Annotated in this window: 77 protein-coding genes, 1 tRNA gene and 1 pseudogene (1 of these 79 cut by a window edge); 20 read left to right on the forward strand and 59 right to left on the reverse strand. The window is 33.1% G+C overall.

All coding sequences use genetic code 11. The annotated features are described in order from the left end of the window. On the reverse strand, positions 1-966 hold the 5' portion of the coding sequence (locus ACM55G_RS13615) for a phytanoyl-CoA dioxygenase family protein (protein WP_416844483.1). It extends 30 nt beyond the left edge of the window; the window shows 966 of its 996 coding nt (coding positions 1-966); its start codon is at positions 964-966; its stop codon lies beyond the left edge, outside the window. A gap of 154 nt (positions 967-1,120) precedes the next feature. On the opposite strand from ACM55G_RS13615, the gene ACM55G_RS13620 reads away from it, so the two are divergent. Continuing rightward, the gene (locus ACM55G_RS13620; protein ID WP_416844484.1) at positions 1,121-1,957 is read left to right on the forward strand and encodes an AraC family transcriptional regulator; all 837 of its coding nucleotides are present in this window, start codon (positions 1,121-1,123) and stop codon (positions 1,955-1,957) included. A gap of 49 nt (positions 1,958-2,006) precedes the next feature. Here ACM55G_RS13620 and ACM55G_RS13625 read toward each other — a convergent pair whose 3' ends face one another. From ACM55G_RS13625 to ACM55G_RS13730, 22 genes are all read right to left on the reverse strand, one after another. Next, the gene (locus ACM55G_RS13625) at positions 2,007-3,662 is read right to left on the reverse strand and encodes a M1 family metallopeptidase (RefSeq protein WP_416844485.1); all 1,656 of its coding nucleotides are present in this window, start codon (positions 3,660-3,662) and stop codon (positions 2,007-2,009) included. Between the two features lie 40 nt (positions 3,663-3,702). Further along, a complete protein-coding gene (locus tag ACM55G_RS13630) occupies positions 3,703-4,917 on the reverse strand; it encodes an ATP-grasp domain-containing protein (protein WP_416844486.1) in 1,215 nt (404 codons plus the stop codon). Between the two features lie 3 nt (positions 4,918-4,920). Beyond that, on the reverse strand, positions 4,921-6,354 hold the full coding sequence (locus tag ACM55G_RS13635) for a leucyl aminopeptidase family protein (RefSeq protein WP_416844487.1): 1,434 nt from the start codon (positions 6,352-6,354) through the stop codon (positions 4,921-4,923). A gap of 52 nt (positions 6,355-6,406) precedes the next feature. Further along, on the reverse strand, positions 6,407-7,540 hold the full coding sequence (locus ACM55G_RS13640; RefSeq protein WP_416844488.1) for an alpha/beta hydrolase: 1,134 nt from the start codon (positions 7,538-7,540) through the stop codon (positions 6,407-6,409). Positions 7,541-7,679: 139 nt separating this feature from the next. After that, the gene (gene hisIE / locus ACM55G_RS13645) at positions 7,680-8,279 is read right to left on the reverse strand and encodes a bifunctional phosphoribosyl-AMP cyclohydrolase/phosphoribosyl-ATP diphosphatase HisIE (protein ID WP_416844489.1); all 600 of its coding nucleotides are present in this window, start codon (positions 8,277-8,279) and stop codon (positions 7,680-7,682) included. Between the two features lie 89 nt (positions 8,280-8,368). Continuing rightward, entirely contained in the window at positions 8,369-9,124 is a 756-nt protein-coding gene (hisF, locus tag ACM55G_RS13650) for an imidazole glycerol phosphate synthase subunit HisF (protein WP_416844490.1), read from the reverse strand. 23 nt (positions 9,125-9,147) lie between these two features. Then, positions 9,148-9,453: an NIPSNAP family protein gene (locus ACM55G_RS13655; protein WP_379858768.1), complete on the reverse strand. Its 306-nt coding sequence runs from the start codon at positions 9,451-9,453 to the stop codon at positions 9,148-9,150. A gap of 20 nt (positions 9,454-9,473) precedes the next feature. Next, the gene (hisA, locus tag ACM55G_RS13660) at positions 9,474-10,238 is read right to left on the reverse strand and encodes a 1-(5-phosphoribosyl)-5-[(5-phosphoribosylamino)methylideneamino]imidazole-4-carboxamide isomerase (protein ID WP_416844491.1); all 765 of its coding nucleotides are present in this window, start codon (positions 10,236-10,238) and stop codon (positions 9,474-9,476) included. A 47-nt stretch (positions 10,239-10,285) separates the two neighbouring features. Then, the gene (hisH, locus tag ACM55G_RS13665) at positions 10,286-10,867 is read right to left on the reverse strand and encodes an imidazole glycerol phosphate synthase subunit HisH (protein ID WP_416844492.1); all 582 of its coding nucleotides are present in this window, start codon (positions 10,865-10,867) and stop codon (positions 10,286-10,288) included. 78 nt (positions 10,868-10,945) lie between these two features. Beyond that, on the reverse strand, positions 10,946-12,082 hold the full coding sequence (hisB, locus tag ACM55G_RS13670; RefSeq protein ID WP_416844493.1) for a bifunctional histidinol-phosphatase/imidazoleglycerol-phosphate dehydratase HisB: 1,137 nt from the start codon (positions 12,080-12,082) through the stop codon (positions 10,946-10,948). A 16-nt stretch (positions 12,083-12,098) separates the two neighbouring features. Further along, positions 12,099-13,154, reverse strand: a complete 1,056-nt coding sequence (gene hisC, locus ACM55G_RS13675; RefSeq protein WP_416844494.1) for a histidinol-phosphate transaminase — start codon at positions 13,152-13,154, stop codon at positions 12,099-12,101. Beyond that, complete coding sequence (gene hisD, locus ACM55G_RS13680) at positions 13,144-14,436, reverse strand: histidinol dehydrogenase (RefSeq protein WP_416844495.1); 1,293 nt, start codon at positions 14,434-14,436, stop codon at positions 13,144-13,146. The genes hisC and hisD overlap by 11 nt, the downstream gene beginning before the upstream one ends. 84 nt (positions 14,437-14,520) lie before the next feature. Beyond that, entirely contained in the window at positions 14,521-15,378 is an 858-nt protein-coding gene (hisG, locus tag ACM55G_RS13685; protein ID WP_416844496.1) for an ATP phosphoribosyltransferase, read from the reverse strand. Between the two features lie 288 nt (positions 15,379-15,666). Next, on the reverse strand, positions 15,667-16,197 hold the full coding sequence (locus ACM55G_RS13690; protein ID WP_416844497.1) for a DUF2231 domain-containing protein: 531 nt from the start codon (positions 16,195-16,197) through the stop codon (positions 15,667-15,669). A 66-nt stretch (positions 16,198-16,263) separates the two neighbouring features. Further along, positions 16,264-17,400, reverse strand: coding sequence for a VIT1/CCC1 transporter family protein (locus ACM55G_RS13695; protein ID WP_416844498.1), 1,137 nt, complete (start codon positions 17,398-17,400; stop codon positions 16,264-16,266). Positions 17,401-17,462: 62 nt separating this feature from the next. Beyond that, positions 17,463-17,876 carry a sensor histidine kinase gene (locus ACM55G_RS13700; protein ID WP_416844499.1) on the reverse strand — a complete coding sequence of 138 codons (414 nt, stop codon included), beginning with the start codon at positions 17,874-17,876 and terminating at the stop codon, positions 17,463-17,465. A gap of 61 nt (positions 17,877-17,937) precedes the next feature. After that, positions 17,938-18,297 (reverse strand): response regulator transcription factor, encoded by a 360-nt coding sequence (locus tag ACM55G_RS13705; protein ID WP_416844500.1) that lies wholly within the window; start codon positions 18,295-18,297, stop codon positions 17,938-17,940. After that, positions 18,298-19,707 carry a DUF3570 domain-containing protein gene (locus ACM55G_RS13710; RefSeq protein WP_416844501.1) on the reverse strand — a complete coding sequence of 470 codons (1,410 nt, stop codon included), beginning with the start codon at positions 19,705-19,707 and terminating at the stop codon, positions 18,298-18,300. It lies immediately after the preceding gene. A 9-nt stretch (positions 19,708-19,716) separates the two neighbouring features. Next, entirely contained in the window at positions 19,717-19,926 is a 210-nt protein-coding gene (locus tag ACM55G_RS13715; protein WP_416844502.1) for a DUF4266 domain-containing protein, read from the reverse strand. After that, the gene (locus ACM55G_RS13720; protein WP_416844503.1) at positions 19,919-20,908 is read right to left on the reverse strand and encodes an FAD:protein FMN transferase; all 990 of its coding nucleotides are present in this window, start codon (positions 20,906-20,908) and stop codon (positions 19,919-19,921) included. Before ACM55G_RS13720 ends, ACM55G_RS13715 begins: the two co-directional genes overlap by 8 nt. Before the next feature lie 5 nt (positions 20,909-20,913). Then, positions 20,914-21,348: a thioredoxin family protein gene (locus ACM55G_RS13725; RefSeq protein WP_416844504.1), complete on the reverse strand. Its 435-nt coding sequence runs from the start codon at positions 21,346-21,348 to the stop codon at positions 20,914-20,916. 20 nt (positions 21,349-21,368) lie between these two features. After that, positions 21,369-21,800: a QcrA and Rieske domain-containing protein gene (locus tag ACM55G_RS13730; protein ID WP_416844505.1), complete on the reverse strand. Its 432-nt coding sequence runs from the start codon at positions 21,798-21,800 to the stop codon at positions 21,369-21,371. A gap of 166 nt (positions 21,801-21,966) precedes the next feature. Between ACM55G_RS13730 and ACM55G_RS13735 the strand changes: the two genes are divergently transcribed. Continuing rightward, positions 21,967-24,066 (forward strand): LTA synthase family protein, encoded by a 2,100-nt coding sequence (locus ACM55G_RS13735; RefSeq protein ID WP_416844506.1) that lies wholly within the window; start codon positions 21,967-21,969, stop codon positions 24,064-24,066. A 62-nt stretch (positions 24,067-24,128) separates the two neighbouring features. Here ACM55G_RS13735 and ACM55G_RS13740 read toward each other — a convergent pair whose 3' ends face one another. The 15 genes from ACM55G_RS13740 to ACM55G_RS13810 all read right to left on the reverse strand — a co-directional run bounded on the left by ACM55G_RS13740 (position 24,129) and on the right by ACM55G_RS13810 (position 39,406). Then, on the reverse strand, positions 24,129-25,130 hold the full coding sequence (locus tag ACM55G_RS13740) for a zinc dependent phospholipase C family protein (RefSeq protein WP_416844507.1): 1,002 nt from the start codon (positions 25,128-25,130) through the stop codon (positions 24,129-24,131). Positions 25,131-25,314: 184 nt separating this feature from the next. Further along, complete coding sequence (locus tag ACM55G_RS13745; RefSeq protein WP_416844508.1) at positions 25,315-26,292, reverse strand: YeiH family protein; 978 nt, start codon at positions 26,290-26,292, stop codon at positions 25,315-25,317. Between the two features lie 75 nt (positions 26,293-26,367). After that, positions 26,368-27,264, reverse strand: a complete 897-nt coding sequence (locus ACM55G_RS13750; protein ID WP_416844509.1) for a LysR family transcriptional regulator — start codon at positions 27,262-27,264, stop codon at positions 26,368-26,370. A 32-nt stretch (positions 27,265-27,296) separates the two neighbouring features. Continuing rightward, on the reverse strand, positions 27,297-29,324 hold the full coding sequence (locus ACM55G_RS13755; protein WP_416844510.1) for a hypothetical protein: 2,028 nt from the start codon (positions 29,322-29,324) through the stop codon (positions 27,297-27,299). A 110-nt stretch (positions 29,325-29,434) separates the two neighbouring features. Then, complete coding sequence (gene fabG, locus ACM55G_RS13760; protein WP_416844511.1) at positions 29,435-30,181, reverse strand: 3-oxoacyl-[acyl-carrier-protein] reductase; 747 nt, start codon at positions 30,179-30,181, stop codon at positions 29,435-29,437. Positions 30,182-30,319: 138 nt separating this feature from the next. Continuing rightward, positions 30,320-30,742: a hypothetical protein gene (locus tag ACM55G_RS13765; protein WP_416844512.1), complete on the reverse strand. Its 423-nt coding sequence runs from the start codon at positions 30,740-30,742 to the stop codon at positions 30,320-30,322. A 212-nt stretch (positions 30,743-30,954) separates the two neighbouring features. Next, the gene (sucD, locus tag ACM55G_RS13770) at positions 30,955-31,827 is read right to left on the reverse strand and encodes a succinate--CoA ligase subunit alpha (protein WP_091207776.1); all 873 of its coding nucleotides are present in this window, start codon (positions 31,825-31,827) and stop codon (positions 30,955-30,957) included. 87 nt (positions 31,828-31,914) lie between these two features. Next, positions 31,915-32,277 carry a nuclear transport factor 2-like protein gene (locus ACM55G_RS13775; protein WP_416844513.1) on the reverse strand — a complete coding sequence of 121 codons (363 nt, stop codon included), beginning with the start codon at positions 32,275-32,277 and terminating at the stop codon, positions 31,915-31,917. 1 nt (position 32,278) lies between these two features. Beyond that, positions 32,279-33,208 carry a UDP-3-O-(3-hydroxymyristoyl)glucosamine N-acyltransferase gene (locus tag ACM55G_RS13780; protein WP_416844514.1) on the reverse strand — a complete coding sequence of 310 codons (930 nt, stop codon included), beginning with the start codon at positions 33,206-33,208 and terminating at the stop codon, positions 32,279-32,281. Positions 33,209-33,277: 69 nt separating this feature from the next. Continuing rightward, the gene (gene efp, locus ACM55G_RS13785) at positions 33,278-33,844 is read right to left on the reverse strand and encodes an elongation factor P (protein WP_416844515.1); all 567 of its coding nucleotides are present in this window, start codon (positions 33,842-33,844) and stop codon (positions 33,278-33,280) included. A 50-nt stretch (positions 33,845-33,894) separates the two neighbouring features. Next, complete coding sequence (gene lpxA / locus ACM55G_RS13790) at positions 33,895-34,680, reverse strand: acyl-ACP--UDP-N-acetylglucosamine O-acyltransferase (protein ID WP_143388917.1); 786 nt, start codon at positions 34,678-34,680, stop codon at positions 33,895-33,897. 86 nt (positions 34,681-34,766) lie between these two features. Continuing rightward, a complete protein-coding gene (locus ACM55G_RS13795; RefSeq protein WP_416844559.1) occupies positions 34,767-36,155 on the reverse strand; it encodes a bifunctional UDP-3-O-[3-hydroxymyristoyl] N-acetylglucosamine deacetylase/3-hydroxyacyl-ACP dehydratase in 1,389 nt (462 codons plus the stop codon). Continuing rightward, positions 36,148-37,191 (reverse strand): UDP-3-O-(3-hydroxymyristoyl)glucosamine N-acyltransferase, encoded by a 1,044-nt coding sequence (gene lpxD / locus ACM55G_RS13800; RefSeq protein WP_416844516.1) that lies wholly within the window; start codon positions 37,189-37,191, stop codon positions 36,148-36,150. Before lpxD ends, ACM55G_RS13795 begins: the two co-directional genes overlap by 8 nt. 40 nt (positions 37,192-37,231) lie before the next feature. After that, positions 37,232-38,461: an HD domain-containing protein gene (locus ACM55G_RS13805; RefSeq protein ID WP_416844517.1), complete on the reverse strand. Its 1,230-nt coding sequence runs from the start codon at positions 38,459-38,461 to the stop codon at positions 37,232-37,234. A 150-nt stretch (positions 38,462-38,611) separates the two neighbouring features. Continuing rightward, positions 38,612-39,406, reverse strand: coding sequence for a 3-keto-disaccharide hydrolase (locus ACM55G_RS13810; protein ID WP_416844518.1), 795 nt, complete (start codon positions 39,404-39,406; stop codon positions 38,612-38,614). 389 nt (positions 39,407-39,795) lie between these two features. On the opposite strand from ACM55G_RS13810, the gene ACM55G_RS13815 reads away from it, so the two are divergent. The 6 genes from ACM55G_RS13815 (at position 39,796) to ACM55G_RS13840 (ending at position 44,661) form a co-directional block, all read left to right on the forward strand. After that, positions 39,796-39,963, forward strand: a complete 168-nt coding sequence (locus ACM55G_RS13815; protein WP_416844519.1) for a hypothetical protein — start codon at positions 39,796-39,798, stop codon at positions 39,961-39,963. A gap of 481 nt (positions 39,964-40,444) precedes the next feature. Further along, entirely contained in the window at positions 40,445-41,998 is a 1,554-nt protein-coding gene (gene porX, locus ACM55G_RS13820) for a T9SS response regulator signal transducer PorX (protein ID WP_416844520.1), read from the forward strand. Positions 41,999-42,063: 65 nt separating this feature from the next. Then, on the forward strand, positions 42,064-42,471 hold the full coding sequence (gene tsaE / locus ACM55G_RS13825; RefSeq protein ID WP_416844521.1) for a tRNA (adenosine(37)-N6)-threonylcarbamoyltransferase complex ATPase subunit type 1 TsaE: 408 nt from the start codon (positions 42,064-42,066) through the stop codon (positions 42,469-42,471). A 12-nt stretch (positions 42,472-42,483) separates the two neighbouring features. Then, on the forward strand, positions 42,484-42,957 hold the full coding sequence (locus tag ACM55G_RS13830) for a GNAT family N-acetyltransferase (RefSeq protein ID WP_416844522.1): 474 nt from the start codon (positions 42,484-42,486) through the stop codon (positions 42,955-42,957). Positions 42,958-43,050: 93 nt separating this feature from the next. Beyond that, on the forward strand, positions 43,051-44,250 hold the full coding sequence (locus ACM55G_RS13835; RefSeq protein ID WP_416844523.1) for an alanine dehydrogenase: 1,200 nt from the start codon (positions 43,051-43,053) through the stop codon (positions 44,248-44,250). Positions 44,251-44,286: 36 nt separating this feature from the next. Further along, positions 44,287-44,661, forward strand: coding sequence for a DUF4258 domain-containing protein (locus tag ACM55G_RS13840; protein ID WP_416844524.1), 375 nt, complete (start codon positions 44,287-44,289; stop codon positions 44,659-44,661). 205 nt (positions 44,662-44,866) lie between these two features. Here ACM55G_RS13840 and ung read toward each other — a convergent pair whose 3' ends face one another. Then, positions 44,867-45,547, reverse strand: coding sequence for a uracil-DNA glycosylase (gene ung / locus ACM55G_RS13845; RefSeq protein ID WP_416844525.1), 681 nt, complete (start codon positions 45,545-45,547; stop codon positions 44,867-44,869). Between the two features lie 112 nt (positions 45,548-45,659). Between ung and ACM55G_RS13850 the strand changes: the two genes are divergently transcribed. Next, complete coding sequence (locus tag ACM55G_RS13850; RefSeq protein ID WP_416844526.1) at positions 45,660-47,825, forward strand: endonuclease MutS2; 2,166 nt, start codon at positions 45,660-45,662, stop codon at positions 47,823-47,825. A gap of 268 nt (positions 47,826-48,093) precedes the next feature. On the opposite strand, the gene ACM55G_RS13855 is transcribed toward ACM55G_RS13850, so the two are convergent. After that, the gene (locus ACM55G_RS13855) at positions 48,094-48,939 is read right to left on the reverse strand and encodes an EamA family transporter (RefSeq protein ID WP_416844527.1); all 846 of its coding nucleotides are present in this window, start codon (positions 48,937-48,939) and stop codon (positions 48,094-48,096) included. A 128-nt stretch (positions 48,940-49,067) separates the two neighbouring features. Further along, a complete protein-coding gene (locus ACM55G_RS13860; protein WP_416844560.1) occupies positions 49,068-49,208 on the reverse strand; it encodes an SsrA-binding protein in 141 nt (46 codons plus the stop codon). Positions 49,209-49,949: 741 nt separating this feature from the next. Here ACM55G_RS13860 and ACM55G_RS13865 point away from each other — a divergent pair. Beyond that, complete coding sequence (locus tag ACM55G_RS13865; protein WP_416844528.1) at positions 49,950-51,296, forward strand: FAD-dependent oxidoreductase; 1,347 nt, start codon at positions 49,950-49,952, stop codon at positions 51,294-51,296. Positions 51,297-51,520: 224 nt separating this feature from the next. Here ACM55G_RS13865 and ACM55G_RS13870 read toward each other — a convergent pair. After that, a tRNA-Val gene (locus tag ACM55G_RS13870) sits at positions 51,521-51,595 on the reverse strand. Positions 51,596-51,806: 211 nt separating this feature from the next. Here ACM55G_RS13870 and ACM55G_RS13875 point away from each other — a divergent pair. Beyond that, positions 51,807-53,594, forward strand: coding sequence for an ABC transporter ATP-binding protein (locus ACM55G_RS13875; RefSeq protein WP_416844529.1), 1,788 nt, complete (start codon positions 51,807-51,809; stop codon positions 53,592-53,594). 107 nt (positions 53,595-53,701) lie between these two features. Here ACM55G_RS13875 and ACM55G_RS13880 read toward each other — a convergent pair whose 3' ends face one another. Together ACM55G_RS13880 and ACM55G_RS14930 are read right to left on the reverse strand one after the other, a co-directional pair. Further along, positions 53,702-54,871, reverse strand: coding sequence for a proline dehydrogenase family protein (locus ACM55G_RS13880; RefSeq protein WP_416844530.1), 1,170 nt, complete (start codon positions 54,869-54,871; stop codon positions 53,702-53,704). An 80-nt stretch (positions 54,872-54,951) separates the two neighbouring features. Next, a pseudogene (locus ACM55G_RS14930) lies at positions 54,952-55,630 on the reverse strand (IS982 family transposase); the annotation flags it as partial. 362 nt (positions 55,631-55,992) lie between these two features. On the opposite strand from ACM55G_RS14930, the gene ACM55G_RS13890 reads away from it, so the two are divergent. The 5 genes from ACM55G_RS13890 (at position 55,993) to ACM55G_RS13910 (ending at position 63,459) form a co-directional block, all read left to right on the forward strand. Beyond that, positions 55,993-57,054 (forward strand): efflux RND transporter periplasmic adaptor subunit, encoded by a 1,062-nt coding sequence (locus tag ACM55G_RS13890; RefSeq protein ID WP_416844531.1) that lies wholly within the window; start codon positions 55,993-55,995, stop codon positions 57,052-57,054. Between the two features lie 100 nt (positions 57,055-57,154). Further along, positions 57,155-60,250: an efflux RND transporter permease subunit gene (locus ACM55G_RS13895; RefSeq protein WP_416844532.1), complete on the forward strand. Its 3,096-nt coding sequence runs from the start codon at positions 57,155-57,157 to the stop codon at positions 60,248-60,250. Beyond that, entirely contained in the window at positions 60,231-61,565 is a 1,335-nt protein-coding gene (locus ACM55G_RS13900; RefSeq protein WP_416844533.1) for a TolC family protein, read from the forward strand. The genes ACM55G_RS13895 and ACM55G_RS13900 overlap by 20 nt, the downstream gene beginning before the upstream one ends. Before the next feature lie 29 nt (positions 61,566-61,594). Further along, positions 61,595-62,458 (forward strand): bestrophin family protein, encoded by an 864-nt coding sequence (locus ACM55G_RS13905; protein ID WP_416844534.1) that lies wholly within the window; start codon positions 61,595-61,597, stop codon positions 62,456-62,458. 74 nt (positions 62,459-62,532) lie between these two features. Then, positions 62,533-63,459, forward strand: coding sequence for an AraC family transcriptional regulator (locus ACM55G_RS13910; protein WP_416844535.1), 927 nt, complete (start codon positions 62,533-62,535; stop codon positions 63,457-63,459). A 2-nt stretch (positions 63,460-63,461) separates the two neighbouring features. On the opposite strand, the gene ACM55G_RS13915 is transcribed toward ACM55G_RS13910, so the two are convergent. Both ACM55G_RS13915 and ACM55G_RS13920 read right to left on the reverse strand, forming a co-directional pair. Continuing rightward, positions 63,462-63,836 carry a DUF779 domain-containing protein gene (locus ACM55G_RS13915; RefSeq protein WP_416844536.1) on the reverse strand — a complete coding sequence of 125 codons (375 nt, stop codon included), beginning with the start codon at positions 63,834-63,836 and terminating at the stop codon, positions 63,462-63,464. Between the two features lie 86 nt (positions 63,837-63,922). Beyond that, positions 63,923-65,428 (reverse strand): aldehyde dehydrogenase family protein, encoded by a 1,506-nt coding sequence (locus ACM55G_RS13920; RefSeq protein ID WP_416844537.1) that lies wholly within the window; start codon positions 65,426-65,428, stop codon positions 63,923-63,925. Between the two features lie 293 nt (positions 65,429-65,721). Here ACM55G_RS13920 and pheT point away from each other — a divergent pair, with 293 nt between their 5' ends. Then, entirely contained in the window at positions 65,722-68,142 is a 2,421-nt protein-coding gene (gene pheT / locus ACM55G_RS13925) for a phenylalanine--tRNA ligase subunit beta (protein ID WP_416844538.1), read from the forward strand. A 120-nt stretch (positions 68,143-68,262) separates the two neighbouring features. Here pheT and ACM55G_RS13930 read toward each other — a convergent pair whose 3' ends face one another. The 12 genes from ACM55G_RS13930 to ACM55G_RS13985 form a co-directional block, all read right to left on the reverse strand. Then, positions 68,263-68,817 (reverse strand): fasciclin domain-containing protein, encoded by a 555-nt coding sequence (locus ACM55G_RS13930; protein WP_416844539.1) that lies wholly within the window; start codon positions 68,815-68,817, stop codon positions 68,263-68,265. Positions 68,818-69,102: 285 nt separating this feature from the next. Next, positions 69,103-70,887 carry a 30S ribosomal protein S1 gene (gene rpsA / locus ACM55G_RS13935; RefSeq protein WP_416844540.1) on the reverse strand — a complete coding sequence of 595 codons (1,785 nt, stop codon included), beginning with the start codon at positions 70,885-70,887 and terminating at the stop codon, positions 69,103-69,105. Between the two features lie 357 nt (positions 70,888-71,244). Beyond that, on the reverse strand, positions 71,245-72,501 hold the full coding sequence (locus tag ACM55G_RS13940; RefSeq protein WP_416844541.1) for a nucleoside permease: 1,257 nt from the start codon (positions 72,499-72,501) through the stop codon (positions 71,245-71,247). A 75-nt stretch (positions 72,502-72,576) separates the two neighbouring features. Beyond that, positions 72,577-73,272 carry a (d)CMP kinase gene (gene cmk, locus ACM55G_RS13945; protein WP_416844542.1) on the reverse strand — a complete coding sequence of 232 codons (696 nt, stop codon included), beginning with the start codon at positions 73,270-73,272 and terminating at the stop codon, positions 72,577-72,579. A gap of 7 nt (positions 73,273-73,279) precedes the next feature. Further along, complete coding sequence (gene porQ / locus ACM55G_RS13950) at positions 73,280-74,299, reverse strand: type IX secretion system protein PorQ (RefSeq protein ID WP_416844543.1); 1,020 nt, start codon at positions 74,297-74,299, stop codon at positions 73,280-73,282. 167 nt (positions 74,300-74,466) lie between these two features. Next, positions 74,467-76,920 (reverse strand): endopeptidase La, encoded by a 2,454-nt coding sequence (gene lon, locus ACM55G_RS13955; RefSeq protein WP_416844544.1) that lies wholly within the window; start codon positions 76,918-76,920, stop codon positions 74,467-74,469. 262 nt (positions 76,921-77,182) lie between these two features. Continuing rightward, positions 77,183-78,508 carry an MFS transporter gene (locus ACM55G_RS13960; protein WP_416844545.1) on the reverse strand — a complete coding sequence of 442 codons (1,326 nt, stop codon included), beginning with the start codon at positions 78,506-78,508 and terminating at the stop codon, positions 77,183-77,185. Between the two features lie 212 nt (positions 78,509-78,720). Beyond that, positions 78,721-79,536: a M48 family metallopeptidase gene (locus tag ACM55G_RS13965; protein WP_416844546.1), complete on the reverse strand. Its 816-nt coding sequence runs from the start codon at positions 79,534-79,536 to the stop codon at positions 78,721-78,723. A gap of 85 nt (positions 79,537-79,621) precedes the next feature. Next, the gene (locus ACM55G_RS13970; protein ID WP_416844547.1) at positions 79,622-82,021 is read right to left on the reverse strand and encodes a glycoside hydrolase family 31 protein; all 2,400 of its coding nucleotides are present in this window, start codon (positions 82,019-82,021) and stop codon (positions 79,622-79,624) included. Positions 82,022-82,209: 188 nt separating this feature from the next. Then, positions 82,210-84,117 (reverse strand): 1,4-alpha-glucan branching protein GlgB, encoded by a 1,908-nt coding sequence (gene glgB, locus ACM55G_RS13975; RefSeq protein WP_416844548.1) that lies wholly within the window; start codon positions 84,115-84,117, stop codon positions 82,210-82,212. A 70-nt stretch (positions 84,118-84,187) separates the two neighbouring features. Beyond that, positions 84,188-85,468: a glucose-1-phosphate adenylyltransferase gene (locus ACM55G_RS13980; protein ID WP_416844549.1), complete on the reverse strand. Its 1,281-nt coding sequence runs from the start codon at positions 85,466-85,468 to the stop codon at positions 84,188-84,190. Next, positions 85,465-86,886: a glycogen synthase gene (locus ACM55G_RS13985; protein WP_416844550.1), complete on the reverse strand. Its 1,422-nt coding sequence runs from the start codon at positions 86,884-86,886 to the stop codon at positions 85,465-85,467. The genes ACM55G_RS13980 and ACM55G_RS13985 overlap by 4 nt, the downstream gene beginning before the upstream one ends. Before the next feature lie 188 nt (positions 86,887-87,074). Here ACM55G_RS13985 and ACM55G_RS13990 point away from each other — a divergent pair, with 188 nt between their 5' ends. From ACM55G_RS13990 to ACM55G_RS14000, 3 genes are read left to right on the forward strand one after another with little or no spacing between them, the layout of a single operon-like run. Beyond that, entirely contained in the window at positions 87,075-87,941 is an 867-nt protein-coding gene (locus ACM55G_RS13990; protein ID WP_416844551.1) for an alpha/beta hydrolase, read from the forward strand. Positions 87,942-87,982: 41 nt separating this feature from the next. After that, entirely contained in the window at positions 87,983-88,372 is a 390-nt protein-coding gene (msrB, locus tag ACM55G_RS13995) for a peptide-methionine (R)-S-oxide reductase MsrB (protein ID WP_416844552.1), read from the forward strand. A gap of 4 nt (positions 88,373-88,376) precedes the next feature. After that, on the forward strand, positions 88,377-89,021 hold the full coding sequence (locus tag ACM55G_RS14000; protein ID WP_416844553.1) for an endonuclease III domain-containing protein: 645 nt from the start codon (positions 88,377-88,379) through the stop codon (positions 89,019-89,021). 43 nt (positions 89,022-89,064) lie between these two features. Here ACM55G_RS14000 and ACM55G_RS14005 read toward each other — a convergent pair whose 3' ends face one another. Then, entirely contained in the window at positions 89,065-90,690 is a 1,626-nt protein-coding gene (locus tag ACM55G_RS14005; RefSeq protein ID WP_416844554.1) for an amidase, read from the reverse strand. Positions 90,691-91,541 lie beyond the last annotated feature (851 nt).

Genomic DNA, 91,541 nt, shown 5'->3' on the forward strand with positions numbered 1-91,541 from the left:
GCCCAATTCATTCAATTTGGCTGTTTCATATTTAGTTTGTTCCCAATTACGAGGATCTCCAGGAAATGCATATCCTTCCGGTGCAATTCTATTTTTCCAAGAATTGATTCGCCATTGACGTAATTCTTCATTATCCTCTTCAGCTGGCATCATAGAAATGTATTGTGCCATTCTCACTTTATCTTTTGTTAAATTTGGACGTATGCCATGAGGTTGCGTACTATTAAAAATCAATAAATCACCCGCTTCCATTTTTACTTTTACAAATTTATCATCCAGTCCGGTAACATCGGGTTTAAAACGATTTCTATCTTCGGGTTGCGTTAATTTCCAAGTATCATAATTTCGATATAAATCAGGAATACATTGAAAACCTCCCATATTTTCATCAGTTTGATCCCCTAAAGCAAGAACTCCTTGTACGTTTTGTGGTTTTGTTTCCGGATCATAATCCCAATGTATGAATCCTTTGAAATCATAACCAGGTCTTATTGGCAAATTGAGATTGGCTCTATCTATTGTTACCCATAGTTTTTCTGTTCCCCAAATGTCAACAAATGCATCATACACTTTTTGCATTTGTCGGTTATCCCATTGGTATTGATGATTGTATACTTCAACCATGCCACTATTAGTAAGTTCTTTCATTTGCATTTCGGCTCTTGGCGGAGCGTACCAAGTTTCAGGATAATTTTGATTTTTTTCTTCAAATTCCCATAAAAAATCTGCCATCTTTTTAGCATTTTCTTTTGGCACAGCGTTTTTTATTACAATGTATCCATTCTCGATCCAAAATTTCCAATCTTCTTCTGTAAGCAAACGCAAAGGTTTTCCATTAGAGCGATCATTTAATTTAGACGTACTGGATTTTGCTGTTGATGGATTTCCCGGAATATCTTTGTGAGCATTATTTGGCGCCATTGTAGGAGTCATAGTTGGTGTCATTGATTTATTATTCTTTTCCATTGTTCTGATATTTAGTAATTAATAATTCAAAATTAGAAAAAGGGAAGGCTAAATACTTTCACAAAATTCACTGCTATTTGTACAATATTGATTTATTTAGTATCTTTAATTGTAGATATGTATATTTTTGAACAATTAAAGAGTTAATCATGGTATGAAAATAGTTTTTGAAGATATAAAAAGATTAGCTGGAAGTTCATTTAGAATCTTAGTTAATCCAAAACTGAATGATTTTTACTACTGGCATTTTCATCCCGAATTTGAATTGACTTTTATTGTTGCTTCAAAGGGAAAAAGACGTATAGGAAATCATGTGAGTGATTTTGAAGGAAGTGATTTGGTTTTTATAGGTTCCAATATTCCTCATTTAAATTTTGATTACGGAATTAAAACAGAATATGAAAAAGTAGTTTTACAGATAAAAGAAGATTTTTTCAAAAACGATTTTAGTACAACTCCTGAGTTAACTTCCATTTATCAATTATTTGAAAACTCAAAAAAGGCAGTTAGTTTTCATGGAGATATAAAGGATGAAATTGGAAAAAGACTTCAAAAGATTCACCTTTTATCTCATTTTGAACAATTTATAGAAGTGCTGTCTTTATTTCAAATTTTAGCAACATCGAATGAAATGACTCTTTTACATGATAAGCCATTTGAAAACCTATATAATAATAAAGAACAATTACGATTAAAAGTGATCTATAAATTTATAGAAAATAACTATCAAAGGGCCGTTTCTATTGAAGAAATTGCAAAGCTGACTCATTTATCAAAAGCTGCTTTTTGTCGCTATTTTAAGAAAATGACTCGCTTGACTTTTACTGAATTTCTGAATCAATATCGAATTGAACAAGCTAAAAGACTTTTGAAAAGTGATAAAAATGTAACTGAAACTTGTTACGAATGTGGTTTTGAAAGCCTGTCGTATTTTAATCGAATTTTCAAAAAAGTAGTGGGTGAAAATCCAATTCAGTTTAAGAAAAGATAAAAGGATGTGTTTCTAATTATATTTGAAAAGCACATCCTTTTATTTATTTTTATTCCGTTATATTAAAACCTGCTACATAAAAATTTTTGTCAATTTCTAGTTTTGGATTTTCATTTTTGGCTGAAAGGCTCTTCCATTCCGTTTCTGGTTTCAGCAATTCTTCTTTTCCATTTAGTGATACTTTTATTGGCATATTAAAATCTGGAACACAATTTGTCCAACGGTACCCTAGATGATTGTCTTTGAAAAAGTATTCTAATGTTGGAATTCTGGTATCTCTCAAATATTGGTTAAAGAATGTATTTAACTCTATTCCAACTTTTTGACTTAAGTAATCTTCTATTTGTTTGGTAGTAACGGTTTGATGATAAAAAGTACTGTTCAAACCTCTTAAAATAGTTCTCCATTTAGCATCATCATTAACAATTTGGCGTAAAGTGTGTAGCATATTAGCCCCCTTGTAGTACATATCACTGGAACCTTCATTGTTGACATCATATTTTCCAATTATTGGTTTGTCATTTTGAATGTTCTTTTTTAAGCCTCTGATGTAAGTATAAGCAGGTTCCTTACCGTAGTAATATTCAAGAAAAAGACTCTCGGAATAGTCTGTGAAACTTTCATGTATCCACATGTCAGCAATATCTTTGTAAGTGATATTATTAGCAAACCACTCGTGCCCTGATTCATGAATAATAATGTAATCAAATTTTAAACCCCAACCCGTCCCACTCAAATCTCTTCCTAAATATCCATTTTTAAAACCGTTGCCGTACGTTACACTGCTTTGATGTTCCATTCCTAAATAAGGAGCTTCTACTAATTTATAGCTGTCTTTATAAAATGGATAGGGTCCAAACCAATGCTCGAAAGCTTTTAACATTCGAGGCACATCTTGAAATTGTTTTTTTGCTTTAGAAAGGTTATCTCTCAAAACATAATAAGTACAATCTAGATCTCCTTTTTCTCCTTTGTATTTTTCTGAAAAGGTAACATAATCACCTATATTAATATTTACGCCATAATTATTGATGGGATTTGACACAAACCAATTGTAGGTTCTCGATCCATCATTCATCTCTTTTACACTTTGTAAACGACCATTAGAAACATCCATTAAACCTTTTGGAACATTTACACTGATTAACATGCTTTCTACTTCATCATACATATGGTCTTTGTTGGGCCACCAAACGCTGGCACCTAATCCTTGACAAGAAGAAGCTACAAAAGGATTCCCATTGCTGTCTTTTTTCCAAGTTATACCACCATCCCAAGGTGGATTTACGGCAACTTTAGGTTTTCCACCATAAAATACAGTAAGTTCTTTTGTTGAACCAATTTTTTGAGGATTTATCAATTCAATGAAAAAAGCATTTCCGTCTCTTTTGTATTTTAAAATAATACCATCTTGAATGACTTTATATATCATCATTGGATTCTGCAAATCAATTTGCATGATATTGTATTCTTTTAATACTAAATATTTTATGGTATTAGAACCTGTAATGGTACTGTCACCAGGATTTACTTTAACATCCAAGTGATAATATTTGACATCCCACCAAGCTCTTTCTTTTGTAATACTTCCTCGTAATGAATCTTGGCGGGTAAAAACGTGTCCTTTCTGTCCAAGAAGCCCTTGAGCATTAGTAGTATTAAAAATAAAAAATGAAAAATAAATGAGACTTAAATATCTTTTCATGAATTTAAAATAATATAAATTGTTTCTACAAATGGATGAATTAATGCAATTTTGAAACCGAATTTTGTTCTACTATTGCTGTGAAATCAGAGGCTAAGCGATTTCCATAATCTTCTAATAGTTCTAAAACCCTTTCCTGCTTATCTGATTTCACAATAAGTCCAGCATGATATTCCAAGGGAACTCTGAAACAAACTTCAGGATCTGAAAACGATGATAAATCTGGATGTTGGAATTTAGATAAAGTCAAAACAATTCCGGCATATCCCTTTTTTACTTTTGGCAATGTGTTTTTACTTTCTTTTACCAAGGCATCTTCAATTGCTGCCCACTCCTTCCATAAATTAATGTTGGAAGCTTCGGCAACCATTTCTGCCAGATGCGCTCCTCCTACTCTAGATGACGTTTCCAGAAAATAGATTTCCCCATCTTCCTTACATTTTATAAATTCAGTATGAGCTGCGCCATTTTTCAATCCGAAGCCTTTCAATACTTGTTCATTTATTTTTTTGATGGCTTTATCATCTTCAGAATCATAATGAATATTGGCAGAACGAAAAACACCTCCGCTATGTGAAATTTCCATTGGTGTGGCCAAATATTTTGAAGTCAAACTAAAGACTACTTTACTATCCGAAATTAAACTATCGCAATGATACACATCGCCAGGCTTAAATTGTTCTAATAAATATTTAAATCTATTATTCCCCAGTTCATTAATAAAAATCCATAAACTCTCCTTGTCATGTACTTTTATAATCCCGTTAGCCGAGGCTTCCGAACGCGGTTTCAAAACCCATGGAGCCGGAATCGTATCAGCAAAAGTATTGATGTCATGATCATTAAATAAGGAACAAAAAGTAGGAATCGAAATACCGCAACTCTTCGCTCTCATGCGCATGGCAAGTTTATCTCTAAAATAGCGACCTGTAGTTTGTCCCATTCCGTCAATACGAAGATTTTCCCTGAGATAAGTTGCTTTTTCTACATCATAATCATCCAAAGCTACAATGGCATCAATTTTAGTAGACTTCATGAAATTTCCAACACCCAATAATAAATGCTCTAAATTCCAATCGACATCTTTACCTTCCATATAGAAAATTTCATCAATATATTGATGAGGCCATGGTTTGTCTCTCAGTTTTTCACTGGTCACTAAATAGACTTTGTTGCCTAACTTTTTTAAATTAATTAAAAAATCAGCACCCTTAAAATAATTTGAAATACAAAGGAAGGTTTTAGAGTTTTCCATACGTTATAAATTTTCTATGAATTTAGTTAATAAATGAACTCCATACCCTGTTGCATGTTTACTTTTAGCAAATTCATCATCGCCAAATGATACTCCCGCAACGTCAAGATGTGCCCAAGCTTTATGCTCTTGGGTAAAATATTCTAAAAATTTAGCTGCACTTATTGCTCCGGCAACTGGTTTTCCACTATAATTTTTTACATCGGCAATATCGCTTTCAATATCAGATTTATAAACATCCCAAAGTGGTAAAGGCCACAAACGCTCTCCAATTGCATCTCCGTTTTCTTGTAATTTCTTTGAAATTTCCTCATTATTGGTAAACAAAGCACCACATTCATAACCAAAAGTACCAACGCTACTTCCTGTAAGTGTTGCGATATCAACAATATAATCCGGTTTGAAATTTTTAATTAAATAAGATAATCCATCGGCTAAAACGAGTCGCCCCTCAGCATCAGTATCAATTATTTCTATTGAATGTCCACTGTAACTGTGAATCACGTCACTAGGTAAAAAAGATTTACCGTCAACTGAGTTTTCTGCACAAGGAACAATAGCAGTTACTTTGACAGGCAATTGTAAATCGGCTATAAGTTGCATAGCTCCTAGTACTGCACCACCGCCAGCCATATCACATTTCATGTGGACCATTCCTGCCGTTTTTATATTTAATCCACCGGTATCAAAGGTTATTCCTTTTCCCACCAATCCCACGTGTTTTATGTGTTCCAATTCGGCTACAGGAGTATACTTCATAATGATAAATTGAGGCTCATTTTCACTTCCTTTCCCTACCGCTAAAAAGGCACCAAGACCTGCAATTTTTGAAGCTTCATATCCGAGGACTTCTACCTCAAATCCATATTTCTCCCCAGTATCTTTAGCCCAATTCGACAAGTATTTTGGAGTAATTGTATTCGGGGGTAAATCGACCAAATTATAAGTTGCTAATTGTGCTTTAGCAATTTTAATTCCTTTTTTGGCTGTAGCCAAATAATCTTTTTCAGAAACCAAATTCAATGTAAATTCAGGATTTAAAAAAGGATGTTCCTTTTTGTCTGTTTTAAAATGACCTAAATCGTAAGTTCCTAAAAGCAACCCAGAAATCATGGCTTCAACCTGATCCTGAGTAAATTGTTCGGGTATAACTAAAGCCATATTCAAACTAAAATTATCCTTTTGTTTTGATGAAACTCGTCTAAAAACAGTCTTTAAAGATTTATAATCGATCATTTTTCCCAAACCAATAAAAACATAGGTATTATCATTTTTTTCGGCTAAATAATGGGTGTCTTTTTTTCCAAAAAAAACTTTAGAAGTAATTTCCAATCCATTAAATGAAATGGGAACAATACTTTTTGAATACGTTTCAAAAGCTGGTACTAAAATTGTTCCTGAAAAATTATCTAAGTTGACTACTGTATTTGTTTTCATTTGTTCTTTTAATTTTTTTGCTTTTTGATTTAGGATACTTTAAATCAAGTACCTAAGTTTTTTTTGTATTAAAAAATAACCATTCTATAGCTTTTGGAAATTCATCACTCCAGTAGGTTTCACTATGTTTTCCTTGTCTATTGATACTTAAATTAATCTTTGATTTATCTTTTACAAATTCGCTTGAAATCAAATCCTTTTGAAACTTTTTTACGTGTTCGATCATGGTTTTACTTTCATCTCCACCAGCATACAAATAGATTTTTGTATCTGCTGAATTAGCTTTTTCAACATTGATTTTTAATTCAGGAACGACCCAAAGTGATGGCGAGAATATCATTAATTTACCATAAACTTCCGGGTTTCTCAATCCACTGAAAATACTAATTAATCCCCCCATAGAACTTCCTCCTATTCCCGTAAATTCCTGTTCTTTTTTGGTTCGAAAATTACTGTCCACATACGGTTTTAAAGTATCTGTTACAAAACGGATGTATTTTTTGCCTTGTCCTTTTCCTAATACTGTTTTACCTACATTGTACTCTTTTACACGATCTTCTTCGGCATGTTCTATAGCAATAATTATAATTTTCCCAATTTTATATTCTGACATAACGGCCAGTTTTTTATCAATTTCCCAATTACCAAATTCAGCTGATTCATTAAATAAATTTTGGGCATCCTGCAAATACATTACTGGATAACTCTCACTTGAATTATCATAATCATGAGGCAACAAAGCCCAAATTTTTCTGGTTTTGTTCAGCTGAGGGATTATAAATTCATCTGAAATCAACTGGACTTGTGGCAAAAAAGATTGCTTGAACGGCAACCAGTTTTTTCTCCATCTGGCTACATGTTCTTTTTTAATGCCAGTATGATTGCGTGTTGAACGGTTTTCAGTACGGTTTCCATGGCTATCAATTTCTACTTCACTCCAATCCCCTTTCGTAAATTTATACAAAAGCACTACAGGATAATCAAAATCATGTGAAAATTTGTACTGATATAAACCAGTACCAGTTTTCTCCATTATAAATTCTTTGTCCTGTGTTTGCCAATTATTAAAATTTCCAGAAATATAAACGGATCTTGCATCATCTTCATCAGTTGTAAGGATTATATGTAGCCCAGTATTTATTGGATTATTTAATTCTTCGGTAAATTGGGCATTGTCTGAATTCATCGCTTGCATTGTACTGCTTATTTTTTAAAAATAAATAGTAAATATAGTGGATTGCTATTTGAAATAAAAGAAAAAAGAAAACCCAATAGCAAATGAATTTCCTATTGGGTTTGTATTAGTAAAAATTATTTACTCTATTTTACTTTTGACGGCTCTTTAAAACTTCAACAACATCATTCAGTTTAAATCCTTTGGCTTGTAATAAGATAAGGTAATGAAAAAGCAAATCAGCACTTTCACTCAAAAACAAATCATCATTGTCATCCTTGGCTTCAATAACTACTTCAATCGCTTCCTCACCTACTTTTTGGGCAATTTTGTTAATTCCTAATTTAAACAATGAAGCAACATAACTTTTTTCAGAATCAGCATTTTCTCTTCTAAGTTGTATTGTATCTTCTAAATTCGAAATAAAGCTATAATCGGCTTTGTTTTCATCAGCCCAACACGTATCTGTTCCTTTATGACAGGTTGGTCCTTCTGGCTTTACTTGTATCAATAAAGTATCGTTATCACAGTCGTTTTTGATGTCAATCAGGTTGAGAAAATTGCCACTTTCCTCACCTTTTGTCCAAAGCCTTTGTTTAGTACGACTATAAAAAGTTATTTTTTTAGTGTCAACCGTTTTTTGATACGCTTCGGCATTCATGAAACCCAACATTAAAACCGTTTTAGTTTCACTATCTTGAATTATAGCAGGAATTAACCCGTCTGTGTTTTTTGAGAAATCTATATTCATTTTTTTAAGTATTAAGTCGTAAGAATTAAGTCATAAGTAGTAAGGTGTAATTATTAAGTAATTCAAACTTAATAATTACGACTCATTACTTAAATACGGACTTCGATATTGTTGTTTTTAAGGGCTGTTTTTAATGTTTTTATTTCGATTTCTTTAAAATGAAATACACTAGCTGCTAATGCAGCGTCTGCTTTTCCTTCTATAAAAGTATCTACAAAATGCTGTATATTTCCCGCACCACCAGAAGCAATAATAGGAATATTAACTAATTCCGAAAGTCTAGCCAAAGCTTCGTTTGCAAAACCGTTTTTAGTTCCGTCATTGTCCATGGAGGTAAACAGAATTTCGCCTGCGCCTCTTTGCGCTACTTCTTTGGCCCAATCAAATAAATTCAATTCTGTAGGCACTTTTCCGCCCACTAAATGAACAATCCATTGTCCATCAATTTGTTTAGCATCAATCGCAACAACAACACATTGACTTCCAAATTTTTGTGCCAAATCATTAATCAACTGCGGATTTTTGACAGCTGAGGAATTAATAGAAACTTTATCAGCACCATTTTGCAATAAAATTTCAACATCACTAACTGATGAAATTCCACCACCAACAGTAAATGGAATATTAATAGTTGAAGCCACTTTACGGACCAAATCAACTAAGGTTTTTCTTCTTTCTTCCGTTGCCGAAATATCTAGAAATACCAATTCATCCGCACCTTCATCTGAATATATTTTGGCTAATTCCACTGGATCTCCTGCGTCACGCAAGTCCACAAAATTAATACCTTTTACGGTTCTTCCGTTTTTTATATCGAGACAGGGAATAATTCTTTTTGTTAACATTATTTTTGTTGTTAAAATCTTTTTTATTCAAATACTGGGCGCAAAAACGTTCGTTCATAACTTAATATACATCTTGAATCTTCTGCAATTTTGAATGCTTCTATACACTCTTGATCTTCTAAAATTAGTCTTCTGTAATTTTCATATTCTGATAAGCTTTGAAACGAAAACATTGCAAATGCTATGTTATTTGCACCTTCAGACGGCAGAAAATAACCATGATGCTGTCCTCCAAAACGGTTAACTAATTTAATCCATCTTTTACCATACTCTTCAAAAACATCCAATTGAAAAGGATCAATAATATATTTTAAGTAACAAGTTATCATATTTTATACTTTAAGTTTAACTAGTTGTTAATTATATAGTGTTCCAGTTGTTTCAATGAAATTCGTCCTTCATAAATTGCCTTACCAATTATTGTTCCTTCACAGCCTAACTCGGCTAGTATTGGTAATTCTTCGAAAGTAGAAATTCCTCCCGAAGCAACCAATTTTATGCCGTTGGCTTGTCCCAACTTCTCGACTCCGCTCGAAGTGACATTGCATTCATCAAGTATTTTTTTATATAAATCAAAAGAAGGACCTTCAAGCATACCGTCTTTGGCAATATCGGTACAAATTACATACTGAATTCCTTTGCCTTGGTAATCTTGTATAAAAGGAATTAGATCTTCATCTGAATCTTCTAACCAACCCGAAACAGCCACTTTTTCATTGTTGGCATCTGCTCCCAAAATAATTTTATCAGAACCATACTTCGCAATCCATTTTTCGAATAGTGCTCTATTTTTTACGGCAATACTTCCTCCGGTAATTTGATTTGCGCCACTTTCAAAAGCAATTTTTAAATCGGAATCCGATTTTAATCCACCACCAAAATCAATTTTTAATTTAGTTTTCGAGGCAATTTGTTCCAATATTTTATAATTGACAATTTGGCTTGATTTTGCACCGTCCAAATCAACCAAATGCAAGTACTCAATTCCATGTGCTTCAAATGATTTGGCCACTTCAAGCGGGTTTTCATTATATATAATTTTAGTATTGTAATCGCCTTTTGACAAGCGAACACATTTTCCATCAATGATATCTATTGCGGGTATTATTCTCATTTTAATTAGTCTTAAAGTTTGAAAGTCGAATGTCTTAAAGACTCAACTTAAAGGTTTAAAAAATTCGCCAAAATTTGTTCTCCAATATCGCCACTTTTCTCCGGGTGAAATTGTGTTCCATAGAAATTATCCTTCTGCAAAGCCGCGGCGTATTCTACTTCATAATCCGTTGTAGCAATGGCTTCAGAACAATTGGGGGCATAAAAACTATGTACTAAATACATGTATTCATTTTCATTAATCCCATCAAATAAAGAGGATTTCAAATTGTAAATTTGGTTCCAGCCCATTTGTGGCACTTTCACTTTTGGTGTGAACTTAATCACATCAACATCAAAAATCCCCAAACCTTTAGTATTCCCTTCCTCCGATTTGTTGCACATCAATTGCATTCCCAAACAAATTCCCAAAACGGGCTGTTTTAAGGTAGGAATCAAAGTCTCTAAACCACTTTCTAAAAGCATTTTCATTGCTGAACTTGCTTCTCCAACACCTGGGAAAATAACTTTGTCTGCTGCTTTAATTTCTTCTGGATTATTACTCAAAACGGCTTTGAATCCCAATCTTTCGATGGCAAACATAATACTCTGAATATTTCCTGCGCCGTAATTTATGATTACTATTTTCATTCTTTTTAACCATTAAAGAAATTAAGTTTCATTAAGGATTTAATACTTAATAATTTATAATTTATAATTCATAATTTTTTAGAGCATTCCCTTCGTGCTTGGCAAAATCATTTTCTCCGTATCGCGTTTTACGGCTACTTTTATTGCTTTTGCAAAAGCTTTAAAAATGGCTTCAATCTTGTGATGTTCATTCGTTCCCTCTGCTTTGATGTTAATATTTGCTTTTGCACCATCCGAAAACGATTTGAAGAAATGATAAAACATCTCCGTAGGCATTTTTCCTACCATCTCCCGTTTGAATTCGGTTTCCCAAACAAGCCAGTTTCGACCTCCAAAATCAATAGCCACTTGCGCCAAACAATCATCCATTGGTAAACAAAAACCATAACGTTCAATACCTAATTTATTTCCTAACGCTTTCGCAAAAACTTCACCAAGCGCAATTGCTGTATCTTCAATTGTGTGGTGTTCATCAACTTCTAAATCTCCTTTTACAAGGATTTCTAAATCCATTTGTCCATGACGCGCAATTTGATCCAGCATGTGGTCAAAAAAAGCGATTCCCGTATCGATTTTGCTTTTTCCAGTTCCGTCCAGGTTTACGTTAATGTAAATATCCGTCTCGTTGGTTTTTCTTTCTATTGAAGCGGAACGTTCCTCTAGTTTCAAAAACTCGTAAATTGTTTTCCAATCTGTAGTTTGTAAAGCAATAAGGGAATCTAATTCCTCTCTTTTTGAAGCAATCTCATCACCTCCCAAAGCTTCATCCGTGTTGATAAAAATCGCTTTTGAACCTAGGTTTTTGGCTAATTCAACATCTGTTATTCTATCTCCTATTACGAATGAATTTGTTAAATCATACTCCGGATTATCAATGTATTTTGTCAATAAACCTAATGCAGGTTTGCGGGTTGGCGCATTTTCGTGCGGAAATGTTTTGTCAATTAATACTTCTTTGAAAACAACGCCTTCATTTTCAAACGCTTTCACAATTAAATTATGCACGGGCCAAAAGTTAATTTCCGGATGAGAATCAGTTCCCAAACCATCTTGATTGGTCACCATTACAAGTTCAAAATCTAGTTCCAAAGCAATTTTCCCAAGGTATTGAAAAGCTTTAGGATAAAATTCTAATTTTTCGAAACTGTCTAATTGATAATCATTTGGTTCCAAAACCATTGTTCCATCACGATCTATAAAAAGTATTTTTTTCATTATATAATTATTTAAACTAAGCGTTCAGGCTTTGTAATGCTGCTATTAATTTTTTATTTTCTATTTCGGTTCCAACTGTTAAACGCAAACAATTATCGCACAACGGTTGAGTTGTTCTGTTTCTAATTACGATTCCTTTTGCAATCAATTCGTCATATCTTTTATTGGCATCATCCACTTTTATCAAAATAAAATTGGCCTCAGTTGGATAGATTTTCTTAGCAAAATTCACATTAAGTAATACTTTAAGTAAGTCTTCTCTTTGTGCTATTATAGATTCAATTTCATATTTTATTTTATCTGAATTATCTAATCTGTCCAAAGCTCTTTTTTGAGAGAGTTCATTCACATTATAAGGTGGTTTTATTTTATTTAAAACCGAAATTACTTTCGCAGATGCATAACAAATTCCTAATCTAATTCCTGCTAAGCCATACGCTTTTGATAGTGTTTGAGTAATGACCAAATTTGGATATTCGTCTAATTCATTTATCCAACTTTCTTTTTTTGAAAAGTCAATATACGCTTCATCAATTACCACCAAACCATTAAAGTTTTTCAGTAAATAGGCCACGCTTTCATCCGAAAATGAATTCCCGGTTGGGTTATTTGGTGAACACAAAAAAATGATTTTAGTGGTTGAATCAACAGCTTCCATAATTTTCTCAATTTGTGGTTGAAAATCTTGCGAAAGTAATACTTCTTTATTTTCTACGGCATTAATATTAGCCAATACGCCATACATTCCGTATGTTGGTGGCAAAGTGATTACGTTATCAGTTTTTGGTTCACAAAAAGCTCTGAATAATAAATCCAAGACTTCATCACTTCCATTTCCCAATAAAATTTGATTGGTTTTGACATTTTTTTGTTTTGCCAAAATTCCTTTTACACTCATTTGTTGTGGATCAGGATATCTATTTACACCATTTTCAAATGGATTTTCATTAGCATCCAAAAAAATCATATCCGCAGTATCAAAATCTTCAAATTCATCGCGTGCCGAAGAATAGGGTTTTAATTGCTTTACGTTTTCTCGAACTAAATTATTTATATTGAAATTATTTTCCATCTTCAATCGCTTTTAATCGTAATGTAACTGCATTTTTGTGTGCTTGTAATCCTTCAGCTTCAGCCATTATTTCGATGGCTTTACCGATGTTTTGTATTCCTTTTTGGGATATTTTTTGAAAAGTCATTGCTTTAGTGAAACTATCCAGATTCACTCCGCTATAATTCTTAGCATATCCATTTGTAGGCAAGGTGTGATTCGTTCCTGAAGCATAATCTCCTGCGCTTTCAGGGGTGTAATTACCTATAAATACAGAACCGGCGTTCTGAACACCATTACTGTAAAAATCATCATATTCAGAGCAAATGATAAAATGTTCAGGACCATATTCATTAATCAATTCTAATGCAATAGTATCGTTTTCAATAAAAATCAATTTAGAATTGGCAATGGCTTTTTCAGCGATGGATTTTCTTGGAAGCAACTCCATTTGAATTTGGATTTCGTTTTCAACAGCATCAATTAATTTTTTTGATGTTGAAACCAAAATAACCTGACTATCTGCTCCGTGTTCTGCTTGGGATAATAAATCAGAGGCTACAAAAGCAGGAACAGCGGTTTCATCAGCGACAATCAACAATTCTGATGGTCCGGCCGGCATATCGATTGCCACTCCAAATTGTGTAGCTAATTGTTTAGCAACAGTCACATATTGATTTCCGGGACCAAAAATTTTATACACTTTTGGAATCGTTTCTGTTCCAAAAGTCATCCCTGCGATAGCTTGGATTCCTCCTACTTTCAAAATTTTGGTTACACCACATAAATTCGCAGCATATAAAATAGCTGGATTTATATTTCCGTTTTTATCGGGAGGCGAACACAAAACAATTTCGTTGCAACCGGCAATTTTTGCAGGAACAGCAAGCATTAAAACTGTAGAAAATAATGGAGCAGTTCCTCCTGGAATGTATAGCCCAATTTTTTGGATTGGTCTTTTTTCCTGCCAGCAATTAACTCCTTCAATAGTTTCTACTTCAACTCTATTTGTTTTTTGAGCAGAATGGAATTTCTTTATATTTGTCTTTGCTAATTGAATGGCCTCTTTTAATTCGGAAGGAACCGACGCGATAGCCTCGTCAATTTCAGCTTTAGAAACCTCTAGGTTTTCAATTGATGCACCGTCAAAAAGCGACGTATATTTTGCAACAGCAACATCACCTTTTTTTTGCACTTCCTTGAAAATTTCTTTTACTGTTGCTTCAATATCATTAACAGTTTTTGTAGGTCTCTCTAAAATGGAAGACCACGTTTCTGGTTTTGGATTGTATATTTTATTCATTGTATTGTTTTTAACAGCAAAGTTCACAAAGGTTTTTGCAAAGTTCGCAATGAATTCTTAAATAGAATACTTAATTTAAAACTTTTAAAGGACCATTTTCTCAATTGGACAAACTAAAATTCCTTCGGCTCCAGCTTCTTTCAATTGATCAATAACATCCCAAAAACGATCTTCTTCAATAACAGTGTGGACGCTTGACCAACCTTCTTGTGCCAGAGGCATTACGGTTGGACTTTTCAATACGGGCAAAATCTCATTGATAAGCTCGATTTTATCATTTGGTACATTCATCAAAATGTATTTTGATTTACGCGCTCTTAATACCGATTGGATTCTGAATTGTAATTTGTTTAAAATAGCTTTATTTTCAGTTGTTATTTTTGGAGAAACTGCCAAAACCGCTTCACTTTTAAAAATAACTTCTACTTCTTTCAGATTATTTTTAAATAAAGTACTTCCACTAGAAACAATATCGACTATAGCATCGGCAAGACCAATATTTGGAGCAATTTCCACTGAACCTGAAATTTGGTGTAAATCAACAGTTACATTTTTAGAATTAAAAAAGTCTAAAACCGTATTTGGATATGAAGTGGCAATTCGCAATCCATCTAAATCTTTTAGCGAATTGTATTCGAAATTTTTAGGCACCGCTACCGAAACCTTACATTTAGAAAAACCTAGTTTTTCCGCAACTTCAATATTTTTTCCTTTTTCAACCAAAAGATTATCCCCAACAATAGCGGCATCCACAACTCCATCAATTAAATATTGAGGAATATCGGAGTTTCTTAAATACAATACTTCTAATGGAAAATTGGAAGCTGATGCTTTGAGTTGGTCATTTCCATTATTTATAGAAATCCCACAATCTTTTAGAATTTGAATACTGTCTTCATTTAAACGTCCTGATTTTTGAATTGCAATTTTTAGTGTACTCATTTTTGTTTAATTTTTGTTATTTGTTTAGAATATTATGATTGAGTACAAATTTCAGGCAATAAAAAACCCGCTTGATGTACTCAAACGGGTTTTTAGATTATGATGATTTACACACATAACATTAACACATCGCTTGAGAGCAATAATGAAAATGATGGTGATGTAATTTATTTGTTAGCATGTTTTTGTAATTGTATTGATCTTAAATTCTTTTGCAAATATAAGTAATAAATGATTTACAATCCAATTTTTAATTTAACTTAAAGATATCTTATTGTTAAATTAATACTATCTATCGTATTCTTTTGGTTCCGATTTTTTTGAATCGGGAGTTTCTTTTTCTGAATCAACACTATTTTTAACAACTGAATCGATGCTTTCTTCTCTAATTTCAGTGTGACGAATTTCACCTCCGGAAGTTCCCACTAAAGTTGTTAAATAGACACCCACAATTGCTACAATAGCGGCTACAAAAGAAATGAATTTAGCTTTTGCATGATTTTTTATATTTAAAACTATACCTAAAATGGAAATACCTCCGAGTAAATACAACACAATTGCTAGCTTTTCGGCTATTTCTTCATGTTCATGAATTATTCTTTTTCCGATATTAGGCATATCTTCAACCGTTTCCTCTGCTCCTTCACCTGTTCCCATACTAAATGCCGCAAAAAGAGCCGCGACAAGGAACAAAACATAAGCGGTATTTTTAACAGAATTATTTTTTAAAATTATTCCCGTAATTAATATCCCTAGACCTAAAATCGTTCCGATAATTGGAAAATGGTTAACTACCATGTGTAAATGTGCATCATTCATAATATAATTTGTTTAAGGTTTTAAAAGTTATGTTCAATCATCGATTCTTATTCAAAATTGAATCATTTATCCCGCCAATGAAACGCCAATTAAAGAGCCAATTACATAAGTTACCGCAGCGGCTACCAATCCGAAAGATACTTGTCTAAGTCCCGAAAACATAATACTTTTCCCAGTTAATAAGGTTATTGCGGCACCTATCCCATAAAGACCAATAACACTACTTCCAATACTCAATAAAATCGCTTTTTTTCCATCTAAAAATATAAAAGGATATAGAGGTATAATTGCTCCAATGGAAAAAAGTACAAAAGAAGCAATAGATGCTTCCCATGCTGAGCCACCTAATTTTTCTTTATCAATACCTAATTCCTCTGTAATAATAGCATCTATTGCTGTTTGCGGATTTTCAAATGCCTTTTCAGCTAATTTTTTAGCTTCTTCAATATTCATTCCTTTAGCTTGATACAACAAAACAAGTTCTTTTTTTTCTTCTTCGGGTGACGCTTCCAGTTCTTCAGTTTCTAAATCAATTTGACGTTGGTTTAATTCCCTTGAACTTTGTACCGAAAGCCATTCACCCAAAGCCATTGAAATCGCTCCCGCCAAAAGGCCTGCAATTCCGGTTAACAATATCGTATTATTAGAAACGGCAGCGCCAGCAACTCCCATAACCAAACTCATATTAGAAACCAATCCGTCATTAGAACCTAAAACTGCCGCTCGCAAAGCATTACCACCAACCGATTTATGTCTGCTTTCAAATTTAGATAAAAAGTCGCCCGAAACATTTAGTGCTGCATTATTGTTTACGGCTTCAATAATATTAAGGTGATTGTGTTCAAAACCGGTGGGCTTTTCTCCGTTTTCAGTTTTGCTTTTTATTGCATTAATAGCAAATTGTCTCTCGATATTGGAAAGGCTACTAATTATAGAAGTGTAACCAAAAAATTTACCTAATTTTAATTGAAATTTAGCTCTTCCTGAAGGCAAAGGCATTTTGTAATTAGGTTCAACAGGCCGTACTTTATCCAGCATTTGTTGCGCATGTCCTTTTTCTATATCCGACAATCCTCGTAAAACTCTTGTAAGATTGTCATCTGATTGAATTGCAGCAATACTCTCATACAAAAAAGCAGTATCTACTTCGGTTTGTAATTGATTTTTTAGTTTATTTAAATCCATAATTATTTTTTTTTTCATTTAAAAGACAAACTTTTTTCAATATGAACCTATTCTCATTTTTTTATAAATATTTAGCTGTTTTAGCTTACACTTAGTTTTACTTGAGTGCCAATATTTTCTTTACTTGAAATTTCAATCTCTACTTTTAGTATATCACAAATTCTTTTAGTAATTGATAAACCTAAACCTATTCCTTTAATTTCTGGAATATTTGTTGAATTTGTTGTTCTATAAAAGGAATGAAATACTTTGTCTATTTCATTTTCAGAAATTCCGATACCATGGTCAGCAATTTCAAAAAAAGTTGTCGATTTTACATTATTATATGATATGTAGATGGAACTATTATCATTAGAATATTTTAAAGCATTTAAAATCAAATTATTTAAAACAATAGAAAGTAAATACAAATCTGATTCAACGTAATACTCCTTTTCAAAGTCCTGCTTAATAGTGATGTTTTTCTGTTTTATTTTTGAAGCAAAACGACTCAATATTTCATTTATAATCTGAATAAGATTAATTTTTTCAATCCTTATAGATAATTTTTGATTTTCAAATCGTGCTAATAGTAATAATTCGCTCCGTTAATTCGTCAAAACCGAATGGTTTTCTTATATAATCATTGGCTCCGGCTTTCAACCCTTCTATTGTTTCCTGAAGAGTATCTTTGGCCGTCAAAAAAATAATTGGTGTACTGTTATCTTTTAATCGAACCGCTTTACAAGGTTTTAACCCAGTCATTTTTGGAAGCATCCAATCCAATAATATCAGATCAAATTTTTCTTTTTGAATTAATTCAAATCCTTGCAATCCATCTGTTGCGAAGGTAATTTTATAGCCTTCTTCTTCTAGTCCCTGTTTAAGGAATTGTATAATACCAATTTCATCTTCGACAATTAAAATATGCATCATTTATTGCATTATAAATTTAACAGCTAAGGATACAATGTTTGCATTTAAACCATCATTTCTAACATAATGATTGTATCTGAAATCGATATTTTTTAATCCAAATTTCCAAATTTTGGAACCTAGCAAAATATCTAAATAGCTTAAGCCAAAGCCATACTGACTGGCATTAAATGCTGATAAATCGTAGTCTGAAGTGTAGTGTTTTTCAGTTGAAATATGCTTTTCAAAAGGAGCAAAATAGTCGGACGCTGTTTGCACATAATATCTGTACATAGGGTAAACTGTAAATTTCTCCCCTAATTTAATTGGTAATTCAATAGAAGCAGTATGAGCCTGAACACCCCAATTATCTTCGTAATATCTATAATACGTCTTGGCAACTATATATTCATTTACATAAAAATTGATTCTTGCACCTATTGGAACTTTAAAACGAGTATTTGGCAATCGTTCAATATCATCCGCAAGTCTATAAACGCCTTTATTTTCCGGTGTTTCATATACAGGGATATACTGCGCTTGTCCAATATAATAATTTGATTTATCTGAAAAATAAACTCTTTGATAAGGTGTAGCCAATAATCCTTCTTGTTTTAGAACATCCATGAATACTGACATTTGAATCCTTTTTGAAAGTATTTGTGAGAAAGATAAAGACGCCGAATATGAATTTCTATTTTTGGTATTATAAGTTGTAAAAGCAGAAGGCAAATAACCATTTGAGGCATTCCCATTCTGATCCATAATAGTCACTCCAAAAAAATAACCTTGATTCTGGAAATTATTTTCATATAATGAATACTCATGTAATTCTGTAGGATAAATAGGTCTCCATTGATCTAAATACGCATTTACTTTTAAGCCTATTTCCGTATTTTTTTCATTGAATAATTTGGTTATTCCTCCACCAAAACCAACGGAAGTATAGTCATATTCATTGGAAAATGAAATATCTGCGCTCCAAATTGTATTTCTATTATCAGAACTATGGCTATAATTTGTGACGATTGAGGCCAATTCATCATTTCCAGAAGCACCCGAGGATGCCTGCCAGGGCGTTCCATATGGACCTTTCGAATTCCCGGAACCCGATGCACCTGTAGCATTAAATGGGTTTATATTACTTGATGATGCTGAAGTATATGCAGAAATCCCAACATCAAATGTCAAAACATCATCTTCATTTAATGGCACAGCTACAACGATATTAGAAGCAATATCAGTTAACTTTTCAGCACCAATTCCCCCAGCAACAGGAGAGTGCACTCCGTCTTGTTTGTAATAGCTGAATAAAAAATCAACTTCTGTATTTTCTAAAACTCTTTTCTTAAAAGTTGTTGTCGTATCTTGAGTTTGAGCCATGGCAGCTACATTAACTAATAAAATAATTAAATATATTCTTTTTTTCATGATACTTACTTAATTACAACCACAGCCACCGCCAGTTTTTCCTCCATTTGCTCCAGCAGCAGCTTCCCGATACACTTGAAAAGTAGTCTCATATCGTTCTGCGGTTTTGGCACTTAATTTCATATCCGTATCATTGATAAATTGTTTATCGTATTCTTTTACCGCTACACAAGATTGCATGACAACTATTAGAATTATAAAAAGCACTGCTTTATTCATCTTTATATTTTTTTAAATCAATATTTTTTGAGGAAAATATTTTTCCGTTATCATCAACATAAATACAACCAATTCCTGGTAACTGATTTACTAAATCTAAGCCAACATCAACACCTAAAACAAATATACCAGTTGCTAGAGCATCTGCTAATTCAGTTGTTTTTGCAAAAACAGATACACTTATAACACCAGATGAAGGATAACCTGTTCTTGTGTCAATTATATGGGAATATCTTTTTCCGTTGAAAGTTACAAATTTCTCATAGCTTCCTGATGTTTCTACAGCGCTATCCTCTAATGGAAATGTTGCAAATATTTTATTTTTGTTTAAAGGGTTCTTAATACCTACTTTCCATTTCTCCCCATTGGTCTGTTTTCCCCACGTATTAATGTCTCCTGAGATGTTTACGATTCCGGCAACGACACCTTTAGAAATTAGTAAAGTTTTAATTTTATCTGCTATAAATCCTTGTCCAATTCCGCCTAAACCCAGTTTCATACCGTCAAATTTTAGAAATAGGGTATTGTTCTTATGGTCTAAAATTATATTTTTATATCCGACTTTTGAAACAGAATTTTTTATCTCTTCTGGAGTTGGCATTTTAGTCATACTTCCGTCAAATTTCCAAATCTTATCCATAGAAGCATAACTAATATCAAAAGCACCTGAAGTTAATTCTGATATTTTTATCGAGCGTTCTACTAAATCAAAAACTTCTTGAGGTACTTTAACTGGTTTTATCCCTGCAAATTTGTTAACCTGTGAAATTGGAGTTGTTGGAATCCAATCAGAAATTAGATTTTCAATTCGAGATACTTCTGCAACTGACATATCGATATAATAATCAGCCTCCGGAATATTTTTTGTCACAACAGTCATTTCAAAAGGGCTGCCTAACATAGATAAAGTCCTTTTTTGCGTTACTTGAGCTGATCCGAAAGTACCGGCCAAGAGAAAAGAAATAAAAACAATTAATCTCATTACTTTTATTTTATAAATGAATTAAGCAGGTTAACATATTCTGTGGGAGAAACTTTTTTATAACCTGTTTTTGCTAATACCTTTCCATTTTTGTCCAAAACGACAACTAATGGAAACATTCCATCTTTATTATATTTCTCTGCCAAACTTTGGTTCTGTTTTTTTATTTCCGGAGACAATTGATTTTGCTTTTTCTTCGGGAAATCTGCGCGTTCTAGAATTAGATTATTTTTTGCATATTCCATAAACTCGGCCGATTTCCAAATGTCTCTATCGAGTTTAATACAAGGTCCGCACCAATCTAAACCTGAAAAAACGAGTAAAATATTTTTATTCTGGTTAGTTGCCTCCGTTTTTGTAATCTCAAAATTAGTTCTCCATTCTTGTGAATAACCAATTGTTACTAAAAAAAGTAACATTAATAAGAATATTTTTTTCATGATTAATTTTCGTTTTTTATTTATGAATATACTCTAAGAGAGTTTCCAGTCAGTGAAGTATTATATTGTTTCAAATTTGTGTTTGCCGGACCTCGAGTAACTACACCGCTACTACTAAACTGCGCTCCATGATTTGGACAAAGAAAATCATTTGCTGAAGCAACGTAATTTACATTAGTGCCTTCATGTGTGCATGCAGCTGATACGGCAATGAAAGTTCCTGAATTAGTCCTTGCAACAACAATACCTTGTGTTATTAAATATCCTCCATTTGTTGCTAATGAACCTATACTCGTATCAAGCAAAAAATCTACTCCGCTTGGTGCAGGAGCCGGCGATGGTAAAGTGGAATTGTCACTAGAACAACTTGAAGCTAATCCTGCTATGCAAGCAGGCACTAATGCAGCAGTTGCCCCAAATCCTACTTTCAAAAAAAATTCTTTTCTATTCATATTAATTGTTTTTTGATTAACACATTAACTTCGTTACAAATTAACTCTAAATATAAAATAAAATTGTTAAAATAATCCTTCTTAAGCCAAAATTAAGAATAGAATACATCTAGTACTGAATGTTTTTATTGTTTCAAATTAGTATTTTTGTAAAAAATAAATCTTTATGACGCTTTCAAAGAAGTTTTCTCCATTTTACAATCTTATGCTTTTCTATATTATTGTTAGCATTGTTTTAAGAATAGTTCTATTATTTCATCCTATCACCCAAAGCTCATTTAGTTTTATCGATATTATCAAAATATTTGGATTTGGATTAATCTCTGATTTTTTCATTTTTGTATTGGTCAGCGGTTTTTTATGGTTATATCTTATTTTTATATCCAATTCAAAATATTTAAAACCGTATGGTTATATCTTTTTCGGGCTATTACTTGCCTTCTTATTGTATGTTTCATTTGGCAATACAATTCTTAATGAATATGGTGGAGCACTCCCCGCAATTGGGATAGCTTTTATCGCTATAAAAACTATTTTATTTGGTTTGTTACTTTTTCTGCCAAAATACCGAAACCAAATTAGATTCTGGTTGTTCTCCTTTGTCATTTTCTTGTATGTTGTTTTGATTTTGCAAAATGGAATCAGTGAATACTTTTTTTGGAATGAATTTGGGGTAAAATACAACTTCATAGCCGTTAATTATTTGGTTTACACTAATGAAGTAATCGGGAATATAATGCAATCGTATCCTGTAATTCCAATATTCACAGCATTATTTGTTGTAGCTGGTTTAATAACGTATTTAATCGTAAGGCATTCAAAAAATTACATTAAGAGTATTCCAACTTTTGTACAAAAAATACAGTTATCGGGAATTTATCTTACTTTGTTTGGACTCTCTTTATTGGCAATACCCTATTTATCTGCTCAGGAAAATTCACCGAATATTTTTGCAAATGAATTAGAAGCGAATGGAATCTATAAGTTCTTTCTAGCCTTTAAAAATAGTGAATTAGACTATTTTAAATTCTATAAAACACTTCCTGAAAAAGAAGCGTATGCTTTATTACAAAAACAAATTTCAGGAATTTCAGGAGAGACTTCTTTGCGAAAAATTCAAAGCGCTGCTGCCGAAAACCATAAGAATGTAGTGTTGATAACTATCGAAAGTTATAGTGCTGATTTTATGAAAATGTACGGGAACGATCAAAATCTTACACCTTTTTTGGATAGTTTAGCAACTAAAAGTTTATTGTTTACAAATCTTTATGCTGTTGGGAATAGAACTGTTCGCGGCCTTGAAGCTGTTACTTTGTGTTTCCCTCCCACTGCTGGCGAAAGTGTGGTAAAAAGGGAAGATAATAAAAACAAATTTTCAACCGGAAATATCTTCAAGCAAAAAGGGTATACAGTGAAATACCTTTATGGAGGTGATGCTTTCTTTGATAATATGGAGGATTTTTATACTGGGAACGGTTATGGAATTGTGGATAAAAAAACATTTACTCCTCAAGAAATTACTTTTTCGAATGTATGGGGCGTTTGTGATGAGGATATGTACAATAAAGCTATCAAAGTAATGAATGGGGAAGCAAAGCAAAACAAGCCATTCTTTAATCATATCATGACGGTAAGTAATCACAGGCCTTTCACTTATCCCAATAATAAAATTGATATTCCAGGAGATGCCAAATCTCGTGATGGTGGCGTAAAATATACTGATTTTGCCATGAAAAAATTCTTCGAAATGGCCAGCAAACAACCTTGGTTTACTAATACTGTTTTTGTCATTCTTGCAGATCATTGTGCTTCAAGTGCTGGAAAAACAGAACTTCCTGTGGATAAATACAGAATTCCTGCGATGATTTACAGTCCCGGTTATGTTCAACCAAAACATTATACGAATTTGATGTCTCAAATAGATATTATGCCTACGTTATTTGGATTGTTGAATTTCAGTTATCAAAGTAAATTCTATGGAGAGGATGTCTTGAAAGCAGACTATAAACCTAGGGCGTTAATTGCAACGTATCAGGATTTAGGATTTATAAAAGATAATGTTCTAACTGTTATTTCGCCAAAACAGCAAGTGAAGCAATTTCAATTGACATTAAAAAAAGATCAAAAAACAGCACCTGATTTCCAAATTTATTACGACCAAAATCCGCTGATAAAAGAAAGAACTGATTTAGTAAATCAAACCATTTCCTATTACCAGACGGCTTCGGATATGTTGAAGAAAAAGAAATATCAGAAAATTAATTAGCATAAAAAAACGGGTGAGATAGCAATCTTACCCGTTTTATATTTCATTTTAGATTTAAAAAATTATTCTTTATCGTTTACTAAACCAAAAAGTATTCCTTTTTTAAATAATTTAGAATCTTGCTTTAACCCTTTTTTATTGCGCTTGGTAAGTGCTTCAGTATCTAAATTACTTAAATCTGGTTTCCCTGCATTTACCCAAGCGGTATACCAAAAACTAGCTGTAGCAGTAATTGCTTTTTTCATTTGATTTTCAACCATTCCATTCAACTCTTGATGGAATTTTGTAGCATAATCATCCGAATATAAAACGCCATTGTATTTGTTTTTTAGAATAGTTCCAGCCTCATCTACGACATACATTTTATTTTCTGGAGTTGTAGTTCTTAATTTTTTATCAGCCGCTAATAAAGGAGCTACTAAACTATGAGTGTCAAAAATAATATCCCAAGCTGCTTGATCAACATTTTCAATATATTTTCCTTCATCCGCATTTAGCTTATAGTTCTTAACAAATAATTCGGGCAAACGACTTTCCCATAACGAATGAATTCCTTTCTGATTGGTATTTTGACCATCATGGTTGTCAGAAGTATGCAGAGGCATGTGTGCATCTCCTAAATAATGTCCAAGTTCTCCAGCAATAAATAGAATTTCGTTTTTTCGTTTTTCTTTAAAAGCTTTAGTTAATTTACCCATCATTTCTTGAATATACCAAGGCAATGTCCCATTTTTTGACAAGAATTTCTCATCGTATTTTTTCTTTGCAGCTTCCATTGTTTTAGGAATACTGTCAACGCTTCCAAAATTCTCCATGTCAAAATAATGACGAGGACCTTCGGCTTTATCATTCAAAATAGATTTTCTTAAATCTGGAACAGTGGATTCCTGAGTGATAAAATCAATATGATTGTAAAAAAACGTTTGCAAAGGTTTTGGAAGTGCCATTACCGCAGCTCTATTGATTCTTTCATGGCCAACAACGCCCCATGATAACAGCAAAAAAGCAATTCCAATTGTAGATAACCCAATAAGTGTAGGTCTAATTTTCAAATTTTTCATCATATTTATTTATTAGAACTGCAAATGTATTTTTTTTAAATAAAATCCAATGAAATATGGTTTAAGATTATGTTAATTTAAAAACATTAATTAAAAATGTTTTGTTACAAAGGAAAAACAGTAATCTTACTGTCCTTATTTTAAGAAAAAGAAATTTAATTATTAATGTTGTTTTAAATAGTGCTCTTTAATTAAAATACATAATGGTTAACAGTGTTCCAATTGCTATAAATGCCCAAAGCAAAAGGCCTTGAAACAACGGTTTTACTCCAACCGATTTCAAAATAGTCCTATTCAATCCCGCTCCAATTAAAAACAACGTTACCGTAAGACCAATTTTGGCAATTGAAACCAAGTGTGGAGCCACAGTAGCTGTTTGTGAAACATACGTATTCATTGCCATTGCTAAAATAAATAATCCAATAAAATAGGGAATTCTAATGCTGCTGGATTTATTTTTGAAAATTACTGCCGTAAGTAAGGCTACCGGAATAATCCATAAAGCTCGGGCTAATTTTACAGTTGTAGCTATTTGCAATGCTTCGGGTCCAAATTTACTGGCTGCACCAACCACAGAACTCGTATCATGAATGGCAATCGCACACCATAACCCAAACTCTTTTTGTGATAAATCCAACCAGTTTCCCACAGCTGGAAATAAAAATAAAGCAACCGAATTCAGAATAAATATCACTCCTAAAGCAATGGAAGTTTGTTTTTCATCTGACTTAATTACCGGAGCAATCGCAGCGATCGCACTTCCTCCACAAATAGCAGTTCCGCATGAAATCAAATGAGAAGTTTTCTTTTCAATTTTCAGCCATTTTCCAAGAAATGTTCCTAAAATTAGAGTACTAAATATAGAGGCAACGGTAAATATAAAACCTTCCTTACCAGCCGATAAAGCACTATTGACATTCATTCCAAAACCTAAACCTACCACAGAAACCTGCAATAAAATGTTTGTTGCTTTATGGTTCAAATGTAAAAAAGGATGACCGGAAAGATTCGCTACAATCAGTCCCAACAATAAGGCGATTGGTGACGAAACAACAGAGGTCATGCAAAACAATAGCAGTGCAACAAAAATAATTTGCTGCTGTATTGCACTTATTTTAAAAAATAGGGGCACTTGCTTTAAAATTACGTTCTGATTTCGTTCCATTATAAAGTAATTGAATGATTACTATACAAAGGTGAATAGATTAATCTGTATTAACCAATCGCAAAAAACAATCTACTATAACCTTAAATTATAATGACTAGATATGTTTTTTATAAATAATTCTGACAGCGCATCAACCTTTCCTTGCAAAGTAATGATATAAAAAAAGCGTTCTATCACAAAATCATCAACATCCAAAATAACCAATTCGTTGTTTTTAAGCTCTTTTTCTATGGCATGTATAGAAATAAAAGCGACACAATCAGAATTCATTAAATAGGATTTTATACTTTCTGGGCTTCCCAACTGCATTTCAATTTTCAATTGCGAGAGATTAATTCCGAAAGATTTTAACGCATGTTCAATAACTTCAAGTGTTCCAGAGCCCTGCTCTCGAGTTACAAATTGCAGGTCTTTCAAATCCTCTAAACTAACTTGTTCTTTGTTTTTCAAAGGATTGGTATTATTGCAAACCAGAACTAATTCGTCTTTCAAAAACTCAGTGTATTTAATAGACTGAGTTTTAGATTGTCCTTCTACAATACCTATTTCAATCTCTTTATTAAGTAATGCTTTTTCAATTTGTTCTGTATTTCCGTTCAGTAGATTTACTTTTATATCCTGCATTTTTTTATGAAAGCGGGCCAAAAGAGGCGGAATTATATATTGAGAAATTGTTGTACTGGCTCCTAATCGAAGCAATCCTTTTTGTTTATTGATTAGTGCGCTCATGTCAAAATCAATTTCTCTATAGACTTCAAATATATTTTTCGTGTGCTTAAGCAATACTTCACCAGCAATGGTAAGTGAAATTTTCGAACCGTTTCTTTCAAAAAGTTTAATTTTATATTGTTCTTCCAGCTCTTGAATATGTTTAGAAATGGCAGGTTGCGTAATGAATAATTCCGTTGCGGCTTTTGTAAAACTCAATCTATTGGCGACAGTAAAAAATACTTTTAATCTAAAATCCATAATATATATATTTATCTAAATGGAATTTAAATCTACAACAATCCATTATATTTTCTAAAAAACCATTCGGTTGAAAGAAAAATCGAAATTAAAACCAGTAACCAAACCCAATCAATCAAAGGTGTTTTGGTCATAGTATTTTTTTGAACGGCTTTGTATTCTTCATTATCCAAAAGTGATTTTATTAACACCTCAAGTTGATCCGGGAAATAGGTTTTTCCTTGTGTTTGAGAGGCTAATTGTGTCAATTTTTCTAAGTCTGGGTTAACGAATTGTTTTTCGATGTCAAAATCCAGTATTTCAAAATGATTGGAATAGGTAGTTTTTGAATTCAATTCTTTTACCGAAAAATCATAATTCCCTGCAGTAAGTCCATCAAGATTGACTTGATAAGAATTATTGCTTTTTAATAAATCGTAATTTTTAGTTTGCTTGGTTTTAGTATTAGTTACGGCAATTGTCAAACGAGCTTTCTCATCAAACTCATAGTTTTTATTGAAATATTGCGCAGAAATTTCAATTGCTTCTCCTGAATTATAGAAATTTTCGTTCACAACTACCAGTGATTTTTTTGAATTATTAGAAGCCAAAAACTGGATAATCTTGTCTATAAATACATCAAACTTCTCAAAAGACTGATTATCGATATGACTTTGTAAACGCCATTTCCAACTATTCTCCCCTAAAAAATAAGCCGTCCTTTTGCCTTGGTTTTCAGTAAAAGCCAATAAAGGTGAGTTGGTATCAATATTTCTTATTTTGGAAGAAAGCAATACCGAAACATTTCCCTTTGTAGTTATATTTCCAAAGGGATTTTGCAAAGGAGGAAAATTTTCGAAACCAATATTATCAATTGCAAAGAGATTAAATTGAGAATTAAATTCAGCTAAATAATCTTCTTTTTGACTACTCATTTTGAAAGACAAATTATCCTGTTGTTGATTCAAAAAATTGAAATCTGTATTGTTGCCCGTAATAATGAATGTGTTGATTCCGGCCAATTTAGCTGTATCAAAAATAGATTTAAATTCAGGTGTAGGTTGGTACAGAATTAAAACATTATAATCTTGTAATGATTTGATATTATTAGGCTTAATTAAAGTTACTTTACGTTGTGCATTAGTTTCAATTGCATGTTTCAAAGCACCAATATCGGGATGATTTATAGCCGAAATAATGGCGATATTCGTTTTCTGGTCAATCACTTCTACGGCAAAATTCTTGGTGTTATTATAGGTGTTTTTTTCCTTTTCTTTAGATGAAATTGTAGCTTTAAAAACTTGCAATCCTACTTTATTTGCTGGTAAAAGTACAGTCACAATAGCTGTTTTTTTCGATGGCGAAAATGAAATGGATTGTTTACTAAATAGCGAATTCCCTTGTGAAATAATAAAATTCGCTGTTACATTTTTGGTTCCTGAATAGCGCAAAAAGGCTTCTACCGGAAACTTATTTTTGTAAAAAGCATATTTATTGACATTCAATTGATCTATTTTAAAATCTAAAAAAGTGGTCGTATCGCCCACAATTAATGGAAATACTTTATTAGCGGTATCAAAACCATAAACATAATCGTTACCTGAAGTTTGATTTCCGTCAGTAATAATTAAGGTTGGAAAAATCACATTTTTATTAATGCTTTTCAGGTTTTTAGCTACACCATCCAGATTGGTTTGCGTTCCTTTAAAATCAAATTTTTCCGATTGTTGAAATTCATCATCAAATTGATACGATTGAATATCAAATTTATCTTGCAATGCTGCATTCGAAATCAATTTTTGATACAATTCCATTGATTTTTCATTAGCACTCAAGAACGAAATGGAACTGGAATTATCAACAACAATTGGCAACGGTGTTTTTATAGTTTCAAGAGTATTTTTAGTTATTATTGGATTAATCAACAGCAATAAGATACCAAAAATGGACATAAAACGAAAAAAAGCCAAAAACAAACTAACTGTAGATTTGTTTTTGACTTTGTATAAATAGTGGTAAAATGACAAACTACCGGCTACTACTAAAGAAAGTATTATTAATAAAATAGTAATTATTGTCATTCTTTTTTATTTAAAAATTAAAAGATTAAATGTTTTAAAGATTATGAAATTTAACAATAACTCTTCAGCTCCATTTTTAAATACATAAATCATTCAATTTTTAAATCATATTAAGTAAGCATTCCTCCACAAACGTTCATAACTTGTCCAGTAACATAAGTACTTAAGTCTGAGGCAAAGAAAAGACATGCATTAGCTACATCTTCAGTAGTTCCACAACGTTTCAACGGAATTCCGTCTCTCCATCCTTTCACGACATCTTCGTTTAATTTGGCTGTCATTTCGGTTTCTATAAATCCTGGCGCAATTACATTACAACGAATATTACGAGAACCTAATTCCAAAGCTACTGATTTTGAGAAACCAATAACTCCTGCTTTAGAAGCTGCATAATTGGTTTGACCTGCATTTCCCTTCACTCCAACCACAGAACCCATATTGATTATTGATCCGGAACGTTGCTTTAAGAAAGTTCTTTGAATGGCTTTGGTCATATTAAAAACTGATTTCAAATTAACATTAATTACTTGATCGAAATCTCCTTCAGACATACGCATCAAAAGGTTGTCTTTAGTAATTCCGGCGTTATTTATTAGAATATCAACAGTTCCAAATTCAGCTAAAACCGCATCTACAAATATTTGCGCTTCATTAAAATCAGCAGCATTTGATTGATACCCTTTAGCTTTAATTCCTAAAGCGTTCAATTCATTTTCAAGAGCCAAAGCTGATTCTACTGACGAGCTATAAGTAAATGCAACATTTGCACCGTGTTTTGCAAAAACTTCTGCAATTCCTTTTCCAATTCCGCGGCTTGCTCCTGTAATTATAGCAACTTTTCCTTCTAGTAATTTCATATTATAATGATAAGTATGTTTATTATTTTGATGTACAAATATAGATTATTTAAGCGTTTTATGAAATTTGTATTATAAAAAAAAGCCTTACCGAGGTAAAGCTTTTCAATAATATTTTTTATTTTTTTTTGAAATGAACTAAAAAGCAACATTCCATTTTGGCAATTTTCCATTTTCGTCAAGGAAATTTTGTAAAACTTGTCCTTCTACGAATGTTGGTATTGCTTTAGTCTTATCGTTGAATGTTTCATACCATACCACTTCAAGTGTACTGATATCTTCGATTTTCATTTGTGCTGGCCAAGAATATTTTCTTCCTGTTTTTGCAAATTGGTGTCCTTCTACAATTTTATCTTTCAAGCCACCATTTTTAATTTTCAAAGTTCCGTTGTTCTGAACAGTTCCAGTAGAACCGACCATAATTAACTCTTTCTCATCCCCTACTGAATATACTAAAAACACTCCAGATCCTTCTGAAGCATTACAAACTTCTTCTAAACTATCGTCTGTAGTGAATGAAAATTGATTGCTAACTTTGAATTTTTTTAACTCTTTATACATATTATTTTATTTTTATTTGAATTGGCTTCTGCAAAATAATACCCCAAAAATCGTGAGATCCATTAGAAACCATTCGTTTATGTTTGCTTTTATTAGCATTATATCTGAAAAACAGATCAATTTAATAAAGTGCAAAGATATTTCTTTAATTCAATTTATAATAAAAAAGCCTCACAAATGTGAGGCTTTTAAAATATTTAATTTTAGGCTCATTATCCTAAAACTTCTTTTACTTTTTTACCAATTTCAGCTGGAGAATCTACAACGTGTATTCCACATTCTCTCATGATTTGTTTTTTAGCTTCAGCTGTATCGTCAGATCCACCAACGATAGCACCAGCATGACCCATTGTACGTCCTGCTGGAGCAGTAACTCCGGCGATAAAACCTACAACTGGTTTACGGTTACCATCAGCTTTAATCCAATGTGCAGCATCAGCTTCTAATTGTCCGCCTATCTCACCTATCATTACGATACATTCTGTTTCTGGGTCATTCATCAATAACTCAACCGCTTCTTTAGTAGTAGTTCCAATGATAGGATCTCCACCAATTCCAATTGCTGTAGTGATTCCTAATCCTTGTTTCACCACTTGATCAGCTGCTTCGTAAGTTAATGTTCCTGATTTAGAAACAATCCCAACAGTACCTTTTTTAAATACAAAACCTGGCATAATTCCAACTTTAGCTTCACCTGGAGTTATTATTCCTGGACAGTTAGGGCCTATTAATCTTGCATTTCTTTCTTTAACATAACTATTTGCTTTAATCATATCAGCAACAGGAATCCCTTCAGTAATTGCAATAATTACTTTTATACCTGCATCTGCAGCTTCCATAATTGCATCTGCAGCAAAAGCCGGTGGAACAAAAATGATAGTAGTATCAGCTCCTGCTTGTTCTACAGCATCTTTTACAGTATTAAAAACAGGTCTGTCTAAGTGAGTTGTCCCACCTTTTCCTGGAGTTACACCACCAACAACGTTAGTACCGTACTCAATCATTTGAGAAGCATGGAAAGTTCCTTCGCTTCCTGTAAATCCTTGAACAATTATTTTGGAATCTTTATTAACTAAAACACTCATGATATATATTTTATGTAGTTTTTAAAATTGTTATGCAAAAGTAAGGTTTTGTAAATTATTTTGAAGCCTTTTTTTTATCAAAATGTATTACGCTAATTGACTCATTTGGTACCCTCTGAACAATTTATCATCTTTTATTTGCCAAATTGTTATAAAATGTGCTAATAACATTTCTTCTCGTGGGTTTTCTATTGTTTTTACAAAATGAGAATAACGTACCGAAATCAAATCTTTTTCAGCAATAATATGGCTCATTCTAACTTTAGAGCGAACATACGCCTTACTTAAATCATTGGCTAAATTGAGTAGGGATTCATAGTTTAATTGAATAAATCCTTTACTGCTGTTCCATTCAACAATTACGTCGGGATGTAAAAAATCTTTCATGACTTCGCTGTCAATTAGAGCATCCGATTTATAAAATTTCTGAACGATTTCTTTAGCAGACATATTATTTTAGTTTATTTAAAATTTCTGGTATCTTTTTGATATTCGCCAGTTGTTTCAATTTTTCTCTTGATTCTTCAATTGGCGTACCAAAATAAGATTTACCGCCTTCTACTGATTTTGTAACTCCTGTCTGACCAAGAATGACTGCCTTCGCTCCTATAGTAATTCCGCTAGTAGTTCCTACTTGTCCCCAAATAGTAACTTCATCTTCAATAATTACGCAACCTGCAATTCCTGTTTGTGAAGCAATCAAACATTTTTTTCCAATCACGGTATCATGACCTACATGAACCTGATTGTCAATTTTTGTGCCTTCTCCAATGGTAGTGTCGCCTGTAACTCCTTTATCAATTGTGCAAAGTGCCCCTATCCCAACATTATCTTTAATTACTACTCTTCCACCAGAAAGTAATTGGTCATAACCTTCAGGACGTTTTTTATAGTAAAATGCATCGGCACCAAGAATAGTTCCAGCGTGGATAATTACATTATCACCAATTACAGTGTAATCATAAATCGATACATTAGAATGGATTAAACAATTTTTTCCAATAACAACATGGTTACCAATAAAGGTATTAGGCTGTATTATAGTGTTTTCACCTATACGAGCTGAAGTAGCTATTGAAACATTAGAAAATTGAAAAGGCTTGAAATAATTGGTCAATTTATTGAAATCTCTAAAGGGATCATCTGAAATCAGTAATGCTTTTCCATCAGGACATGCAACATTTTTATTTATTAAAACTATAGTTGCCGCTGAGTTTAATGCTTTGTCATAATACTTTGGATGATCCACAAAAACTATGTCTCCGGATTCGACAACATGAATTTCATTCATCCCTGTTACTGCAAAGTTTTTATCCCCAACATATTCACAGTTGATGATATTTGCAATTTCTTCTAAAGAGTAAACTTTTTGGAATTTCATAAATTTAGTGTTCGGTAATTAATATTCAGTATTCAGCTTGATTACAAACTGAATACCGAAAACTTTAATTTACTCTTTTACGCGTTCCATGTAAGAACCTGATGTAGTATCAATTTTAATTTTGTCACCTTCATTAATAAACAAAGGAACATTTACAGTTGCACCTGTTTCTACAGTTGCTGATTTTGTAGCATTAGTAGCCGTATTCCCTTTAATTCCTGGTTCAGCATAAGTCACTTCAAGTATTACTGAAGCTGGCATATCTACTGAAAGAGGTAAATCAGTTTCTGTATTGATACTTACCATTACATTTTCGCCTTCTTTCAATAAATCTGGTGAATCTAAAATGTTTTTATTTAAAGTAATTTGTTCGAAAGTCTCGGTGTTCATAAAATGAAAATCATCACCTTCTGGATATAAATATTGAAATTTATGGTTTTCTACTCTAACTTCTTCAATTTTGTGTCCTGCAGAAAAAGTATTATCCAATACTTTTCCATTCGTTAAACTTCTTAGTTTTGTTCGAACAAAAGCAGGTCCTTTTCCTGGTTTTACGTGAAGAAATTCTATGATTTTGTAAATATCATTATTGTATTTGATACACAATCCGTTTTTTATGTCTGAAGTAGATGCCATTATATTGTTTATTTTATTAAAATTTTTATTTTGTGATAACTGAAAACAGTTTAATAATTTCCTGAATATCCTTTCATTATTCCTCTTGACGAATTTCTGATAAAATCAATTATTTCATCTCTTTCCGTTGTTGCTTCCATCTCCGCTTCGATAATATCTAATGCTTGAGAAGTATTATAATTTTTCTGATACAGAATTCTATAGATATCCTGTATTTCTCTTATCTTTTCGGTTGTAAAACCACGTCTTCTCAATCCTACAGAATTAATTCCAACATAAGACAAAGGTTCTTTTGCCGCTTTTGTATACGGAGGAACATCTTTTCTTACTAAAGAACCACCTGATATCATCGCATGATCTCCTATGCTTATAAATTGATGAATTGCTGCTAAACCTCCAATAACTGCAAAATTACCTACAGTAACGTGACCTGCCAAAGCGACACCGTTTACTATAATTGCATTATCGCCGATGTGACAATCATGCGCAATATGTGCTGTTGCCATAACAAGGCAATTATTACCTAAAGTAGTTTGTCCAGATGCTATAGTGCCTCTATTGATGGTTACACATTCTCTAATGGTACAATTGTCGCCAATTATTGCTAAAGAATCTTCTCCTCCAAATTTCAAATCTTGTGGAACTGCTGAGATTACAGCACCAGGGAATATATTGCAGTTTTTTCCAATTCTTGCGCCTTCCATGATGGTAACATTTGAACCTATCCAAGTTCCATCTCCAATAATAACATTATTATGAATGGTGGTAAAAGGCTCTATGACAACATTTTTGGCTATTTTTGCGCCAGGATGAACATATGCTAGTGGTTGATTCATCTACTTTTTTTATTTTATATATTAATTAGAACAAAAAAACTGTAAACCCATTTTTTAAAATGAACAATACAGTTTTAAATCTAAATTTATTGTTTTTTCGCAATTTGGGCCATTAACTCCGCTTCTGCAACCAGTTTCCCATTTGCGTAAGCATTCGCTTGCATATGACAAATTCCTCTTCTGATAGGCGTAATTAAATCACATTTAAAAATTAAAGTATCACCTGGGAGTACTTTATGTTTGAATTTAACCTTATCAATTTTCATAAAGAAAGTCAAATAATTTTCAGGATCAGGAACCGTACTTAATACTAATATCCCTCCTGTTTGTGCCATTGCCTCTACAATTAAAACACCTGGCATAACTGGAGCTTCCGGGAAATGTCCAACAAAGAAATTTTCATTCATCGTAACATTTTTCATACCCACAACATGACTTTCAGACATTTCAATAATTCTGTCAATCAATAAAAATGGAGGTCTGTGAGGAAGAACAGCCATGATTTTATGAATGTCCATTAAAGGCTCTTGATTTAAATCATAAACAGGAACATAATTTCTTTGTTCTATTTTTATGATTTTCGCCATTTTTTTTGCAAATTGGGTATTTACAAAATGTCCTGGCTTATTGGCTATTACTTTACCTTGTATTCTTGTTCCAATCAAAGCTAAATCACCCACTACATCCAGCAGTTTGTGTCTTGCCGCTTCATTTGGATAATGCAAAGTAAGGTTGTCTAAAATACCGTTCGGTTTAACTGTTAACTCCTCTTTTCCAAAAGCAACTTTTAAATTTTCCATTGTAGCTGCAGATATTTCTTTATCAACATATACGATGGCATTATTCAAATCGCCGCCTTTTATTAAGCCGTTTTCTAAAAGTGATTCTAATTCATGTAAAAAGCTGAATGTTCTGGATTCAGATATTTCAGTTTTAAATTCTGAGATATTTTTCATGTTAGCATTTTGGGTTCCTAAAATTTTAGTTCCAAAATCAACCATTGCAGTAACTGAATAATGATCGCTTGGCATAACTAAAATTTCGCTACCGGTTGCTTCGTCAGTAAAAGAAATAACTTCTTTTACGACATATACATTTCTTTTAGCATTTTGCTCTTCGATTCCCGCCTTTTCAAGGGCTTCAACAAAATATTTTGACGAACCATCCATTATAGGAAGCTCTGAAGCATTCAGTTCTATGATGACATTATCTAAATCACAACCAATTAATGCTGCTAAAACATGTTCTGGTGTTTGAATTTTTACGCCTAGTTTTTCTAAATTGGTACCTCGTTGTGTGTTTACAACATAATTTGCATCAGCTTCAATAACAGGTTGTCCTTCCAGATCTACACGAACAAAAGTAAAACCATTATTTACTGGAGCTGGTTTAAAAGTCATTTTAACTTCTTTTCCTGTATGTAATCCAACTCCAGTTAATGAGATTTCTGTTTTGATGGTCTGCTGTTTAACCATTTTTTCCATTTTTTTGGTTTAATATTTGTTTTTTTAATTCCTCTATTTCTGCAACAATTTTAGGTAAATTTTTGAAATGAACATACGATTTACTAAAATCACTATATCCAAATGCAGGGCTTCCTTGCAGAATCTCATTATCTTTTATATTTCTTCCTACACCAGATTGAGCCTGAATGCGGACATTATTGCCAATAGTCAAATGTCCCGAGATTCCTACCTGACCTCCAATCATGCCATTCTTGCCAATTTTTGTAGAACCTGCAACACCCGTTTGAGCGGCAATTACAGTATTCTCGCCAATTTCGACATTGTGGGCAATCTGAATTTGATTGTCAAGTTTTACTCCTTTTCTTATAATTGTAGAACCCATAGTAGCCCTGTCAATTGTAGTGCAGGACCCTATATCCACATAATCCTCAATAATCACATTCCCTATTTGTGGAATTTTGGTATACGTTCCGTCAGGATTTGGAGCAAAACCAAAACCATCAGCACCTATTATTGCTCCGGAATGTATCGTGCAATTATTTCCAATAACAGTCTCCGAATAAATTTTTGCTCCAGCAAATAATATTACATTATCTCCAATTATTACATTATCACCAATGAAACAATTAGGGTATATTTTTACATTTTCACCCAAAACTACATGCTGTCCCACGTAACTAAAACTTCCAAGATATAAATCATCTCCGTATTTTACGCTTTGTGAAAGAAAAGAAGGTTGCTCTATCCCACTTTTATTTAACTTTACCTGATTGTAAAATTCTAGTAATTTAGAAAATGCTGCATAGGCATCTTGCACTTTTATCAGTGTTGTGGATAGCGGTGATTCAGGAATAAAAGTGTCATTAACTATTGTTACCGAAGCCTTTGTAGAATATATATAATTGAGATATTTAGGATTTGACAAAAAAGTAAGTGATCCTTCAGCTCCCTCTTCTATTTTTGACAATCTAGAAACTTCAGCCATAGGATTCCCTACAACTTCACCATCTAAAATCCCTGCTATTTGTTCTGCTGTAAATTTCATTGCGACAAAAATATAAAAAAATAGATTTTAAATGTTCATTTTATGCAAGTTGTTTTGGGAAACATATATAATACTTGGTAACCAGTTTAGATAACGATTTTAAATTCAGCTGATCCGAAGATTCAATAACGTCCTCAATTGTTCTGTCTTTTTTCAAAATCCGTATCGGTTCGGCTTCTTTACTGTATGCTTGGTTTTTTATTTTCCCTTTAAAAATAAAATAATTAGTCTCCAATAATGAAATATTGTTCTCCTGTGCAAAGCGTTCTTTCAAAGGTTGCAACTCTTCAATACCAACTTTTTCACTGGTTAATTTTATTTTCAACAAATCTCGGTTGACAATCATTTTACTCAAAGATGACAGTATAAAATCGTCCTGTTTTTGCCAAGATTTTAAAGCACTTATAATATCAAAATCATCCAATTGAGAAAATAAATCCAAATTTTCAGTGTCAAAAGTATCCAAAGTAACTCTATTTTGCATAAAATACAGCAACGGCTCGCTACAAGGCAATTGGACTCCTTTTAATGTCAATTCTTTGGCGCGTTTTAAGACTTTCGTCAAAATTAACTCGGCTACCAAACTCGTTTTATGTAAATATGCCTGCCAATACATTAAGCGTCTTGACATCAGAAACTTCTCTACAGAATAAATTCCTTTTTCTTCAATTACCAAGAAATCATCTACCACATTCATCATTTGAATCAGTCGCTCTGAATTCACATTTCCTTCTGCCACACCCGAATAAAAACTGTCCCGTTTCAGATAATCCATTCGGTCCATGTCCAATTGACTGGATATCAATTGCAACATGAATTTTCGATCATATTCACCTTTAAAAATCTGAATTGCTAAACTCAACTGGCCGTCGAATTCCACATTCAATTGATTCATAAACAACAAGGAGATTTCTTCATGATGGACATCTTCAACAATGCTTTTTTCCATCGCGTGCGAAAAAGGTCCGTGTCCAATATCGTGCAATAAAATGGCAATGTACAACGCATTTTCCTCTTCTGAAGAAATCAAAACGCCTTTAAAACGCAATACATCCATCGCTTTTTGCATTAAGTGCATGCATCCTAAAGCATGATGAAAACGAGTGTGATTTGCTCCAGGATAAACCAAATACGACAAACCCATTTGGGAAATCCGGCGCAAGCGTTGAAAATAGGGATGTTGAACTAAATCGTAAATTAAGGCGTTGGGGATAGTAATAAACCCATAAATGGGATCATTGAATATTTTTAGTTTATTGATTTGAATCACTATAACTTTATTTTTGGTCAACAAATATAAGGAAATTAGACTTTAAAATAAGAAACGTTTGTTATGGCTATTTTGAATCAAATAAAACAGACGTTTCGATTAGTGCAAGTACTAAAAAAGGAGAGTTTTTAGCTCTCCTTTTAATTTTTATTATAGTCTTCTAATCCAGATATTTTTAAATTGAGTTTTGCAACCATGTTCTTGCAGCGCAATTACATCATCGCCATGTGACGAAGGATAGTTATGCAAACCAATATAAAGTGTCAACCCACTGATAGTAGCGTTATTCTGAACTAATACTCCATTGTGTAAAACCGTGATCCTTGCCGGTACATCAATTCTTCCGTCAGCTTTAAAACGTGGAGCAGTATAAACAATATCGTAGGTATTCCATTCTAAAGGTGCTTTCATGGCATTCACTAAAGGCGGTACATCTTTATAAATACTTCCCGCTTGGCCATTGCTATAACTTCTATTATTATAGGAATCTAATACTTGAAGTTCGTATCTATTTTGTAAAAATATCCCACTGTTTCCTCTCCATTGTCCTCCGTCAACCACTGTATCAGGTGCGCTCCATTCAACATGTAATTGACAATCTCCAAATTGCATTTTTGTTTGAATCGCTCCGGAACCATCTACTACTTCCATATATTCCTTATCCACTATTTTCCAAGGAGCTGGCTTTGTAACATCTTTTTGACTCACCCATTGATCTAAATTTTTACCGTCAAATAAAACTATCGCATCCGAAGGTGCATCTCCTAACTTTTTAGCCGGAGTGATTACTTTTACTTGTGGTTCCCATATTTCAGTCATTTCGGGTTTCATAGTCATTGGTGATACTGCCGGTGGTGTGTTTACATAATCATGTTGTGCCATGGCAACAGTTACTGTAAATAAAGTCATACTCAACAAATAGTTTCTAATTTTTTTAGATTTCATAAATAATTTGGTTTGATTTAATAAAAGTATAAAATTAGGATAAAATCGTATTGTTTTACATTAGGAACAAAAAAATGTTTTAAGCATTAGTTTCTTCTTTTTGTAAATAAATAATACCGTTCTCCACAGAATGTAATTGTTCCGTCAGTAGATAAAAATGTCAATGTTCATAATTATCTGACCAGCATGATTTTAATGGTAATAATTTTCTAGTAATAGTTCTTTTATCTTCTCTTTTTTTTTCTAAAACGCTAAAAGAGCCAATATTCCCAACGGCACAACCCAAGAAATTATCAGACCGAACCAGCCCAATTTGAGTAGATTAAGTTTCAAATTTGAAGGAACTTTACTTGAATTATAAGCTGTAACTTTACTGAAAACAAAAAACAATGGAACTAAATTGGATTATTTTAGCTGTAGTTTTGGTTTGCGCAATTGCTTTAATTCTATACTTGATTAAAAAGAATCAGAGGGATAAAAAAGATGTAACTAAATTTTTTAATACGGATACTACAATTAGAAAGGAATCAGAACTAGATGAAGAGGAGGAGTACTGATTGGGGTTGATTTAACTACAATTCTAAGGTAGAAATTTAGAACCATCAGATATAAAGAGTTCTGGTAATAGACAAATATTTTTTAAAATTTTTGCTTAACTAATAGCGCGATTATTGTTATTTTTAAATTTATAATAAATTCATTACATAATATGATCTGATTTTCTTTACAGAAAACTTTTCTCTCAAACGCAGTTGTAAAATCAAATCGTCCTCGCAACCGCGTGAGGGATGGAAGCGGCATCCTTTCCTTTTTTCTTTGCAAAGGGAAGATAAAGAGTACAGCCCGTGCCGGACGAAGTTTACGGAGTATGGGGTATGCCCAGAAGCAATTTCAGAACAAAAAAAAGCATTATCTTTGTTTACGATCACGTGGCAATTATTGCACGAAAAATTATCATAATATTAGCAACTACCCGTTGCAAAAAACAGTAAATTGGCACTTTCGATTTCTACTATTGAACACTTGTTAATATGGCTTATGGATAAAATAAAAATACTTTGGGTAGATGATGAAATCGACCTTTTGAAGCCCCATATATTATTTCTTGAAAAGAAAAATTACGAAGTTACTACTTCTAATAACGGTCGTGATGCGGTTGATGTTTTTGAAGAAAACAATTTTGATATTGTTTTTCTAGACGAAAACATGCCCGGAATGAGTGGTCTGGAAACGCTATCTGAGATGAAAGAGAAAAAATCTTCGGTTCCCATGATTATGATTACCAAAAGTGAGGAAGAATACATCATGGAGGAAGCAATTGGTTCTAAAATTGCCGATTATTTGATTAAACCTGTGAATCCGAATCAGATTTTATTGAGTTTGAAGAAAAATCTGGATCATTCTCGATTAATTTCACAAAAAACAACGTTGGATTATCAGAAGGAATTTAGAAAAATCACCATGGAAATGGCGATGGTGAATTCCTATGAGGACTGGATTGAATTGTATAAGAAATTAATTTTTTGGGAACTGGAATTGGAGAATATCAACGATCAAAGCATGGTTGAAATTTTGGAATCCCAAAAAACGGAGGCTAATTCGCAATTCGGAAAATTTATTGAACGCAATTATGAAGATTGGTTTGCACCAAAAGCGGATAAACCAATTCAATCACATACCTTATTTAAAGAATTAGTGATTCCTGAAATTGTAAAAAAAGACAAACCTATCTTGTTTGTCGTAATTGATAATTTACGTTACGATCAATGGAAAGCTTTTGAAAGTGTTGTGAGTAATTATTATAAACTAGAAAAAGAAGTTCCCTATTACGCTATTTTACCAACGGCCACACAATATGCAAGAAATGCAATTTTCTCGGGGTTGACGCCACTAGAAATGGAAAAACAGTTTCCGAAATATTGGAAAAATGATCCAGAAGAAGGCGGAAAAAACTTGTATGAAGCGGAATTTTTGTCAGCACAATTAAAACGACTGGGTTTGCATATTAAGGAAGATTATTTTAAAATCACCAATCTTGCCGGTGGTAAAAAGTTAGTTGAAAACTTCAAAACTTTAAAAAATAATGATTTGGTTACCGTAGTTTATAACTTTGTAGACATGCTTTCACACGCCAAAACTGAAATGGATGTAGTTAAAGAACTTGCCTCAGATGACAAAGCGTATCGTTCGCTGACCTTAAGTTGGTTTAAAAATTCTCCATTGCTGGAAATTATTCAACAGGGACAGAAAATGGGTTTCAAATTGATTTTGACAACGGATCACGGAACTATAAACGTGAAAAATCCATCGAAAGTGGTGGGTGATAAAAATACCAGCTTGAATTTGCGCTACAAAACAGGACGCAGTTTGACCTACGAACACAAAGATGTATATGCGGTTAAAGAACCTAAAAATATTGGCTTGCCGACGATAAACATGAGCAGTTCTTATATTTTTGCAAAAAATGATTTGTTTTTGGCTTATGTCAACAATTACAATCATTATGTTAGTTATTACAAAAACACGTATCAGCACGGTGGGATTTCATTAGAAGAAATGATTATCCCATTTTTAGTTTTTAATCCAAAATAGGAAGTTTTCAGTCACATTTTTTAGTTTTTGGTGCAACCTTAAACTTTAAAACAAATTTATTTAGAATGAATGTTATTTTTTCTTTAGACCAACTCGAGGAAGTTGCACAAAAAATCACTGCCCAAAATCCAAAGAAAGTGATTCTTTTTCATGGTGAAATGGGTGTTGGAAAAACCACTTTAATCAAACAATTGTGTAAAAATCTCGGAGTTATAGGCGCAACAAGCAGTCCGACTTTTTCTTTAGTTAATGAATACCAAACGACTGTAAATCAATTGGTTTATCATTTTGATTTTTATAGATTGAATCATGAAGTTGAAGCGATGGACATAGGAGTTGATGATTACTTGTATTCCGGTAATTGGTGTTTTATAGAATGGGCAGAAAAAATTCCGAATTTGATTCCTGAAGCCCATTCTGTGATTACGATCGAACTACTTCCTGATGGTAAACGTTCTTTAGAATTAAGATAAAAACAATTACGTATGAGTTTAGAAAATACAGTTAAAATAATTCCTTTTACAACAGCTTTAATTAAACCTATAAAAACCTTAAATTTAGAATGGCTGAAGAAATATTTCAAGGTTGAACCCAAAGATGAAATCGTATTATCTAATCCACAAGGCGAAATCATCGACAAAGGCGGAATGATTTTTTATGCAAAATATAAAAAGGAAATCATTGGTACCGTTTCTTTAATAAAAATCGATGACACCACATTTGAATTGAGTAAAATGGCAGTTACAGATGGTGTTCAAGGATTAGGTATCGGAAAAAAATTGATAGAGCAATGTATAAACATCGCTGAAGAGAGAGGTATTAAAAAGCTTATTTTATATTCTAATAAAAAATTACTTCCGGCGATACATTTATATAAAAAATTTGGTTTTGTAGAGATATTTTTAGAAGACGGTGTTTACGAAAGAGCCGATATTAAAATGGAAAGAATCACTAACTAATTTAAAATTTAAGCTTCAACTCACTTTCCTTCAACTCAATTGCCTTTTTTTAAAACTTTTTCCTTAAATTGTACCCTAAATTTTACAGTACTAATGCCAATAACGACAACTCCTTTTACTAAACAGCAGTTATTACCTCAAGAAGAAAAACTCGAGATACGAAGACGGAAAAGTGAACTTTTTATTGGAATTCCAAAAGAAACCAGTTATCAAGAACGCCGTATTTGTCTGACACCTGATGCAGTAAATACACTGACCTATCATGGTCACCGAGTAATGATTGAGGCTGGCGCAGGTGAAAGTTCCAGTTATACGGACAAAGAATATTTTGAAGCGGGAGCCGAAATTACTAATAACACCAAAAAGGTATTTAGTTGTCCCATGATACTAAAAGTGGAGCCCGCTACCCTGGCCGAAATTGAAATGATGAATAGGGGAACGATTCTGATATCAGCAATTCAATTGAAAACAAGGAAAAAGACTTATTTCGAGGCTTTAATTAAAAAGAAAATAACAGCACTTGCTTTTGAATACATAAAGGATGAAGATGGCACGTATCCGGCAGTCAAATCATTAAGTGAAATTGCAGGAACCGCCTCGATTTTAATTGCAGCCGAATTAATGATTACAAACGAATTTGGAAAAGGATTATTATTTGGTAATATCACTGGCGTTCCTCCTACTGAAGTTGTAATTTTAGGTGCAGGAACCGTTGCTGAATTTGCAGCTAAAACCGCTATTGGTTTGGGGGCTCATGTAAAAGTATTTGATAATTCCATTACAAAATTACGCCGACTGCAAAATAATCTAAATCAACGTATTTTTACTTCCACTATTCAACCTAAATCATTATTGAAAGCGCTTAGACGATGTGATGTCGCTATTGGCGCCATGAGAGGCATGGAACGTTGCCCAGTTGTAGTGACCGAAACAATGGTCGAATACATGAAAAAGGGAGCTGTTATAGTAGACGTGAGTATTGATACCGGAGGTTGTTTTGAGACATCGGAAGTGACTTCACATGAAAAACCAACCTTTATCAAGAATAATGTTTTACACTACTGTGTACCCAATATCCCCTCCCGTTATTCTAAAACGGCTTCATTATCCATTAGCAATATCATCACACCTTATTTGTTACAAATTGCTGAAGATGGTGGAATTGAAAGCGCTTTACGATGCAATAAAGGATTGAAAAACGGAGTTTATCTCTATCATGGAATCCTTACCAATAAAGCAATTGGCGATTGGTTTGATTTACCTGCTAACGATATCAATTTAATTGTTTTTTAAGCAAACTTTCTTTTACCTTTGCAAAAAAATTAAAACATGAAATTCGTACATCGTTTTGCTTATTATCTTATTGGTTTAATATTAGGATTATTTTTTGTAGCCGCTATTTTTACTGGAAAAGATACCCGTTGCAATTATTTTCCAAATGCAAGAGTATTGAATGATTTAAGAAACAAACCTTTTGATTATTCTGAAAAAGCATCCCAAATATTAGCCGAAAAGTGGATTGATACCATTGATATAAAAAACACGTTGCAATACGGCGATGTTGACTTTGATAAAAGCAATACCGAATTTCGTAAAGAAAAAGTATACGTGATTGAAGGAAAAACCTTAAAAGGCCAAGAAATTATCCTAAAAATAAAAAATGAAGAAGGCAAAGCTACTTTAGAAGAAATAATTAAGAAATAGACCCATTAATTATTGTTTTTTAGGACTTTATTATATAAATAAAAGTATTTCAAGTTGGGCGTGACCCTACGTAAAAACTTCGGGTCGTGCTGTACGTTCCCGCTTTTTTTTGAGAGGCTGAAACACCTCTCTAAAAAAAGAGCTCCACTGCCATCACTCACGCAAGTGATATAAAAACAGACATTTATAGGTGTCAACAACGAAATTAATCTACTGAAATCCAATTAATTATTCCTATCCCATTTTTTTTCAAATAGGCGTTTGTTTTACTGAAATGGTTGTTGCCAAACCACTTTCCCTGGTTGGCACTCATTGGTGATGGATGCCCGGATTCTAATACCAAATGTTTGTTTCGATCTATTTTGAGTCCTTTTTTATGGGCAAAATTACCCCAAAGCAAAAAAACTACGTTCTCTTTTTCATTTGAAATTTTTTGGATGACAGCATCTGTAAAAACATTCCATTTTAAATATTTATGGCTGTTTGGATTGTCTTCTCTTACAGTTAATGAAGCATTCAAAAGCAAAACGCCCTCCTTCGCCCAAGATTCCAGATTGCCAGATGTGGACATAAAAATAGTTCCTAAATCTTCACTCATTTCGCGGAAAATATTGCGCAAAGAAGGCGGAATTCTAACTCCGTCATTTACAGAGAAACACAAACCATTGGCTTCCCCTTTCCCATGATAGGGATCTTGGCCTATAACAACAACTTTTATATCTTTAAAGCTGCAATAATTAAAAGCAGCGAAAATCAAATCTTTTGGAGGATAACAAGTATGAATTTTATATTCTTCGGCAACAGTTTCCATTATATCCTGAAAATAGGGTTTCTGAATTTCGTCTGATAAAATGGATTGCCAAAAAGGATTGAGATTGATTTGCATATGATTTATTTTGCCGTAAAGTTCGCAAAGTTTTTCACAAAGTCCATTAAAAAATTAATGCATTTAACTTTGAATATTTGTAACTTTGAAACTTTACAACTTAGCTTATAAAATGATATCCATCACCGAAAAAACTTTACAAGATTTACAATTCCCAACAGTTCTCGATACTATTTCGACGATTTGTAATACTGATATTGGAAAACAAAAAGCATTAGAAATCACTCCTTTCAAGGATAAGGAAACCTTGATTCAAGCATTAATGCAAACATCTGAATATGTTTCTTCTTTCCAGAATAACAATGCCATACCCAATCATGGTTTTGATGCCATAACCCATGAAATTAAATTTTTAGCTATAGAAGACAGCTTTCTTGAAGTGGGCAGTTTTAGAAAAATTGCCACCATTTCATCAACTGCGAATTTCTTATTGAATTTCCTGAAAAAATTCGAAGATTATTATCCCAACTTATACGCTAGGGCTTCACAAGTCGAATTGACCAAAGATATCATCACTATGGTCGATGAAGTAGTTGACAAATATGGGGAAATAAAAGACAATGCCTCACCGGATTTATTAGATATTCGTAGGAATATGAATGTAGTTCGCGGCAAAGTGAATCAAAGCTTTGGAACAGCGTTAACGCAATATAATGCTTTAGGTTATTTGGATGATATTAAAGAAAGTTTCGTTCAAAACAGAAGGGTTTTAGCTGTTCTTGCTATGTATCGCCGTAAAGTTAAAGGATCAATTCTAGGGAGCTCCAAAACGGGAAGCATTGCGTATATCGAACCTGAGACAACACTCAAATATTCCCGTGAACTAAGTAATTTAGAATACGAAGAAAAAGAGGAAATCACTCGGATTCTAAAACAGCTATCGAATAAAATCCGTCCTTTTTTACCGTTGCTTATTCAGTATCAGGATTTCTTAAGTGATATTGATGTGATTGCAGCAAAAGCAAAATATGCAAATAAAATCAATGGAATCTTACCAACAATTACGGAGGATCGCCGACTCTATTTTAGAGATGCCTTCCATCCTATTTTGTATTTGAATAACAAACAGAAAAATGAAATTACACATCCGCAGACCATTGAATTAAATCAGGAAAGTAGAATTATTGTTATTTCAGGTCCCAATGCCGGAGGGAAAACTATCTCATTAAAAACCGTTGGATTACTCCAATTGATGCTGCAATCTGGAATGTTGATTCCGGTTCACGAACGCAGCGAAACGTTTTTGTTTGATCGGATATTGACGGATATTGGAGATAATCAATCAATTGAAAATCACTTAAGTACCTATAGTTACCGATTAAAGAACATGAACTACTTCTTGAAAAAATGCAACAAGAAAACTATGTTCCTGATCGATGAATTCGGTACCGGTTCTGATCCTGAATTAGGGGGCGCATTAGCCGAAATTTTCCTAGAAGAGTTTTATCATCGGGAGGCTTTTGGGATTATCACAACCCATTATTCGAATTTAAAAATTCTTGCTAATGAATTACCGTGTGCGACGAATGCTAATATGCTTTTTGACGAAAAATCATTAGAACCTTTGTATAAATTGGTTTTAGGACAAGCTGGAAGTTCCTTTACATTTGAAGTGGCTTTAAAAAACGGAATTCCATTTAGTTTAATAAACCGAGCGAAAAAGAAAATTGAAGTGGGAAAAGTACGTTTTGACAAAACGATTGCTACCCTTCAGAAAGAACGCTCTAAAATGGAAAAAACATCGCAAACCCTCAAAGAAGAGGAAATAAAAGCGCGTGAAGAAGGCAAGAAAATGGAAACTATTAATGTAAAAATCAAACAAAAACTGGAAAGTTATCAGGAATTATACGACAGCAACCAGAAAACGATTTATATTGGTCAAAAAATAGAAGATATTGCCGAGAAGTATTTTAATAACAAAAACAAAAAAGACCTACTTGGTGAGTTTTTGAAAATTATTGAAATTGAAAACTCAAAACGCAAAAAAGCCACTCCAAAAGAGGCCAAAGCTATTATTGAGAAGAAAAAAGAAGTTATAGAAGAAATCAATGTTCATGTAGAAGAAATTCGCCAGGAAAAGAAAGAGAAGAAATTAAAACCCGTAGTTGTAAAACCAAAAGCCATTCTAAAAGTGGGCGATCGTGTCCGAATGCTGGATGGAAAATCAGTAGGTAGCATTGATAAGATTGAGAAGAACAAAGCAGTAGTAAATTACGGTGTGTTTACTTCGAAAGTAAGTTTAGAGGAATTGGAATTCGTAGAAGCGGGTAAGAAGTAACCAATATGTCATTGCGGAACTCATTGCATGGAACGAAGCAAACCCAAACAAAAGAGATGTTTAATAGTATAGAACTGAATTGATAAATAAAATTAACCGTTGGGTGCAATTATTCAAAACATCATTTCAAGTGTCTTTTGTGTAGTAAAACCGAACAAAAAATGTATTGAGAACTTTAAAAATAATTTTCTAGTTCTCGATATAATTTTCTGTCGAGAATAACTCGAACTGACTAAAATTATTTGCACAAAACGGGTTAATAAACAATTTATCGTTTCGCCGTTAAGGTTGACCCAACAGAAGCAATTACTACACAAACCACAGCCATAATTTCGTAGAAACTTAGATTTTCCTGCAAAAAAATAAATGCACAAATAGAAGCTGCAGCAGGTTCTAGGCTCATTAAAATACTAAAAATTCTAGGAGGAAGCTGACCTAAAGCTTTCATCTCGAGCGTAAACGGAATAGCACTTGATAATAGAGCCAAAGCGATTCCTAACCCCAAAAGCTTTGGAGTAAGGTTTGCCAATCCATTTTCGTAAAAACCAAAAGGCAGAATTAAAAGAGCAGCAAATAACATTCCTGTGGCAACAGCCTGACCACCGTTCATGATTTTAGAAATTTTTCCTCCTAAAACAATATAAGCTGCCCAAAGCACACCTGCTAAAAGAGCAAATATTACGCCTATAATATCTACTCGATCATTTGTCCATGGAGCGATTAAAACGATTCCTGCAGCCGCAAGTAAAACCCAACAATAATCAATTAACCGTCTTGAACCAATTATAGCTAGTGATAAAGGCCCCATAAATTCTAAAGTAACAGCTAATCCAATTGGAATTCGTTCTATGGCGAGATAAAAAATTAAATTCATAGCTCCTAAAGACAAACCATACGGAATAACTATTTTCCATTGTTTAGGTGTAATTTCTTTTAGGTTTGGTCTATAAACTAATAGTAGAATTAAAGCTGAAATACCAATTCGGATCGATGCTGTTCCTGCGGCTCCAATTGTAGGAAATAGACTTTTGGCAATAGCTGCGCCAGATTGCACACTAATAATAGCTAAAAGTACTGCGGGAATAGGAGGTATATTAAATTCTTTATTTTTCATGGGAAGTGGAATGAGAAAGATAGAAATGTATTTTGAAATAAACATTCCTTATTTCTTCTGAAGAAGTGTTGTTGAAATTACTTTCAATAGTTATTAAAAAAGATAGAAAAAAATGCAATATTTTAAAATTACCCCAAAGTACGACTCGTTACAAAATAACGACAACCAGTAATAGCCATTTGCCTTTTTTCTACTTTCGAAATATCTAAGCCTTGTTTTGTAAAACTTGGTAAAATAATTTTATTTATTTGGGCTAAAATTTTATGCATGGCCAGGTTTGTTTTTTTCAAAGATATAAAAAAGATTTTGCGTTTTGGCAAAGTCTTTTGAGGTATTCATTGGAGGTTTTTAGTCAACCTTTATCAATTTTTCTAGAATATTCTAAGATTTAATTTTACTTCAAAATTCCAATCAGGTTGTTATTATTTTAAAACTTTTTCGCCTTTTTACGAATTTACACAGCTTGAGCTTCTTGCGGATATTATCACTTTCCTCGGAAAAACTAGATTGTGGATAAACTTTTTATATAATTTTGTTGCGGCCCTCTGTTCAGATTGTAAAAAACGAGAATTAATTTTATTCCATGAAAAAAGTCTTAGATTTCTCTAAAGCTTTTTTGTAGTCCTTACAAACCTGTTTACGAAACATTTTTTCAGTCAATAAAATAGCTCTGAGAAATCCTTTCTATTCAATTTGAAAAAAGTAGTTTTGTGCAGCTAATCTTTTGTCTTAACGTTTAAACAACTGCCCAAGCGGCAAAACGCTGAAAATATAAATTTCTCACGTTAAATCATATAGAAGTAATAAGGGTCATAAGTACTGCTTTAGTATTAAGTCCGGTATCAATCGTTTTGGCTACGGTTTTTCTTATATCGGTAGTCAAGATTAAGTAAAATAAAGAGGAAGTGAAAAAGGTGAAAGCAGCCGTAAGCTGGACTATTTGTCAGGAATGCCAGGGACGCGGCAAAAAAAGTAGAGGACTCAGCAAAAAAGTTAGACTCCATTACCAAATGGCATTCGATCAATTTGAAAAAACGAAAGGTGAAGGGAAGACTCCAGTTTATCCTAAAGGCCATCTATACTCCTGCTTAACCTGCTGCGGATCAGGGTTACTTCATTCTGCCAACCATCCTATAGCAGATAAAGAAAACTACCCACACGTTGCTATTATTGGCGGCGGTATAGGAGGAGTAGCTCTAGCTGTGGCTTGTTTCCACCGCAGTATCCCTTTTACGCTTTTTGAACGCGATAGCAACTTTGATGCCAGATCTCAAGGCTACGGACTCACATTGCAACAAGCTAGTAAAGCAATCAAGGGATTGGGTGTTTTCTCTTTAGAAGAAGCGGTGATTTCAACAAGACATGTGGTTCATACTACAGAAGGAAAAGTGATTGGGGAATGGGGAAACAGAAAGTGGATGCAATCAGATGCGAAAACGTCTCCTAAACGTTCAAATGTTCATATCGGACGGCAATCTTTGCGCTTAGCTCTACTTGAGCTACTAGGCGGACATGACGCAGTACAGTGGGGACACCAGTTAATAGATTTTAAGAAATGTGAGAATACAGGCGTTGATTTAAGTTTTCAAGTGGACGGGGAAATTAAAACTTTCAAAGCGGATCTTGTGGTTGGGGCCGATGGTATTCGTAGTTCAGTGCGGAAACTATTGATTGGTGAGGATGTTACCCCTTTACGTTATTTAGGCTGTATTGTGATATTAGGCATTTGTTCTTTAAAGGCTCTTGAAGGTCTAAATAATTCTTTACTAGACTCCGCCACTGTATTTCAAACTGCCAATGGCAATGAGAGAATCTACATGATGCCTTACACGTCAGACTCGGTTATGTGGCAGCTTAGTTTTCCAATGCCTGAAGAAGAGGCTAAGGTGTTAAGTGCACAAGGACCTCTAGCACTCAAGGAAGAAGCGTGTCGAAGAACTTATTGGCATGACCCTATTCCTCAGATTTTAGCGGCAACCCTGGAAGCTCAGATTTCTGGATATCCAGTGTATGACCGAGAATTACTCAACTCAGAATTATTAAAGAATGGATATTCTGTGACCCTGATTGGAGATGCGGCTCACCCAATGAGTCCATTCAAAGGACAGGGGGCAAATCAGGCGCTGCTGGATGCACTCACGTTGGCCCGAGGAATTCTAAAAGGATGTAGATCTTCTGAATGGAAAAAAGATGGACTGAGGGAATGTGTATTAACGGAATTTGAATCAGAAATGTTACAACGCAGTTCTTCCAAAGTGAAAGATTCAGCAGCGGCCGCACAGTTTCTGCATTCCGAAATTGTGCTTCATGAGAGTGATCAGCCGAGAGGAAGGGGGCTAACGCAAAAAGAGGCATAACAAAGCGCTTAAACATAACTTAAATAGTTTATTATGCTTATAGAAAAAAATCCAATAAATATATACCAATGTGTATAAAACATAGCGAATAAAGGCTTTTCAAGAGTATTTCGCTTATATATTTAGACCTTCAAATTTTGAATTACACTAAAAAGTATATGAACTATATATTCTATATAGTATTAAACATAAAAAACTCCTTAATTTCTTAAGGAGTTTTTTTGTGGGCGATGAGGGGTTCGAACCCCCGACCCCCTCGGTGTAAACGAGGTGCTCTGAACCAGCTGAGCTAATCGCCCTAATACAATTTAGTAATTTTCATATCCTTATTGCGAATGCAAATATACATCTTGAAATCGTATTTACAAGTGAAATATTAAAAAAATAAAAAATAAAACAAAGTAATTCTCTTTCATACTCTCTGATAGCACTTTAAAGGGAGTATGAAACCATACTATTTTTTTGTATTAAGTTGTTATAGTCTTACATTTGTGAAATAAATTATAAATAATGGCAAGGTTTAAAGAAAATGATTTACCAAAATCAAAAATTACGGCAAGTTCTCTCAATAAAGCAACTCTTATATTTCAATATGCAGGAAATCATCGTTGGAAATTTTATGTTGGTTTAGTTTTTTTACTGCTAACAGGTGCAACCGCATTAGCTTTCCCTAAATTAATGGGTATGCTCATAGATTGTGTGAAAAACAAAGACAATTCTCAAGCCAATTTTATCGCATTGGGATTAGTTGTTATTTTATTTTTTCAATCTATTTTCTCCTTTTTTAGATTGTCTTTATTTGTCAATTTTACGGAACATACATTAGCCAATCTTAGATTAGCATTGTATAGTAATCTTGTAAAGTTGCCTATGTCATTCTTTTCGCAAAAGCGTGTTGGTGAATTAAACAGTAGAATCAGTTCTGATATAACGCAAATACAAGATACCTTAACTTCCACAATAGCCGAATTCTTAAGACAATTTATTTTAATTATTGGAGGCGTTCTTTTATTGGCGAATGAAAGTATCAAATTAACATTGTTGATGTTGTCCGTAGTGCCACTTGTAGCAGTTGCAGCAGTTATTTTTGGGCGATTTATTCGAAAATATTCGAAAAATGTTCAAGATAAAGTTGCAGAAAGTCAGGTTATTGTTGAAGAAACCATGCAAGGGATTAGTATTGTCAAGGCTTTTGCCAATGAATGGTATGAAATTGCCCGTTATAACGGAAAAATAAAAGAAGTCGTTAAAATAGCCATCAAAGGGGGGAAATACAGAGGATACTTTGCTTCATTCATTATTTTTTGTCTTTTTGGAGCTATTGTTGCCGTAGTTTGGTTTGGCGTTCGCTTGAGCATTAGCGGAGAAATGAGTGTAGGACAATTAATTTCGTTTGTATTGTATTCCACTTTCGTTGGAGCTTCTTTTGGAGGAATTGCGGAACTTTATGCCCAAATCCAAAAGGCAATTGGAGCAACCGAAAGAGTTTTTGAATTATTAGATGAAACTCCAGAAAAAATTAATTCAATTCAAAATGCATCCTCGAGCAATAAAATTAAAGGTAATGTTACTTTCAAGAATGTAGCGTTTAGTTATCATTCCAGAAAAGAAATCAAAGTATTGAAAGATGTAAGCTTCACCGCTAATTATGGTCAAAAAATAGCGATTGTAGGTCCAAGTGGAACCGGAAAATCAACTATTGCTTCTTTATTGTTGCGTTTCTATAACATTGATAGCGGGGAAATATTGGTTGACGGGAAAAACATTTACGATTATGATTTAGAAAATCTTCGTGGTAATATGAGTATTGTGCCGCAAGATGTGATTTTATTTGGTGGAACCATTAGAGAAAATATTGCTTACGGAAAACCAGATGCTACGGAGCAAGAAATTCTTTTGGCTGCAAAACAAGCCAATGCTTTAAATTTCATCGAAAGTTTCCCTGAAAAATTCGAAACTATTGTAGGAGAAAGGGGAATTAAACTCTCTGGCGGACAAAGACAACGTATTGCAATTGCTAGAGCATTGCTGAAAAATCCGAGTATTTTAATTTTAGATGAAGCCACATCTTCATTAGATAGTGAAAGTGAAAAACTAGTTCAGGAGGCTTTAGAAATTTTAATGCAAGGAAGAACAAGTATCATTATTGCGCACCGTCTCTCTACGATACGCAGTGCTGATCAAATTTTGGTTCTTGATAATGGAAAAATAACAGAACAAGGAACACATCAGGAATTAATTACTTTAGAAAACGGAATATATAAAAACTTAAGCAATTTGCAGTTTAGCAATTCTTAGCTCAAATTTAATTACATAAAAAAAATCCATTTGCAAAAAACAAATGGATTTTTCTATGATAATTTTTTATCGTTTTTAAACTAAAAACTGATTACTAAAACTTTATTTTACTTCCCTTTTCTTCTATTGCGTTCCGCTTTTATCATTGATAATTCCCTACTGGTTTGCCCAGCAACTGAAGTATTTTCCTCAGCACGACGGATCAAGTACGGCATCACATCTTTCACTGGACCAAAAGGCAGGTATTTAGCAACATTATAACCATTAGCGGCTAAATTGTAACTGATATTGTCACTCATTCCGTACAGCTGGCCAAACCAGATTCTGTCATCGTTTGTTTTAATACCTTTCTCTTCCATCAATTCCATTAGTGTATAGGTACTTTCCTCATTATGGGTTCCTGCGAAAATAGACATCGTATCTAAATGTTCAATCATATAGCGCACTGCTGCATCATAATTTTCATCTGTAGCTTCTTTTGAAGCGCATATTGGTGACGTATAGCTTTTCTCTTCCGCACGCGCAATTTCTTTTTCCATGTAGGCCCCACGAACCAATTTCATTCCAATTAAAAACTCTTCGTTTTTGGCTTGCTCATGCAAATTTTTCAAATAATCCAAACGATCCCAACGATACATTTGCAACGTATTGAAAACAATCGGCTTTTCTTTATTGTATTTACGCATCATATCAGTAACTAAATCATCGGCCGCATCTTGCATCCAACTTTCTTCACCATCAATAAGAAGCGCTACATTTTTAGAATGAGCCTCTTTACAAACCAAATCAAAACGCTCCACTACTCTATTCCATTCAGCTTGTTCTTCGGTAGTTAACGTTTGTTTTTTTCCTGATTTTTCATACAATTCAAAACGTCCAAACCCCGTTGGTTTAAAAACTGCAAAAGGAATTGCTTTACGTTCTTTGGCAAATTCAATTGTTTTTAAAGTCATTTCGAGTGCAGCATCAAACTGACCTTCCTCTTCTTTTCCTTCTACAGAATAATCCAATACGGATGAAACCCCTTTGGTAAACATTTTGTCCACAACAGAAAGGCAGTCAACCTCATTTACTCCGCCACAAAAATGATCAAAAACGGTAGCTCGAATCAAACCTTCAACAGGAAGATTTGCTTTTAATGCAAAATTAGTAACTGCTGTTCCTATTCGAACTAAAGGCTGATTATCAATCATTTTAAAAAGAAAATAAGCTCTATCGAGTTCGGTATCGCTTTTTAATGTAAATGCAACTTGTGTATTATTGAATATTTTTTTCATTTTTTGTAATATTTTGTACAAATATAGATAGAGTTGGAAAAACATTTTTGTAAAATACTATTTAAATAACCCGTAGTCCATTATTCGATTAAATTGATTTTCAAATTATTTATATTTCTATCAAACACGAACTTGTTGAGATATTGAACCATTGTTAAAGCAAATAATTTGCTCAATATTCTTATTGTAAACCATGAAATGATTTAGCATAATTCCTTCTAATCATAATTAGTTGCACAATTGAGAGAATAAAGTCTCTATTCTTTTTCTAGATTTCATAAAAAAATAAGCTTGCTTTTTATAGTTATTTTTGGTTGGCTCTCTTTGGAGTTTCTAATTTTATATTTACTGTTTCAAAAAAAATTAATTGTATTTCAGCAGACAAGTAACCTCTATCTCCAATTAATACACAATCACTCATTTGTGCTTTAATGTCTTTCAAATAATGAATATCATGAACCGATGCAGGACTTATTAAAAACTTTGAAAAACTTGCAAAAGAGCAAACTGTGTGAAATTTATAATCCTAAAAACGACTTTTTTGAGAAGTACAATATCCTCTATTGGGTATTGCATTTTCAATCTCTTTAAATGTTTTTGAAGTGTTGCTCCAGATAATTTGCATACTTCTAATGGCATCTTAGCAACTACATAATAATCTTCAAATTCATTGAATTTCAAGGCTGATTACTTTCTAATTTCTTCCATCCAATCGAACAACTTTCTCCTTACTTTATGGTTATCATTAAACTCTAATTTTTATGATTCATTTAAAATTAATTTGCAATTTGCTTCAAAGTTATCCATAATTCCTTTAATTAATAATCAACGTGATCTGTTTTTTATAGTAATGAGTAACTTTTTTATAATGCACTGCGGGTCATTTTTATTTGTTTCAAACCTTTCATGAATTTCCTCCCTTTCAATGAATTTTCCCGAAAAATGATTTTTTTTTCTAAAACTGATTAAACCATTTCATTTTTTAAAAGTCCTATCATGTAAATATTTGTATGTACAAACGTTAAATAAAAATTAACAAATCGGCTATTCCCATTTCTAAAACCTAAATTTGTTTTTTAACTAAAATTAGCGATACCTAATCTTACTTTATATCATAAAAAATGAAAATAAAATACCTAGTTTACACCTTATTACTTGTCGGAATTGGTGGTTTTATTGCCTATCGAATTTCAACTAACATTTCCAAAAATGATGGTTCAAAAGATAAAGACGCTCAAAACAATACCATGAACGTTAGCGGAATTGTTGTAGAGCCGCAAACTTTCGATAATAATCTATCTCTTTCAGGATCTATTGAAGCGAATGAACAAGTAGAAATTCGAAGTGAAGTTTCTGGTATCGTTGAAGGGATTTATTTTCAAGAAGGAAGTAACGTCAATAAAGGTCAAGTTCTTTTTAAGGTTAATGATTTAGAATTAAAAGCGCAATTGCGACAAACTGCGACCAAAGAAGGTTTAGCTTCGGAAAACGAAAGAAGAGCGAAACTTTTACTTCAAAAAGAAGCCATAAGCCAAGAGGAATATGATATAGCAAGAGCTGATTTAAAATCAGCACAAGCTCAAAGTCAATTAATTAAAGCGCAAATTGCAAAAACATCAGTTAGAGCACCATTTTCCGGAAAAATAGGTTTACGTTCCATCTCACCCGGAACTTATATTACACCAACAATTTTAGTAGCTAAATTAGTAAATACCGGTAAATTGAAAATCACTTTTTCAATTCCTGAAAAATATGCTAATCAGGTAAAAACAAATACTATTTTATCATTTACAGTTGCCGGATCGGATGAAAAATATACTGCCAAAGTATATGCAATCGAACCCGAAGTTGCAATTGCTACCAGAACATTACAAGTTCGTGCTATTGCCGAAAATAGAAGCGGGAAATTATTACCAGGTACTTTTGCCAATGTTGAATTACCTTTAGACATTATTAAAGATGCCATCGTTGTACCTACTGAGGCAATTATACCTGTACAGAATGGGAAGAAAGTTTTTATTTCCAGTAATGGTCAAGCCAAAGAAGTTATGGTAGAAACTGCAACTCGTACTGATGCTAAAATTCTGGTGCTTTCTGGTTTAAAAGCCGGTGATACCGTTATAACAACTGGCGTAATGTCACTAAAAGATGAATCTCCCGTGAAAGTAACAGTAAAGTTATGAGTTATAAATGATGAATTATATTTTTTTTGTCCCTTAATAAAAATCATAATTCAGAAATCAACAATTCATAATTCATAACTACTAATTTATAATCCCAAAAATGAGTTTATCCACTACAAGCATCAGAAGACCGGTCTTAACTATTGTTATCAATTTAGCAATTGTATTATTCGGTATTATTGGTTATAGTTTTCTTGGTGTAAGAGAATTTCCTTCGATTGATCCGGCTCAAATCTCGATCCGTACTAATTATGCCGGAGCAAATTCCGATATTATTGAATCTCAAATTACCGAACCTCTTGAAAAAGCAATTAATTCGATTGATGGAATTCGAAACGTAACATCATCGAGTATTCAGGGAAGCAGCAATATTACTGTTGAATTTAATTTAGATAAAAATCTGGAAGAAGCGGCTAACGATGTGCGTGACAAAGTTTCTCAAGCCGTTCGTAATTTGCCACAAGATATTGATGCGCCGCCAGTAGTTTCCAAGGCTGATGCCAACGGGGAATCGATTATTTCTATGACCATACAAAGTGATACTCGAAATGCACTTGAATTGAGTGATTATGCTGAAAACGTAATTGCTCAACGACTAGAAACAATTCCTGGCGTAAGTGGTGTTCAAATTTGGGGACAGAAAAAATACGCGATGCGTTTGTGGATTGATCCTGTAAAATTAGCTTCTTACGGTTGCACGGTTTCAGAAGTTAGAGATGCGTTAAACAACCAAAATGTAGAATTACCTTCGGGAAAATTGACAGGAAATAATACCGAACTTACAGTAAAAACTGTTGGAAATCTATCCACACCCGAAGAATTTAACAATATTATCATTCGTTCCGAAGGGGAAAAAACAGTCCGTTTTAGTGATGTTGGTACAGCTGCATTAGGCCCTGAGAACTTAGAAACCAAAATGACACAATCCGGAACACCATTAGTGGGCATTGCGATTGTACCGCTTCCGGGGGCTAATTACTTAGATATTTCAAATGAATTTTACAAAGAATTTGAAATCTTAAAAAAGGATTTACCTAAAGACATGCATTTAAATATTGCCCTGGACACTACCATTTTTGTTAAAAAATCAGTGATTGAAGTGGCAGAAACTTTGGGGATTTCAATAATTCTGGTGATTTTAATTATTTATTTATTTTTCAGGGATTGGGCCATTGCGTTTAGACCATTAATTGATATTCCCGTTTCGTTAATCGCTACTTTCTTTATTATGTGGCTTTTTGGATTTTCGATAAATGTATTGACTTTGCTGGCGATTGTTTTAGCTACAGGTCTAGTTGTCGATGACGGAATTGTAGTTACCGAGAATATTTACAAAAAAGTAGAAGAGGGAATGTCACCAATTGAAGCAGCAATAAAAGGTTCAAACGAAATCTTTTTTGCGGTAATATCCATTTCCATAACCTTGGCAGCAGTATTTCTTCCAGTTATTTTCCTCGAAGGGTTTGTCGGGCGCTTGTTTAGGGAATTCGGCGTCGTTATTGGTGCTGCTGTATTAATATCGGCTTTTGTATCATTGACGCTGACACCAATGTTAAATGCGTATTTGATGAAAGGCGGTGAACAAAAAAAATCAAAATTTTATGTTTTAACAGAACCATATTTTCAAAAACTAAATAGCGGTTACGCAAGTGCATTATCTAGTTTCATGAAAAGAAAATGGTTAAGTTTTCCCATATTGATAGCCTGTTTTGCACTAATCTATTTGTTTTTTAATTTAATTCAAAAAGAAACTGCTCCTTATGATGATCGAAGCGGCTTAATGATGAGCATAACTGCACCTGAAGGAGCATCGTATGAATATACGGATCGATTTATGCAAGAGGTCTCTCAATTAATAGATGATTCCATTCCTGAAAAAAAGGTAGCCTTAATTATTACTTCTCCCGGGTTTGGTGCATCAACAGTAAATAGTGGTCGAATAAGAGTTTCTTTAACTGAACCAAATGAAAGAAAACGTTCCCAAAAAGAGATTGCAGAAAAATTAACCAAATTAACCAAGAAATATCCTGAAGCTAAAACTTCAGTGATAGAACAACCTACAATAGCCGTAAACAGGCGTGGTGGTTTACCTATTCAATATATTATCCAGGCTCCAAACTTTGAGAAATTGAGAGAAAAAATTCCGTTGTTTATGGATGAAGCTACAAAAAACGAAACTTTTGCAATTACAGATGTAAATCTGAAATTTAATAAACCGGAAATCAACGTAAGCATTGATCGTGAAAAAGCCGAAAGTTTAGGGATTTCAGTTATTGATATTGCCCAAACCTTACAACTTTCTTTAAGCGGTCAGCGCTTTGGTTACTTTATGAGAAATGGAAAACAATATCAGGTCATTGGACAATTTGACCAAAAAGATCGTTCTAAACCATTAGATTTAACTTCAATGTTTGTCAAAAACAATAAAGGCGAATTAATCCAAATGGACAATGTTGTTACAATTGAAGAACAAAGTAATCCACCGCAATTGTATCATAACAATCGATATATGTCGGCTACGGTTTCTGCAGGTCTCGCTCCAGGTAAAAGCATCAGCGATGGAATTGACGCGATGAATGAGATAAAGGCCAAAGTTTTAGACGATACATTTACGACCGACTTGGGTGGAGAATCCAGAGATTTTGTTGAAAGTAGCTCGAACACTACTTTCGCATTTGGATTGGCCTTACTATTGATATTTTTGATTTTAGCAGCACAATTTGAAAGCTTTATAGATCCGTTTATTATTATTTTGACGGTGCCAATGGCAGTTGCCGGAGCATTATTCTCCTTATGGTTATTTGACCAGACCTGGAATATTTTTAGCCAAATTGGAACGGTAATGTTAATTGGTTTGGTTACCAAAAACGGAATTCTGATTGTCGAATTTGCGAATCAGCTAAGAGAACAAGGAAAATCTAAAATTGATTCTATTTTGGAAGCTTCAGAAGCTAGACTTCGACCAATTTTAATGACCAGTTTAGCCATTTCATTAGGTGCTTTACCTATTGCTATGTCGCTTGGGGCTGCTTCCACAAGTAGAATCGGAATGGGAGTTGTAATTGTTGGGGGAACAATTTTCTCTTTGGTTTTAACCTTATTTGTTATTCCAGCTATGTATTTAATGTGGTCGAAAGCGAGAAAACATTATCCTGAATTTGATCACATCGAAGAATATGAAAAAGAAAGTAAGTAACATGACGAATTCAAAAAAAATATTTAGAAGCCTGATTTTATTTTTCTTATGCATCATAAAAATGAATGCTCAAGAAGTTTTAACTATTGAAGATGCTGTAAAAATTGCATTGGAAAACAATTATGAAATCAAAATTGCGGCAAATAATCTATTAATCGACAAAACCAACGTAAGTCTAGGAAATGCCAATATGTTACCTAAAGTCTCTGCTACAATTGTGGACAATAATAGTGTTCAAAACAGTTCGCAAACGCGCCAGGATGGAACAGAAACAGAGTTAGATAATGCCAAGAACAATAGTTTGAGTTATGGTATTGGATTGGATTGGACTATTTTTGATGGACTACGTATGTTTGCCAGATTAGACCAGCTTAAAGAATTACAAAAATTAGGAGAAGCCCAATTAAAGTTAACCATAATTACAAAAATCAGTGATGTAAATGCAACCTATTTTGATTTGGTACAACAACAACAGCAATTATCTGCTTTAGACTCAACAATCGTTATTTCTAATCAGCGATTGACTTTGGCACAAAACCGATTTACTATTGGAAAAGCATCAAAATTGGAAGTTTTAAATGCACAAGTGGATTTAAATACTGATAAAGTTACGCTATTGAGACAAAAAGAATTATTTGTAAATACTAAAATTTTATTGAATCAAATTCTTGCCAGAGACGCTAAAATTGATTTTAAAGTGGCTAATGCAATTGTTGTTGATAACAAATTACTGCTTCCTGAATTAAGCGCTTTGGCAAAAAAACAAAACCCGCAATTAGAAACCCAAATTATTAATAAAAGAGTTGCTGAGTTGCAGTTGAAACAAATAAAAGCGGGACGTTATCCTAATATAAAAATAAATACTGGCTACAATTTTTCTGAAAGTCAATCTAGTCTTGGATTTGTATCACAATCAGCATCCAAAGGATTGAATTACGGTTTCAGTGCTTCATTGAATTTATTTGATGGATTTGCTCAAAACCGAAACGAGAAAATTGCTGAAATTCATATTGAGAATTCTAAAATGACAATTGAACAGCAAAATTTGACATTGCATTCCCAGTTAGCAATTTCTTATCAAACCTATACTACAAATTTGGAATTGATCGCTTTAGAAGAAAAAAATGAAGCAATTGCAAAACAGAATCTAAATATTACATTAGATAAATTTAGAATTGGAACTATAACTACTTTGGAATTCCGTACCGCACAATTGAATTATGTGAATGCTAAAGTGCGTTATAGCAATGCTCAATTTCAAGCTAAATTATCTGAAATTGCACTGAAAGAATTAGCTGGTAATCTAAGTTTTTAATTTAAATTTGCAGCAAATTTTAGCCTAAAATGATTTCATACAATACAAAAGACTGGTTTACTTTTATCTTTCGTTTCCATAAAGCAGATACCTTTAGAACATTGTTTCCTATAATGCTTGGCATTGGCGCTTATTCCGGAATTATAGGGTATTTAGAAGTTGAATATTGGCAATTAGCAGACAACAGTTACGTGAAAAATATAACCATCATGCACGGAATGTTGGGTTTTGTAATTTCGTTATTATTAGTTTTCAGAACTAATACTGCTTATGACCGTTGGTGGGAAGGTCGTAAAATGTGGGGAAGCTTAGTCAACAACAGCAGGAATTTTGCTATCAAATTATCGGTGATCTTGCAGGATGAAAATGACCGCAATTATTTTAGAAAAATGATCCCGAGTTATGCTTCCATTTTACATAAACATTTGAAAGATGCTGATACCAGTAAGCAATTATTTGACGATGTTGATTTAGAAATTGATCATCACAAACACAAACCCAATCAAGTAGCAAAAATGCTATTTCAAAAAATTAATGATTTATATACTTCAAAAAAAATAACTGGTGACCAATTGATTATTTTAAATGCAGAAGTGCTATCCTTTACCGAAATTTGTGGTGCTTGTGAAAGAATCAAAAATACGCCTATTCCCTACTCTTACAGTGCTTTTATTAAAAAATTCATCTTCTTTTATGTGATGACTTTGCCCTTTGGCTATTCTTTCAGCCTTGGTTATTATGTAGCGCCGGTAGTGGTTTTTATTTTTTATGTTTTAGCCAGCTTAGAGTTGATTGCTGAGGAAATCGAAGATCCTTTTGGAACTGATGAAAATGATTTACCTACTCATAAAATTGCCCTAAACATAAAAAAACATGTGGAAGAATTAATTTAAAATTTGTTAAACTGTGATCCAGTTCTAATTATTTTCAGTAAATTTAAACTTTGTCTTCTTTAAGTTTAAAACCTATGAATAACAATCGTGCTTTTATAAATCCACCGCATTTATCTAACGAAAAATCATTAAAAACATTAGTTGAAAACAGAACTGTTTACTCACTAAATCATTGTGAACTTAATCTTTTCGAAACCTACGAATCTTCTGCTTTAGTTCCTTTGAAGTTTAATGATTTGGTCGTAACAAGCATGCTAAGAGGCAAAAAAGTAATGCATCTTTTTGACGATCCAAGTTTTGATTATTTACCCGGCGAAACTGTTGTTATTCCTTCTAATGTGGAGATGAAAATCGATTTTCCTGAGGCTACAAAAAATAATCCTACGCAATGTTTGGCTTTGGCGATAGACCAAACTAAAATTACCGATACATTACATTTTTTAAACGAGCGATATCCTAAAGAAGGTAATTCCCAATTCTGGCAATTGAACTACCAAAATTATTTTTTTTACAACAATGTAGAACTGGCGACAACCATAAACAAATTGATAAAAGAATGCATGAGTACTTCTATTACCAAGGATGCTCTGGCTGATTTGACTTTGCAGGAATTATTAATCCGAATTATTCAAACGCAAACTGCAAAAGCAATTGATGACGGTTTGTTTACAGATCCAAAAAATCCTATTACCAAAGTGGTAGAATTCATTCGATTGAATTTGAAGGAAAATATCAGCATGAAACATTTGAGTGAAAAAGCATGTATGAGCTCCACTTCTTTTTACAGACTTTTCAAAAGAGAATTAGGAATGAGTCCGATAGAATTTGTAATTAGCGAGAAGATAAGATGCGCCAAACAACTGCTAAAAAATCCAACAATACAAATCAATGAAGTTTGTTATTTATCTGGATTTGAAGATTCGAATTACTTTATTCGTTTGTTTAAAAAACATGAAGGAATTACTCCTAAACAATATCAATTATTATATGCAATAAACTAGATTTATTCAATAAATTTTAATGGATCAAGTGCTAGTTCTTCTTCTGGTGTGAAAATCCGATATTCAATTCGGAATGTTTTTTTTAATGGTGTTTCCAATGAAAATCCTCCAACCCCAAAAGCATCCATTACATCCAAAGTAAAATGAGCATGTTTCCAATATTCGAATAAATCCTTATCAACCCAGAATTCAGTGTTTTCAATTATTCCGATACAAACATCTCCCATTCTTTGGTAAAACCCCCCTTTTTCAAAACATTGTGGTTGTGTTCCTTCACAACATCCTCCCGCTTGATAAAACATCAAATCTCCATGTTTTTCCTGCAATATTTTAATTAATGTTATTGCTTTGTCTGTTGCGTCAATTCTTTTTATCATCTTTTTATCATCTTTTTTAATTTAAAATAAACCTGGCAAATTACTGAAATCTGCCAAGTTTACCATTAACCAATAATCTATAACTACTAAAAAAATCCTAATTTCTTTTTATCATAAGAAATCAACATGTTTTTTGTCTGACGGTAATGTCCAAGCATCATTTTATGATTTTCACGACCAATACCGGATTGTTTATATCCTCCAAAAGGAGCACCCGCAGGATAGGAATGGTATTGATTGATCCAAACACGACCTGATTGTATTGCTCTTGGAACCTGATAAATTTCGTGTGCATCCCGCGTCCAAACTCCAGCTCCTAAACCATACATCGAATCATTTGCAATGGCAATCGCTTCTTCTGTCGTTTTAAAAGTGGTAACAGCCAAAACAGGTCCAAAGATTTCTTCCTGAAAAATACGCATTTTATTATTCCCTTTGAAAAGAGTTGGTTTGATATAATAACCTCCGGCTAAATTTCCCTCCAAATGATTTTCTTCACCGCCAACCAGCAATTCGGCACCTTCTTCTTTTCCTAATTTAATATAGCTGAGAATTTTCTCTTTTTGAACTAATGAAGTCTGTGCTCCCATCATAGTAGTTCTGTCCAATGGATTTCCCAACTTTATTGCCGCTGTTCTTTCAATTACTCGGGCAATAAATTTCTCATAGATATCTTCATGAACCAGTAATCGAGAAGGACAAGTGCAAATTTCTCCTTGATTTAAAGCAAACATTACTGCGCCTTCGATCGCTTTATCAAAGAAATCATCGTCAGCATCTCCAACGGATTTCATAAAAATATTTGGAGATTTTCCACCTAGTTCTAATGTTACTGGAATAATATTTTCTGTAGCGTATTGCATCACTAAACGACCTGTAGGTGTAGAACCAGTAAATGCGGCTTTAGACACTTTTTTGTTAGTTACCAAAGCTCTTCCAAGCTCAGCGCCAAAACCATTTACAATATTTATAACCCCTGGAGGAAGAATATCACCTATCAATTCCATCAATATTAAAATAGAAATTGGAGTACTTTCCGCTGGCTTCAAAACGACTGTATTTCCTGCGGCTAATGCTGGAGCTAATTTCCAAATAGCCATTAAAATTGGGAAATTCCAAGGGATAATTTGCGCAATTACACCTAAAGGTTCACTTAAAGCGATAGAAACTGTTTGTGAATCCAGTTCAGCAATTGAACTTTCCTCCGCGCGAATTACACCCGCAAAGTATCTGAAATGATCTATCGCTAAAGGCATATCAGCAGCTAAAGTCTCCCGAATAGCTTTTCCGTTATCGATAGTTTCAACGGTAGCAAGATATTCAAGGTTATCTTCCATAACCTGTGCAATTTTATTCAATAAATTACTGCGTTCTGTAACCGATGTTTTTCCCCATGTTTGAAAGGCTTCATGTGCTTTATCTACAGCCAAATCAATATCCGCTTTGGTGGAATGTGCAGCTCTTGTAAATACTTTTCCATCAATTGGAGAAAAAACATCAAAATACTGTCCACCAATTGGAGCGACGAATTTTCCTCCTATATAATTTTCATACGTTGCCTTGAATTCAGGTCTTTTTACTATGTTGTCCATGTCTTTATATATTTTACTTCATCAAAAATAGACTCCTATTTATCATTAGAATAGCACAATTCATTCAACTTGTAGCATTAAATTTACATATCTATTTTTTTAACGTTATTTTATTATATTATTCTTATATATTTATGTGTATTTTATTAAATCATTATTTATAAAACTCCTGAAATCTGGCAAATCAGTTATAAAAAACCAAAAAAATTGTTTCTTACTCCAACCTGCAATCCTTATATTTGCACCCGAGACCGTAGGTCGAACTGACGAAGTAATCTCATTAAAATTGACAGATGAAAATATCTTACAACTGGTTAAAACAATTCATTAAAATAGACTGGAAATCCGAAGAAACAGCAGCATTGCTAACAGATTTAGGTTTGGAAGTAGAAATCGTTGAAAAATACCAATCGGTAAAAGGCGGATTAGAAGGTATTGTTGTGGGACATGTTCTTACTTGTATTCCCCATCCTGATGCTGACAGACTAAAAATAACTACTGTAGATTTAGGCAATGGAATTCCTGTACAAATTGTATGTGGCGCCAGTAATGTTGCTGCGGGACAAAAAGTTCCAGTTGCTACAATAGGCACTACATTATACGATGCAGCAGGTGTAGCTTTTTCGATAAAAAAAGGAAAAATACGCGGACAGGAAAGTCACGGAATGATTTGTGCTGAAGATGAATTAGGTCTTGGTGAAAGCCATGATGGGATTATGATATTGGACGATGCTTTACTACCGGGAACTTCAGCTGCAACCGTTTTTAAAATTGAAAATGACGAAGTTTTCGAAATTGGATTGACTCCTAATCGTGCGGATGCTATGAGCCATCTTGGAACTGCCCGTGATTTGAGAGCGGGAATGTTGCAAAGTGGTATTAATGTAGAATTAATTACACCTTCAGTTAGTAATTTTAGAGTAGATAAAAGAATACTAAAGATTGATATTGATGTAAAAGAACCTAAACTTGCTCCTAGATATTGTGGCGTTACTATTTCTGGAATTACTGTAAAAGCTTCGCCAGCTTGGTTGCAAAACCGATTGAAATCAATTGGAATAAATCCAAAAAACAATATTGTCGATGTAACCAATTATGTTTTACATGAATTAGGCCAACCACTTCATGCTTTTGATGCTTCAAAAATTAATGGAAAAATAATTGTAAAAACACTTGCTGCCGGAACAAAATTCATAACTCTTGATGATGTTGAAAGAACGTTGCACGAGGAAGATTTAATGATTTGTGATGAAAAAGGGCCATTGTGTATTGCAGGAGTTTTTGGTGGAAAGAAATCGGGAGTTTCAGAAAATACAAATTCAATTTTCTTAGAAAGTGCTTACTTTAATCCTGTAAGTATTCGTAAAACTGCCAAAAGACATCAATTGAACACCGATGCTTCTTTTAGATTCGAAAGAGGAATCGATCCAACTATTACTGAATATGCATTGAAGCGAGCCGCTTTATTGATTCAAGAAGTGGCAGGTGGGGAAATTACTTCGGATGTAATTAATGTATATCCAAAGAAAATTGAAGATTTCACAGTATTTTTAAATTTTAGTAAAGTAGCCAAAATAATTGGTCAGGAATTACCAAAAGATACCATTAAGAAAATATTAGTTTCATTAGACATAAAAGTAAACAGCGTTTCTGATGCTGGATTGGGATTAACAATTCCTGCATATAGAGTTGATGTACAAAGAGAAATTGATGTTATAGAGGAAATTCTTAGAGTTTATGGATACAACAACATTAATTTTTCGAAAAAACTAAATGCAACGGTTTCTAATTCTCCAAGAAACGAAGATTATAAAATACAAAATACGATTGCCACACAATTAAATTCTCAAGGATTTAATGAAATGATGGCAAATTCATTGACTACGGCTTCTTACGTTCAACTATCTGACATGCTAAATTCAGAGCATAACGTAACAATGCTAAACCCTTTGAGCAATGATTTAGCAACGATGCGTCAATCTTTATTGTTCTCTGGACTAGAAGCTATTTCCTATAATATTAATCGTAAAAATGCCGATTTAAAATTATTCGAATTTGGAAAATCGTACCATAATCTTCCTTCAGGTTATGAAGAACACAAACATTTGACTTTATTCCTTTCCGGAAACAGAAACCAAGAAAGTTGGACTAGTACTCAAAAACCATCCGATTTCTTTTTATTCAAAGGATATATAAATGGTATACTTTCGAGATTAGGCATTCAAAAAATACAAAATTTACCGGTAACTTCCGATGTGTTTTCTGAAGGAATTGCAATTGGATTTGGTCAAGATACAATAGTAGAATTAGGTGTTGTAAAAAAATCAATCTTAAAGCATTTTGGAATAAAGCAAGAAGTGTTTTTTGCGGATTTTAACTGGGCTTTGATTCTAAAATTGATTGCTACAAAAATAAAATATTCTGAAATTCCTAAATATCCTGAAGTTCGCAGAGATTTAGCTTTGCTTATTGACCAAAACGTAACTTACGATAGTATTTACAATATTGCACGTCAAACGGAAAAATCACTATTGAAAGATATAAATTTATTCGATGTTTACGAAGGAAAAAATCTTCCAGAAGGTAAAAAGTCGTATGCGTTAAGTTTTACGATTCAAGATAATTCAAAAACATTGACGGATACTCAAATTGATAAAATCATGAGCAAACTGCAAAAGAATTTTGAAACTGAGCTAGGAGCAAGTTTAAGATAAATTTATTTTTATAAATTATAAAATCCAGATTCTAAAATTAGAATCTGGATTTTTTATACAAAAGAGCCCCAAAAAATACGGGGCTCTTTCGATTAACAAAATAACAACCTCAATCAAAAATTATTTTTTTGGCAATACTACTGCATCAATCACATGAATCACACCATTTGATTGGTTCACATCGGCAATTGTTACTTTAGCTTTGTTCATGTTCTCATCGGTGATATACAAATCTTTTCCTTTCATCCAAGCTGTTAAAGTTCCACCACTAACTGTTTTTAAAGTAGCTTTCCCTTTTCCCATTTTAATAGCTTTTGCTATATCAGCAGCATTCATTTTCCCAGCAACTACATGATAGGTAAGTATTGTTTGCAACATTTTTAAGTTTTCAGGTTTCAATAATGTTTCTACTGTTCCTGTTGGTAATTTATCAAACGCAGCATTTGTTGGGGCAAAAACGGTGAATGGTCCTTTACTTTGCAAAGTTTCAACTAAACCCGCAGCTTTTACAGCGGCGATTAATGTTGTATGATCTTTGGAGTTTACGGCATTTTCAATAATATTTTTAGTTGGATACATCGCAGCTCCTCCAACCATTACACTTTTTTGAGCAAAAGATGTCGCTCCAAATACTAATGCAAATAATGCAATTGATAAAAATTTTCTAGTTTTCATAAATTCTATTTTTTAAGTTATATAATTTCATTTACGCAAATAGATTGTTTATGGTTTTAAAAAAATAAATATATTTTTCAAACAATAGTTTTTCAAATACATGCGCATATGTTATTTTATTTAAAAGAAATCACGTACACTGGAGAAGTTATAAATTAGTCCCGATGGCAGCAAGTATCCTTTTTCATTGCTAATCCTCAAATTATCGCATTTAATATAGAATTTAACACAAAAAAAAGCCCCACATTACTGTGAGGCTTTCTATATTCAAAAAGTTTTAAGAAATTATTTTTTCTCTGACTTTTCCATTTTAGCTTTTAATGCTGCTAATACATCATTGTTGTCTCCTAAAGTTGCAGCTGGTGCATTTGTAGATGAGTTAGATGAAGTAGAAGTGTTTTCAGTAGCTGTTTTCACATTTTTCTCTTCTTCTTCACGGAAGATAGCAGTGTGAGATGCAACTACTCTTTTGAATTCTTTGTTGAATTCAATTACTTTGAAATCAGCTGATTCTCCTTTTTTCAATTTCTTACCATCTTCTTTTTCAAGGTGACGAGTAGGAATGAAAGCAACGATATCATCTCCGAATTCTACAGTAGCTCCTTTGTCAACGATTTCAGAAATTTCACCTGTGTGGATAGTTCCAACTGCGAAAGAATCTTCATACTGATCCCAAGGATTAGCAGTAGTTTGTTTGTGACCTAAAGATAATTTACGTCCTTCAACATCTAATTCTAATACTACTACGTCAAGTTTTTCACCAACGTTTACAAATTCAGATGGATGTTTGATTTTCTTAGTCCAAGATAAGTCAGAAATGTAAATTAATCCATCAATTCCTTCTTCTAATTCTACGAAAATTCCAAAGTTTGTAAAGTTTCTAACGATACCTGTATGTTTAGAACCTACTGGGTATTTAGCAGTGATATCAGTCCAAGGATCTTGAGACAATTGTTTGATACCTAATGACATTTTACGGTCATCTCTATCTAGTGTTAAGATAACAGCTTCAACAACATCACCTACTTTTACGAAATCTTGAGCAGAACGTAAATGAGTAGACCAAGACATTTCAGAAACGTGGATTAAACCTTCAACACCTTCAGCTACTTCGATGAAAGCACCGTAATCAGCGATTACAACTACTTTACCTTTTACTTTGTCTCCAATTGCTAATTTAGCATCTAGAGCATCCCAAGGGTGAGCGTTTAATTGTTTCAATCCTAATTGAATTCTTGTTTTCTCATCATCGAAATCAAGGATTACAACATTTAATTTTTGGTCTAATTCAAGCACTTCACTTGGGTGGTTAATACGACTCCAAGAAAGGTCAGTAATGTGAATCAATCCGTCAACACCACCTAAATCAATAAAGACACCATAAGAAGTAATGTTTTTAACAACACCTTCTAATACTTGTCCTTTTTGCAATTGACCGATGATTTCTTTTTTCTGGATTTCGATATCCGCTTCAATAAGCGCTTTATGAGAAACAACAACATTTTTGAATTCGTGGTTAATTTTTACCACTTTGAATTCCATCATTTTGTTTACATATACATCGTAGTCTCTAATTGGTTTAACATCAATTTGAGATCCTGGTAAGAAAGCTTCAATTCCGAAAACGTCAACGATCATACCACCTTTAGTTCTGCATTTTACAAAACCATTAACGATTTCTCCTGTTTCGTTAGCCGAAATAACTCTATCCCATGATTTAATAGTACGTGCTTTTCTGTGAGATAACACTAATTGACCTGTTTTATCCTCACGGATGTCAATTAATACTTCAACAGTATCGCCTACTTTTAAGCTTGGGTTGTAACGGAATTCGTTCAATGAAATAACACCTTCCGATTTTGCATTGATATCAACGATAACGTCTCTATCTGTAATTCTAACAACTGTACCATCTACCACTTCTTCTTGATCAGTAGCGATAAATGTTTTTGAAACTAGTTCTTCGAATTCTAATAAGTTTTTCTCATCAACAGCATCAATACCTTCTTCGAAATTGTGCCAGTTAAAATTTGCTAAAAACTCTTCTTGTGATTTTACTTGTTCAGACATGCTGATTAAAAATTTGTATTCTGTATTCTCTCGAGTTTCTTAATGTGCTAGAAAACAACAGAAGTTGTTTGTATAATTAGTTGAACCCTAAAGGAAACTCTTATTCACCAAAAGGACTGCAAAGATAATTCTTTTTTATTTATCTGCAAAATATTTACGCAATGACAATCGATTGAGAATCAGGAGCGAATTAATTGGCTTTTTTGCAGGTAAAGTTCTCATTCTCAATTTTATCTCTCCGCTACCCTGCGAGGATTGGGAACCATCAGGGCCTAATAGGTTTTATGTGACTTTTTCAAACAATAAAAAACCCGATAACTCTTAAAAGTATCGGGTTAAATTTATAAAAAAAAGGTTTTAATGATTAATTTCTCCTAAAATTTTTGGCCCAAATTTATCTTTAAAAACAAAAGGAAAAATAATAGCAAGAACTAAAGCGTACGATGCAAAAGTAATCCAAATATGAAACCAGTCTTTACTTCCATCAACCATAGTAAAATATTTTTGAATAATATAACCACTCGCAAAACTACCAATCAAGGCTCCAAAACCATTCACCATCATCATAAACATACCTTGTGCACTTCCTCTAATTTTTGAATCCGTTTGTGTTTCCACAAACAAAGAACCCGAAATATTAAAAAAGTCAAATGCCATTCCGTAAACGATGCAAGACATGATTATCATCCACAACCCGTCCGTTGGGTTTCCATAAGCAAATAATCCAAAACGTAATACCCAAGCCAGCATACTAAACAACATCACGTATTTAATACCAAATTTTCTCAAGAAAAAAGGAATGGCTAGTATAAACAGTGTTTCTGAAACTTGTGAAATAGACATGATTATCGCAGGATATTTAACCGCAATAGTATCTTTATAAGCATCAATACTACCAAAATCATGGATATAAGTATCTCCATACGCATTGGTCAATTGCAAAGCAGCTCCCAACAACATTGAAAAGATAAAGAAAACTGCAAATTTTCGTTGTTTAAATAATTCAAAAGCATTCAATCCCAAAGCTTGTGTAAAAGAAGTACCTTTCTCTCCTTTACACATCGGAAGACATTTAGGAAGTGTAAAGGCATAAATTCCTAATAAAAACGAAACAATTCCAGCGATATAAAATTGATTCGCCGAAGTTTCATTATGCGTTAAACTTACCACCCAAAGTGCAGCGATAAAACCTATCGTTCCCCAGATTCTAATAGGTGGATAATCCTTTACAACATCAAAATCTTTTGCAATTAAAGCATTATAAGCTACAGTAATTGATAGGGAAATGGTAGGCATATAGAAAAACATATTGATCAACATTACCCAGAAAAAAGTAGTTGGATTATCTACCTGAGGCAAGTAAAATAAGGCGGCAGCTCCCAGAAAATGAAGCAATCCGTATAGTTTTTCAGCATTAATAAATCGATCTGAAATAATTCCTGTTAAAGCCGGCATAAAAACAGAAGAAATACCCATAGTAGAAAATATGATTCCAAACTCGGTTCCAGACCAATGTTTGTTATTAAACCAATACGCCCCAATAGTAAGTAACCAAGAACCCCAAATAAAAAATTGAAGGAAGTTCATTAATACCAACCTATTTTTAATTCCCATACAATGAATTGTTTTTTTAAGTTAAAAAAGTAACAAGGCGTAAATCTAATATTAAAAAAGAGGATCTACAAAAGATTAAAGTCTTTTAACAACTTCATCCACTAAATCTAAAACAACTTTAAATTGTTCTTCTCGAGTAAGGTAAGAATTATCGATTTCAATAGCATCATCAGCCATCACCAAAGGCGAATCCTTTCGGTGAGTGTCAATATAATCACGTTCTTCTACATTTTTTAATACTTCTTCATAAGTAACCAAATCTCCTTTTTCCTGTAATTCATCAAACCGTCTTTGCGCTCGGGTATCTGCCCCTGCCGTCATAAAAATTTTAAGTTCAGCATCTGTAAAAACGACGGTTCCGATATCTCTACCATCCATAACAATTGCTTTGTCTTTGCCCATTTCTTTCTGTTGCTCCACTAATTTGGCACGAACTTCCGATATTTCAGCCACTTTACTTACAAAATTAGAAACTTCGATAGTTCTTATTTCCTTTTCAACATTGACATCATTCAAATACATTTCGGCAAAACCTAAATCAGGATTGAATTTGAACTGTAATTTTATACTTGGCAAACTGTTAATTAATGTTTCTTTATCGAAAGAATCAGCATTTATGTATCCGTTTTGCATTGTAAAAAAGGTAACGGCGCGATACATGGCTCCAGTATCCACATATACATATCCCAAGTTATTTGCCAGTTGTTTTGCTAAAGTACTTTTTCCTGTCGATGAAAATCCGTCTATTGCTATTGTAATTTTTTTATCCAAAATAATATTATTGTAGGTTAATAGTCAATCCAAATAAACTCGTATTTCCCGCTAATGTATATCGTGAATACGAATAATTGAATTTTAATTTATTCATTTTTAATCCAAACCCTAAAGACACTCCCGAAAAATTGCGTTGTTCCAAAAGTCGTAATTCTTCTGCTCTTCGAAAATTATATCCCAATCGAAGATTAAATGCTTTTTTAGGAAAAAGCTCAACTCCCATAATTACATGGCGCAAGGCATTATTTATTACTGATACTTTTTCGGAGGTGGAACTTCCATCAAGTGATACTTCGGCTCTTTCAGGATTAGAAAAAGCAATATGCCATTGTTGCAAATTCTCCAATGTAAGATGCCAGCGAATGGGTACATTTTCTAATTCTTGTGAAACACCCATAATAATTTCTAATGGTAATTTTTCGTTTGCACCATTGTAAGTAGTAATTTGGGTTCCAATATTTCGTATTGCCAAGCCCCAATTAACATCGTTTCTTTCGTCTATAAAAAGAGCCCCTATGTCAATCGCTCCACCAAAAGAACTATAACTTTCTAAAGTAGAAGAAATCAATTTTGCATTAGCTCCTAAATGAATCGTAGTATTAGGAATCGTATACGCATAACCAAAAGAAAGAGCAATTTCACTACCTGTAAATGAAGCTGTAGCTTGTCCATTTTCATCATAGCCATCAAAATTACCATAGTTAACGTAATTGACACCCGCCTGAAAAGTTTGCAAATGTCGGTCATAGGTGTAAGCATATGAAGCCGTTCCATACGTCACTTCTTTAAAATAACTTCCATAATTTAAAGCCAGATGATTATCCATATCAGGATTTAATGTTGCCGGATTAAAATTGACCTGATTCACATCATCATCATAAATCGTAACCGTTTTTCCTCCTAAAGCAGCTTGCCTTGGCGAAGTAACTAAGTTTAAAAACTGATAGGTGTACTTCCCTCCTATTTGACTGTGAGACACAGCGCAAATAAAAACTAAGGAGTATGATAAAAGTTTTTTTAACATGCTTTAAATCGCTATTTATGTGAGGTAAAACGCAAATGCGAAGATAAAATTATAAATACAATAAACCGCAACATTCAAACTCGTAATTATAAATAAAAATTCCAAATCCCAAGCACTAGAGAACAGCTTTTGGAATTTGGAATTGGTTTCTTGTTTCTTTTTATCTGTTATTTCAGATCTTTTGCATTTTTAACATTCTGATCAGTCAAAGCATATTTAAGTACTTCGCTCATTTCTTTAACATAATGAAAAGTCAATCCTTCAAGGTATTCTGGTTTTATTTCATCAATATCACTTTTGTTCTCGTGACACAGAATAATTTCTTTAATATTAGCTCTTTTAGCGGCCAAAATCTTTTCTTTTATTCCTCCTACTGGTAAAACTTTTCCACGCAATGTGATTTCACCAGTCATTGCCAAGTTTTTCTTAACTCGTTTTTGCGTAAACAACGAAACTAATGAAGTCAACATTGCAATTCCGGCACTAGGACCATCTTTTGGTGTAGCTCCTTCCGGAACGTGTAAATGAATATTATATTTTGAAAGCATCTCCGAATCCAATCCTAAAAATTTAGCATTTGCCTTAATATATTCTAGTGCAATTGTCGCCGATTCTTTCATTACTGTACCTAAGTTCCCAGTAATAGTCATGGTTCCTTTTCCTGGAGAAAGCAATGATTCTATGAAAAGAATATCACCACCTACAGAAGTCCAAGCCAAACCAGTTACTACACCAGCAACATCATTGTTCTCGTACTTGTCTCTTTCTAATCTTGGAACACCAAGTGTTTTTATAATATCTTCGTCAGTTACTTTTTTGTTATAGGCTTCTTCCATTGCAACTGATTTAGCTGCATTACGAATTACTTGAGCAATTTTTGCCTCTAAACCACGAACTCCGGATTCACGAGTATATCCTTCCACGATTTTCTCCAATTGTTTTTTCCCAATGGTTAAATCTTTGGTAGTCAAACCATGTTCTTTCAATTGTCTTGGAAACAAATGCTGACGTGCAATTTCTACTTTTTCTTCAATCGTATAACCTGACATTTTAATGATTTCCATTCTGTCTTTCAACGCAGGTTGAATCGCAGCCATATTATTTGAGGTAGCGATAAACATCACTTTCGATAAATCATATCCCATTTCTAGGAAATTATCATAAAACGAATTGTTTTGTTCCGGATCCAAAACTTCCAGTAATGCCGAAGATGGATCACCTTGATTACTATTCGATAATTTATCGATTTCATCTAAAACAAAAACAGGATTTGAGGTCCCAGCTTTTTTTAAACTTTGGATAATTCTTCCTGGCATAGCACCTATATAGGTTTTTCTATGTCCACGAATCTCTGCTTCATCACGTAAACCACCTAATGAAATTCTAACATATTTTCTGCCTAATGCTTCTGCTATAGATCTTCCAATAGAGGTTTTTCCAACTCCCGGAGGTCCTGTCAAACAAATTATCGGTGATTTCATATCATTTCGCAATTTCAAAACAGCCAAATGTTCAATCATTCTTTTCTTAACATCTTCAAGACCAAAATGATCTCTGTCAAGAATCTTCTGTGCTCTTTTTAAATCGAAATTATCTTTAGAATATTCTTCCCAAGGCAATTCCAAGAAAAGCTCTAAATAGTTTCTTTGAATTCCAAAATCTGGCGCTTGCGGATTCATGCGACGCATTTTAGATAATTCTTTATCAAAATGCTTTTTGGTTTTCTCATCCCATTTTTTTGTCAAAGACTTTTGCAGCATTTCATCCATTTCCTCTTCCTGTGAAACACCACCCAATTCTTCTTGGATCGTTTTCATTTGTTGATGAAGGAAATATTCGCGTTGTTGTTGGTCTAAATCGAAACGAACCTTGGATTGAATATCGTTTTTCAATTCGAGTTTTTGCAATTCAATATTCATATAACGCAAAGTTTCTAAAGCCCTTGTTTTTAGCTCATTAATAGCTAATAAATCTTGCTTTTCTTTAACCGTTAAATTCATATTAGAAGTGACAAAATTGATCAAAAATGATTGGCTTTCAATATTTTTAATCGCAAAAGTAGCTTCACTAGGAATATTTGGACTTTCTTTTATAATTTGAATTGCTAATTCTTTTACAGAATCGAGAATGGCTATAAATTCTGTATCCTGTTTTTTCGGTCTTTTTTCAGAAACTTCTTTAACTTTTGCTGTTATGTAGGGGCTTTCAGAAATTATAGAATCAATTTCAAATCTTTTTTTCCCTTGAAGTATAACAGTAACATTCCCATCAGGCATTTTTAAAACCCTTAAAATTCTAGCTACAGTACCAATATTATGAATGTCTTCTGGAGTTGGATCCTCGTCCTGCTCATTTTTCTGAGCTACAACCCCAATGATTTTACCCACAGCGTTGGCATCATTGATTAATTTAATTGATTTATCACGTCCCGCAGTAATTGGAATAACAACTCCTGGAAATAAAACCATATTACGCAATGGTAAAATAGGTAAAGAATCTGGCAATGCTTCATTATTCATTTCCTCCTCGTCTTCGCGAGTTAATAAAGGAATTAAATCAGCTTCAGAATCAAATTCTTGAAGTGACAGATTGTCAATAGTAAGTATTTTATGATTTGACATATAATTATTTAAGTCTTTTTGTCATTAATAATTTTAATTTGTCAAGCAAATATAAAGTATCATCGTAGTAATTTTAAATAAAACGATATCTCACATGATTAATTGGCTTGACACTAAATCAGTCAATCATTATGCCAAAGTGTAAGTAAAATCGATTGCATCTTCTTACAAATAAAGAAAAAATCAATAAATTCTAATTAATAAAATAGCTATTTTTTTAAAGTGTAAAAAATAAAAAAGGAAAGTAGTATTTTCCATTTTATTAATCTAGAGCACTGTTTTTAGGAACTCTTTTCAATAAAACAACACCCATTATAAAAAATACTCCTAAAAAAACTATCGCAAATCGAGGACTACCGGTAATTTGGTCGATAATTCCATAAACCAACATTCCGATAACAATCCCAATTTTTTCAGAAACATCAAAAAAACTAAAAAAGGAAGCCGTATCTTCTGTCTCTGGTAATAATTTAGAATAGGTTGAACGTGACAAAGCCTGAATGCCTCCCATTACAAGTCCTACTAAACCCGCCATGATATAAAAATGTATGGGCAAAGTTATAAAATAAGCTGCTGCACATAATAAAACCCAAAAGCAATTGATGACTATCAGCGTAGGAATATTACCGAATTTCTGAGAAGCTTTTGAAGTCAAAACCGCACCAGCAATGGCTACTAACTGAATTAATAAAATACAAATAATTAAACCTGTTGTACTTTCACTTTTTGAGGCCCAAGTAATTTCCTGTGCCCCAAAATAAGTAGCAATAAGCATAACGGTCTGAACCGCCATACTATAAACAAAAAAACTAACAAGATATTTTTTTAAAGCACTATTTTCTTCCAATAAATGCCACACTTTTTTTAATTCTTTAAATCCATTAAAAACTAGAGCTTTGCTCACTTTCCGTTCAGTATTAATACTTCCTTTTGGTAAATAATAATATGTATATTGACTAAAGACAATCCACCAGATTCCTACCATTATAAAAGAATACCGCATGGCTTTCATCGCTGCTTCACCTTGGGTACCGCTAATCCCAAAAAAATCAGGCATCATAATCATCGCTAAATTGACGATTAGTAAAATAACACTTCCTGCATAACCATAAGAATATCCTTTGGCACTGGTTGTATCTTGTTGTTCCACAAAAGCAATATCAGGCAAATAAGAATTGTAAAACACTAAACTTCCCCAAAATCCTATTAAACCTAAAAAATAAAATAATAAACTGATATAAATATTTTCTAAACTAAACCAATACAATCCCACACAGGATAAAGCTCCTAAATAACAAAAAAACTGCATGAATGCTTTTTTGTTACCTACATAATCGGAGATTCCTGATAACAAAGGAGAAATTAGCGCCACTACTAAAAAGGCAAATGCAGTAACAAAACTAATCAACGCAGAGTTTTTAACACTAAAGCCAAAAACGAACATATAATGATTCCTGTCTGAAAATAATGCTTCATAAAAAATAGGAAAAACGGCTGAAGAAATCACTAGTGGATAAACTGAATTAGCCCAATCATAAAAAGCCCAAGCGTTTAATAATTTTTTACTCCCTTTTGGTAAATCTGCCATGTTTCATATTTTATGGTGCTAATTTATTTGTTTTTTGTTTATGTTATTACAAAAAGTAAACAATTCGGCATTAACAAATCGTTAATGACTCATAATCAAACCTATATATTACAGCTGAAATAAAAAAAATAGGCTATTCTCTTTCAATGAGAATAGCCTATTAAATATTCGTTAAATATTATAATTAATGAATCTACATCAACAATACACTTTTATCTGTAAATAACTCCAACTTTAGCAGCTAATGCTTTCGCTTCTGGAATCAATGCTTTTAAATTTGCAATTCTGGTAGCATCAGACGGGTGTGTACTCATAAATTCCGGTGGTGCTTGTCCTGCAGATTGCGCTGCCATTCTTTGCCAAAAGATTACAGAATCATCTGGGTTATAACCTGCAATTGCCATCAATGTAAGTCCTATTTTATCAGCTTCAGTTTCATGGCTTCGGCTAAATGGAAGCATCACTCCTACTTGAGATCCTAATCCATAATATTGTTGCCACATTTGTTGTTTTTCTGAACTTTGACTACCAGTAGCAACTGCAACTCCAACAGCTCCCAATTGTTGCAATTGAGCAGCACTCATCCTCTGTGCTCCATGATTTGCCAATGCATGAGAAACTTCATGTCCCATTACGGTTGCTAAACCCGCATCATCTTTAGTTATTGGTAATATTCCGGAATAAACAACGATTTTTCCTCCAGGCATGCACCAAGCATTAACTTCCTTGCTATCAATTAATTTATATTCCCAACGGTAATCATTCAAATATTGTGATTGCCCTAAGTAGGTTAAATATTTTTCTGCAGCTGCTTTAATTCGCATACCAACCGTCTCTACTCTTTTAGCATCAGCTGTTCCTGTAATAACTTTATTTTCCTTCAAAAAAGTCCCATATTGTTGAAAAGATGATGGAAATAACTCACTGTTAGAAACAAAATTCAGGCTTTTTTTCCCTGTAAGAGGATTTGTAGCACAAGAATAAAGAAATCCCACTGCAAAAATCCCTAGTAATAAGTTCTTTTTCATGATTTTATGTTTTATTTTATACAAAAATACAACTATTTATGGATTTTTTATTTATATAATTAAATCAAAAAGTATCATTTTTTTGTTATAACCCAATTATACACAACTCTGTAAATTCCTTATCAACAATTAAATAGCTTTCATTTTCGAAAATATTTTTATCAAATATGACTTTCTTATTGTCAATTTCAATTTCTTTAACATTAAATGGTAAACCAATAAGATTAATTTTATACTTTGAATAATTGGTATCATATTTTCCTTCTTTATGCAACTGAACTATGAGTTCTTTTTCCTTACCGATTGTTTGAAAAGATAGAAAGCTATATTTACCTTTTTTATAATCATAACCATCTTGTGCATCCTCATAAACTACTGACTTTTCCTTACCTTTTTTGTAATAAATATCTAATGTTAACTCATCAAATTCCAGTTCTCCAACGTATTGTTGAATAGGATATTTTGGAATTACTGCACCTGCTTTTACAAAAAGCGGAATTTCGTCGAATTTAGTATCTACCCAAATTTCTTTTCCTCCTTTTACTTTTTCATTTATCCAATAATTATACCACTGTCCACGAGGAACATACATCCTTCTACCTAAAGAATTTGGTTCCAAAATAGGGCAAACTAAAATTTGGTTTCCAAAAATAAATTCGTCATTTCTATAATGTGTTTGAGTATCTTCTTGATCATAATATACCAATGGCTTCAACATTGGAATTCCTTCTTCGATATATTGCCAAAACATGGTGTACAAATAAGGCAATAATTGATAGCGCAAGCTGACGAACTTTCTGGTGATCTCAATCACTTCTTCATCAAATGCCCATGGTTCTTGATCGCCATGATTCCCAGAAGAATGGGTTCTGCAAAAAGGATGAAAAACCCCTAATTGAATCCAGCGTGCGTATAATTCTCCTGATGGTTGCTCCGCAAATCCACCAATATCTGATCCGGTGAAACCCATTCCTGAAATAGACATGCGTTGCACTTGAATGTTTGCAATCCATAAATGTTCCCAAGTGGCAACATTATCACCCGTCCACGATGACGTGTAGCGTTGTGCTCCCGCATATGCTGATCTTGTAATAACAAAAGGCCTTTTTGGATATGCAAATCGTTTTACGCCATGATACGTTGCTCGTGCCATTTGTGTACCATATATGTTATGTGCTTTTCTATGACTGCAAGGATTTCCATCATAATCATGTCGTACATCCATAGGGAATGTTTTATTAGGAACCTCCATAACAGCTGGTTCGTTCATATCATTCCAAACTCCTTTTACACCTATTACTGATATTAATTCTTTAAACAATCCAGCCCACCATTCTCGCACCACAGGATTCGTATAATCAGGAAAATTACATTCTCCTGGCCATACTTTTCCTTTCATGTAAGGACCATCCGCTCTTTTGCAGAAATAATCATTTTTTAATGCTTCTTTATAAATAGAGTATTCTTTATCAATTTTTATTCCCGGATCTATTATTACAACGGTTTTGAAACCATCCTCGGCTAATTCTGCCACCATTCTTTTTGGATCAGGAAAATATTCTTTATTCCAAGTGAAACATCGAAACCCATCCATATAATCTATATCCAAATAGAGCGCATCACATGGAATTTTCAATTCCCTGAATTTAGCTGCCACTTCTTTTAAATTACTTTCTGGATAATAACTCCATTTGCATTGGTGATATCCAAGTGCCCATAATGGCGGCAATTCCGGTTTACCAGTCAAATCAGTAAATGTGGTTACTACATCTTGCATTTGTGGACCATAGATGAAATAATAATTCATTTCTCCTCCTTCAGCCCAGTAACTAGCTACATTTCTTCTTTCATTACAAAAATCAAAATAAGTTCTGAAAGTGTTGTCAAAGAAAATTCCATACGCTTTCTTGTTATGTAATCCAATGTAAAACGGAACAACTTTGTATAATGGCTCTTGGTCTTTTTGAAAAGCATATTGATCTGTAGCAAAATTTTCAAGTCTTTTTCCTTTCAAATTCAATTGGGTTGCTTTGTCACCAAGTCCGTAAAAGCATTCTCCATCTTTGGAAGATTTACTCATTTTTACGATATTCCCACCAAATTCATAACTTTCTTCCCAATGAAAACCCAATTCATCTTCTAAAATTAGAGTATCTTTCAAATCAAAAATTGACAATCTCATGTCTATTTTTTGAATTCGACAGAGTACTTTATTGGTTTTTATCTGATAATAATCTTCTACTTCAGAAACCTCAAGAAAGTTATATTCATGAGAATGGCTTTTATCAATTGCATACGAAAAATCATTACTAAAATATCCTTTTGTGGTGAATCTAAAACGGATTAAACTATCTCTTAATACAGTTACTTTTAATATTACATCATTATCTGTATGAAAACATACAGAATCTACTTCATATTCAAAGGCGACTATTTTTGTGGGATATAAATCTCCTTTATATTCTAATTCTGTATTTGTAATCATTTTCTTTTGTATTAATTTGCCGTCTCTCCAACTTACAAAAACACTTTCTAAACAGTTACAAAGCTATGGTTTATTCACGAAACGTTATGATTTTATAGGACATAGTAATAACAAATCACACTACTAATGATTTCCATATTAAATAAAAATTATTAGTAATGCAATTTGATAATATTAACTAAAATTAGTTATGAAATTTTAAAAACACTTACACTTAAAGGAGCCAAAAGTAATTCTGTTGAATAATCCCTTCCGTCATAAGGCATCGATTCAATTGTTAATTTTTTAGAATTCGAAAGGCCACTTCCGCCATAATTAGCGGCATCACTATTAAAAATCTCGGTTAATTTACCTTTTCTCGGTAAACCAATGCGATAATTAGGACGAACTATTTGGGTGTAATTGCAAACTACAATTACATCGTCTTTTTGGTTATTTCCTTTTCTAATGAAAGACATTACTGCATTTTGATGATCAGAGTAATTAATCCATTCGAAACCTTCTGGACTAAATTGTTTTTCATGCAAAGCAGGTTGTGTTTTATATAATTTATTCAAATCAGTAATCAATTTTTTCACCCCTTCATGAAACGGATATTGCAATAAATGCCAATCTAAACTTCCTTCAAAATTCCATTCACTGCTTTGCCCAAATTCACTTCCCATAAACAACAATTTAGTTCCGGGATGCATGAACATATAACCATACAACAATCTTAAATTTGCAAATTTTTGCCATTCATCACCAGGCATTCTTCCCGCAATTGATTTTTTTCCATAAACAACTTCGTCATGGGAAAGCGGCAACATGAAATTTTCGGAAAAAGTATAGGTCATCGAAAAAGTCAAATCATTTTGATGGTATTTTCTATAAACGGTATCTTTTTGGAAATATTCTAAAGTATCGTGCATCCACCCCATCATCCATTTCATTCCAAAACCTAAACCACCAACCGATGTTGGTCTTGAAACCATAGGAAAAGAAGTACTTTCCTCAGCAATAGTTTGAACTCCTTCAAAATTGGAATACACGGCTTCATTAAATTCTTTTAAGAAACTTATAGTATCAAGATTTTCTCTTCCTCCGTAAATATTGGGTTCCCATTCTCCGTCATTTCTAGAATAATCCAAATATAACATGGAAGCAACGGCATCAACACGCAACGCATCGGCATGATAATATTGTAACCAGAATAAAGCATTACTAATAAGGAAAGAACGAACTTCATTTCGTCCATAATTAAATACTAAACTTTTCCAATCCGGATGATACCCTTTCCTACGGTCAGGATGTTCAAAAAGATTTGATCCATCAAAAAATCCTAAACCATGAGCATCATCAGGAAAATGAGATGGAACCCAATCCAGAATTACTCCAATTCCTGCTTCGTGCAATTTATCAACCAGAACCATAAAATCTTGTGGTTTTCCAAAACGAGAAGTAGGAGCAAAATAACCAACTAATTGATAGCCCCAAGAAGGATCATAAGGATACTCCATTATAGGCATAAACTCCACATGAGTAAAGCCTGTTTCTTTTACATAATTAACTAAATCTTCTGCAAATTCTAGATATGTCAAAAAACGATTTTCTTCAGCATGACGCTTCCATGAACCTAAATGGACCTCATAAACTGAATAGGGTTTGTCCAAACCATTATGATTTTGACGCGTTTCCATCCAGTTTTTATCTTTCCATTTATAATCTAAATCCCAAACTACTGAGGCGGTGTGTGGCGGTTTTTCACAGTAAAAGGCAAAAGGGTCTGCTTTTTCAGTGACACTTCCATTATTGTTGGATTGAATTTTGTACTTATAGGTGGCTCCTTTTTTTATACTTGGAATAAATCCTTCCCAAATCCCAGATGAATCCCAACGTACGTTCAAAAGATGTTCTCCTTGTGTCCAAAAATTAAAATCCCCAACAACAGATACCGAATGAGCTGTAGGAGCCCAGACGGCAAAATAAACGCCCTCAACTCCATCAACTGTTACTAGATGTGCACCTAGCTTTTCGTAGAGTCGGAAATGTTTCCCCGCTTTAAATAAATCGATATCAAAATCTGTAAAAAGGGAATGCGAGATAACTTTACTCATATAACAATTGTATAATTCTATTTTTATAAAATGAACAGAATATTAGTTTAAGAAAAAACAGTTTTTAAATTTACTTTATAATATAATTATCAGGAATAATTGCTCCTTTTTTAAGGACAACAATTCCATCTTTAATAGCATATAATTCATTAGAAAAATCTTCTAAATGACTGCCTCCATTTATGTAAACATCATTACCAATTCTGCAATTCTTGTCCACCAGAGCATTTTTTATAAAACATCTTTCTCCAATACCTATTAATTGTTTATTGTTTTTTAGATCCTCATTCATATCACAAATATTCTGATAGTAATCATTACCCATTACATAGCAGTTTTGAATTATAGTTCCTTCACCTATTCTCGATCTAATACCAATCACGGAATGGTTAATTTCTTTTGCATTCAATATACATCCCTCTGAAATTAATGATTTGTCAACCGTTGTTTTTTGGAATTTAGATGGTGGTAACAATCTTGGTCTTGTGTAAATTTTATTATCGTTATCGAATAAATTAAATTTAGGCAAGTCTTCCGTTAATCCAATATTAGCTTCAAAAAAAGAATCTATATTACCAATGTCAGTCCAATATCCTTCATATTGATAACTTAATATCTTTTTATTACCTACCGCTTGTGGAATAATTTCTTTACCAAAATCTTTAGTTTCCTTGTTGGACATTAGGTCTACCAACAATTTTTTGTTGAATATATAGATTCCCATCGAAGCTAAATAATGTTTTCCTTCACTCTTCATTTGTTCGCTTACATCCGATTCCCAATCTGGCAATAGTTCTTTTGCTGGTTTTTCAATGAAAGATTCAATACAACTTTCGGAGTTTGTTTTTAATATTCCAAATTCAGGAGCATCTTTTGCATTTACTGGTAAAGTAGCAATCGTAATATCAGCTTCTCTAATGATATGTTCTTCTAACATTGCATCAAAATCCATCTGATACAATTGATCTCCGGAAAGTATCAAAGCATAATCAAAATCATGGTTTAAGAAATGAGGCATACATTGTCTTACAGCATCTGCAGTACCTTGAAACCAAGTTGGATTATCAGGAGTTTGTTCAGCAGCTAAGATATCAACAAAGGCATGGCTAAAAATGCTAAAGTTATACGTGTTTTTAATGTGTGCATTTAAAGAAGCCGAGTTGAATTGTGTCAATACAAACATTCTATAAATATCTGAATTCATACAATTTGAAATAGGAATATCGACCAATCTATATTTCCCTCCTATCGGCACAGCTGGTTTAGACCTAGTTTCTGTCAATGGGTATAATCTGGATCCCTGTCCTCCACCTAAAATAATTGCAATTACATTTTTCTTTTTAGCTTTCATTTCTTTTTGATAATTAAATTGTACATTTCTATGTATTCTTGACAGACTCTTTCCCAGGAATGATCCGTGCTCATTCCAATTTTTCTAATTTTATTTAAATGCTTTTTATCGTCATATAAATCAACTGCCCTTTGAATAGAATAACAAATATCTCCCACCGTTGCCTGATCATGACAAATCCCATTTCCATCGTCTCCAAAATCAATAACAGTATCTTTTAATCCTCCTGTCCTTCTAACAATAGGAATTGTTCCATATCGCAATGAATACATTTGGTTTAACCCACATGGCTCCACTCTTGAAGGCATCAATAGAAAATCAGAGCCCGCATAAATCAAATGGGCTAATTCTTCATTGTAGCCTATAAAAGTATTGTAGTTGCCTTTATAATCATCTAATACAGCATTCAGCTGATTTTCAATAGCTGCATTTCCTGAACCTAAAATTAAAATATTAATTTGGTTAAAATTTTCCGATAAAGCTAGTGCAGAGGCATGTGGTAATAAATCGCCTCCTTTTTCTTCTAATAATCTTCCTATAAAACTAAAAAGTGGTTTTGTTGGATCTAAATTAAACAGATTGCATAATTTTTCCTTGTTTTCCTGCTTTCCTATTTCAAAATTTTTAATCGAATAGTTCTTTTCCAACATAATATCTTTCTCCGGATCCCAAACTTCAATGTCAATACCGTTTAAAATCCCTCTCGATTTATATCTGACAAGATTAAACAGAGATTCTAATCCATTAGCCGAATAATTTATTTCATTTAAATAATTAGGCGAAACTGTCGTTACTGCCCAAGCACATTTAATTCCTACAGCGAGTGAATTAATACATTTATCCCATTCTAAAACCTTAACATGAGCAAGATCAAATTCAGGCAAATAATGCAACTTATCAAATCCAAACTGTCCTTGATACAAACCATTATGAATAGTAATCATAGAAGGCGTATCACGTAATTTTTGATATTTATGACTGTATAACATCATAAAAGGTATCAAACCCGTATGATGATCATGACAATTGATAACATCCGGAACATCATCCCTTCCTATTATCCAATCTAAAGTCGCAATTTGGAATGATAAAAATCGTTCCATATCATCCTCATAGCCATAAACATCTTTTCTATCAAATAATTCCGAGATTTCTACCAGATACAATTCAAATCCAAGTTTGTCTGTTTTTTCTTTTAGAACATTAAAAGGAAAATTAAAACTCCCTAATTTTACATGTCCCCAATGTACACATTCAAAGTCATTTTCATTTCTGAACTTTGAATCATAACAAGGTATTACAACTCTTACATGATGCCCAGCATTATTTTGATATTTTGGCAATGCACCTACTACATCTGCTAAACCGCCTACTTTTGCTACAGGATAACATTCTGCACTGATATGAAATATTTCCATTTATGAAATTTGTTGTTTTTCAGTTAATTTTAATGCTATTCAGGTATTTTACAAACAATTCTAAATATTAATTATATACGCCTTTTATATTATTACTAATAAAAACTTTATAAAAAATACTACTTTTATTGTTTTCTAAATTTAGTAAAAAAAAATTAACATAATAACTCGCACGAAAATTTATTGAAATGACAAAAAACACTTCTATTCATACACAATCATTGAAAATTCCTAAGATTATCTTATTAACTAGTAAATTAATCTCGTTTATTTCGCCAAAATTAATAACATTATTTGCCGCTAAACTGTTTACCACACCTATAAAACATAAAATTCCAAAAAGAGAATTGGAAATGGATCGAAATAGTACCCAAAATTTAATCAAGATTCCGGCAATTGACAAAGAAGTCATTTTATATCAATATGGAAAAAGTGAAAAGAAAATTCTACTGGTCCACGGTTGGTCAGGGCGTGGAACACAGTTATTCAAAATAGCTGATGAGTTACTGAAAGAAGGATATTCAACGATTAGTTTTGATGCACCTGCCCATGGAAAATCACCCGGAAAAAATACGATTATGATTGATTTTATTGCTGTAATTTTAGAAATTGACAAGCAATTTGGTCCTTTTGAAGCCGCAATTGGCCATTCCTTGGGAGGAATGTCAGTTTTGAATGCCATAAAAAAAAGATTTAAAGTTAATCATGCGGTAGTTATTGGCAGTGGCGATATTGTATTAGACATCATGGATGATTTTGTAACAAAATTAAATTTGAAACCAAGCATAAGCACGCTTTTACGTTTGCATTTTGAAAAAAAATATAAAGAAGACATGAACAGTTATTCTGCTTATTTAGCCGCAAAAGACACTTCCATTCCGGTCTTAGTTATCCATGACAATAATGATCCCGAAGTTCCGGTTACAGCAGGAATACACATTCACAAACACCTGAAAAATGGAGCGCTATTTTTAACCGATGGTTTAGGACATAGAAAAATTCTTGGTAATCCTAAAGTAATTGAAAAAATAGTTCAATTCATCAAAAATAAATAACTGTTTCACAATATTATAATACAAATAAAAAACTTAAAATTATGAAATATCCTATCGAAAAAACAGAACAAGAATGGAGAGAACAATTAGGAGAGGAACGCTATCGAATTCTTCGTCAAAAAGGAACTGAATATCCACATACCGGAACTTATAATTTGCATTATGAAAAGGGTACGTATTGCTGTGGTGCGTGTGGAGAAGCATTATTTGAAAGCAATTCCAAATTTGATGCGCATTGCGGTTGGCCTTCATTTGACGAATCAATTCCTGGTAAAGTACAATACATTTCGGATGTTACACATGGAATGAAACGTACTGAAATTCTTTGCGCCAATTGCGGAAGCCATCTCGGACATGTATTTGATGACGGACCTACCAAAACGGGACAACGCTATTGCGTGAATTCCTTATCAGTAGACTTTAAAGAATAATAGCATGGATTTATTTGGTAACTCAAGTGATTGGGCTAAAAATTTAGAACCCATTCTAACAAAATATAAAGGAAAGAAACATCCTTTGGATTATCATAATTTATATCAATTATTGGTTATGGTTGTTTTATCTGCGCAAGATTCTGATGCCCATATCAATAAAATTGCGCCCGCTTTATTTGAAGCATACCCAAATATGGAAAGTTTGGCCGTTTCAAATTTCGCTGCCTTAATTCCTCATATCGCCGATATCAGGAATTTTGGCAATAAAGCCAAATGGTTACTAGAAATCGCTCAAACTATCAAAAAGGACAAAAATATTCCGCTTACTATGGAGGATTTAGTTGCTTTAAAGGGCATCGGACGAAAATCAGCTAATGTTATCATGCGCGAATCAAAAGTTACCGCAGAAGGAATCATTGCCGATTTGCACGTCATTAGAGTAGCGCCCAGAATTGGACTAATAACAGAAACCAAAGACGGAATTAAAGCCGAAAAACAATTGATGCAAGTCCTACCAAGAGAAATCTGGGGAGAAATCGGAATGGCGATTTCATTCTTGGGACGAGAAATTTGTAGGCCTACTCCTAAATGCACGGAATGTCCGCTTAACTCGATTTGTGAGTATTATAAAAAAATAAAAGGGTAAAGAGTGATTAACTCTTTACCCTTTTATTTTTTAAAAATGTAATTTAGTATAAAAATGAAGGTTTAAGTCCTGGTTTTAGGCGTTTTCTAGATGCTTGTTCATAAGCATAACCCAATCCTATTAATTCTCCTTCAGTATACGGAATTCCAAAAAAAGACAAACCAACAGGTAGATCATAAACCATCCCGTTAGGAACCGTAATATGTGGATATCCACTTGCCGCAGCAGGAGAAGTCAAAGAATATCCTCCCCAGCGATCACCATAAATTACATCAATACTACAAGCGGGCCCCATGGTAATTCCGCAAATGGCATCTAATTTATTTTCTTTAAAAACACGATCTAAAATACCTTTACTTCCTTCAAAACTTACTGTTAATGCCTCTGAATATTTTTTATCTTCTAATCCTTTTTTAAGGTTAGAACTCTCCAGTGTTTCTTGTTTAAAATAAGGCATTGCTTTATCTTCGTTACTGCGATTAAAATCAATTACCTCTTTTAAATTTTTTACTTTTGCATTGGCTGTAGCCAAATAATTGTTCAATCCGTCTTTAAATTCATATTGTAAAACTTCAAATTCGGCTTGACCCAAAGCATTAATTTTATCCAAATAGTCAATTTCGATAATGACAGCACCTTGCTTTTTTAGAAGTTCGATTGCATCGTCCAAAAGTGCATTAATGAATTTATTGTTCCCTTGCGGTTTTTTCTCAACACCAATACGTTTCCCTTTCAATGCATTTACATCTAAAAAAGTCGTAAAATCCTTTTGAACTTTTCCTTTGCTTTCAAGTGTTACATCATCATCTTGGTCAACAGCTGCCATTACTCCTAATAGTATTGCTGCATCAGTTACGGTTCTCGCCATTGGACCTGCTGTATCTTGTGTTTTTGAAATTGGAATAATTCCAGATCGACTAACCAAGCCTACAGTTGGTTTAATTCCTACTATCCCGTTTACCGAAGCCGGACAAACAATAGAACCATCAGTTTCTGTTCCCACAGCAACTACACAAAGATTGGCTGACACAGCAGTTCCTGAACCAGCACTAGAGCCACATGGATTGTGATCTAAAATGTATGGATTTTTAGTCTGCCCACCTCTGCTACTCCATCCGGAACATGATTGAGTTGAACGAAAATTTGCCCATTCACTCAAATTAGTTTTACCAATGATTATTGCCCCAGCCTCACGCAGTTTTTTGACTACAAAAGCATCTTTTGAAGCAATATTCCCTACCATTGCCAAAGATCCTGCAGTAGTTTGCATTTTATCGGCAGTATCTATGTTGTCTTTTATTAAAACGGGAATTCCATGTAAAGGCCCTCTAATCTTACCTGCCCTCATTTCTTTATCCATTACAACAGCAATAGCTACTGCATCCGGATTGATTTCGATAACTGAATTTAATTGAGGTCCATTTTTATCAATAGCATTAATGCGTCTCAAATACAGTTGTACTAATTGTTCTGAAGTATATTTTCCAGAAGCTAATTTCTCTCTTAGACTACCAATGGTTTCTTCATCCAGTTCAAAGACTTCATTAGAATCTTCAACTGATACTGAATCATCATTCTTTTTGGTGCCGAACGTACAGCTTGTAATTAAAAGTGTGGTAAGCCCTGCAGAAGCTAAAGTTGCAGCAGTTAAAAAAGATCTTCTTTTCATAGATTAAATTATTTATTTGAATAAATAGTAGCATAGATTAATTCTCTAAAGTACTTTTTTTTCACCAATTACAACAATCTAATAATTGGAACAAACGTTAAAGTTTGATAATGTATCAAACAGCTTCTTAAATCTCTAAGATGCCACATTACTTCCAAAATGTATTAAACTGTATTACTTATAAAACGGAATTTTGTGAGGTGTATCTATATTAAAATCTAAATAACTACAGTGAAAAATAATTTTTTAGAATAAAGAAAAGTCATATCAAAAACGCAAAATATAAAGTAAAAACGTCTCAAAAATTTTAATTTTAAGATAAAAAAAAGGTCAGAAATTTGATACTAAAAGAACTTGTCAAGAAATTAAAATTTTTAGATAAATGGTAAGAACTGTAAAAAACTATCTTCTTAAACAAGAAATTCAAAGACAATTAAAGTAAGAATGAAACAATATACCCTTAAATTATAATAAACAATGTCATTTCTGAAAAAATATAAAAGTATACAGCATAAAAATTTTAATGCCTTAAGTAAAATCCCCTTAAATAGGCAAATTTATAAGAAGAAATATATTTTCAATGTGTATTTAAGGTTTACTAAAATATGGTATTCAAAAATTAAAATTTGTATCCTTAGAATAACCTTTGCTTGTTCAAAAGCCAACACCAGTAAGTTAATAATTACAAAAATATCTTTTAGAAAATGAGTTATAGTACAAAAATAAAATATAGGAATCGTAAAAATAAAAAACTTCAGCCAGCGTTAGCCAACTGAAGTTTCTTGTACTCAGAGCGGGACTTGAACCCGCACGAACATTGCTGTTCACTGGATTTTAAGTCCAGCGTGTCT

The sequence above is a fragment of the Flavobacterium algoriphilum genome, assembly GCF_048158655.1.
Lineage (GTDB): Bacteria > Bacteroidota > Bacteroidia > Flavobacteriales > Flavobacteriaceae > Flavobacterium > Flavobacterium algoriphilum.

Coding starts and splice junctions, on each gene's coding strand:
- ACM55G_RS14000 (WP_416844553.1), top strand. CDS start 88,377: ATGGATTTATTTGGTAACTCAAGTGATTGGGCTAAAAATTTAGAACCC.
- ACM55G_RS13640 (WP_416844488.1), bottom strand. CDS start 7,540: ATGAATTCAGACAATGCCCAATTTACCGAAGAATTAAATAATCCAATA.
- sucD (WP_091207776.1), bottom strand. CDS start 31,827: ATGAGTGTTTTAGTTAATAAAGATTCCAAAATAATTGTTCAAGGATTT.
- hisG (WP_416844496.1), bottom strand. CDS start 15,378: ATGAGTACACTAAAAATTGCAATTCAAAAATCAGGACGTTTAAATGAA.
- ACM55G_RS13795 (WP_416844559.1), bottom strand. CDS start 36,155: ATGGTTAAACAGCAGACCATCAAAACAGAAATCTCATTAACTGGAGTT.
- ACM55G_RS13630 (WP_416844486.1), bottom strand. CDS start 4,917: ATGGAAAACTCTAAAACCTTCCTTTGTATTTCAAATTATTTTAAGGGT.
- ACM55G_RS13720 (WP_416844503.1), bottom strand. CDS start 20,908: ATGAGATTAATTGTTTTTATTTCTTTTCTCTTGGCCGGTACTTTCGGA.
- ACM55G_RS13920 (WP_416844537.1), bottom strand. CDS start 65,428: ATGGACAACATAGTAAAAAGACCTGAATTCAAGGCAACGTATGAAAAT.
- ACM55G_RS13730 (WP_416844505.1), bottom strand. CDS start 21,800: ATGAATAGAAAAGAATTTTTTTTGAAAGTAGGATTTGGGGCAACTGCT.
- ACM55G_RS13880 (WP_416844530.1), bottom strand. CDS start 54,871: ATGAAAAAAATATTCAATAATACACAAGTTGCATTTACATTAAAAAGC.
- ACM55G_RS13710 (WP_416844501.1), bottom strand. CDS start 19,707: ATGAAAAAAAGAATATATTTAATTATTTTATTAGTTAATGTAGCTGCC.
- ACM55G_RS13625 (WP_416844485.1), bottom strand. CDS start 3,662: ATGAAAAGATATTTAAGTCTCATTTATTTTTCATTTTTTATTTTTAAT.
- ACM55G_RS13910 (WP_416844535.1), top strand. CDS start 62,533: ATGAATAACAATCGTGCTTTTATAAATCCACCGCATTTATCTAACGAA.
- ACM55G_RS13980 (WP_416844549.1), bottom strand. CDS start 85,468: ATGAAAGCTAAAAAGAAAAATGTAATTGCAATTATTTTAGGTGGAGGA.
- ACM55G_RS13875 (WP_416844529.1), top strand. CDS start 51,807: ATGGCAAGGTTTAAAGAAAATGATTTACCAAAATCAAAAATTACGGCA.
- ACM55G_RS13860 (WP_416844560.1), bottom strand. CDS start 49,208: ATGCATAAAATTTTAGCCCAAATAAATAAAATTATTTTACCAAGTTTT.
- fabG (WP_416844511.1), bottom strand. CDS start 30,181: ATGAAATTACTAGAAGGAAAAGTTGCTATAATTACAGGAGCAAGCCGC.
- rpsA (WP_416844540.1), bottom strand. CDS start 70,887: ATGTCTGAACAAGTAAAATCACAAGAAGAGTTTTTAGCAAATTTTAAC.
- ACM55G_RS13865 (WP_416844528.1), top strand. CDS start 49,950: ATGGCATTCGATCAATTTGAAAAAACGAAAGGTGAAGGGAAGACTCCA.
- hisA (WP_416844491.1), bottom strand. CDS start 10,238: ATGAGAATAATACCCGCAATAGATATCATTGATGGAAAATGTGTTCGC.
- ACM55G_RS13930 (WP_416844539.1), bottom strand. CDS start 68,817: ATGAAAACTAGAAAATTTTTATCAATTGCATTATTTGCATTAGTATTT.
- ACM55G_RS13755 (WP_416844510.1), bottom strand. CDS start 29,324: ATGACAATAATTACTATTTTATTAATAATACTTTCTTTAGTAGTAGCC.
- ACM55G_RS13965 (WP_416844546.1), bottom strand. CDS start 79,536: ATGAAAAAGAACTTATTACTAGGGATTTTTGCAGTGGGATTTCTTTAT.
- hisB (WP_416844493.1), bottom strand. CDS start 12,082: ATGAAAAAAATACTTTTTATAGATCGTGATGGAACAATGGTTTTGGAA.
- hisH (WP_416844492.1), bottom strand. CDS start 10,867: ATGAAAATAGTAATCATAAATTACGGCGCAGGAAATATTCAGAGTATT.
- ACM55G_RS13960 (WP_416844545.1), bottom strand. CDS start 78,508: ATGGCAGATTTACCAAAAGGGAGTAAAAAATTATTAAACGCTTGGGCT.
- ACM55G_RS13735 (WP_416844506.1), top strand. CDS start 21,967: ATGACGCTTTCAAAGAAGTTTTCTCCATTTTACAATCTTATGCTTTTC.
- ACM55G_RS13915 (WP_416844536.1), bottom strand. CDS start 63,836: ATGATAAAAAGAATTGACGCAACAGACAAAGCAATAACATTAATTAAA.
- ACM55G_RS13750 (WP_416844509.1), bottom strand. CDS start 27,264: ATGGATTTTAGATTAAAAGTATTTTTTACTGTCGCCAATAGATTGAGT.
- hisD (WP_416844495.1), bottom strand. CDS start 14,436: ATGAATAAAATATACAATCCAAAACCAGAAACGTGGTCTTCCATTTTA.
- ACM55G_RS13940 (WP_416844541.1), bottom strand. CDS start 72,501: ATGGGAATTAAAAATAGGTTGGTATTAATGAACTTCCTTCAATTTTTT.
- lpxD (WP_416844516.1), bottom strand. CDS start 37,191: ATGAAATTTACAGCAGAACAAATAGCAGGGATTTTAGATGGTGAAGTT.
- ACM55G_RS13895 (WP_416844532.1), top strand. CDS start 57,155: ATGAGTTTATCCACTACAAGCATCAGAAGACCGGTCTTAACTATTGTT.
- ACM55G_RS13620 (WP_416844484.1), top strand. CDS start 1,121: ATGAAAATAGTTTTTGAAGATATAAAAAGATTAGCTGGAAGTTCATTT.
- ACM55G_RS13900 (WP_416844533.1), top strand. CDS start 60,231: ATGAAAAAGAAAGTAAGTAACATGACGAATTCAAAAAAAATATTTAGA.
- pheT (WP_416844538.1), top strand. CDS start 65,722: ATGAAAATATCTTACAACTGGTTAAAACAATTCATTAAAATAGACTGG.
- ACM55G_RS13890 (WP_416844531.1), top strand. CDS start 55,993: ATGAAAATAAAATACCTAGTTTACACCTTATTACTTGTCGGAATTGGT.
- ACM55G_RS13695 (WP_416844498.1), bottom strand. CDS start 17,400: ATGAAAAAAAAAATAATTATGGATTTAAATAAACTAAAAAATCAATTA.
- ACM55G_RS13635 (WP_416844487.1), bottom strand. CDS start 6,354: ATGAAAACAAATACAGTAGTCAACTTAGATAATTTTTCAGGAACAATT.
- ACM55G_RS13905 (WP_416844534.1), top strand. CDS start 61,595: ATGATTTCATACAATACAAAAGACTGGTTTACTTTTATCTTTCGTTTC.
- lpxA (WP_143388917.1), bottom strand. CDS start 34,680: ATGAATCAACCACTAGCATATGTTCATCCTGGCGCAAAAATAGCCAAA.
- glgB (WP_416844548.1), bottom strand. CDS start 84,117: ATGAGTAAAGTTATCTCGCATTCCCTTTTTACAGATTTTGATATCGAT.
- ACM55G_RS13835 (WP_416844523.1), top strand. CDS start 43,051: ATGCCAATAACGACAACTCCTTTTACTAAACAGCAGTTATTACCTCAA.
- ACM55G_RS13775 (WP_416844513.1), bottom strand. CDS start 32,277: ATGTCTGCTAAAGAAATCGTTCAGAAATTTTATAAATCGGATGCTCTA.
- ACM55G_RS13740 (WP_416844507.1), bottom strand. CDS start 25,130: ATGATGAAAAATTTGAAAATTAGACCTACACTTATTGGGTTATCTACA.
- ACM55G_RS14005 (WP_416844554.1), bottom strand. CDS start 90,690: ATGAAAAGAAGATCTTTTTTAACTGCTGCAACTTTAGCTTCTGCAGGG.
- lon (WP_416844544.1), bottom strand. CDS start 76,920: ATGTCAAATCATAAAATACTTACTATTGACAATCTGTCACTTCAAGAA.
- ACM55G_RS13745 (WP_416844508.1), bottom strand. CDS start 26,292: ATGGAACGAAATCAGAACGTAATTTTAAAGCAAGTGCCCCTATTTTTT.
- ACM55G_RS13705 (WP_416844500.1), bottom strand. CDS start 18,297: ATGATGCATATTTTAATTGTCGAAGATGAAATTGGTATTATACAATTC.
- hisIE (WP_416844489.1), bottom strand. CDS start 8,279: ATGAATATAGATTTCTCAAAAAACACAGACGGGTTAATTCCTGCTATA.
- ACM55G_RS13985 (WP_416844550.1), bottom strand. CDS start 86,886: ATGGAAATATTTCATATCAGTGCAGAATGTTATCCTGTAGCAAAAGTA.
- tsaE (WP_416844521.1), top strand. CDS start 42,064: ATGAATGTTATTTTTTCTTTAGACCAACTCGAGGAAGTTGCACAAAAA.
- hisC (WP_416844494.1), bottom strand. CDS start 13,154: ATGGAAAATAATTTCAATATAAATAATTTAGTTCGAGAAAACGTAAAG.
- ACM55G_RS13970 (WP_416844547.1), bottom strand. CDS start 82,021: ATGATTACAAATACAGAATTAGAATATAAAGGAGATTTATATCCCACA.
- ACM55G_RS13765 (WP_416844512.1), bottom strand. CDS start 30,742: ATGTATAAAGAGTTAAAAAAATTCAAAGTTAGCAATCAATTTTCATTC.
- efp (WP_416844515.1), bottom strand. CDS start 33,844: ATGGCATCTACTTCAGACATAAAAAACGGATTGTGTATCAAATACAAT.
- porX (WP_416844520.1), top strand. CDS start 40,445: ATGGATAAAATAAAAATACTTTGGGTAGATGATGAAATCGACCTTTTG.
- ACM55G_RS13840 (WP_416844524.1), top strand. CDS start 44,287: ATGAAATTCGTACATCGTTTTGCTTATTATCTTATTGGTTTAATATTA.
- ACM55G_RS13780 (WP_416844514.1), bottom strand. CDS start 33,208: ATGAAATTCCAAAAAGTTTACTCTTTAGAAGAAATTGCAAATATCATC.
- ACM55G_RS13690 (WP_416844497.1), bottom strand. CDS start 16,197: ATGAATGATGCACATTTACACATGGTAGTTAACCATTTTCCAATTATC.
- ung (WP_416844525.1), bottom strand. CDS start 45,547: ATGCAAATCAATCTCAATCCTTTTTGGCAATCCATTTTATCAGACGAA.
- ACM55G_RS13830 (WP_416844522.1), top strand. CDS start 42,484: ATGAGTTTAGAAAATACAGTTAAAATAATTCCTTTTACAACAGCTTTA.
- msrB (WP_416844552.1), top strand. CDS start 87,983: ATGAAATATCCTATCGAAAAAACAGAACAAGAATGGAGAGAACAATTA.
- porQ (WP_416844543.1), bottom strand. CDS start 74,299: ATGTTAAAAAAACTTTTATCATACTCCTTAGTTTTTATTTGCGCTGTG.
- ACM55G_RS13990 (WP_416844551.1), top strand. CDS start 87,075: ATGACAAAAAACACTTCTATTCATACACAATCATTGAAAATTCCTAAG.
- ACM55G_RS13655 (WP_379858768.1), bottom strand. CDS start 9,453: ATGATAACTTGTTACTTAAAATATATTATTGATCCTTTTCAATTGGAT.
- ACM55G_RS13715 (WP_416844502.1), bottom strand. CDS start 19,926: ATGAATAAAGCAGTGCTTTTTATAATTCTAATAGTTGTCATGCAATCT.
- hisF (WP_416844490.1), bottom strand. CDS start 9,124: ATGTTAACAAAAAGAATTATTCCCTGTCTCGATATAAAAAACGGAAGA.
- ACM55G_RS13815 (WP_416844519.1), top strand. CDS start 39,796: ATGGAACTAAATTGGATTATTTTAGCTGTAGTTTTGGTTTGCGCAATT.
- ACM55G_RS13810 (WP_416844518.1), bottom strand. CDS start 39,406: ATGAAATCTAAAAAAATTAGAAACTATTTGTTGAGTATGACTTTATTT.
- ACM55G_RS13850 (WP_416844526.1), top strand. CDS start 45,660: ATGATATCCATCACCGAAAAAACTTTACAAGATTTACAATTCCCAACA.
- ACM55G_RS13725 (WP_416844504.1), bottom strand. CDS start 21,348: ATGAAAAAAATATTCTTATTAATGTTACTTTTTTTAGTAACAATTGGT.
- ACM55G_RS13855 (WP_416844527.1), bottom strand. CDS start 48,939: ATGAAAAATAAAGAATTTAATATACCTCCTATTCCCGCAGTACTTTTA.